Raw genomic sequence first — 87,079 nt, 5'->3', positions numbered from 1 at the left:
ATGAAAAGAGCCATACTTACGGTAAGGTATCTGTTCCAGTAATTCCAGGTTACTACGCTGATAAGACAGAAGCCGGTGGTAAGACAGTTACTCCAGAAAATCCTGAAGTAGTAGAGATTGTTACCTATAAACCACTTGGAAGCTTGGTTCCAAAATCTGATGATCCTAAATTCCCATCAACACCAGATGTGAAATATCCAAATGATCCAACAGATCCAACAAAACCAGGAAAACCAGTTGTTCCAGACGTACCAGGCTACAAACCATACTTGCCAGATCCAAAAGATCCAAGCAAACCAGGTAAACCAGTAGAACCAGGTAAGGAACTTCCAAACCTTCCAACAAACCCAGGTGATGACACACCAATCATCTACGTTCCAATTGTACCAGTAACTCCAGAGAAACCAGTAACTCCAGAGAAACCAGTAACTCCAGAGAAACCAGTGACTCCAGAGAAACCAGTAACTCCAGAGAAACCAGTAACTCCAGAGAAACCAGTGACTCCAGAGAAACCAGTAGCTCCAGAGAAACCAGTAGCTCCAGAGAAACCAACCTCTGCTAAAGAAAATACTCCTCAGTTGCCAAATACTGGTACTGAAGATCATACTAGCTTAGCAGCACTTGGACTTCTTGGAGTAATGAGTGGATTTGGACTTGTAGTTCGTAAGAAAAAAGAAGATTAAAATAAAAATTTAATCCTATTGAAATTACTTCGGACTAGATGATAGAGTCTATAGCATTAAGAGGACAAACATTTTAAGAATGTTTGTCTTCTTTTTAGTTATCAAATTTGGTATTCAATATTACCTTACAATACTTTATAGAGATAATTTTGTATGTGTAATACTCAAAATGAATCAAACTTAATTTTTTATGTGGAACACTTTATGCAATTGAAAATATACTCTCAAAGAATATTCAAAATTAAAATAATAATACTTGGAAATACTAGCTAAAAACTAACTCCAGAATGTCAAAAATTTACTAAATTTTCCTGAGTAGACTAAGATAGAAAATTATAAAAAATGTGTTTTAGCCAGATTTATCTGCATTAGTCTAGCTTTTATCAATGGAAAATGTTATAATAGACTGTATTTAAAAAAATTTTAAGGAGAAATGACAGAATGTCTGTATCATTTGAAAACAAAGAAACAAACCGTGGTGTCTTGACTTTCACTATCTCTCAAGACCAAATCAAACCAGAATTGGATCGTGTATTTAACTCAGTAAAGAAATCTCTTAATGTTCCTGGTTTCCGTAAAGGTCATCTTCCACGTCCTATCTTCGACCAAAAATTTGGTGAAGAGTCACTTTACCAAGACGTTATGAACGCTCTTTTGCCAAACGCTTATGAAGCAGCTGTAAAAGAAGCTGGTCTTGAAGTCGTTGCACAACCAAAAATTGACGTAACTTCAATGGAAAAAGGTCAAGACTGGGTTATCACTGCTGAAGTTGTTACAAAACCAGAAGTTAAATTGGGTGACTACAAAAACCTTGAAGTATCAGTTGATGTAGAAAAAGAAGTAACAGATGCTGACGTTGAAGAGCGTATCGAACGCGAACGCAACAACTTGGCTGAATTGGTGATCAAAGAAGCTGCTGCTGAAAACGGCGACACTGTTGTTATCGACTTTGTTGGTTCTATCGACGGTGTTGAATTTGACGGTGGAAAAGGTGAAAACTTCTCACTTGGACTTGGTTCAGGTCAATTCATCCCTGGTTTCGAAGACCAATTAGTTGGACATTCAGCTGGTGAAACTGTTGATGTTATCGTAACATTCCCAGAAGACTATCAAGCAGAAGACCTTGCTGGTAAAGAAGCTAAATTCGTAACAACTATCCACGAAGTAAAAGCTAAAGAAGTTCCAGCTCTTGACGATGAACTTGCAAAAGACATCGATGAAGAAGTTGAAACACTTGCTGAATTGAAAGAAAAATACCGCAACGAATTGGCTGCTGCTAAAGAAGAAGCATACAAGGATGCAGTTGAAGGTGCAGCAATCGATAAAGCTGTAGAAAACGCTGAAATCGTAGAACTTCCAGAAGAAATGATCCACGAAGAAGTTCACCGTTCAGTAAATGAATTCCTTGGAAACTTGCAACGTCAAGGTATCAACCCTGACATGTACTTCCAAATCACTGGAACTACTCAAGAAGACCTTCACAAACAATACGAAGCAGAAGCTGAGTCACGTACGAAGACTAACCTTGTTATCGAAGCAGTTGCGAAAGCTGAAGGATTTGACGCTTCAGAAGAAGAAATCCAAAAAGAAATCGAGCAGTTGGCTGCAGACTACAACATGGAAGTTGCACAAGTACAAAGCTTGCTTTCAGCTGAAATGTTGAAACACGATATTGCACTGAAAAAAGCTGTTGAATTGATCACAAGCACTGCAACAGTAAAATAATCTTTACAAGATAAAAGCCCACCGGATTCGGTGGGTTTTCTTATGCTTTATTTTCCGAAAAACTCCTGCAGGTCTTCTTCAGTAATCCCAATCATGGCTGGGATATTAGACCAGTTGTCCTCGGTTAGGATGTAGGATTGTTCAGAATCTGTTGAAGTTGTAATATCGGTAGCAAGTTGGTTTGTTTCCTCGGCATCCTCCATTAGGTCATCGAAACGTTCAATTAGATAGGTCTTACGAGCCGTTCCGATATGTTGAGTTGCATAGTCAAAGGCCTGTAATTCACCTAGTAGGATCAGCTTGCTTTTGGCCCGAGTAATAGCAGTGTAGATGAGATTGCGCTCTAACATGCGCTTGCTTGCACTGGTAATAGGTAGAATAACGACGGGAAACTCGCTACCCTGAGACTTGTGGATACTCATGGCATAGGCTAAGCGAATCTTGTACCATTCATTTCGAGGATAGGAGACCTCATTGCCATCAAAATCAATCATAATTTCATCCTGCTTGGATTCAGTGTATTTTCCTGGAATCAAGTCTGTGATATAGCCTAAGTCTCCGTTAAAGACATTGACCTCTGCATCGTTGACTAGGTGAATGACCTTATCTCCTGTTCGATAGTGACACTGAGGAGCTTCAAAGCTAAGCTGGTCTTTTTGTGGAGGATTGAGTAGGTCTTGCATGAGCTGGTTGATGGCATCAATACCAGCAGTTCCACGGTACATAGGGGCAAGAACCTGAATATCACGAGCAGGGATCCCACTTCTGATAGCAGCACCTAGGATTTTTTCAATGCTAGCAGGGATATGGTTACTAGCGATTTCAAAGTAGGAGCGATCTGCTTTTTTCTGGGTAAAATCTGCAGGTAATATTCCTTGACGAATCTGACTTGCAAGAGTGACAATGGTTGATTCTTCGCTCTGACGGTAGATTCTTTCTAAACGTGTTTGAGGGATGGTTGGTATCTGGAGTAAATCTGCTAGGACTTGACCAGGACTGACAGAAGGTAACTGATCGCTATCACCAACGATAAGGATTTTACTGTTAGAGGAGATATTGGAGAAGAGCTGGTTAGCTAGCCAAGTATCTACCATGGAAAACTCGTCAACAATGATAAAGTCAGCATCCAAATAATCTTCCAGATGGCTGGTATCGTCGTCTCCAGTCATACCCAAGTGGCGGTGAATAGTTGCACTAGGCAAGCCTGTTAACTCATTCATGCGACGGGCTGCGCGACCGGTGGGAGCAGCTAGGAGAATGGGCAGATTGCTCTTTTTCTTGAGGTCTATCCCTTCTAAGAGAGCATAGACAGCTATAATGCCGTTGATAACAGTAGTCTTACCTGTACCAGGTCCACCTGTAAGGATAAAGACCTTGTTCTGGATAGCATCGCAGATGGCCTGTTTTTGAATGCTATCATACTCAATCCCCAGTTCTTCCTCAACAGTTGCGATATGTTCTTGAATGGTTTCTAGATCCTGTTTTTTACTCTGACCTTTTTCGAGGATTCTGATGAGATGGCTGCGAATCCCTTCTTCTGCAAAAAAGAGGCTATTATCAAAGATTTTGGTATCAATCTGCTGGACCTTATCTTCTTCAATCAGATAAGCAAGCTCTTGGGCAACTTGACTCGGCTCTAGTTCGACTAGACGGGAGGATTCAAGAAGGTTGAGGGTTTGCTCCAACAAGTCTCTAGCTTCCATATAGGTATCTCCCGTTTCCATGCAACCTTGAAAGAGACTATGGACGAGACCAGCACGGAAGCGCTCGGGAGCCTGGCTCTCAATCCCCAATTCTTGGGCTAATTGGTCAGCGATGGTAAATCCCAAGCCCTTGATATCCTCGACCAGTTGATAGGGATAATTCTCGACAATCTCTAGCGTTTCTTCCTTGTAAAAGTCTTGAATCTGAAAGGCCAGTTTATTAGGAATGCCGTAGTTGGCTAGCTTGGCTAAGACCATCTCTGTTCCGTAATTTAGACGAAGAGTTGAGACGAAGGCTTCACGATTTTTAGCAGAGAGTCCAGAGATTGATTGGAGTTTGTCTGGATTTTCTAAGATTTTGTCAATAGTGTTATCTCCGTAAATATCTACAATTTTCTGAGCTGTTTTGAGTCCAATTCCCTTAAAATGGCTACTGGAGAAATACTTGACCAAGCCCTTACTAGTCGGCTTGGCTCTCTCATAGCGAGTCATTTGTAGCTGTTCCCCATACTTGGAGTGTTGGACAATTTGTCCCCAAAAGGTGTATTCCTCTCCTTCAATGATATCAGCCATAGTACCTGTGACAATGATTTCATAATCATCAAAGTCTTCAGCATTGGTATCCTCAATATCTAGGAGTAAAATACGGAAAAAATTGCTGACATTTTCAAAAATAATGCGTTCAATGGTGCCTGAAAAATAAACTTCCATAAAATTCCTTACAATAGTGTCTGAGAAAATGTATCCCAGATTTAGTCAAAATAGAATGAGAAGAGGCTGAGATAGAAAATTCTCGGCCTCTTCTTAGTTTTTAAAATGTTCCGATACGCTTGAGTGGCCAGAAGCGGAATTTGGCTTCTCCGGTGATATCTTTTGCTTTAAAGGTACCAACATGTCGACTGTCGCTAGATACCAGACGGTCATCACCCAGTAGGAGGTATTCACCCTCTGGTACAGTGAAGGTAAAGCTAGTGTTGTAATTAACATCTAGGGTAAAGGCCTGAGCCTTTTGAGCTAAAGTTCTAAAGTATTCTCCCTTTTTACCATCCCAACCAGTTCCAGTATAAGTGCTTTGGAGTTTATCTTCCTTGAAACGCTTTAGGTATTCTGCTAAATAGGGCTCATCAGTTTCTTGACCGTTAATATAGAGTTTATCATTGTCATAACGAATAGTATCTCCTGGCATACCAATGACCCGTTTAACGATATCCTTGTTCCCATCGTCTTCATGAGCAACCACAATATCAAAACGATTGATTGGGAGATGTTTAACGACAAAGAGGACTTCCCCATCTGCCAGGGTAGGATCCATGGAATGTCCTTCTACACTGACATTCCTCCAGAGAAAGAGACGGCTAAGACCTACTAGTGTAATAAGTAGGAAGATAACTCCCCACTCTTTTAAAAATGATTTTAAATATTTCATAATTTACCTTTCTAGCATTTTTTTTGCTTTTTCAGTATTTTTAAAGTGTAGTTTGGCGCAGAAGTTGAGTCCCTGCATACCATAAGCACGAAGGATTTGGCTAGCTACCTTATCAGAAGCTGTTCCAGCCCCGCTTGGAAGTTGATAACCAAGTTCTCTACCCAGATTTTCGAGATTTTCTAGAAAGAGATCACGCGCAATGATAGAACTTACTGCGACAGCCAAGTACTTACCTTCAGCTTTTTCCTCTAGGCTGACTGGATTAGAAAAATGATTGGCTTCATTTTTTAAGTACTTCTCATAGTTTTGAGCACTCGTAAAAGCATCGATCACAATCTTTTCTGGCTGGACTCCCTTTTGAAGGAGGAGAAAAATCGCTTGATTGTGCAGAGCTACCTTGACGGAAACGGCATTATAGCGCTCCCCAATGACTTCATTATACTTACTTGGAGAAAGAAGCAGCGCTTGGTGCTGGATTCTCTCCTTAAGCAGAGGGGCAAGCTGACGAATCTTTTGGTCTGTCAGAGTCTTAGAATCCCCTACACCTAATTTTCGTAGGAAGTCATGTTGGTCAGGAGTCACAAAGGATGCAACTGCAGCCAGACCACCGAAGTAGGAACCATTCCCCACCTCATCTGTTCCAATCAAGGGGAAATTTTGTCCGCTAGTTCCTTGACTGACCTGATAACCAAAAAAACTGGCATAGTTTTCAGCCATTTCTCCCTGTAGCAAGACTTTTCCAGAAGTGTAGATGGAAACACTAGCTTGGGGAAGCTTCAAAAAGTAGCGAATATAAGGATTTTTACTAGGAGTCAGTGCCTGTTCATATTGCTGAACAAAGGCTTGGATTTCCTTTTCACTCGGGTTTAATGTAATACTTGCCATAGTTCTTATTGTACCATAAAAGCTGTAGAATTGGTAAAAACTGACAAACTTAGTGAAATTTGGTATAATATCGTGAGGTGAATTTTATGGCAAATTTAAATCGATACAAGTTTACATTCGGCAAAAAAACATTGACCCTAACAACTGAGCATGACAACCTCTTTATGGAGGAAATTGCCAAGGTCGCAACAGAAAAATATGAAGCAATTAAAGAGCAGATGCCTGGAGCGGATGATGAGACAATCGCTATTTTATTAGCAGTCAATAGCTTGTCAACTCAACTCAGTCGTGAGATTGAATTTGATGATAAGGAGCAAGAATTAGAAGCTCTCCGTCATCAGGTTGTAGCAGCAAAACAAGAACAGAGCAAGGCTGAGGATTCGCTATGATTTCCGTCCTTCTCTTATTGGTTCTTGCATGGAGCTTTTATATCGGTTACCGTAGAAGTTTAGTTCTCCAGATTTACTATTTTGTAGCAACTGTGATTTCAGCTTTTCTTGCAGGAAATTTTTATCAATCTTTAGGGAAACAATTTGATTTGTTGATCCCATATGCAAGTCCACAGCAAGGGCAGGGAACCTTCTTTTTCCCGTCGAATCAACTTTTCCAGCTGGACAAAGTCTTTTATGCAGGTCTTGGTTATCTCTTAGCCTTTACGGTGTTTTACTGCTTCGGTCGATTGCTGGGTCTCTTTCTTAATCTTCTACCGACTAAAAAGCTAGCGGGTCAATATTTCCGTATATGCGCAGGAGTTTTATCAGTGGCTGTGACCTTATTTGTCCTCCAGATGATACTGACTATTCTTGCAACTGTTCCTTTACAAATTGTTCAAAATTCACTTGAAAACAGTTTTGTAGCTAAACATATTATCCAGAGTGTTCCCATCACTAGTCATGTGATTAAACAACTCTGGGTAACCAAAATAATCGGATAAAAAGGGCGGGAACAATTCCTAGCCTTTTGTTTACAATTTCATACTCTTCGAAAATCTCTTCAAACCACGACAGCTTCGCCTTGGATTATATATGTGACTGACTTCGTCAGTCTTATCTACAACCTCAAAGCAGTGCTTTGAGCAACCTACGGCTAGCTTCCTAGTTTGCTCTTTGATTTCCATTGAGTATCAATAGTTTAGGAGCCTTTTTGAAAAGAGTGAAAATTTGAAAAATTGTTCGCTCATTACGAAGGAAAAGAAAATGAATAAAAAGATACTAGAAACATTAGAATTTAATAAGGTTAAGGCTTTATTTGAACCTCATCTTTTGACCGAGCAAGGATTAGAGCAGTTGAAAGAACTTGCTCCGACTGATAAAGGAGACAAGATTAAGCAAGCTTTTGCAGAGATGAAGGAAATGCAAGAACTCTTTGTCGAGCATCCTCATTTCAGCATTTCTGCAACAAAAGATATTGCAGCGACTTCCAAACGTTTGGAAATGGGTGCTGATCTCAACATCGAGGAATTTCTCCTTCTCAAGCGTGTCATCTTTGCCAGTCGTGAATTGCAGAATTTTTATGACAATCTTGAAAATGTACGTTTAGACCACCTGGCAAGTTGGTTTGAGAAACTTCATGACTTCCCACATTTACAGGGAAATCTACAAGCCATCAACGAAGCTGGATTTATTGAGAACTTTGCTAGTGAGGATTTGGCACGAATCCGTCGAAAAATCCATGATAGTGAAAGTCAAGTCCGTGATGTCCTGCAAGACCTTCTCAAACAAAAAGCTCAGATGCTGACTGAAGGTATCATCGCAAGTAGAAATGGTCGCCAAGTTCTTCCAGTTAAGAATACCTACCGTAACAAGATTGCTGGGGTCGTTCATGATATTTCTGCCAGCGGGAACACTGTCTATATCGAACCGCGTGAAGTAGTCAAGTTAAGTGAGGAAATCGCAAGTCTTCGTGCAGATGAACGCTATGAGATGATGCGTATCCTCCAAGAACTCTCTGAACGAGTAAGACCACACGCAGCTGAAATTGCAAATGATGCTTGGATTATCGGACATTTGGACCTGATTCGGGCTAAGGTTCGCTTTATCCAAGAGACGGAGGCAGTAGTACCTCAAGTGTCTGAGGGACAGGAGATTCAACTGCTTCACGTTCGTCATCCTCTTGTAAAAAATGCAGTCGCAAATGATGTGCACTTCGGCAAAGAATTAACAGCTATTGTCATCACGGGTCCTAATACAGGTGGTAAGACCATTATGCTCAAGACCTTAGGTTTGACCCAGTTGATGGCTCAGTCTGGTTTGCCTATCCTAGCTGATAAGGGTAGTCGTGTAGGGATTTTCGAGGAGATTTTCGCAGATATCGGAGACGAGCAGTCCATTGAGCAAAGTCTCTCAACCTTCTCTAGTCATATGACCAATATCGTCGATATTCTGGGTAAGGTCAACCAAAACTCGCTCTTGTTACTGGATGAGCTTGGAGCAGGAACAGATCCCCAAGAAGGTGCAGCCCTTGCCATGTCTATCCTAGAAGACTTACGCCTGCGTCAGGTCAAGACCATGGCAACCACTCACTATCCTGAACTTAAAGCCTATGGTATTGAAACTGCCTATGTTCAGAATGCTAGTATGGAATTTGATACAGCTAGCCTGCGCCCAACCTATCGCTTTATGCAGGGAGTTCCAGGTCGAAGCAATGCCTTTGAAATTGCCAAACGTCTAGGCTTGTCAGATGTCATCGTAGGTGATGCCAGCAAGCAGATTAATCAAGACAATGATGTCAATCGCATCATTGAGCAATTGGAAGAACAAACACTTGAAAGCCGGAAACGTCTTGAGAATATTCGCCAAGTCGAGCAAGAAAACCTCAAGATGAACCGTGCGCTTAAAAAACTCTATAACGAGCTCAATCGTGAAAAGGAAACAGAACTCAATAAGGCGCGTGAGCAAGCTGCTGAGATTGTTGATTTGGCCCTAGCTGAGAGTGATGATATACTTAAAAATCTTCACAGTAAATCTCAACTAAAACCACATGAGATTATCGAAGCCAAGGCTAAACTCAAAAAATTAGCTCCTGAAAAAGTTGACCTTTCTAAAAATAAGGTTCTCCAAAAAGCTAAGAAGAAACGAGCTCCAAAAGTTGGAGATGATATTATTGTTTTAAGCTATGGTCAACGTGGTACCTTGACCAATCAACTCAAGGATGGCCGTTGGGAAGCTCAAGTCGGCTTGATTAAGATGACGCTTGAAGAGAAAGAATTTGACTTGGTTCAAGCCCAGAAAGAAGCGCCAGTCAAGAAGAAACAAGTTAACGTCGTTAAACGTGCAGCAGGAAAAGGTCCACAAGCTCGACTAGACCTTCGTGGCAAACGCTACGAGGAGGCTATGGAAGCCTTGGATGCCTTTATCGACCAAGCCCTGCTCAACAATATGGCCCAAGTTGACATCATCCATGGTATCGGTACAGGAGTCATCCGTGAAGGGGTGACTAAGTACCTACAAAGAAATAAACAAGTCAAGAGCTTTGGCTATGCACCACAAAATGCAGGCGGATCTGGCGCAACCATTGTAACCTTTAAGGGATAAAGCGAAACGAATGAAAATTATAATAAAATTTTCTGAAAATAATTGACAAGAGCTAAATTTTCTTGTAAAATAAATAAAAATTAAATACAACACCGAATGAAGTTTAATAGAAGTGGAAAATCGTTTGATTTTTCATGACTGTAAATGGACGGAACTCTGGAGAGACCGTAAAGGCACCGAAGGGGCAAGGCAGGCAACTGCTCAAACTCTCAGGTAAAAGGACAGAGCAATGATAGAGCGCTTTTTGGCATTTATCGATGCATTCCAGAGTACATGTTTTTAACATGTGCTCTTTCTTTTGGGGTTGAATAGATAGGAGAAAAGGATGTTAAATTTGCTAAAAGAGCTGGATGCTCTAGTATGGGGACCACCCCTTTTAATTTTATTGGTTGGTACAGGGATTTACTTGACTCTTCGTTTAGGGCTTTTACAAATCCTGCGTCTTCCTAAGGCCTTCCAGCTTATTTTTACCAAGGATAAGGGGCATGGGGATGTGTCGAGCTTTGCTGCCTTATGTACAGCCCTCGCAGCAACTGTTGGTACAGGAAATATTATCGGGGTTGCAACGGCTATCAAGGTTGGTGGACCAGGTGCTCTTTTTTGGATGTGGGTGGCTGCTTTCTTTGGAATGGCAACCAAGTATGCAGAAGGCCTACTTGCCATTAAATACCGTACTAAGGATGATCATGGTGCGGTAGCAGGAGGACCTATGCACTATATCCTTCTAGGTATGGGAGAAAGGTGGCGCCCCTTGGCGATGCTCTTTGCCTTGGCAGGTGTTTTGGTAGCTCTCTTAGGGATTGGTACCTTTACTCAGGTCAACTCCATCACAGAGTCTATACAAAATACAACCAGCTTGTCACCGACCATTACTGCTTTGGTCCTTTCAATATTTGTTGGGATTGCGGTCTTTGGTGGACTCAAATCTATTTCGAAAGTTTCTACTACAGTTGTTCCTTTTATGGCTATTGTCTATATCTTGGGAACCTTGACAGTTATTTTCTTTAATATCGATAAAGTACCGGCAACACTTTCACTGGTTCTCACATCAGCTTTTAGTCCCATAGCTGCAGTGGGAGGATTTGCAGGAGCTAGTGTTCGGATGGCTATTCAAAATGGTGTGGCGCGTGGTGTCTTCTCAAACGAGTCTGGATTGGGTTCAGCTCCCATTGTGGCTGCGGCAGCTAAGACGAACGAACCGGTGGAGCAAGGTTTGATTTCTATGACAGGAACCTTTATTGATACCTTGATTATCTGTACCCTGACTGGTTTGACAATCTTGGTGACTGGGGTTTGGAATGGTAATTTAGATGGCGTTGCCCTCACTCAGTCCGCTTTTTCTACAGTATTTTCTTTCTTTGGACCTGCTCTTTTAACGGTCTTCTTGGTACTCTTTGCCTTTACTACGATTTTGGGATGGAACTATTACGGAGAGCGTTGTTTTGAATTTCTCTTTGGCGTTCGCTTTATCTGGCTTTATCGTGTGGTCTTTGTACTCATGGTCTTGCTGGGAGGATTTATCGAGCTGGATATGGTCTGGGTCATTGCGGATATTGTTAATGCCCTCATGGCTCTACCAAACTTGATTGCACTCTTAGCCTTATCACCAGTCGTTATCGCTGAGACGAAGAAGTATTTTGATAAATAATGTAAGATTGATATTACCATTTATAGATAAGACTAGCATCTGTTTGTGAGATGCTAGTTTTTTCACTACTAGGGCTAGTCTTTTATTTTATACTCAATGAAAATCAAAGAGCAAACTAGGAAACTAGCCGTAGGTTGCTCAAAGCACTGCTTTGAGGTTGTAGATAGAACTGACGAAGTCAGTAACATATATACGGCAAGGTGACGTTGACGCGGTTTGAAGAGATTTTCGAAGAGTATTATGTCATAAGATGAATGAAATTCAATAGTACCTCTTTAATGATATCCTTTATTTGCACTTTTATTTATTGTATAATAGTCAGCATAAATCTGTTTTTGTTCTGAAATGTCTTTTTTCATCTATGTGCGAAAGAGAAATAAACTGGAGGTGTTTATGTCAAAAGATATTCGAAAATTAGTGACTTCACAGGGAATAGCGAATCTAGCAGATGTCTTTTTTAGAGTCATTGTGATTGCAAATGTGTTTGTCTTATCTGGTTCGGTCATTTCAACCTCTCTAGTACCAATTCTGATTGGACTATCCTCCTTTTTAGCTAGTTTCTTAGTTCCATTAGTAACGAAGAGATTAGCTTTAAATCGTGTTCTTTTCTTGACTCAATTTGGTAAGACGATTCTGCTAGCGATTTTGTTTTTTCTACTCAAGCAATCTGAAACTATTTCCCTCCCTCTTTTATATGCTATTGTTACCTTAATCTCCGTTTTGGATGGTTTTGCAGCGCCCGTTTCCTATGCGATTGTTCCACGCTATGCGAGAGATTTAGCTAAAGCGAACGCAGCTATTTCTATGAGTAGTGAAAGTGTACAACTAGTTGGTTGGGGCTTAGGAGGTTTCTTATTTGCGAGTCTGGGAATGAATCCTAGCCTGCTCATTGTGTTAGTTTTGTTTACAATTTCGACGATTTTGATGTTTGGCTTGCCACTTGTAGAAAAAGAAGAGTTGTCCTCTGAAACAAGTCTTGAAACTTTAACAAAAGGCTGGCGATTGGTGACTAAAGAATCAAGATTAGGCTTTATTGTCCAAGCCAATCTTTTAGAAATTCTAGCCAATGCTATCTGGGTATCTTCTGTTTTACTTGTGTTTGTGACTGAAATTTTACATCAGTCAGAAAGCTATTGGGGCTACGTCAATACAGCCTATTCCTTGGGGATTATCTTGGGAGGAGCTATTATCTTCCGTCTAGCAGAGAAAGTTGTTACCTATAAATATCAAACTATGACCTTTTCTTTGTTAGCTACAGCACTAGTAACTCTGTTGATAGTGTTATTTCCAAATGAATCTATTTTTCTATTCCTATCTCTAGTCATTGGTTTTCTATCTCAGATTAAGGAAGTCCCTGAGAGTGTATTATTACAGGAATCGGTTGATGAGAAGGAACTTGTGAATGTTTACTCCGTTATCGAAGTTGTCTCTACATTGGCCTTTTCTGCCTCTGTTTTTCTAATGAGTACCATCACAGAATATTTTGGAGTATTTACTGGCTTTGGCTTGGCTATATTCTGTTTGCTAGTAGAGTCCATCTTAGTTTTAAGAAACAAGCATTAGATAAATTAACAGTATGATCACACATCTGGTGTGATTTTTTTGTTTTCATAAAAATTTTTTATCAGTGCAATTTAAAATATATATTATGCAAGGTATAGATTCTGTGTTAGACTTATTGTCAATGAAAAGCTAATGAGTCATCAATCAAGGCAAGGATTTGTTCAATAGGCTGATGAGATTTCGTAAGATTTTCGCAGAAACCATTTAATTACAAAATGAAAAGAGGTCCCCTTATGACAACATTTACTATCCACACAGTAGAATCAGCACCAGCAGAAGTGAAAGAAGTTCTTGAAACAGTACAAAAGGACAACAATGGCTATATCCCAAATCTAATCGGTCTTTTGGCCAATGCCCCTACAGCCCTAGAGGCTTATCGCACTGTCGGCGCTATTAACCGTCGCAACAGTCTAACACCTGTAGAGCGCGAAGTGGTACAAATCACTGCAGCCGTAACTAATGGTTGTGCCTTCTGCGTCGCTGGTCACACAGCCTTTTCTATCAAGCAAATCCAGATGAATGATGACCTTCTCCAAGCTCTTCGCAATCGTACCCCAATCGAAAGCGATCCTAAGCTGGATACCCTAGCTAAGTTTACCTTGGCAGTCATCAATACCAAAGGGCGCGTAGGAGATGAAGCTCTTGGAGAATTCCTTGAAGCTGGCTATACGCAAGAAAATGCCTTGGATGTTGTTCTCGGTGTCAGTCTAGCAAGTCTTTGTAACTATGCTAACAACCTAGCTAACACACCGATTAATCCAGAATTACAACCTTATGCATAAGAGGAGGGTAGAGTATGGGATTTTTTTCAGAAGAATTTTTAAGCTGGTTAGACCAGCACGCCGATGAAATTGACAAAAAATCATGTCAAGCTGGAGAAGAACTGATTGAGAAAATTGCTGCAGAAGGCGCCTTTCGTGTAGGGGTTCCCAAAGTTCTTGGAGGGCTAGGTGGAAATGATCAAGATGTTATCGATATCCTTGCTGAACTCGCTCAACATTCCTTAACAGCCTCCTTTATCTCATGGGGGCAACGAACTTTAATAGACAACATTCTACATACTGATAATGCTTATTTCAAAGAAGTTTACTTGGAAAAACTCTTATCAGGAGAATATGCAGGTGCTACGGCCTTATCTAATGCAGTCAAGTATCTATCTGACTTAGAAGAACTAAATGTTCGAATCCTTGAAGAAAATGGGAATTATTACCTAAAAGGACGACTTCCTTGGGTAACCAATGCACGTAGGGATCGCTTTCTTACTATTTTTGTAGCAGGATTTGCAGATGACCCGAGTCAAAGTTACGTAGTAGCTGTACCATCGGACGCAGAAAACTTTAGTCGTTCCGAAGATTTGGAATTTGTTTCTCTCCAAGGAGGGAATACAGCAGCTCTGACTTTTAACAAGGTATCTTTAAAGGAAGAGTGGATTCTATCGAGGGATGCTCATCAATTTTTAGCGCAAAATCGTCCAGCCTTTTTAGGCTACCAATTTGGCCTAGCCTTTGGTTTGGCTGAACGTTCACTCTCAGAAGTCGAAAAAGAATTGGGGAAACGAGGTATCTTGAAGGAAGAATGGCAGCATCAGGTCGAACAGTTAGATGATATTCGACATTCTCTCTATCAAGGACTATCTGAAGAGTCCTATTTCGTTAGAAATCCGCGTGAGCTATTCCAGTTACGAATTGATATTGTTGATGTTGTTGCTCAAAGTCTCTTGTTAGAACTACAAGCTGGTGGCGGTAGAGGATATTTTAGTAAATCGACATCCGGTTTCATACGTCGTTGGAATGAAGGCGCCTTTTTGCCAATTGTTTCTCCTAGTGCAGTGCAATTGCGACATATTCTAGCGACAAACTAACAATAAAGAAAATAAAAACGAGGTTTATCTTTTTAAACTTCGTTTTTTAATACTTCATTTAAGCGCTTTTATGCTATACTGATAATAACATGACTATTGGAGGTTCACATGAAAAAACTCCCCTTGGCCTTTTCAGGGTGCTTATTGGGATTGGCTGGAGCAGGCAATCTCATCCTGGATATTTTTCCACTATTATCTCACGTCTTTAGTTTGTCAGGCTTGATTTTATGGTTTTATTTTTTATACAGTCATCTTAGTGATTGGCAAGAAAGCCAGCAAGAACTTAAGAAAGCTCCTCTATTATCGGGAATGGCGACCTTTCCCATGGCAGGGATGATTTTATCAACCTATTTGTTGCGAATCTTACCCGTGAACATGAGCATTGTTGCGCAGATTCTCTGGTGGTTTGCCTTTCTTCTAGATGTAGGTTTAATCATCTATTTCACTAAAAATTATGTGCAGACTAAACCAAGAACGAGCGCAACGCCAAGTTGGACAGTTCTTTATGTGGGGATAGCAGTAGCAAGCTTGACCTACCCAGTGGTGGGGATAGTCGAGATTGCCTATGGCGCTTGGATTTTTGGCTTTACCTTAACCCTTTTCCTTTATCCTCTGATTTATCAAGATTTGAAAAGTAATCCATTGCCACGGGCTTTACTGGGGCAAGAAGGAATTTATTGTGCTCCCTTTTCTCTACTGTTAGCAGCACTCGTTCGAATCGGAGGTTCAGCTCTTCATGGCTGGATTTTGCTAGTCATGATACTTGCATCGCAGGCTTTCTTTTTCTTTGTCCTCAGTCGTTTGCCAAGGATTTTAAAACAGGGATTTCAACCAGCTTTTTCAGCCCTAACCTTCCCAACTATCATCACAGCAACTTCATTGAAAATGGCCCAAGGCATTCTGCAGATTCCAGTCCTTAACCTCCTCGTTTGGCTGGAAACTATCATTTGTTTAACAATCCTTATCTATGTATTAGTAGAATATATGCGGTATTTAAGGAACTAAAAAAGCCCCTAGCACTGAGAAGTGTTAGGGGATGTTCTTTCTGTTAGGTTGATAGCTATTATAACCAACAATCCAAGCAGTTTCTTACTTTTCCTTATGTAGTGATAGAAAGCTGTAGACCATAGTCCCAAAGATTGCTCCAATACTAAGACCAAAGACAAGTAAGGGGACCATTATCTCTGTTTGGATGATTTTTTCCAAGAAAATTGATAGAGGTATCTGCTGAACGAAGAGTTTATGAAAGAGCAACAGGGCAAATAGGCCAATCTCAATACTTATAAATACCAACCAACTACGAACTTTGATTTGGTGTTTGCTGTAGGTTTTGTAGATGATTTCTGATTTGTCATCCTTCTCAAGATGAAGCTCTTGGACGGCTCTTTGAGCTTTTATACCCATGAACCAAATGAGTCCAAAATAGATGTAGGGCATAACATTTCGAACAATTTCTATAAAGCGTCCGAACAAAATATAGAACAGGAAGAGAAAGAAGGAAGAGTAAAAGATTTGGACCATGGAACGGGCGCAAGCCTTGTAGATGACCTCTTGACGGCATTCATCAAAGGGTCCTTGGATATGAAAGAAATTTCGAACTAAGCGAGTGGTTAAGTCTTCTTTTTTCATGGTAGTGACCTCTTAATAACCTTGTTTTTGATTAGCTTCTTTAAAGAGTTGATAGAGAGTATAGAAGTAGACTAGACTAAAAACGATACAGATGGTTAGAAATAGTAGATATCTCCAATCCATAGAACTCGTTATCAGTTGTGGGAGTGATACGAGGATAAAGCAGAGAGATGCGTTTAAGAGGCGTCTTTTTTTTGATTTAATTTTCTGAAATCTTTGTCCTTTGTTCAAAACAGGAAGGGCTAAGAGGAAGATGATCAGAAAAGGACGCGTAATTTGGCCATAAACCAGGAAAACTGTCATAAAGATACTGATCAAAATATGACTGAGAATTAAAGTTTGTAGTGATTTCATAAGTTTCCTCCTAATCGTCGTCTTGATCTTCTCTAGCTTTTTGAATACGAAGAGTGATGACAATATGCACTGTTAATCCGAAAAAGAAGGCTGCAACGATGGTTGACAAGATACTTCTTGTATTCAAAAGAGCGGTAAGATAGCTTTTGCTATCATCCATTAGGATATTGAGAAGTGGCATGCCAAAGAACATGGCTATTCCATAAACCAGACCAGCTTTAAGTCCAGGATTACGTAACTGTTTCTTTTCCTTCTGGCTCAACATATCAGGATCGATAGCAGCAATACCAGTTTTTTTAGTTTGAGTAGTGACATAGAGAGCACAAACCAAGGAAACCAGAAAAATAATGATTGGATATCCGAAAGCGACCATTTGGGGATATTTATAAGCAAGGACAAAGGGGATGAAATTGCCTAGAGTCATGAGATAAAAGAGAATCATAAAGACTTTATTCCCGATGTGGTCAGCCTCGCGTCGTTTGTGTTCATCAAGTGGCCCTGAAATGCCATAGATACGTTTGATTAGTTTTTCATAGAGGGGGTCTTTTTTCATTTTTCTTCTCCTTTTTAAAAATCGTCTTCCCAAAAGAGACTGTTGAGGTCAGTTTGGAGGCTGCGGGCGAGATTGAGACAAAGTTCCAGGGTAGGATTGTACTTGTCGTTCTCAATCATGTTGATAGTTTGCCTAGAGACACCGATATCCTTGGCAAGTTCGAGTTGGGACTTTCCTAGTTCCTTGCGGAATTCTTTCACACGATTCATGCTTCCTCCTTTTTAGTTAATGTCACATATATTTGACTATAGTATATTCTTTTAAGAACATAATGTCAACTATTTTTGACATATTTTTAAAAGAATCTTGGTGATAATATTTCCATACGAGAATCTTCTAGAGATTTTATGCTATAATGAAGAAAAATAAGAGTGATTTGGATACCCTGAATGCTATCCAATAAAGAAAGAGCAGAAAATGAACCATAAGATTGCAATTTTATCAGACATTCATGGCAACACGACAGCCTTAGCTGGAGTGCTTGAGGACGCTGAAAATTTGGGAGCAACTGAATATTGGCTTCTGGGAGATATTTTTCTTCCTGGTCCAGGAGCAAATGACTTGGTGGATCTTTTGAAAGACCTTCCCATTACAGTATCCGTTCGAGGAAACTGGGATGATTGTGTGTTAGAGGCTTTAGATGGGCAATATGGTTTAGAGGATCCCGAAGAAATTCAGTTTCTCAGGATGACTCAGTATCTGATGGAGCGCATAAACCCCGAGCATATTGATTGGTTGAGAAAGCTACCTATGGTAGCCAAGAAAGAAGTCGATGGCTTGCGCTTTTCTCTTTCTCATAATTTGCCTGAGAAAAACTATGGTAGAGATTTACTGGTTGAAAATAATACCGATAAATTTGACCAGCTACTTGATGAAACTACTGATGTAGCCGTCTATGGACATGTTCATAAACAGCTTTTGCGTTATGGTAGCCAAGGGCAACAAATTATCAATCCAGGTTCGATTGGTATGCCTTATTTTGACTGGGAAGGGCTGAAAAATCACCGAGCCCAGTATGCCTTACTTGAAGTTGAAAATGGTGAATTGGTCAATATCCAATTTCGTAAGGTTGCTTATGATTATGAAGCAGAGCTAGAATCAGCCAAGACCAAAGACCTTCCCTTTATCGAAATGTATGAAGAGTTACGACGTGAGGACAACTATCAAGGCCATAATAGAGATTTGTTAGCTAGTTTAATTGAAAAGCATGGCTATGTCGAGGATGTCAAAAACTATTTTGATTTTTTGTAAGAGTTGCTTTAACGACCAGATACTAAATAAACGATTGGACTAGCCAATCGTTTTTAATATATTTTATTGTAATTGAGACTGATCTGGTAGATAAGAACCACCGAGATAGGTTTTGCTGAGTTTTTCAAGGGCTCCATCTTGGTAGAGTTCTTTGAGGACCTTGTCAAATTGGTCTTTAAATTCTTTTTGGTCACTTGAGAAGATGATATAGTTGTTTGGATTATCATTGCTCTCCAAGTCGACTAGGTTCAAGTCTAAGCCACGGTCTTGGATAATTTTTTGAACAGAGATTTTATCAAAGATTAGGAAATCAAATTCACCGTTGGCGAGGTCAGTCAGACGCTTAGCCACATCTTCGCCAGAATATTGGATGGTAGCAGGATTGTCGGAGTGGCTTTGATTCCAGTCTGTAACGACCTTGGCAGTAGAAGTTCCGGTGTCATCCTGGGTTGTTTTACCAGCGATATCTTGCAGAGAAGCAAGAGCCTTGTCTTTTCTGCTCACAAGAACCAAAGGATTTTTTGCGATAGGTAGAGAGTAGAGGTATTTGTCTGCTCTTTCTTTGGTGTAGCTCAAGTTGTTGGCAGCAGCTTGGTAACGGCCAGCATCCACTCCAGGGAAGATACTTTCCCAAGCAGTTTTTTGAAATTCAATCTTGTATTGATCCAGTTTTTCATCGACTGCTTTTAAAACCTCAACATCATATCCAGTTAGGCTTCCATCTTGCTCAAAGTCGAAAGGAGGGATGTCTCCAGCAGTTGCTACGACAATGGTTTTAGGACTAGCAGTGGCAGTAGAAGTACTATCTTGTTTGGCTTGTCCACAGGCGACCAACAAGGGACTAATGGCTAATAATAAGAATATTTTTTTCATAAGAGTCTCCTTTACTTAATGGTATCTAGCTTACCAGACAATCAATCAGATATCCAATATATATTTTTTATGGAGGCGATAGAGAAACATTATAATTTTAAAATGGAGCCTAGAACTGAAAGTGGAATTTGAAAAAAGATAATTTGTGTCACTAATGAAAAATCTCTGCAAGCTCTTTCAGAATGTGGTAAAATGGAAATAGTAGAAATAGAAAAGGAAATCAATTATGAAATTTCTTGAGTTAAATAAAAAACGTCATGCGACCAAGCATTTTATTGATAAACCAGTTGATCCTAAGGATGTTCGAACAGCTATCGAAATCGCAACCTTGGCACCGAGTGCTCACAACAGTCAGCCTTGGAAGTTTGTCGTGGTTCGTGAGAGAAATGCTGAACTAGCAAAATTGGCTTACGGTTCAAACTTTGAACAGGTAGCATCTGCACCTGTGACCATTGCCTTGTTTACTGATACAGACCTAGCCAAACGCGCCCGCAAGATTGCTCGAATTGGTGGTGCCAATAATTTCTCAGAAGAACAACTACAGTACTTTATGAAAAATCTTCCAGCAGAATTTGCACGTTATAACGAACAGCAAGTCAGTGACTACTTGGCTCTTAATGCTGGGCTTGTAGCTATGAACTTAGTCCTTGCATTGACTGACCAAGGAATCGGATCAAATATTATCCTTGGTTTTGACAAATCAAAAGCCAATGAAGTCTTGGAAATCGAAGAACGCTTCCGTCCAGAGCTCTTGATTACAGTGGGATACACAGATGAGAAGTTAGAACCAAGCTACCGCTTGCCAGTAGATGAAATTATTGAAAAAAGATAGGAAGAAAAAATGACAGTTATTGATTTTACAGCAGAAGTAGAAAAACGTAAAGAAGACCTCTTGGCTGACTTGTTTAGCCTTTTGGAAATCAACTCAGAACGCGATGACAGTAAGGCAGATGCGCAGCATCCATTTGGACCAGGGCCAGTAAAAGCTTTGGAGAAATTCCTTGAAATCGCTGATCGTGATGGCTACCCAACAAAAAATGTTGACAACTATGCAGGACATTTTGAGTTTGGTGAAGGTGAAGAAGTTCTCGGAATCTTTGCCCACATGGACGTGGTGCCAGCAGGTAGCGGTTGGGATACTGATCCTTATACTCCAACTATCAAAGATGGTCGTCTCTATGCGCGTGGTGCTTCAGATGATAAGGGACCTACAACTGCTTGCTACTATGGTTTGAAAATCATCAAAGAATTGGGACTTCCAACTTCTAAAAAAGTTCGCTTTATCGTCGGAACTGATGAAGAATCAGGCTGGGCAGATATGGACTACTACTTTGAGCATGTAGGACTTGCGAAGCCAGACTTTGGTTTCTCTCCAGATGCTGAATTCCCTATTATTAATGGTGAAAAAGGAAATATCACAGAATACCTCCACTTTGCTGGTGAAAACAAGGGTGCAGCTCGTCTTCACAGTTTCACAGGCGGTTTACGTGAAAACATGGTTCCTGAATCAGCGACAGCAGTGGTTTCAGGGGATTTGGCTGATTTGCAAGCGAAACTAGATGCCTTTGTTACAGAGCATAAGCTTAGAGGAGACATTCAAAAAGAGAATGGTAAGTACAAGGTTACGATTATCGGTAAATCTGCCCACGGTGCTATGCCTGCTTCAGGTGTCAATGGTGCGACTTACCTTGCTCTCTTCCTCAGCCAATTTGCCTTTGAAGGACCTGCAAAAGACTACCTCGATATTGCTGGTAAGATTCTCTTGAATGACCACGAAGGGAAGAACTTGAAAGTAGCTCATGTGGACGAAAAGATGGGTGCCCTTTCTATGAATGCGGGTGTTTTCCGCTTCGACGAATCAAGTGCTGACAATACTATTGCCCTCAACTTCCGTTATCCAAAAGGAACAAGCCCAGAGCAAATCAAGTCAGTTCTTGAAACCTTGCCAGTTGCTTCAGTTAGCCTTTCTGAACATGGGCATACTCCTCACTACGTACCAATGGAAGATCCACTCGTTCAAACTTTGTTGAATGTTTATGAAAAACAAACAGGTCTTAAAGGTCACGAACAAGTTATCGGTGGTGGAACGTTTGGTCGTCTCTTAGAGCGTGGTGTAGCCTACGGTGCTATGTTCCCAGATTCTATCGATACTATGCACCAAGCCAACGAATTTATCGCCTTGGATGATCTTTTCCGTGCAGCAGCAATCTACGCTGAAGCTATTTATGAATTGATCAAATAATGATCTAGAAGTCTGAGATTTTATGCTTGGACTTCTTTTTGGAGGGAAACAGATGTCTCAAATCGAAAAAATCAAGCAAGCTATCATAGAGGATCCCCAAAATGCCGGCTATACTGAGCAAGGCATCGAGCCACTCTTTGCAGCACCAAAAACAGCTCGTATCAATATCATTGGCCAGGCACCTGGTCTCAAAACCCAAGAAGCAGGGCTATACTGGAAGGATAAAAGTGGGGACCGCTTGCGAGAATGGTTGGGTGTGGATGAAGACACCTTTTACAATTCAGGTTACTTTGCAGTCATGCCCATGGATTTCTACTTTCCAGGTCATGGGAAATCGGGTGACCTACCACCTCGTCCAGGTTTTGCAGAAAAATGGCATCCAGAACTCTTGAAGGAATTGCCAGATATTCAATTAACACTCTTGATTGGTCAGTATGCCCAAGCCTACTACCTGCATGAGAAAGTTAGTGGTAAGGTGACAGACCGTGTGCATCGGTTCAAGGATTATTTGCCTGATTATTTCCCACTGGTGCATCCTTCACCCCGCAATCAAATCTGGATGAAAAAAAATCCTTGGTTTGAGGCAGAAGTTGTGCCTGACTTGAAAGATAGAATCCAAAAAATTCTCGGAGAAGAAAAATGAAAGAAATTACTTTTAACAATTTTTACCAGCTTTATCAGAAAGAGGCGCTTTCTGTATTGGATGTGAGAGAAGTAGAGGAATTTGAGGCTCTTCATTTAGAAGATGCTCGTAATTTCCCTCTTAGTCAACTGGCAGATACTTATGAGCAACTAGATAAAACCCAGCCTTACTATGTGATCTGTAAATCAGGTATCCGTTCCGCACGTGCCTGCCAATTTTTAGCAGAACAAGGCTATGAAGTTATCAATGTCAAAGGTGGCATGGATGCTTTAGAATAAGACAAACTCCCTTTGAGACTGAAAATAAAAAAGGTCTCGAAGGGAATTTTTTTGCATTAAAATTCGGAAAATTGAAAACATTTTAGAATTATTTCGTGACAGCCTTTTCTGGCCTTTAATCATGTTATACTAAGAAAGTATTTTATTTTTAATAAGGAGAGTTTATGGCTAAAAAAGGTGCTTTAACAGGATTACTCCTGTTTGGAATATTTTTTGGAGCAGGTAACTTGATTTTCCCTCCAACTCTAGGCGCACAGTCTGGAGAAAACTTCCTTCCTGCCATTGCAGGATTTGTATTTTCAGGTGTTGGGATTGCCGTCCTAACTTTGATTATTGGGACCCTTAATCCTAAGGGGTATATCTATGAAATTTCTAAGAAAATTTCTCCATGGTTTGCGACGATTTATCTTGCAGTTTTGTACTTGTCGATTGGCCCATTCTTTGCCATCCCTCGTACAGCAACGACATCGTTTGAAGTTGGTATTAGTCCACTCTTGGATCAAGCAGATAAAGGTTTAGGTTTGATTGTCTTCACCATTCTCTACTTTGTAGCTGCCTACCTAATCTCGTTGAATCCTTCAAAAATCTTGGATCGTATCGGTCGAATCTTGACTCCAGTTTTTGCCATCTTAATTGTTATTCTGGTTATCCTTGGAGCTTTCAAGTATGGTGGGAATGCACCACAAGCAGCTTCAGGCGCTTATCAAGCTTCAGCCTTTGGTGCAGGTTTCCTTGAAGGATACAATACACTTGACGCGCTTGCTTCTGTTGCCTTTAGTGTGATTGCAGTTCAAACCTTGAAACAACTTGGTTTTTCAAGTAAGAAAGAGTACATTTCAACCATTTGGGTGGTTGGAATCGTTGTAGCACTCGGATTTAGTGCTCTCTACATCGGGCTAGGTTTCTTGGGCAATCATTTCCCAGTAACAGAAGAAGCAATGAAGAGTGGAACTCCGGGAGTTTATATCTTGTCTCAAGCGACTCAAGAAATCTTTGGTTCTACTGCTCAGCTTTTCCTTGCGGCTATGGTAACCGTTACTTGCTTTACAACGACTGTAGGGTTGATTGTATCAACTGCCGAGTTCTTTAACGGACGTTTCCCACAAATCAGCTACAAGGTTTATGCGACTGTCTTTACCTTGATTGGTTTTGCCATTGCAAATCTTGGTTTGAGTGCTATTATTAAGTACTCTGTACCAGTTCTCGTTATTTTGTACCCAATTACGATTGCCATTGTCATGATTGTGATTGTGAATAAGTTTGTCGCTCTTTCAAAACCAGGAATGCAATTAACTGTTGGTATTGTCACAGCCATTGCTATTGCAAGTGTTTTAGGATCTACTTTTAAAGTCGAGGTCCTTGCAAATATCGTGAACGCTCTACCATTTGCGGAGGCTTCTCTGCCATGGTTGGTACCAGCTATTATCGGAATTCTACTTTCTCTTGTTCTTCCAAATAAACAAGAAAGTGAAGCTTTTGAAATGGAATAGAAAAAACTTGGCATCGGCCAAGTTTTTTCTATTTAGTTTTAGTTACTTAGTTTTTTTCTGTATAACCAAGGTCTGTTAACATTTTTTTAGAGGCTTTAAAACTTACGTTTTTTCCAACGCCTGAGTATTCTTCTGGTAAAGCTTTTCTAAGTTCGTCAATGCTTGCAACTGAAAGGTCAATCTCAAGATCTTGTACGACTTTACCATCTTTAACTTCGATTGAGAAAGTTACCCCTTTAAGTCCCTTATAGCCTTTGTAGGTTTCTTCAAGAATACTTTTTACAGCATCTGCAGTATTATTGAGGACTTCAGGATCAGCGACATTATGAGCAGTTTGTTTGACAACATTATCACCGTCAACTGTATAAGTTAAGGTTGATACGACACCAGGCTGAGAATCGTTCACAAAGGTCGCAGTTTTTAATTCGGATTTCTTTTCAGTAGTGCTAGATTCAGAAGTTTTTACTTCAGTCGTTTCTGGTGTAGAAGAGCTAGAAGAAGTGGTTGAGGATTGTTTTGAACATCCCAACAAGAATGCCAAAGGCAAGGCTAAGAAAAGTGTCGTTTTGAAATATTTGTTCATTTTGTATTCCTTTCATCATAATACTTTACTTCATTTTACCATAGATTAATTTTAAAATCAAAGTATTTTAAGTTTTTCTTTTTTGCACATACTACGATGGGAAAAGTGATATAATGGTAACAAGAGGTGAAAAAATGAATCAAACTGTAGAATATATCAAAGAACTAACTGCTATTGCGTCACCAACAGGTTTTACGCGTGAAATTACGAATTATTTAGTTGAGACGCTTGAAAAACTAGGTTATCAACCAATCCGTACTGCTAAAGGTGGTGTCAACGTTACTGTTAAAGGTAAAAATGATGACAAACAACGCTATGTAACTGCCCATGTAGATACCTTGGGTGCCATTGTTCGTGCTGTTAAATCAGATGGTCGTCTCAAGATGGACCGTATCGGTGGCTATCCTTGGAACATGATTGAAGGCGAAAACTGCACGGTCCATGTAGCTAGCACAGGTAAAACCGTATCAGGTACGATTTTGATCCACCAAACTTCTTGTCACGTTTACAAAGATGCTGGAACTGCGGAACGTACACAGGACAATATGGAAGTTCGTTTGGATGAAAAAGTGACCAATGAAAAAGAAACACGCGCACTCGGTATCGAGGTTGGTGATTTTATCAGCTTTGACCCACGAACTGTCGTGACTGAGACAGGCTTTATCAAGTCTCGTCATTTGGATGACAAGGTCAGCGCAGCTATTCTCCTTAATCTCCTCAAAGTCTACAAAGAAGAAGGAATTGAACTTCCTGTCACTACGCATTTTGCTTTTTCAGTCTTTGAAGAAGTGGGGCACGGTGCTAACTCAAGTATCCCTAGTCAAGTTGTCGAATATCTAGCTGTGGATATGGGAGCAATGGGAGATGATCAGCAGACGGATGAGTACACAGTCTCTATCTGTGTTAAGGATGCTTCAGGTCCTTACCACTATGAATTCCGTCAACATTTGGTAGCTCTCGCAAAAGAGCAAGACATTCCATTTAAGCTAGATATCTATCCATTTTACGGTTCGGATGCTTCGGCAGCGATGTCAGCTGGAGCAGAGGTTAAGCACGCTCTTCTAGGAGCAGGTATTGAATCAAGCCATTCTTATGAGCGTACTCATATTGATTCTGTAGTGGCTACTGAGCGTATGGTGGATGCTTATCTCAAGAGTGAGTTGGTGGACTGAGATGTGCTTGATTTGTGATCGAATTGAACTCATTAAGTCTGGTGACAATCCCTACTTTGTAAAAGAACTGGAAACGGGCTATGTTGTCATTGGAGATCACCAGTACTTTGAAGGTTACACTCTATTCTTAGCCAAGGAACATGTCACAGAATTGCATCATCTACATCCAACTGTTAAACTTCAATTTTTAGAGGAAATGAGTCTGGTTCAGGAAGCTGTCTCTAAGGCTTTTTCTGCTGAAAAGATGAATGTAGAGTTGTTAGGAAATGGAGATGCCCATGTCCACTGGCATATTTTCCCGAGACGAGAGGGTGATATGAAGGGACACGGTCTTAATGGTCGTGGTCCAGTTTGGTGGGTTCCATGGGAAGAAATGATTGCTGAAGAATATCAGGTTAAGGGAAGTAAATTAGAAGACTTGATTGCAAGATTATCTGAGACTTTAAATCAGATGATTAAATGAAAGGATAACAGATGAAAAAAAGATACCTTATCTTATCAGGATTATTAGTCTTGTCATTGGCAGCTTGTTCACAAGAAAAATCAACAACTACAGAGGCCAAGTCTTCTGCAGAGCAATCAACTGTACAAGAAGGAACTGCGGGAAGTAAGTCTCAGGAAGCTAGTCAAAAGAAAGCAGAAGTGGTTAACAAAGGAGATCACTACAGCATTCAAGGCAAGTACGATGAGATCGTTGTGGCTAATAAGCATTATCCTATGTCAAAAGATTACAATCCTGGAGAAAATCCTACCGCAAAGGCAGAACTGTTAAAACTCATTGCAGCTATGCAACAAGCAGGCTTCCCAATTAGTGATCACTATAGTGGGTTTAGAAGTTATGAAACTCAAACTCAGCTTTATCAGAACTATGTAAATAAAGATGGCAAGGCTGAAGCTGACCGCTATTCGGCAAGACCTGGTTATAGTGAACACCAAACTGGTCTGGCTTTTGACTTGATTGAAACAAATGGAGACCTAGTCACTGAAGAAAAGGCAGCCCAATGGCTTTTGGACCATGCGGCAGACTATGGCTTTGTCGTTCGTTATCTAAAAGGTAAGGAAAAGGAAACGGGTTATATAGCTGAGGAATGGCACCTTCGCTATGTTGGCAAAGAAGCCAAAGAAATCGCAGCTAGTGGTCTCAGTTTAGAAGAGTACTATGGCTTTGAAGGTGGAGACTATGTTGATTAGTCGCAAAATATCTTGCAAGATTACTTAAATTTTGATAAAATGAATAATAATTAAATAGGAATCTGCAAGACTAGTATCTCAGGAGAAGTATATCAGGGAGGAGAGCCGTGACTGAAAGCTCTCTATATGAAAGCTGGGTGAATTCACTTGCCTATGGATTCAGAAATAAAGGTCTGACTTGTCAGATAAAAACGGATGGTACCGCGTGTCAACGCTCCGAGTGGAGTTTTTGGCATGTGGTTTTCTTTTTATCTTACGAGTGACTAATGGAGGAATTATGTCAACTATTGAAGAACAATTAAAAGCGCTTCGTGAAGAAACGCTAGCTAGCTTGAAGCAGATTACTGCTGAAAATGAAAAAGAGATGCAAGAATTGCGTGTTTCTGTCCTTGGTAAAAAAGGATCACTGACTGAAATCCTTAAAGGGATGAAAGACGTTTCTGCTGAAATGCGCCCTGTTATCGGAAAACACGTCAATGAGGCTCGTGATGTCCTAACAGCTGCCTTTGAAGAAACAGCTAAGCTCTTGGAAGAAAAGAAAGTGGAAGCTCAACTAGCAAGTGAAAGCATCGATGTGACACTTCCAGGTCGTCCAGTTGCGACTGGTCACCGTCACGTCCTCACACAAACTAGTGAAGAAATTGAAGATATTTTCATCGGTATGGGTTACCAAGTTGTGGATGGATTTGAAGTGGAGCAAGATTACTACAACTTTGAACGTATGAACCTTCCAAAAGACCACCCAGCTCGTGATATGCAGGACACTTTCTATATCACAGAAGAAATCTTGCTCCGTACCCACACGTCTCCAGTTCAGGCGCGTGCGATGGATGCCCATGATTTTTCTAAAGGTCCTTTGAAGATGATCTCACCAGGACGTGTGTTCCGTCGTGATACAGACGATGCGACCCACAGTCACCAATTCCACCAAATCGAAGGTTTGGTTGTAGGGAAAAACATCTCTATGGCTGATCTTCAAGGAACGCTTCAGTTGATTGTGCAAAAAATGTTTGGTGAAGAGCGTCAAATTCGTTTGCGTCCATCTTACTTCCCATTCACAGAGCCATCTGTTGAGGTTGACGTTTCATGCTTCAAGTGTGGTGGAGATGGCTGCAACGTATGTAAGAAAACAGGTTGGATCGAGATTATGGGTGCCGGCATGGTTCACCCACGTGTCCTTGAAATGAGTGGTATCGATGCGACTGTTTACTCTGGTTTTGCCTTTGGTCTTGGACAAGAACGTGTAGCCATGCTTCGCTACGGAATCAACGATATCCGTGGATTCTACCAAGGAGATGTCCGCTTCTCAGAACAGTTTAAATAAGATTGAAACATGAAACACAATCCTATACAGTTCTAGTCATTTCCTCTCGGTGAGAAATGGCAAGAGCTTACTCGAAGAAAAAGAAAGGAATTGAAAAGGTCTCGATTGATGAGATCTTACGATCAGAATTATGTTAGTATCATACAAATGGTTAAAAGAATTGGTGGACATTGATGTGCCATCACAAGAGTTGGCTGAGAAAATGTCAACTACAGGGATCGAAGTAGAAGGTGTGGAATCTCCAGCTGCTGGTCTCTCAAAAATTGTCGTCGGAGAAGTCTTGTCTTGCGAAGATGTGCCAGAAACACACTTGCATGTCTGCCAAGTCAATGTGGGTGAAGAAGAAGCCCGTCAAATCGTCTGTGGAGCACCAAATGTGCGTGCAGGTATCAAGGTTATGGTGGCTCTTCCAGGTGCTCGCATTGCTGATAACTACAAGATTAAAAAAGGGAAAATCCGTGGCTTAGAGTCACTCGGGATGATCTGTTCACTTGGTGAATTGGGCATTTCTGACTCCGTTGTACCGAAAGAATTTGCAGATGGCATCCAAATCTTGCCAGAAAATGCTATTCCAGGTGAGGAAGTCTTCTCCTATCTAGACTTGGATGATGAAATCATCGAACTTTCTATCACGCCAAACCGTGCAGATGCTCTTTCTATGCGTGGGGTAGCGCACGAAGTAGCCGCTATCTATGACAAGGCAGTCAATTTTAAAGAATTTACTTTAACAGAAACAGACCAAGTTGCAGCAGACGCTCTTTCTGTCAGCATTGATACAGACAAGGCGCCTTACTATGCTGCACGTATCTTTGACAATGTGACCATTGCACCAAGTCCACAATGGTTACAAAACCTCCTCATGAATGAAGGCATCCGTCCGATTAACAATGTCGTCGACGTGACCAACTATATCTTGCTTTATTTTGGTCAACCAATGCATGCATTTGACTTGGATACCTTTGATGGAAGCGAGATTCGTGTGCGTGAGGCTCGTGCTGGTGAAACATTGGTAACCTTGGACGGTGAAGAACGTGAGTTGGAAACAAATGACTTAGTCATCACTGTAGCAGACAAGCCAGTAGCTCTTGCAGGTGTCATGGGTGGACAAGCTACAGAAATCTCTGAAAAGTCTAGTCGTGTCGTTCTTGAAGCTGCTGTTTTCAATGGCAAATCTATCCGTAAGACAAGTGGTCGCCTCAATCTTCGCTCAGAATCATCTTCACGTTTTGAAAAAGGTATCAACGTGGCAACCGTTAATGAAGCCCTTGATGCGGCAGCAAGCATGATTGCGGAATTGGCTGGTGCGACAGTGCGGAAGGGCATCGTTTCAGCAGGGCAGTTGGATACATCTGATGTAGAAGTTTCTTCTACTCTTGCAGACGTCAACCGTGTCCTCGGTACAGAGCTTTCCTACGCAGATGTAGAAGATGTCTTCCGTCGTCTTGGATTTGGCCTTTCTGGAAATGCAGATAGCTTCACAGTAAGCGTACCACGTCGTCGCTGGGACATCACTATCGAAGCGGATCTTTTTGAAGAAATCGCTCGTATCTATGGTTATGACCGCTTGCCAACTAGTCTTCCAAAAGATGATGGAACAGCTGGTGAATTGACTGCGACACAAAAACTCCGCCGTCAAGTTCGTACTATCGCTGAGGGAGCAGGTTTGACAGAAATTATCACCTATGCTCTAACAACTCCTGAAAAAGCAGTCGAGTTTACGATTCAGCCAAGTCATTTGACAGAATTGATGTGGCCAATGACTGTGGACCGTTCAGTTCTCCGTCAAAATATGGTTTCAGGTATTTTGGATACAGTTGCCTACAACGTAGCACGTAAGAATAAAAACTTGGCTCTTTATGAGATTGGAAAAGTTTTCGAGCAAATCGGTAATCCAAAAGAAGAATTGCCAAATGAAATCAATAGCTTTGCCTTTGCCTTGACAGGCTTGGTTGCTGAAAAAGACTTCCAAACAGCAGCAGTTCCTGTTGACTTCTTCTATGCCAAGGGAATTATGGAAGCCCTCTTTGCTCGCTTGGGTCTTGAAGTGACTTATACAGCAACCTCTGAAATCGCTAGCCTTCACCCAGGACGTACAGCCTTGATTTCACTCGGTGACCAAGTCCTTGGTTTCCTCGGTCAAGTACATCCTGTTACAGCTAAGGCTTACGATATTCCAGAAACTTATGTAGCAGAGCTCAACCTTTCAGCTATCGAGAAAGCTCTTCAACCAGTAGCTCCATTTGTGGAAATTACTAAATTCCCAGCAGTCAGCCGTGATATCGCCCTTCTCCTCAAAGCAGAAGTGACTCACCAAGATGTGGTTGATGCCATCAAATCTGCAGGCGTGAAACGTTTGACAGCTATCAAACTCTTTGATGTCTTCTCAGGTGAAAAACTAGGACTTGGTATGAAGTCAATGGCTTATAGCTTGACCTTCCAAAATCCAGAAGATAGCTTGACTGATGAAGAAGTCGCACGCTACATGGAAAAAATTCAAGCATCACTTGAAGAAAAAGTGAATGCAGAGGTGCGTTAACAGTCTATAATCCATCCCTAAGGATGGATTTTTTAGTACAAAAAATCATCAAGCTTTAGCCTGATGATGTAATCAACTTGGGGAATAAGTTCTATGTAATACTGCTATATCTAGGTTAGCCATCCATATTTTTGGTCATCCAATCAGCTAAGAAGTGGTAAGTATCTTGTCGATTGATTTCGTTCAGAATTTCGTGACGAGCCTCTTCAACTACTCGGACGCTTACTTTCGAATGTGAAGCCTTTAGGAGTTTTACAAATCTTTCTATACCTTTACCATTTTCTCCCAGAGGGTCTTCTTGTCCTGAAATAACGAGAATGGGGAGTTGAGCTGGAATCTCATCGATTACCTGCTTACTAGCTACTTGATTAGAGAAGTAAAAAATGGATCTGTACATGGGAATAGTAGGGATGAATTGACAGAATGGATCCTTCAGATAAGCTTGGTTAGATTCTTCATTTTTCGAGAGCCAATCTACAGATGTTTTCGAATTCTTAATACTTCGATTAAAACTATCAGTTGATAGATAGGTCAGGATTTTACTACGGTGTTTATTCCCTTTTATAAGTCGGATGCATTCTGTTAGGATGAGAGCAAATCGAGTTAGAAACTGAGGTTGTTGACCAGTAGCCATGATAATCAAGGCATTGATAGGTGGTTTTCGTTTAGCTACATAATAGCGACACATAAGAGAACCCATAGAATGCCCTAGAAGGACGATTGGAAGTTTTGGATAGCTTTCTTGAATAAAAGAGGTCACTCTTTCAATATCATCGATGAGTTCCTCGGGAGATTCAGGAAAGACTCCGAGTTGACTTGGATTTTGAGCAGTATGACCATGGCCGAGATGATCATGGCCGATAACCGTAAAGCCTTCTTTATTCATGGCTAGAGCAAATTCTTCATATCGTTCCACGTACTCTACCATTCCATGTACGAGCTGAAGAACGGCTTTTGGCTGTTCAGTTTCCCAAATGATTAAGTTATTGTTGTTTGGTTCGAGTTTAAGTCTTTTTTTCATATCAGATTCCTTGCCGATGATAATCTATAGTCTATCAAAAATATACCATAAAATAGCACGATAAGCTAGGCAGGATGATGAAGATTGCTAGTAACAATTCAGGACTGAAAATGAACATTTGAGGACATAGCCAACGGATTTATCAAGAAATGAGTATAATAAATTTATCACTTAAAATCTGGAGGATTAAAATGCTTGGTGATAAGCTAATAAAGTTCCTATCCAGAAAATGTCCTTCTTGAAATCAAGATTTAAAAATGTAGATAAATCATTGTAAAGGCTGTCAAAAAGGAGTATAATGAGTGCAATAAATTTCGGAGGTGGATGATGCTCGAAGTAAGAAATCTAGAGAAAAGTTTTGGACCTAAGCAAGTTTTGTTTGGTGTTGACTTTCAAGCACGACCAGGGCGTATTTTGGGGCTGGTTGGGAAAAATGGAGCTGGGAAAACAACTATTTTTCACAGTATTTTGAAATTTTTAGACTATCAAGGGGAGATTGAGCTTGATGGTCAAGATATTCGTCAGGAGACCTATGCTCGCATTGGTTATCTCCCTGAAGAACGTAGTCTTATGCCTAAATTGACAGTCCTTGAACAAGTTCGTTACTTGGCAACCCTAAAAGGCATGGACACCAAGGAAATCAAAGAAAAACTCCCTCAATGGATGGAAAAACTGGAAGTCAAGGGAAAACTGACGGACAAGATTAAGAGTCTCTCAAAAGGAAATCAACAGAAAATTCAACTGATCATTACTCTGATTCATGAGCCAGACTTGATTATCCTAGATGAGCCTTTTAGTGGCTTGGATCCAGTCAATACCGAACTCCTTAAGCGGGTTATCTTGAAAGAAAAAGAACGTGGCGCGACTATTATCTTTTCTGACCATGTCATGACCAATGTCGAAGAACTTTGTGATGATATCCTGATGATTCGTGATGGGCGTGTCGTCTTGCATGGACCGGTTCAAGAGGTTCGCAATCAATACGGGAAAACACGACTTTTTGTTTCAAGTGAACGAAGCAAGGAAGAACTGGAGAGTCTTCCTCATGTTAAACAGGTTAGCTTGACCAAGCAAGGTAGTTGGAAGTTGATTTTAGATGATGAAAGTGCAGGTAGAGAACTCTTCCCAATCTTGACTCAAGGTCAATATATCGCGACTTTTGACCAACAAGCTCCAACAATCGATGAAATCTTTAAATTAGAATCAGGGGTGGAAGTATGAGAAATATGTGGGTTGTAATCAAAGAAACCTATCTAAGACATGTCAAGTCGTGGAGTTTCTTCTTTATGGTGATTTCGCCTTTCCTCTTTTTAGGTCTATCTGGAGGAATTGGTGTTCTCCAAGGTTCTTCCTTGGCTCAAAATAGCAAGGTAGCAGTAGTTAGCTCTGTTCCTCTTGTTACAGAAGAACTTAAATCGACCAATGGTCTTAACTTTGACTATAAGGATGAAGCGAGTGCCCAAGAAGCCATCAAGGATGAAAAAATAAAAGGCTATCTAACTATTGACCAGGAGAACAGTGTCCTCAAGGCAGTCTATCATGGTGAAACTTCACTAGAGAGTGGCATTAAGTTAGCAGTGACCGCTAAGTTGAATGAACTCCAATCCCAACTCAACCGTTCAGAAGCAAATTTGTCTCAGGAACAGGAAAAACGCTTGGCTCAAACGGTTCAATTTACAGAACAGATTGATGAAGCCAAGGAAAATAAAAAGTTGGTTCAAACCTTTGCGGCTGCAGGACTGGGTTTCTTCCTCTATATGATTTTGATTACTTACGCTAGTGTCACTGCTCAAGAAGTAGCCAGCGAGAAAGGAACCAAAATCATGGAAGTGGTCTTCTCAAGCATTCGTGCTAGCCATTATTTCTACGCACGCATGATTGCCTTACTTCTTGTGATTTTGACTCATATTGGTATTTATGTCGTTGGTGGTCTTGGAGCTATCTTATTCTTTAAGGATATGCCTATCTTGGCTAATTCAGGTATTCTAAATCACTTGGGAGAGGCCTTCTCGCTTAACACCTTATTATTTATCTTAGTCAGTCTCTTCATGTATGTAGTCTTGGCAGCCTTCTTAGGTTCCATGGTTTCTCGTCCCGAAGATGCAGGAAAGGCCTTGTCTCCGTTGATGATTTTAATAATAGCTGGTTTTGTTGGCGTTACTGCACTAGGAGCTGCAGGAGACAATTTGATTTTGAAAATCGGTTCTTATATTCCTTTCATTTCGACCTTCTTTATGCCTTTTAGAGCTATCAATGGCTATGCAAATGGTTTGGAAGCTTGGATTTCACTTATGATTACGATTGCTTTTGCGGTGACTGCAACCATCTTTATCGGACGCATGTATGCTAGTTTGGTCCTTCAAACAGATGATTTGGGGATCTGGAAAACCTTTAAACGAGCTTTAAGTTATAAATAAAGTATCGGACCTGTGAGTGTATCTCCCAGGTCTTTTATACTCTTCGAAAATCTCTTCAAACCACGTCAGCATCCATCTGCAACCTCAAAACAGTGTTTTGAGCAGCCTGTGGCTAGTTTCCTAGTTTGCTCTTTGATTTTCATTGAGTATTAATTAGCTGAAATATTTCACATTTATTTCTCCTAAACCTTTGACTATTAGGCAAAATTATCGTACAATAAAGAGTACATGATAAAATGAGATTAGAGTTTATCCACTCTGACGTTAGTAGTAAAAAATGAGGAGAAACGCTTTGGAATTAGAAGTATTTGCTGGGCAAGAAAAAAGTGAACTATCTATGATTGAGGTGGCTCGTGCCATCTTGGAACTCCGTGGTCGTGATCACGAAATGCATTTTAGTGATTTGGTTAATGAAATCCAAAACTATCTCGGTACCTCTAATAGCGATATTCGTGAAGCTTTGCCTTTGTTCTATACAGAATTGAACTTTGACGGTAGCTTTATCTCTCTTGGAGATAACAAATGGGGCCTTCGTTCCTGGTATGGAGTGGATGAAATCGATGAGGAAATCATTGCTCTTGAAGAAAGTGATGATGAAGAAGTAGCACCTAAGGCTAAGAAAAAACGTGTCAACGCCTTTATGGATGGTGATACAGATGCTATTGATTACAGTGCAGATGATCCAGAGGATGAAGACGCCTACGAAGAAGATCCAGCTCTTTCTTATGATGATGAAAATCCAGATGATGAGAAGAATGAAGTGGAAGCCTACGATGCTGAAATCAATGAAATCGCCCCAGATGATCTAGATGAAGAAGTCGATCTTAATGAAGAAGACGACGAAGACTCTGAAGAAGAGGAAGAATAAAAATAAAAAGGAGTTGGAGCTGGAATCGGTCTATCAAGTCTCGATTTCCTAGTCCAGCTTTTTTTGTATTAGTCTGAGTTAGTTTTGTAAGCTGGAATGCGCCAAGTCAACGATTTGTTCTATTTGACAAATGGTTCATTTTGAGGTAATATATTGTTCGGGCACCTCTTTTAGAGGTCGGAGCTCCCTAGTTATTAGGGAGCTATTTTTGTTTTTCCAGGAAGCTTTGCTTCTTGGGGTGTAGTTATTGATGAAGGTCTTGTTTTCTCAATCCCCTGTTAGTGAACAAGACCTTGAGCATTTTAGAAAGAGGAATCTATGTCTACGAAATATATTTTTGTCACTGGTGGTGTGGTGTCGTCTATTGGAAAAGGGATCGTTGCAGCGAGTCTAGGACGGCTCTTGAAAAATCGTGGTTTGAAGGTAACCATCCAAAAATTTGACCCTTATATCAATATCGATCCAGGGACCATGAGCCCTTACCAGCACGGGGAAGTCTTTGTAACAGATGATGGGGCTGAGACAGATTTGGACTTGGGTCACTATGAACGTTTTATTGATATCAATCTCAATAAATACTCAAATGTGACAACTGGTAAAATCTACAGCGAAGTTCTGCGTAAAGAACGTCGTGGAGAGTACCTTGGTGCAACTGTCCAAGTTATTCCTCATATTACAGATGCTTTGAAAGAAAAAATCAAACGTGCTGCTCTAACGACGGACTCTGATGTTATTATTACAGAGGTTGGGGGGACAGTCGGCGATATTGAATCCCTTCCATTCTTAGAGGCGCTCCGTCAGATGAAGTCTGATGTCGGAGCAGAAAATGTCATGTATATCCATACAACCTTGCTTCCTTACCTCAAGGCAGCTGGAGAAATGAAGACCAAGCCGACTCAACACTCTGTAAAAGAATTGCGTGGTTTGGGAATCCAGCCAAATATGTTAGTCATTCGTACAGAAAAACCAGCAGGACAAGGGATTAAAAACAAACTAGCCCAGTTCTGTGATGTGGCGCCAGAAGCTGTTATCGAGTCCTTAGACGTAGATCATCTTTACCAAATTCCGCTTAATCTGCAAGCTCAAGGCATGGACCAAATCGTTTGTGACCATTTGAAGATTGATGCACCGGCAGCAGATATGACAGAGTGGTCTGCTATGGTTGATAAGGTTATGAGTCTCAAAAAACAAGTTAAAATTGCTCTTGTCGGTAAGTATGTCGAGTTGCAAGATGCCTACATTTCTGTCGTAGAGGCCTTGAAACACTCTGGTTATGCCAATGATGCAGAAGTCAAGATTGATTGGGTCAATGCTAACGATGTGACAGCTGACAATGTGGCAGAACTCCTATCTGATGCTGACGGAATCATCGTGCCAGGTGGTTTTGGTCAACGTGGAACAGAAGGCAAGATTGAAGCGATTCGCTATGCGCGTGAAAATGATGTACCAATGCTGGGAGTCTGCTTGGGTATGCAGTTGACCTGTATCGAATTTGCCCGTAATGTCTTAGGTCTTGAAGGAGCTAATTCAGCAGAGCTAAATCCTGATACCAAATACCCTATCATCGATATCATGCGTGATCAGATTGATGTTGAGGACATGGGTGGTACCCTTCGTTTGGGACTTTATCCTTCTAAGCTAAAACGTGGTTCTAAGGCAGCGGCAGCTTATCATAACAAAGAGGTGGTGCAACGCCGTCACCGTCACCGTTATGAGTTTAACAATGCCTTCCGTGAACAGTTTGAAGGAGCAGGTTTTGTCTTTTCAGGCGTTTCACCAGACAATCGCTTGGTCGAAATTGTTGAAATTCCAGAAAACAAATTCTTTGTGGCTTGTCAGTACCACCCAGAGCTTTCAAGTCGTCCAAACCGCCCAGAAGAACTCTACACTGCTTTTGTAACAGCAGCTGTCGAAAATAGTAAATAGTCATGATTAAACCTTTGAGAGTCATCTCAGAGGTTCTTCCTATATACATTTAGGATATCTCTTGCAAAAAAATAACATAGTGATATAATTAACATGGATAAAAACAGGAGGGAATCTCATGAAAAAAATCACACTATTTAGTTTGTCTTTAGCAGGTTTAGCTTTACTAGCTTTTCCTCATTCAGGAAAGGCCTTCGAGCTTGAAGAAGAGTGGGTCATTAAGGGTGGTGTTCAATATCAAGATGGCAAAATTCTTCGATTTGAAAATGGACATGAAGTAGATATCAAAGTCTTAGATTTGCCCAAAAACGAAAAAATTGAATGGAAAGTCACTTTAAATGGTCAAGATCAGACTGTCAATTTTCTAGGTCAAGAAAAGGACAAGTCTATGGTCGGTACAGAGGGGCGTTACCTGAATTTCTACGTACCTTATGGCTACAGAGGAGATATCAAAGTAGAAGCCAAGAGTGGAAATGAAACAAAGACCTGGTCCACTAAAGTAGTTGATGATGTATATCATGACGGTGGAAAGAGTGGTTACTTCCGTATTGACGAATCAAATGATCAACACACCTACCTTGATGCAAAATGGGACTATCAAACCAAGACCTACACTGCTACCTTACCAGAGACTGTCAATGGTCAAAAAGTATTTGCTTGGGCAGACGACTATGAAGAATTGAAACTTCAAAAACCAGGAGTTATTAGTCATTCCTACAGGGGAGCAGGAGCCTTCAAAATACTTTATCCGATTGTAAAAGCAGAAAGCTGGCTAAAATCTAAACAAAACTGGTACTATCAAAAACAAGGACAACTAGTTAAAGATGCTTGGATTAAGGATCAGGGAACATGGTACTTTATGGATGATGAAGGGGTTATGTTTAATCAAACATGGCTATACCAAGGTGGTAGCTGGTATGCCTTTAAATCATCAGGAGCTATGATTTCAGCTGATTGGTTATATGATAACGGCTCTTGGTATTACCTAAAAGACTCAGGTTCAATGGCGACAGGCTGGCTTAAAGATGGTGGTACTTGGTATTATCTAAAAGACTCAGGTTCAATGGCGACAGGCTGGCTTAATGATGGTGGTACTTGGTATTATCTAAAAGACTCAGGTTCAATGGCAACAGGCTGGATTAAAGATAATGGTAAGTGGTACTATCTGGCTTCATCTGGTAATATGCTTAGCAATACACGCACGCCAGATGGCTATTATGTAGATGCCAGTGGCGCTTGGAAATAAATGTTAAACAGAGAAAGTCTACTGAGGAGGTAGATTTTCTTTTTTTCATTTTCACAATTATGAAAATCTGGAAAAAGGACATTATTTTTGGTAAGATAAGGGTATGGATTTTGAAAAAATTGAACAAGCATATACCTATTTACTAGAAAATGTCCAAATCATCCAAAATGATTTGACGACAAATTTTTACGATGCCTTGATTGAGCAAAATGGGATCTATCTGGATGGTCAGACAAATCTGGAAGATGTCAAGAAAAATAATCAAGCATTAAAACGATTGGCTCTTCGAAAAGAAGAGTGGTTACGAACCTACCAATTCTTGTTAATGAAGGCAGCGCAAACAGAACCTCTACAAGCAAATCACCAGTTTACACCAGACGCCATTGGTCACTTGATGATTTTTCTGATGGAGCAACTGTGGCCTGCTGAAAATCTAAGTTTATTAGAGTTGGGTTCTGGGATGGGAATTCTGGGTGCTAGCTTCTTAACGTCCATGAACAAAAAGGTAGATTACCTTGGGATTGAACTAGATGACCTCTTGATTGATCTAGCTGCAAGCATGGCTGAAGTTATGGATCTTCAAATGGGCTTTGTCCAAGGAGATGCAGTACGTCCACAAGTATTAAAAGAAAGTGCTATTATTGTGAGCGACCTCCCGATTGGCTACTACCCAGACGATCAGATCGCTTCACGTTACCAAGTGGCAGCAAAAGATGAACATACTTACGCTCATCATCTATTAATGGAGCAATCTCTCAAGTATCTGAAGACGGGAGGCTATGCTATTTTCCTTGCTCCAACAGATCTTTTGACGAGTCCTCAGAGTGAACTTTTGAAATCATGGCTCACTGACCAGGCTCAACTAGTGGCAATTATTGCTTTACCAGAGGATCTATTCGCTCAAGGAGCCCAGTCTAAGACCATTTTTGTTTTGCAAAAGAAGGTGGGAGAAGGGACAGAGCCATTCGTTTATCCACTTACTAGTCTTCGGGATCCTGAAATTTTGTTGGAATTTAAGGAAAATTTTCAAAATTGGTGTCAAGAACATGAAATCTAGTATAAATTTTGATATAATAGTTGAAAACGCTTAAAAAAGGGGAAACATTATGACAAAAACCATTGCAATTAACGCTGGAAGCTCTAGCTTGAAATGGCAACTTTACCAAATGCCAGAAGAAAAAGTGCTTGCAAAAGGGTTGATTGAGCGAATTGGATTGAAAGATTCTATTTCTACAGTTAAGTTCGATGGTCGCTCAGAACAACAAGTCCTTGACATTGACAACCATACTTTGGCAGTTAAGATTTTGCTTGATGACTTGATTCGTTTTGATATTATTAAATCTTATGATGAAATTACTGGTGTTGGACACCGTGTCGTTGCAGGTGGAGAGTACTTCAAAGAGTCTACAGTCGTGGAAGGTGATGTAATTGAAAAAGTTGAAGAATTAGGTCTTCTTGCTCCATTGCACAATCCTGCGAATGCTGCGGGTATTCGTGCCTTCAAAGAATTGTTGCCAGATATTACGAGTGTCGTTGTTTTTGATACTTCCTTCCATACAACAATGCCAGAGAAAGCTTATCGCTATCCTCTACCAACAAAATATTACACAGAAAACAAGGTTCGTAAGTACGGAGCCCATGGAACTAGCCATCAGTATGTCGCTCAAGAAGCAGCCAAGGTTTTGGGGCGTCCACTTGAAGAGTTGAAGTTAATCACCTGTCACATCGGTAATGGTGCTTCTATTACAGCTGTTAAGGGTGGGAAATCTGTTGATACCTCAATGGGATTCACTCCACTTGGTGGTGTAATGATGGGGACTCGTACAGGGGATATTGACCCAGCCATCATTCCTTATTTAATGCAATATACAGAGGACTTTAACAAACCTGAGGACATCAGTCGTATCCTCAATCGTGAGTCAGGATTGATGGGGGTTTCTGGTAAATCTAGTGATATGCGTGACGTGATTGCTGCTATGGATGCAGGAGATCATGATGCTACTTTGGCTTATGAAATGTATGTTGACCGTATCCAAAAACATATTGGTCAATACCTTGCAGTCCTAAATGGAGCAGATGCTATTATTTTCACAGCAGGTATCGGTGAAAATTCTACTAATGTACGTGAAGATGTTATTTCAGGGATTTCTTGGTTCGGTTGCGATGTAGATCCAGAGAAAAATGTCTTTGGTGCAACCGGAGATATTTCGACAGATGCAGCAAGTGTACGTGTACTGGTAATTCCAACGGATGAAGAATTGGTCATTGCGCGTGACGTTGAACGTTTGAAAAAATAACAGATTAAAAAAATCGACCTTTCTTATTGAAGGTCGATTTTTTTGATCTAGGAAAACTACCATTTAGTCAGTGAAACTTCGCCACTATTGAGCCAAATCTTTTCACCCTTTGCTAATTCTATCTGCAGTTGTCCTTGGTCAGAGATGTCACAGGCTTTTCCTGTGAATATTTCTTGATCCTTCTTGAAGGAAATCTCTTTTCCTAAAACGATTGAGCGATTTTTATAGAGATAGAGGAGTTCATCGGCTTCTGTTTCGTAGAAACATTTCCAAATTTCAGCAATCAATTCATTGCGAGTAATGGGAGTATGTTGAGAAAATAAGCTTCCAGCTTTAGTTTGTAGATTCTTGGGAAATTCAGCGATAGAAAAGTTGATCCCGACCCCAATGATAACATCTGTAACGAGTCCAGTTTCGACAGAGGTAATGGCTTCTGTTAGAATACCAGCAATTTTTTTCTGGTTCAGATAAATGTCATTGACCCACTTGATATCCACGTCGATTAAACTAAGGTTTTTGATAGCCTTGTAGATAGCTCCAGCTGTTAGAAGTGTATAGGCTGGAAGATTCTGATAAGGGAGATTAGGCTGTAGGTGAAGGGACATGTAAATCCCCCCCTTATCTGGAGAATAATAGGGACGTTGAAAACGACCGCGTCCCATGGTTTGGCTAGTGGAAAGGTAGAGTTTATCCCCTTTGGCACCAGCTTCCATAGCCTCTTTAGCATCAGTTTGGGTAGATTTTGTTGAGGGTTTAAACTGGACAGTAATGGGACTATTCGCTTCGATTTCCTGAGGCAAGATAAGGTCTCCGTCCAGAAGTTTATACCCACGGTTTTTGACACTGTCAATCTCCAGTCCCTCTTGCTGGAGACGTTGGATAGCTTTCCATACGGAAGTTCGAGATAGATTTAATCTCTCAGCTATTTTTTCTCCGCTTAGATAATCAGTCTCAGTAATTAGTATTTTATAGACTTCTTGGTAGGATTTCATGCTAGACCCTTTCTGGAATAATTAGATTTATTGTACCATATTTTTAAAAAAGGGATAGCGATTTTCAAGTAATCTTAGCTAACTATAAAATTTTACCCAGTTTTAGTTAGGAGTATAGAGGTAAAGAGGTTTTCAAATCGCTTGAAAAATGGTAAAATGTTTTAATAGCTTATTTATCTGAATGTGATATTCAGAAGGAAAGGATCTGTTGTGAAATCAATAGGTGTCATTGAAAAGTTAAAAAGTTTATCGAAACAAGAAGGACTTCTTTTAGGAGTTATTCTGAGTATTTTTCTCCCTTTTTATCTTTTTGTTATTATTTTTATCTCTTACTTACTTTGGTTAGTATATACTGGGGAGATGAAGGGGATCTTGAAACGTTTGTCTCAACACCCTGTTTTGCTCTTTTTTATTGCCTATAGCACTGCAATTTCTCTTCTAGCACAAAATGTGATGGGAGTAGTTGCCTCAGTTGCAATGTTTCTGTTTGCAATCTTCTTTTACTATTACCAATCTCAATTGACTCCTAAATTTTTCAGGTTGACGATTGAAGGAGTTTTAGCCTCGAGTGTCTTGGCAGCAGTCTTTGCAGCCTTGGAACATTTCCAAATTGTAAAGAAATTTGATTATACTTTCCTCTCACCAAGAATGCAGGTTTGGCATCAAAATCGAGCGGAAGTTGCCTTCTTTAATCCCAATTACTATGGAATTATCTGTTGTTTCTGTATCATGATTGGTTTTTATCTGATTAGCACAACTAAGTTAAGGTGGTTACGAATCTTTTCTATGATTGCCATCTTTGCTAATTTATTCGGTTTAAACTTTACGCAGAATCGTACAGCTTTTCCAGCCATTATCTTTGGAGCGATTATTTATCTCTTCACAACCATTAAGAACTGGCGTGCTTTCTGGCTTAGTATAGGAGTTTTTGGGGTTGGTTTAGCCTTTCTATTTTCTAGTGATTTAGGTGTTCGAATGGGAACCTTAGATTCATCTATGGAAGAGCGTGTTTCTATCTGGAATGCTGGAATGGCCTTGTTTAAGCAAAATCCATTCTGGGGTGAAGGACCGCTAACCTACATGCACTCTTTCCCTCGTATTGGAGCACCTTATCATGAACATGCTCATAGTATTTATATAGATACGATTTTGAGTTATGGAGTTGTTGGTACCGTTCTCTTGGGGATTGCTTCTGCCACTCCGGTACGAATGTTGATTGATATGAGTCAAGTACCTAGTAAGCGTCCTATCCTTGGACTTTACCTCTCTTTCTTGACAGTAGTAGCTGTGCACGGAATTTTTGATTTGGCTCTCTTTTGGCTTCAATCATCCTTTATTTTCCTTTTAGTGATGTGTAGTTTACCACTAAAATATAGTATGATTGATGAATTAGTTGATTAAGAAAAAGATAGTAGAAACTAACATTTTCTACTATCTTTTTTTCATTCAATTATTGAATAGCTTGAACCAAGTCTTCAGCTTGTTGTTTTAGTGAAGTAGCAACACTGTCTTCAAGGACTAATTTGCCATCTACCCAAGCAGAATCGTTGACACGAGCTGCAGTGAATTCACCAACAACTTGTGTACGGATGAATGGCAAGAGGTCTTTGTAGATTGCAAAGAGTTGTTCATGACCTGCATTGGCTACAGATGATACTGTTACAATCTTATCTTGAAGAGCAGATGCTCCGCGTGTATCAGACAAGTCAATTGCGCGTGAAAGCCAGTCAAGCAAGTTTTTCACTGTTCCAGGAATTGAGAAGTTGTAAACTGGAGAGAAAATCCAGATAGCATCAGCAGCTAGAACAGCTTCACGAGCAGCTGCTACAGCTGGAAGAGTTGGAACTTCAAGTTCTTGATTAAAAAGTGGGATTGCTGAGTAGTCAAGGTAGCTCAGCTTTATCTGCAAGAGCTTTTTCAGCTTCTAGAGCCATTTGGTGGTTGAAAGAACCTTCACGAAGTGAACCAACGATAAATAATACTTTTTTAGACATAGGGAGTCTCCTTTAGATTTTAATCAGAGTTATCTCTGTTGTTATAAACAATGTTACAACAAAAGGAAATCATTTGCAAGAAATTTGCCCAGAAAATAAAATCGATGATAGTCAAGATTATTTTTAGGAGTAGAGATTATGAAAAGTCTGTGAAATCAATGATTCAAGCGTCATATATTCCTGTCATAAGAGAAGTTCCGAGCCAAATCCTCCTCTTTTATTCTCTTGTAATTCACTTGGATAGATGGTAAAATAGACGAGTGAAAATGAGACAGAAAAAAGAAAAAAATTCCTTATTATTTCAGTACAGTATTGGCTTGACCTTGCTGGCTCTAGTTGTGACTTCTTCCTTTCTCTATTTGGTGTGGCTTAGCATGAAGCCTTATCAGACAGCAAAGGTAGAAGGGGAAAAGCTTGCCAAGCAGTATGCGAATCTAGAAACGGTCAGTCAGGTTGATTTCTTCAATGGTTTGGAAACTTATTATAGTGTTCTTGGCCAAGACAAGAATCAAAAACCAGTAGCTGTTTTAATTGAGAAAAATAGTCAAAAAATCTATGTGTATCAACTAGAAAGTGGCACTTCACAAGAAAAAGCAGAAGCAGTTGTCAGAGAAAAAGGAGCAACTGATATTGACGCGATTACCTTTGGGCGGTATGCTGATAAGCCTGTCTGGGAAATCAAGTCTGGTGGAGACTACTATCTAGTGGATTTTGAATCTGGTGCCCTAATCGAAAAGGAGAAACTATGAAATTATCTAAACGTGTCTTAGAAATGGAAGAAAGTGTCACTCTGGCTAGTGATGCAAGAGCAAAGAAATTAAAGGCTGAAGGAAAAGATGTTCTTTTCTTAACTTTAGGTCAGCCCGATTTTCATACTCCTGAAAATATTCAAGATGCTGCTGTTGAGGCTATTCGAGATGGACGTGCTTCTTTCTATACGGTAGCTTCAGGTTTGCCTGAATTAAAAGCAGCGGTCAATACCTATTTTGAACGTTATTATGGTTATTCTGTAGCGGCTAATGAGGTCACATTTGCTACCGGTGCCAAGTTCTCCCTTTATACTTTCTTTATGGCTGTGATTAATCCTGGAGATGAGGTTATCATTCCAACACCTTACTGGGTTAGCTATGGGGATCAAGTGAAAATGGCTGAAGGTGTTCCAGTATTTGTCCAAGCTAAGGAAGACAATCACTTTAAAGTAACCGTGGAGCAATTAGAAGCAGCTCGCACAGATAAGACCAAGGTCTTGGTTCTGAACTCCCCATCTAATCCTACCGGTATGATCTATTCTCGTGAGGAACTCTTGGCTATCGGAAATTGGGCTGTTGAAAATGACATTCTCATCCTAGCAGATGATATTTATGGTCGTTTGGTCTATAACGGAAATGAATTTGTCCCAATCTCTAGTCTGTCAGAAGCCATTCGCAAGCAAACCATCGTCATCAATGGTGTATCTAAAGCTTATGCCATGACAGGTTGGCGGGTGGGTTATGCAGTAGGTGATCCAGAAATCATCGCTGCTATGAGCAAACTAACAGGTCAAACGACTTCTAACCTGACTGCTGTATCTCAATACGCAACAATTGAAGCGCTAACTGGTCCACAAGACTCTGTAGAAACCATGCGTCAGGCTTTCGAGGAACGTTTAAACACCATCTATCCACTCTTGTGTCAAGTCCCTGGCTTTGAAGTGGTCAAACCGCAAGGTGCTTTCTACCTCTTCCCAAATGTTAAAAAAGCCATGGAAATGAAGGGTTATACCGACGTAACAGCCTTTACAACGGCTATTCTTGAGGAAGTTGGTCTGGCCCTGATTACAGGAGCAGGATTTGGAGCACCAGAGAATGTCCGTCTCAGCTATGCGACAGACTTGGAAACTCTTAAAGAAGCTATTCGTCGTTTGCACCTATTTATGGAAAAATAAGAAGTTAAACCTCCGTCCTCTTTGCGGAGGTTTTTGTAGCTAAAAACTTATGAATTTCTATCAAACTAGCTAGCTATCAGGCATTATTTGTGGTACAATAGTGGGTAATAATGTCTTTAGACAAGTTAAACGAAAAAAGGAAGATAAATGATGACAAAACGTGTAACAATTATCGAAGTAAAAGATTACGTTGGTCAAGAAGTCACTATCGGTGCTTGGGTTGCCAACAAATCTGGAAAAGGGAAAATTGCCTTCTTGCAATTGCGTGACGGAACTGCCTTCTTCCAAGGCGTGGCTTTCAAACCCAACTTTATCGAAAAATTTGGAGAAGAAGTAGGTCTTGAAAAATTTGACACCATCAAACGCCTAAGCCAAGAAACATCTGTTTTTGTGACAGGGATTGTCAAAGAAGACGAACGTTCTAAATTTGGTTACGAGTTGGATATTACAGACATCGAAGTGATCGGTGAATCTCAAGATTACCCAATCACTCCAAAAGAACATGGAACAGACTTCTTGATGGACAACCGTCACTTGTGGCTTCGTTCTCGTAAGCAAGTTGCTGTCATGCAAATCCGTAATGCTATCATCTATGCAACTTATGAGTTCTTCGACAAGAACGGCTTTATGAAGTTTGATAGCCCAATTCTTTCAGGAAATGCAGCAGAAGATTCTACAGAACTTTTTGAAACTGACTACTTTGGAACACCAGCCTACTTGAGCCAATCTGGTCAGCTTTATCTTGAAGCTGGGGCTATGGCTCTTGGTCGTGTCTTTGACTTTGGTCCAGTATTCCGTGCTGAAAAATCTAAAACTCGTCGTCACTTGACTGAATTCTGGATGATGGATGCGGAGTACTCATACTTGACACACGATGAGTCACTTGACTTGCAAGAAGCTTATGTAAAAGCATTGCTTCAAGGTGTTCTTGATCGTGCTCCTCAAGCCTTGGAAACATTGGAACGTGACACTGAGCTTTTGAAACGCTACATTGCAGAGCCATTCAAACGCATCACTTACGATCAAGCCATTGACCTCTTGCAAGAGCATGAGAATGATGAAGACGCTGACTACGAACATCTTGAGCATGGTGATGACTTTGGTTCACCACATGAAACTTGGATTTCAAACCACTTTGGTGTGCCAACTTTTGTCATGAACTATCCAGCAGCCATTAAGGCCTTCTACATGAAACCAGTTCTTGGAAATCCAGAGCGCGTGCTTTGTGCAGACTTGCTTGCACCAGAAGGTTACGGAGAAATCATTGGTGGTTCAATGCGTGAGGAAGACTACGATGCCCTTGTCGCTAAGATGGAAGAACTTGGTATGGATCGTACAGAGTATGAATTCTATCTTGACCTTCGTAAATACGGTACAGTACCACACGGTGGATTTGGTATTGGTATCGAGCGTATGGTAACTTTTGCAGCTGGAACTAAACACATCCGTGAAGCCATTCCATTCCCACGTATGTTGCACCGTATCAAACCTTAATAGCCATAAAAACGCCGTCTGGCGTTTTTATACTCTTCGAAAATCAAATTCAAACTACGTCAGCTTCACCTTGCCGTACTCAAGTACAGCCTGCGGCTAGCTTCCTAGTTTGCTCTTTGATTTTCATTGAGTATTACTTTAAATGAAAGAGGTGGAGAAAATGTAGGCAAATCTAGGTAAGTCTTTTATAAAAACTCATATTATATATTGAAAGAGAGAAAACGATGTTTAAAAGAACTTACAAACGCAATATTCCACTCCTAGCAGGTCTGGAATTCACTTCTTATTTTGGAATCACCAGTTTTTGGATTTTATTTTTCATTCAAAATGGTCTTTCCTTACTTCAAATCGGTCTATTAGAAAGTATCTTTCACGGTACAAGTCTCTTGTGTGAAATCCCGTCTGGTATGTTGGCCGATCGATTTAGCTACAAGACCAATCTCTATTTGGCTCGCTTGGCCAGTATTGTGTCCTCTATCTTGATTTTGTTTGGTCAGGGGAATTTTTGGATTTATGCTTTTGCTATGATGGTCAACGCTTGGTCTTATAATTTTGACTCGGGAACCAGCACCGCTTTCTTATATGATTCAACAGTTGAAGCAGGTCAAAAGGACCGCTATCTTCAGATTTCTAGTTTTTTGTCTGGTGTGGCAGAAGTCACCCGAACCCTAGGTACAGTTGTGGCAGGCTTCTTTATTCACGGAGCATTGGCTTGGACCTATCTGATTGCTATTGGATTATCTTTTCTTTCTATAATCTTGATTTATTTGATGAAAGAACCAATGGCTAAGAGAGAAAAAAATGAAGCCTTAACCTTTAAAACGATTGTCCTGCAAGTTCGAAAAGAATGGCATGAAAAACCAGTACTCTTTTACTGGATGATGACTTATCAGCTAGTCGGAACACTCATGTGTATGTTTTACTTTTATTATCAGCAGAAAATAAGTGACTTAGCAGGATGGCAGGTTTCACTGGTCATGCTGATTGGTAGTGGCTTAAATCTTATAGCAGTTTATGTAGCTAGTCAAATTGGTAAAAAATGGAATAGCAATCGAGTTTTTCCGACTCTTGTTGCACTAACGGGCTTGGCCTTACTATTGGTGTTTTCTGGAACTCCCTTTGCTCTTCTTCTCGTATATCTTTTGACCGATACACTCTATGCAGTTTATCAGCCGATCTATTTCAATGACTTACAAGGCTATTTACCGTCCAGTGTTAGAGCAACTATGCTTAGTATCAATTCCATGCTCTTTAGTCTTTCCATGATTGTCATATTTCCACTGACAGGCTGGATGATTGATCGTTGTGGTCTTGTAGCGGTCTTTTTAGTTCTAGGTCTTATCTTGCTTTTCATTTATCCTATATTAATAATCAGTTTGACAAGGATGGGCAAGCTATTAGATAAGAACTTAAAAACTGAGTAAAGCACGAAAACCTATTTGCCCAAAGGGTCATCCTGTGGTACAATAGCAAGAGGAAAAGGAGAAGAGTATGATCGATGTAGAAGAAATTCTAAGTAAGATGAATCCCAATCAAAAGATCAACTATGACCGAGTCATGCAAAAGATGGTTCAAGTTTGGGAAAAAAATGAAGAAAGACCAACTATTCTCATGCACGTCTGTTGTGCTCCCTGTAGCACCTATACTTTAGAGTATTTGACCAAATATGCAGATGTAACTATTTATTTTGCTAATTCAAATATCCATCCTAAAGCTGAGTATCACAAGCGTGCCTATGTGACAAAAAAGTTTGTCAGTGATTTCAATGAACGAACTGGCAACAAGGTTCAATATCTAGAAGCACCCTATGAACCCAACGAATACCGTCAGCTGGTCAGAGGTTTGGAAGAAGAACCTGAAGGTGGCGATCGTTGCAAGGTTTGTTTTGACTATCGTCTGGATAAGACAGCTCAAGTAGCTATGGATTTGGGCTTTGATTACTTCGGCTCAGCCCTAACCATCAGTCCCCATAAAAATTCACAAACCATCAATAGTATCGGGATCGACGTGCAGAAAATCTACACAACTCATTATCTTCCGAGCGACTTTAAGAAAAATCAAGGCTATAAACGCTCTGTAGAAATGTGTGAAGAGTACGACATTTATCGTCAATGCTACTGTGGCTGTGTCTATGCCGCTCAAGCACAGAATATTGACTTGGTACAGGTCAAGAAGGATGCAACTGCCTTTATGGTAGATAAGGATATCGAAAAAGACTATTCGCATATCAAGTTCACTGTTACGAAGTTAGATATTTAGACGAAAACCTGCCCAATGTGGCAGGTTTTTTGCTAGGAAAAGGTGATGGAGAGAAGTCGATGGACCGATCTATGAATTCCTAGTCCATGACTCGAGAGACTTCAATAAATCAGTTGAGACTTAAAACTTGTGGATGAAAAATGAAGTTTTGCTTAAAGGAGCTTTTTGGGATTTAGAAGGCTGATAAACAGTTCAATTAGTCGCTACTCAAAGGCTTGTTGAAAATCAAAAAACGAGGTCAGGATTTTAATCCTGACCTCTGACAACTTTACCGATTCTTTAGTTCTACGTAGCGTTTGTACCAAATGTTGACATAGGCTTCTGAGAAAGGACCTCGCTCATTGTTAATCCAATCAACAAGAATCTTAACATGCTCTTTCAGAATATAGTCTAGATCAGAAGAATACTTCATTTTTCGCTTGTGTCGTTCATACTCCTCAACGTCCAAGAGGCGTTTTTCACCATCTGTAAAAACTTTAACATCCAAATCATAGTCAATGTATTTTAAAGCTTCTTCATCCAGATAGTAAGGACTTGCCATATTGCAGTAGTAGGAGATACCATTTTCACGAATCATAGCGATAATATTAAACCAATATTTCTTGTGAAAGTAAACAATAGCCGGTTCTCGAGTCACCCAACGACGACCGTCACTTTCGGTAACAAGTGTGTGGTCGTTGACGCCGATAATAGCGTTCTCTGTTGTTTTTAGTACCATGGTGTCTCGCCAAGTACGGTGGAGACTCCCATCATGCTTATAACTTTGAATTGTAATAAAGTCGCCTTCTTTTGGAAGTTTCATAACTAACCAACTTTCTACAATTTATAAGTTTATCGTTTACTATTGTATCACATTTTTGTTTAAAGTTCTTAGTTTTTTCATGAAAAAATTAAAGATATTCTCTGAGAGCGCTGGCTATATCCGAAAAATCATAACCTTTTCTAGCTAAAACTTGGGTCAAACGTTGTTTCAGTTCGTATCCTTCATACTTTCGTGAGTATTTTGGGTATTGCTTATCTAACTCTTTAAAAATAAGTTCCTGAACGGTTTCTTCTTCGACCTGGCTATCCAATTGGTCAAAGGCTGTTTTGGCTTCTGTGTAGGAAAATCCTTTATTGGTTAGGCTTTGGATAATCTTATCCTGTAGGGCGCGGGCAGGTAATTTCCCCTGGTATTTTTTCAGTAGTTTTTCAGCTGTCCGTTCTGCGACTTCCGTCATATCAAATTCTTGTAAGACTTCTTGGATAATGGATTTGGTAACGCCTTTTTGAGAAATCTTCTGCATCAGCATATAGCTTCCCTTATCTCCTGAAAGCTGATTGGAATTGATGATGGCATAAGCATATTGCCGGTCATTGATCCAATTATCATCTTTTAAAGACTGGATAACTTTGGGGATGATTTTCCCATCAATTTCATGCTTGGTTAGATAATCTCGAACTTCTTTTTCAGTGCGGGCCTTGAAGGATAAGTGGTAAAGAGCTAGATTTTTACTGTAGGAAAATTGCGCAAAGGATTTAATCTCAGTTAGTTCTTCAGCTGAGATCTCTTTCCCTTTTGTCAACATAAAGCGCACAATGGTATCCTCTGTAATGTAGCAGGTTTGGTCGCTATCAAGCTCAAGTAGAAAGAGTCTTTTTTTCTTTTCAAGTTTTGTGATTTTCATGGTTTACCTCTTATCCAAATGCTTCGAAGGCAGCAACGAGTCGAAGTTTGTTGCTATCAACCAGCTCTCTCCCGTAATAGTTGAGAAATAGTTCAGCATATTTGGGATCTTTTAAGTTGTAATTGAGGGACCAAACTGCCCAAAAGAGATCGATATGCCGGTCACTAAAATCAGCCAAACCAAGATCAATAAAACAAGAGAAGTGGTCAGCATCTTTTAGAATAAAGTTTGGTAGACAGGCATCACCGTGAATAAAGGCATCTGTTTCTAAAAGGTGCCCTTGTTCTTGGATGAGTTGGAAGGCCTCTTCGCGACTGTTAATCTGGAATTGGGGGAGGAGCGCCTTGGCATAGAACTCACCTTTTTCATAGTTTTTAAAGGCTCTTTCTTTATAGGCTTTTAAATGATTTTCTGATGGAAAATTTTGTGGGTTTAAGTTGTGAAGCTTTTTAAGAGCCTCTGCCATGGTTCGGCAGATTTTTTCTGGCTGGTCTAAAAAAGCGAGAGCATCATGACCAATAGCCTCTTTAGTCAGGAGGTAGTCTTTATCTGTAGATAGATAGTGGATGACTGGAGTTCCTATTCCTTCTTGTTCAAACCAACTTGCAATGCTAGCTTCTCGCTCTAATCTTCCCTTTTGATCAATTTTTAAATAGTAATCTGAATCAAGATAGAGAACTCTTGCGCCTGAATGAGAAGAGCTGTCAGATAGGTTGGCCCCCTCTATATAAGTTCGTAATTGCTCAGGAAAATCCAATGAGGAAAAAGATATCTTTGTATTCATGGTTTTATTGTAACATATTCTTAACCATTGAGAAACTACGTGGTATAATAGACTTATGAATCTAAAAGTCAAACAAAAAATTCCATTAAAAATCAAGCGCATGGGGATTAACGGGGAAGGAATTGGTTTTTTCCAGAAAACCCTCGTTTTTGTTCCAGGTGCCCTCAAGGGAGAAGATATCTATTGTCAGGTGACTTCGGTTAAGCGTAACTACGTTGAGGCTAAACTGCTTGAGGTCAATAAAAAATCTAAGTTTCGAGTGGTTCCAGACTGTACCATTTATAATGAGTGTGGAGGCTGTCAAATCATGCACCTGCACTATGACAAACAGCTGGAGTTCAAGACGGATCTCCTCCATCAAGCTCTGAAGAAATTTGCACCTGCAGGCTATGAAAATTTTGAGATTAGACCAACCATTGGTATGCAGGAACCAAAGTATTATCGAGCTAAACTACAATTCCAAACTCGAAAGTTTAAAGGTCAAGTCAAGGCAGGTTTGTATGCTCAGAATTCCCACTATCTAGTCGAGTTAAAGGACTGCCTAGTTCAAGACAAGGAAACGCAAGCGATTGCCAATCGCATTGCTGAACTCTTGACCTATCATCAAATTCCGATTACGGACGAACGGAAAATTCTGGGTGTTCGGACCATCATGGTTCGCCGAGCACGGAAAACTGGGCAAGTTCAGATTATCATTGTGACCAATCGCCAATTAAATCTGACTCAATTTGTGAAAGACCTAGTCAAGGATTATCCTGAAGTAGTGACTGTCGCAGCCAATACCAATACCGCTAAAACTAGTGAGATTTATGGGGACAAGACAGAGATTATTTGGGGACAGGATAGTATTCGTGAGGGTGTATTAGACTATGAGTTTTCTCTCTCACCACGAGCTTTTTACCAACTCAATCCTGAACAGACTGAAATCCTCTATAGTGAAGCCGTTAAGGCCTTGGACGTAAATGAGAATGACCATCTGATTGATGCCTACTGTGGTGTTGGAACCATTGGTTTTGCCTTTGCCAAAAAAGTTAAAAGTCTGAGAGGGATGGATATTATTCCAGAAGCTATTGAGGATGCCAAAGAAAATGCCCAGCGCATGGGTTATACCAATACTCACTATGAGGCTGGAACTGCAGAAGAAATCATCCCTCGTTGGTACAAGGAAGGTTATCGTGCCGATGCCTTGATTGTAGACCCGCCTCGTACAGGTTTAGATGACAAACTCTTGGATACCATCGTTAAATACGCTCCTGAAAAGATGGTCTACATTTCCTGCAATGTATCTACCCTGGCGCGTGATTTAGTCCGCTTGGTTGAAGTCTATGACCTGCATTATATCCAGTCTGTTGATATGTTTCCTCACACGGCTAGGACAGAAGCAGTGGTCAAATTAACTCGGAGAAAGACAGACTCTAAATAGAATTGACGACTGGAAAGTATTTGAAAAGAAGACTTCTGGTTACAGAGTAAGATTTGCAAGCTATCTATAAATATGATAAAATAAGTAGAAAATAAAATGAAAAAAGAGGTATGTGAAATGTCACGTAAACCATTTATTGCTGGTAACTGGAAAATGAACAAAAACCCAGAAGAAGCAAAAGCATTCGTTGAAGCTGTAGCATCAAAACTTCCTTCATCAGACCTTGTTGAAGCAGGTATCGCAGCTCCTGCAGTTGATTTGACTACTGTACTTGCTGCTGCTAAAGGTTCAAACCTTAAAGTTGCTGCTCAAAACTGCTACTTTGAAAATGCTGGTGCTTTCACTGGTGAAACTAGCCCACAAGTTTTGAAAGAAATCGGTACTGACTACGTTGTTATCGGTCACTCAGAACGTCGTGACTACTTCCACGAAACAGACGAAGACATCAACAAAAAAGCAAAAGCAATCTTTGCTAACGGCATGCTTCCAATCATCTGTTGTGGTGAGTCACTTGAAACTTACGAAGCTGGTAAAGCAGCAGAATTCGTAGGTGCTCAAGTTTCAGCTGCTCTTGCTGGATTGACTGCAGAACAAGTAGCTTCATCAGTTATCGCTTATGAGCCAATCTGGGCTATCGGTACTGGTAAATCAGCTTCACAAGACGACGCACAAAAAATGTGTAAAGTTGTTCGTGACGTTGTAGCTGCTGACTTCGGTCAAGAAGTAGCTGACAAAGTACGTGTTCAATACGGTGGTTCAGTTAAACCTGAAAACGTTGCTGAATACATGGCTTGTCCAGACGTTGACGGAGCTCTTGTTGGTGGTGCATCCCTTGATCCAGAAAGCTTCTTGGCATTGCTTGACTTTGTAAAATAGTCTTTAAATATCTGAGACAGACAGTTCCCTCTCTCGAGGTTTTGGCTGCCTGTCTTCTTTTTAGTAAAATGGCGTGCGAAAGCACGCTCTTTTCTGCATTTTAGAAGAAAAAGAAAGGAGAATTATGCTTTATATTTGGTCTTATCTCAAACGCTATCCCAAGTGGTTAGTGTTAGACTTTCTCGGGGCAATTTTCTTTGTCATTGTCAATCTAGGTTTACCAACAGTTTTAGCCCGCATGATTGACCAGGGAATCAACCAAGGTGATCAGGATAAACTCTATTTTTGGGCCGTAATCATGTTGGTTATTATCGTCTTGGGAACATTTGGACGGGTTGTTCTGGCTTATGCTGCTAGTAAACTGACCACGAATATGGTTAAGGACATGCGGGATGATGTCTATGCTAAGCTGCAAGAGTACTCTCATCATGAGTACGAGCAAATTGGTGTGTCTTCACTAGTCACTCGTATTACTAGTGATGCCTTTGTCCTCATGCAGTTTGCGGAACAAACGCTTAAGTTGGGTGTTATCACTCCTATGATGATGTTATCAAGTATTCTCATGATTTTCTTGACGAGTCCTTCACTGGCCTGGATTGTCGCTTTTTCCGTTCCTTTTCTAGCTGTAGTAGTCATTTATGTGGCGGTCAAAACCCGTCCTTTATCTGAAAAACAACAGAAAACACTGGATAAGATTAACCAGTATGTCCGTGAAAATTTGATGGGACTACGAGTGATTCGTGCCTTTGCTCGTGAAGACTTCCAAGAAAACCGTTTTGAAGAGAAAAATGCAATCTATGCAGACAATTCCAATCGCTTGTTCAAATTGACTGGTTTGACGGAACCACTTTTTGTGCAAATCATTATTGCCATGATTGTAGCTATCGTTTGGTTTGCTCTAGACCCTCTCAAACAAGGAAGTTTGCAGATTGGGGATTTGGTAGCCTTCATCGAGTATAGTTTCCACGCCCTCTTGTCCTTCCTCTTCTTGTCAAACCTTTTTACCATGTATCCTAGAACGGCCGTATCCAGTGAACGTTTGAAGGAAATCATGGACATGCCCATTTCCATTGATCCAAATGAGGACGGAATTCAAGAAACAGAAACACATGGTTACTTAGAATTTGATAATGTGACCTTTGCCTATCCTGGGGAAACAGAAAGCCCTGTCTTACATAACATTTCCTTTACTGCTAAACCGGGAGAAACCATTGCTTTTATCGGTTCGACTGGGTCAGGTAAGTCTACTCTGGTTCAATTGATTCCTCGATTCTACGATGTTACGCTAGGGAAAATTAAGGTTGATGGTGTTGATGTACGGGATTACCGTCTCAAATCACTCCGTCAGAAGATTGGATTTATTCCACAAAAGGCCTTGCTTTTTACTGGGACTATCGCAGACAATCTCCGTTACGGGAAAGAGGATGCCAGTCATGAGGACTTGCACCAAGCAGCTGATGTAGCCCAAGCCAAAGACTTTATCGAAAGTCGAGAAGAAGGTTTCGCAACGCATCTGGCCGAAGGGGGAAGCAATCTATCAGGTGGTCAGAAACAACGTTTGTCGATTGCACGAGCAGTTATCAAGGGTCCAGATATCTATATCTTTGACGATTCTTTCTCAGCCTTGGACTACCGTACAGATGCTATCTTACGCCGTCGTCTCAAGGAAGTGACTCAAGATGCAACGGTTTTGATTGTCGCTCAACGTGTTGGAACTATCATGGATGCTGACCAGATCATTGTCCTTGATAAGGGTGAAATCGTTGGTCGTGGCCGTCATGAAGAATTGATGGAGACCAATGACATCTATCGAGAAATTGCTGAGTCGCAGCTGAAAAATGCGTCTCTGACAGAAGAATAGGAGGTAAAGGATGAAACAACAATCTAGTCTAGCTCGTCTATGGAGCTATTTAAAAGCCTACCGTTTTTCTGTTTTCTTTGCAGTCTTTTTGAAGATAGTCAGCGTTATTATGAGTGTTATCGAGCCTTTCGTATTAGGGCTTGCCATCACAGAATTAACCAGTAATCTTCTTGATATGGCAAATGGTGTTGCAGGAGCGGGTATCAATACCAGCTATATCGCAGTAATTCTAGTAATCTATCTCTTGCGTGGGCTTCTTTACGAGTTGGGGTCTTACTACTCAAATTACTTTATGACCAATGCGGTGCAGTCCATGATACAGGATTTGCGAAATGAAATGAGCGAAAAAATCAACCGCATCCCTGTGTCCTACTTTGACAAGCACCAGTTTGGAGATTTGTTAGGTCGTTTTACCAGTGATGTTGAAACTGTTTCAAACGCTCTACAACAATCTTTCTTACAGATTATCAATGCAGTCTTTACCATTCTTTTTGTTATGGGAATGGTCCTCTATTTAAATATTCAGTTAGCTATCATTGTTATCTTGTCGATTCCGATAACTTATTTTGGGGCTAAAACAATTCTGAATCGTTCGCAGCCATACTTTAAACAGCAGGCAGCCATTCTAGGACGTATGAATGGATTTGTACAGGAAAACTTGACAGGTTTCAATGTCCTCAAACTTTTTGGTCGTGAAGAGAACTCTCAAGAGAGGTTTGAGAAGATTACGGATGAATTGCAACAGGTCGGATTTAAGGCTAGCTTTATTTCAGGATTGATGATGCCAGCCCTTCATATCGTGTCTGATTTAACATACTTAATTGTAGCTGTCTTAGGTGGATTGCAGGTTATTGCAGGGCGCTTGACGATTGGTAATATGCAAGCTTTCGTTCAGTATGTGTGGCAAGTTAGCCAGCCGATCCAAAATATCACTCAATTAACTGGACAAATGCAAAGTGCTAAGTCTTCGCTTGATCGTGTCTTCGAAGTTCTAGATGAAAAGGAAGAAGTCCAAACTGCTGAAGTGAAAGAACTTGCACCATTGACAGGTCAAGTTAGTTTCAAAAATGTCGATTTCCAATATGTAGAAAACAAACCATTGATTCGCAATTTTAACTTAGATGTTGAACCTGGAGAGATGGTAGCTATCGTTGGACCTACTGGAGCGGGGAAAACAACCTTGATTAACCTTCTCATGCGTTTTTACGATGTGACAGCTGGTGCCATTTTAGTGGATGGGCAAGATATTCGTGACCTGTCTCGTCAGGACTATCGTCGCCAGTTTGGTATGGTCTTACAGGATGCCTGGCTCTATGAAGGCAGTATCAAGGAAAATCTTCGCTTTGGAAATCTTGAGGCAACAGATGAAGAAATCGTTGAAGCTGCTAAGGCGGCCAATGTTGACCACTTTATCCGCACCCTTCCTGGTGGCTACAACATGGAAATGAACCAAGAGTCAAGTAATATTTCTCTTGGGCAAAAACAGTTGCTAACTATCGCGCGTGCACTCTTAGCGGATCCAAAAATTCTAATCCTTGATGAAGCAACCTCATCAGTCGATACACGCTTAGAGCTTTTGATTCAAAAAGCTATGAAGCGTTTGATGAAGGGAAGAACAAGCTTTGTCATTGCCCATCGACTTTCGACTATTCAGGAAGCTGACAAGATTTTGGTGCTGAAAGATGGACAGATAATCGAACAGGGAAATCATGAAAGTCTCTTAAATGCCAAAGGATTTTATTATGATCTTTATCAAAGCCAATTCTCTAGTAAAAAAAGTGAAAATAGCTAGGATAAATAACCACTCATTTTCTTAAATTATCAGTCAATTAGAACTTTTTTAATATGAGTTAATTTCCTTGCTTTTGTCTACTAGGAGTAGTATACTGAGATAGTAATCAATAAATATGGTTACAAAAATAATATTATGAGGTGAGAAAAATGGTAGAATTGAAAAAAGAAGCAGTAAAAGACGTAGCAACATTAACTAAACCAGCGGCAGAAGCGCTAGCAAAAACAAAGGAAGTGCTTAACCAAGCAGTAGCAGACTTGTATGTGGCTCACATTGCCCTTCACCAAGTACACTGGTACATGCGTGGTCGTAGTTTCCAAGTATGGCATCCTAAGATGGATGAATACATGGACAGTCTAGATGCTTACCTTGACGAAATCAGTGAACGTTTGATTACTCTTGGTGGTAAACCTTACTCTACTTTGACAGAGTTCCTTCAACACAGTGAAATCGAAGAAGAAGAAGGAGAATTCCGTAACGTTGAAGAAAGCTTGGAGCGTGTTCTAGCTATTTATCGTTACCTTATCACTCTATTCCAAAAAGCTTTGGATGTAACTGATGAAGAAGGCGATGATGTAACAAACGATATCTTCGTTGGAGCTAAGGCAGATCTTGAAAAAACTGTCTGGATGCTTGCAGCAGAATTGGGACAAGCACCTGGATTGTAAGATACTCTATTTTGTCAAAAATCCGTAGAGAACTTCTACGGATTTTTTCTATTCAGGAGGGCATTCCAAAACAGTCTTTTTTTAAGATTTTTGATAAAATAGAACTATCAATAAAAAGGATGAAAGCATGACAAAGAAAATCGTAGCCATCTGGGCACAAGATGAAAAGGGTGTAATCGGAAAAGAGGATCGCTTACCATGGCATTTGCCAGCAGAGTTAAAACATTTTAAAGAAACAACCTTGAATCATGCCATCTTGATGGGACGTGTCACCTTTGATGGGATGGGGCGACGTTTGCTTCCAGGACGTGAGACCCTGATTTTGACGCGCAATCCTGAAGAGTCAATTGAGGGTGCTCTGGTTTTCCAAAATGTTGAGGACGTTTTAGACTGGTATCAGAACCAGGATAAAAATCTCTATATCCTTGGGGGCAAGCAGATTTTCCAGCTTTTTGAAGCTTATCTTGATGAGATTATTGTGACACAAATTCATGCTCAAGTTGAAGGGGATACTTATTTCCCAGCAGATTTTGACTTGACGGTTTTTGAGACTCTTGCAAGTAAATCTTATACTAGAGATGAGAAAAATGCCTATGATTTCACCATCGAATATAGAAAGAGAAAGGAAGTCTAATGGAGCGTAGTATTTTTGGATTTTTTACAGCTCTTTTGTGTGCTGTTTGTCTTGTAGCTGGAACACACGCTTTTCGTAAAAAGCGCTTTGGACTTGCTACTCTACTTTGGCTTAATGCTTTTACAAACTTGGTGAATAGCATTCATGCTTTTTATATGACCTTATTTTAGATAGAAAAATCATTTAGAACGGAAGGGAATCATGCCTACAAATAGGAAAAATGATATGATGGTTTATTGCTCATTTTGTGGCAAAAGCCAAGAAGAAGTTAAAAAAATAATCGCTGGGAACAACGCTTTTATCTGTAATGAGTGTGTGGAGTTAGCCCAGGAAATCATTCGTGAGGAGTTGGCAGAGGAAGTCCTGGCAGACTTGTCTGAAGTACCAAAACCAATCGAACTCTTAAACATCTTGAACCACTATGTGATTGGTCAAGATCGTGCCAAACGTGCCTTGGCAGTGGCTGTATATAACCACTACAAACGCATCAATTTCCATGACACTCGTGAAGAGTCAGAAGATGTGGATTTGCAAAAATCAAACATTTTGATGATTGGCCCAACTGGTTCAGGGAAGACTTTCCTTGCTCAAACTCTTGCTAGAAGTTTGAATGTACCATTTGCCATTGCAGATGCAACAGCTCTTACTGAGGCTGGTTATGTAGGTGAGGACGTGGAAAATATCCTCCTCAAACTCTTGCAGGCAGCTGACTTCAACATCGAACGTGCAGAGCGTGGAATTATCTACGTCGATGAGATTGATAAGATTGCTAAGAAGAGCGAAAATGTTTCCATCACACGTGATGTTTCTGGTGAAGGTGTGCAACAAGCCCTCCTTAAGATTATCGAAGGTACAGTAGCAAGTGTTCCTCCACAAGGTGGACGCAAACATCCACAACAAGAAATGATCCAAGTAGATACCAAGAATATCCTCTTCATCGTGGGTGGTGCCTTTGATGGAATCGAAGAAATTGTCAAACAGCGTCTTGGTGAAAAAGTCATCGGTTTCGGACAAAATAACAAGGCTATTGATGAAAACAGCTCATACATGCAAGAAATCATTGCAGAAGATATTCAAAAATTCGGTATTATTCCTGAATTAATTGGACGCTTGCCTGTCTTTGCAGCCTTGGAGCAGTTGACAGTAGATGACTTGGTTCGCATTTTGAAAGAGCCAAGAAATGCCTTGGTTAAACAATACCAGACCTTGCTTTCATATGACGATGTTGAGCTTGAATTTGACGATGAGGCTCTCCAAGAGATTGCTAACAAAGCTATTGAACGTAAGACTGGTGCGCGTGGGCTTCGCTCAATCATCGAAGAAACCATGCTAGATGTTATGTTTGAAGTTCCAAGTCAAGAAAATGTGAAAACAGTTCGTATCACAAAAGAAGCAGTTGATGGAACAGCTAAGCCAATCCTAGAGACAGCCTAGAGGTGACTATGGAAATCAATACACACAATGCTGAGATTTTGCTGAGTGCAGCTAACAAATCTCACTATCCACAGGATGAACTTCCAGAAATTGCGCTCGCAGGTCGCTCAAATGTTGGGAAATCAAGCTTTATCAACACTATGCTTAACCGTAAGAACCTAGCTCGGACATCAGGGAAACCTGGTAAAACTCAGTTGCTGAACTTTTTTAACATTGATGATAAGATGCGTTTTGTAGATGTACCTGGTTACGGTTATGCCCGTGTGTCCAAAAAGGAACGCGAAAAATGGGGACGCATGATTGAGGAGTACTTAACCACTCGTGAAAATCTTCGAGCAGTTGTCAGTCTCGTTGACCTTCGTCATGATCCGTCAGCAGATGATGTACAGATGTACGAATTTCTTAAATATTATGAGATTCCTGTCATCATTGTGGCGACCAAGGCAGACAAGATTCCGCGTGGGAAATGGAACAAGCACGAATCAGCCATTAAAAAGAAATTAAACTTTGATCCAAGTGATGATTTTATCCTCTTTTCATCCGTAACAAAAGCAGGAATGGATCAAGCTTGGGATGCTATTTTAGAAAAATTGTGAGGAATATATATGGCAAAAACAATTCATACAGACAAGGCTCCAAAGGCAATCGGACCTTATGTTCAAGGAAAAATCGTTGGGAACCTTTTGTTTGCTAGCGGTCAAGTTCCTTTATCTCCTGAAACTGGAGAAATCATAGGAGAAACGATTCAAGAACAGACCGAACAAGTCTTGAAAAACATTGGAGCTATTTTGGCAGAAGCAGGCACAGATTTTGACCACGTTGTTAAAACAACTTGTTTCTTGAGTGATATGAACGACTTTGTACCTTTCAATGAGGTATACCAAACAGCCTTTAAAGAGGAATTTCCAGCTCGTTCAGCTGTAGAAGTAGCTCGTCTACCTCGCGATGTAAAAGTCGAAATTGAAGTCATCGCTGAGATTGGATAAGCGAGTTGAAGTTTGGTTCTTCCAAACTTCTTTTGATATAAGGAGACTATGATGACAATGAAACAACTTCACCTGGTGATTGTAACAGGGATGAGTGGTGCAGGGAAAACTGTAGCCATTCAATCCTTTGAGGATTTAGGATATTTTACCATTGATAATATGCCACCAGCTCTATTGCCAAAGTTTTTGCAGTTGGTAGAGACCAAGGATGACGACCACAAGTTAGCCCTAGTGGTGGATATGCGAAGTCGCTCTTTCTTCTCAGAGATTCAGGCTGTCTTGGACGAATTGGAAAACCAAGATGATTTGGACTTCAAGATTCTCTTTTTGGATGCGGCAGATAAGGAATTGGTGGCACGCTATAAGGAAACTAGAAGAAGCCATCCTCTGGCAGCAGATGGTCGTATCTTAGATGGAATCAAGTTGGAACGTGAACTCTTGGCTCCATTAAAAAATATGAGCCAAAACGTGGTAGACACGACAGAGTTAACTCCACGTGAACTTCGTAAGACCATTGCAGAGCAGTTTTCAGATCAAGAACAGGCTCAGTCCTTCCGTATTGAGGTTATGTCTTTCGGGTTTAAATATGGCATTCCTATTGATGCTGACTTGGTATTTGATGTTCGTTTCCTCCCAAATCCCTACTATCTACCAGAACTTCGCAATCAGACGGGTGAAGACCAGGCCGTTTATGACTATGTTATGAATCATGAGGAATCTGAGGATTTCTACCGCCATTTGTTAGCCTTAATTGAACCAATTCTACCAGGTTATAAAAAAGAAGGAAAATCTGTTTTAACCATTGCAGTAGGTTGTACAGGTGGACAGCACCGAAGTGTTGCCTTTGCAAAGCGTTTAGCAAATGATTTATCTAAGAATTGGTCTGTAAATGAAAGTCATCGTGATAAAGACCGAAGAAAGGAAACGGTAAACCGTTCATGAGAAAACCCAAAATTACGGTGATTGGTGGAGGAACTGGAATTCCTGTTATTTTAAAAAGTTTGCGGGAAAGAGATGTTGACATTGCAGCCATTGTAACTGTTGCTGATGACGGAGGTTCTTCAGGTGAACTGCGTAAAAATATGCAGCAGTTGACACCACCTGGAGATTTACGCAATGTGCTTGTTGCCATGTCAGATATGCCAAAGTTCTATGAAAAGGTTTTTCAATACCGCTTCTCGGAAGATGCAGGTGCCTTTGCTGGACATCCTCTGGGGAATATTCTCATAGCAGGGCTTTCTGAAATGCAGGGCTCAACCTATAACGCCATGCAATTGCTGAGTAAATTTTTCCATACGACTGGAAAGATTTATCCATCTAGTGATCATCCCTTGACCTTGCATGCAGTCTTTAAAGATGGTTCAGAAGTAGCTGGGGAAAGTCACATTGCAGACCATCCAGGCATGATTGATCATGTTTACGTCACCAATACCCTGGATGATGAAAAACCACAAGCAAGTCGTCGAGTTGTTAATACCATTCTTGAGAGTGATATGATTGTCTTAGGGCCGGGTTCACTCTTTACCTCCATTTTGCCGAATATCGTCATTGAAGAGATTGGGAAAGCCCTTCTTGAAACCAAAGCAGAGGTGGCTTATGTTTGCAATATCATGACCCAACGTGGTGAGACTGAGCATTTTACAGATAGTGATCACGTAGAAGTTTTGCATCGTCATTTGGGTAGACCATTTATTGATACTGTTCTTGTTAATATCGAGAAGGTACCTAGAGATTATATGGATACCAACCGTTTTGATGAGTATTTAGTACAGGTTGAGCATGATTTTGAAGGCTTACGTAAGCAAGTCCCACGTGTCATTTCATCCAACTTCCTACGTTTGGAAAATGGTGGCGCCTTCCACGATGGGGATTTAATCGTTGATGAATTGATGCGCATCATACAGGTGAGAAAATGAGTTTCACAGTAGCAGTAAAAGAAGAAATCCTAGGTCAGCACCATCTGAGTCGCTATGAGTTATCAGCCATTATCAAGATGTCTGGAAGCGTAGGTTTGTCGAGTTCTGGCTTGACCTTGTCCGTTGTTACAGAGAGTGCCAAGCTTGCCCGCCATCTCTATGAATCTTTCTTACACTTCTATGGCATCAAGTCGGAGATTCGTCACCACCAGAGAAGTAATCTACGGAAAAATCGTGTTTATACTGTGTTTACAGATGAGCAAGTTCAAGAACTTTTAGCGGACTTGCGTTTGGCCGATTCTTTCTTTGGTCTGGAGACGGGAATTGATCCAGATATTTTAGGAGATGAAGAAGCAGGACGTGCCTATCTCTGTGGAGCCTTCTTAGCGAATGGCAGCATTCGTGATCCCGAGTCAGGCAAGTATCAGCTGGAAATTAGTTCAGTTTATCTAGATCATGCTCAAGGGATTGCTTCGCTTTTGCAGCAGTTTTTGTTAGATGCCAAGGTGATTGAACGAAAAAAAGGTGCAGTGACCTATCTCCAGCGAGCAGAAGATATTATGGATTTCCTGATTTTGGTGGGAGCCATGCAGGCGCGAGATACTTTTGAAGGTGTCAAGATTCTCCGAGAAACTCGAAATGACCTCAATCGTGCCAATAATGCAGAGACAGCTAATATTGCACGTACTGTTTCAGCGAGTATGAAAACTATTAATAATATCAGTAAAATCAAAGATAGAATTGGATTGGATAATCTGCCAGCAGATTTGCAGGAAGTTGCCCGTCTGCGTATTCAGCATCCAGACTATTCTATTCAAAAGTTGGCAGATAGTCTGACAAATCCCCTAACCAAAAGTGGTGTCAATCATCGCCTGAGAAAGATCAACAAAATTGCGGATGAACTGTAAAACCACGAATCGTATGATTCGTGGTTCTTTTCTTATAGACTTGTAGAGTGTTTTGGTTGTACTTTTTGTTCGGGGTCGATATAGTTGATAGCATTATTAACAGCAGTTGGTGCTTCACCTAGACCAGTCGCAATCAAGTCAATCTTGCCTTCGTAGTAGCAGCAGTCACCGATAGCATAAATTCCAGCTTGGCTTGACTCTTGCTTGCTATTGACGATAATCTTGTGGCGGTTCAGTTCTAATCCCCATTTTTTAAGATTACCTACAGAAGATTTAAAGCCATAGTTGACAAAGAGGTGTTCCAATTCAATGGTTTCGGTTTCATCGGATTTGACTTTTGTGATTTCAAGCTTGTTAAGAGTTTGGCCGTCACCAAGAAGTTGACTCGGCACAAATGGTGTTTTGATAGTTACAGAAGACTCTTGCAAGGCTTGGACGCTATGCTCAAGTGCACGGAAGTTATCGCGACGGTGAACAAGTGTAGTTGGAGCAATCTTTTCAAAAGCTAAAGCCCAGTCAACGGCAGAGTCACCACCGCCCAGAATGGTTACCTTCTGACCAGCGTATTGTTGAATGTTAGAAACGTGGTAGTGGATATTGTCATAGCCTTCAACACCTTCTAATTCGAGTGGACGTGGTTTAAAAGCACCGCCTCCCATAGCAATAATAACGGTTTTAGAAGTATGATTTCCCTTATTAGTTGTAATCTTAAAAACATCATCCTCTTTTTCAATCTCAAGAACAGTTTCATTGAGGTGAACAGGTGTCTCAAACCCTTCAAGTTGTTCCAAAAGGCGGTTAGTCAATTCTTCCCCTGTGAGGTTTGGAAAACCTGGAACATCGAGAATTTGTTTTTCAGGATATAGGATGGCAGGTTGACCACCTAGTTGAGGAAGAGAATCGATGATTTGTACTTTGGCTTGACGAAGGTGAGCATAAAAGGCTGCGAAAAGACCGACAGGTCCACCTCCTACAATGGTAATATCATATAGTTCAGACATGGTTTCTCCTTAATTCATTTCTATCATTTTATTCTATCATATTTTCTACCAATTTAAAATGAAGTAGGGGGAAGAAAATTTTCATATAAAATGATATAATAAAGAGTAGCTTTTTTATGGAGAGGAGGCCTAGAATGAATTTTCAACAATTATCTAATCTTCAATACTGGTCTAGTTTATTTTCCAGTCCTTGGAGTATTCTGATAAATGTGATTGATATTCTTATCGTTGCCTATATCTTATACCAATTTACAAAATCAATTGCAGGAACCAAGATTATGATCCTGGTTCGAGGTGTTTTAGTGTTTATCTTAGCTCAGATAGCAGCAAATACCCTAGGCTTGACGACTATTTCTTGGTTGATCAATCAATTGATTACTTACGGTGTTATCGCAGCGGTTGTTATTTTCTCTCCAGAAATTCGGACAGGTTTAGAGCGATTAGGACGTGCGACTGATTTCTTTTCAAGTACACCAATGAGTTCGGAAGAACAGATGATTCAGGCCTTTGTTAAAGCAGTTGAATATATGAGCCCGCGAAAAATTGGAGCACTTGTATCAGTTCAGCGTGTTAGAACCTTGCAGGAATATATTTCCACGGGGATTCCTTTAGATGCTAAGATTTCTGCAGAACTCTTAATCAATATCTTCATTCCAAACACACCTTTACATGATGGTGCAGTCATTATAAAAGGTGATCGAATAGCTGTAACATCTGCTTATCTTCCGCTTACTGAAGACACTGGTATTTCTAAGGAGTTTGGAACGCGACACCGTGCAGCCATTGGTTTATCTGAGGTTTCTGATGCTCTCACTTTTGTGGTATCAGAGGAAACTGGAGGTATTTCCATTACCTATAATGGTGTCTTTAAGCATGATTTAACGATGGAAGAATTTGAGGAAGAGCTACGTCGTATACTGATTCCGGAAAATTCACAAGAGCCAAGCTTAACAGAGCGTATATTAGGAGGCTGGAAGAATGAAAAAAAATAGTTTATATATCATCTCCTCACTCCTCTTTGCTTGCGTTTTGTTTATTTACGCTACCTCTATTAATTACCAAAATAATAATAATGCAAGACCGGCTCGAACAGAAACCTATACTAATACGGTCGTAAATGTACCGATTGACATTCAGTACGATAGTGAGCAGTACTTTATTAGCGGTTTTAGTTCAGAAGTAACGGTATTTTTAACTGGATCCAATCGAGTAACCTTAGCTAGTGAGATGCAAGAAAGCACTCGTAAATTTAAGGTTACTGCAGATTTAACACAGGCGACAGAAGGAACCGTTGAAGTTCCCTTGACAATTGAAAATCTTCCGAACGGTTTAACAGCCCTAGCAACACCGCAGAAAATCACCGTTAAAATTGGGAAGAAAGCAACACGGGATAATTTACCAGTCACTCCACAGATTGACTCTGGTAAGGTTGATGAACGAATTCTTATCGATAGTGTGACTGTTTCAGATGAACGCGTTTCGGTTACTAGTGATGTTGATACCTTGTCTAAGATTGATAAGATTGTGGCTGTTTTACCAACTAGTGAAAAAATTACAGGAAATTATACAGGTTCAGTTCCTCTACAAGCTATTGATAAGAATGGAACAGTTTTACCAACGGTGATTACACCGTATGAAACAACCATGAAGATAACAACGAAACAAGCTAGATCAGCTAGTAGTTCAAGCTCTTCAACTACTAGCTCATCTTCAACGAAATCTTCTACTGCAGAGTCTGAAACCAAACCAGACTCTTCAAAGAAAGACTAAAAAAATTAGAAAAGGATATAACATGGGTAAATATTTTGGAACGGACGGAGTCCGTGGAGAAGCAAACGTAGAATTGACGCCAGAATTAGCTTTTAAATTGGGACGTTTTGGAGGTTATGTTCTCAGTCAACATACGACTGAAGCACCAAAAGTTTTTGTAGGACGTGACACTCGTATCTCAGGTCAAATGCTAGAAGCGGCTTTGATTGCTGGTCTCCTTTCAGTCGGAATTCACGTTTATAAACTAGGCGTTCTTGCAACACCAGCAGTAGCTTATCTTGTTAAAACAGAAGGTGCGAGCGCAGGTGTTATGATTTCAGCTAGTCACAACCCAGCCCTTGATAACGGAATTAAATTCTTTGGTGGTGACGGCTTTAAACTAGACGATGACAAAGAAGCAGAAATCGAAGCCTTGCTAGATGCCAGTGAAGATACTCTCTCACGTCCAAGTGCAGAGGGCTTAGGTACGGTTGTTGACTACCCAGAAGGTTTACGTAAGTATGAAGCCTATCTTGTTTCAACTGGTACTCCTCTTGAAGGGATGAAGGTTGCCTTGGACACTGCTAATGGAGCAGCTGCAACAAGTGCTCGTCAAATTTTTGCAGACCTAGGTGCTCAATTAACAGTTATCGGAGAAACTCCAGATGGCCTTAATATCAACTTGAACGTTGGTTCAACTCATCCAGAAGCTTTGCAAGAACTTGTAAAAGAGAGTCAATCTGCCATTGGTTTAGCCTTTGATGGTGATAGCGACCGTTTGATTGCCGTTGATGAAAATGGCGAAATTGTCGATGGTGACAAGATTATGTACATTATTGGTAAATACCTTTCTGAAAAAGGTCAGTTGGCCCAAAACACCATCGTAACAACCGTTATGTCTAACCTTGGTTTCCATAAGGCCTTGGATCGTGAAGGGATCAATAAGGCAGTTACTGCTGTTGGAGACCGCTATGTCGTTGAAGAAATGAGAAAATCTGGCTACAATCTCGGTGGTGAGCAGTCAGGTCACGTTATCCTGATGGACTACAATACAACAGGTGATGGTCAGCTTTCAGCAGTTCAATTGACGAAGATCATGCAAGAAACAGGTAAGAGTTTGTCTCAATTGGCCTCAGAAGTGACAATTTATCCACAAAAATTGGTCAATATCCGTGTGGAAAATGCCATGAAAGAAAAAGCTATGGAAGTGCCAGCTATCAAGGCTATTATCGAGAAAATGGAAGCAGAAATGGCAGGCAATGGTCGCATCCTCGTTCGCCCAAGTGGAACGGAGCCACTCTTGCGTGTCATGGCTGAAGCACCAACCACTGAGGAAGTAGACTACTATGTAGACACTATCGCTGAAGTTGTTAAAACTGAGATTGGTATTTAGTAAATCTAGCAGAAAATAAAAAAATATGGTACAATGGCAACTATATTGTACCAATGGAGATGAAAATGAATTTAAAACGTGAACAAGAATTTGTTAGTCAGTATCACTTCGATGCGCGTAACTTTGAATGGGAAAATGAAAATGGAGCACCTGAAACTAAGGTTGATGTAAACTTCCAGTTGCTTCAGCATGATCAAGAAAATCAAGTTACCTCTTTAGTAGTTGTTTTGAGCTTTATGATTGTCTTTGATAGATTTGTCATTAGTGGAACGATTTCTCAAGTCAATCATGTTGAAGGTCGTATTATTGACCAACCAAGTGATTTCAGCCAAGAAGAGGTTGAGACACTAGCTCGTCCATGTTTGGATATGCTTAATCGTTTGACTTATGAAGTAACAGAAATTGCCCTTGATTTACCGGGAATTAATTTGGAGTTTTAAGAAATGAAATTAGCGGTCATAACAGACTCGTCTGCTTTTCTACAAGCGGAAACCTTGCGGAAAGAAGATTTATTTGTGCTAGACATTCCTGTGAATATCGATGGACAGGAGTATGTTGAAGGTGTAAATCTAACCGCTCAAGAATTTTATGAAAAAATGGCTTCAGCAAGCGAATTGCCAAAAACGAGCCAACCAAGTATTGCCAAGTTAGATGAAATTTTATCATCATTAAAAGCTAAAGGCTATACACATGCCTTGGGTCTTTTCCTATCTTCTGGAATTTCAGGGTTTTACCAAAATATCCAATACATGAAGGATGAGTTTGAAGGTTTGACCATTGCTTTTCCAGATACTCGAATTACAAGTGCTCCTTTAGGATACATGGCTGAAAGTGTCTTTAAATGGGCAGAGCAAGGAGATGGCTTTGAGTCTATCTTAGATAAAGTAACTGAACAGATTGAAAATACCTCAGCCTTTATTATGGTGGATGATCTTGACCATCTAGTTAAGGGGGGACGTCTTTCAAATGGTGCAGCCATTTTAGGGAATCTCCTTAGTATCAAGCCAATCCTATACTTCAATGACCAAGGTGTGATAGAAGTATATGAAAAGGTTCGTACAGAGAAAAAGGCTACCAAACGCTTGGTTGAAATTGTTAAAGAAGCAACAGCTATTGGGAATTACCAGATTACTGTCATTCACGGGAATGCTCCTCAAAAAGCAGCAGATTTACGTCAACTTTTGATCGATGGTGGAGTGGCTACAGATGTTTCAATTGCAACCTTCGGTAGTGTTATTGGGACTCACCTGGGAGAAGGAAGTATTGCTTTGGGCTATACACCCATAATCTAGACTATTTTTAGGGGCAACTAAGGTCCTTTGTATCTTGAAATTCAACACGCCTGAAACCCTGTGTGAAAAAGATAGTTCTTCCAAGAAGTATACACTCCTTGACCAGACCTCCTATTTTCACTTTGTGTTCTTACAGGCTTTGTATCTTAAAATTGAACACGGACTATCTGCCTCTTGAAAAAAGATGCCTGTCTTGCCTTTCGTGGAAAGTCAGCGCCATTCCCTATTTTTTATGGGCAGCTAACGTCCTTTGTATCTTAGATAGGAGTAAAGATGAGTATTCGAGTAATTATTGCTGGTTTTAAGGGAAGAATGGGCCAATCTGCTTGTCAGATGGTTTTGTCAGATCCTGAACTTGAACTGGTAGCGGTTTTAGATCCTTTTGAGTCTGCATCTGACTGGCAGGGAATTTCAGTATTCAATGATAAGAATGACTTGGCAGGTATTGAGGCAGATGTATGGGTGGACTTTACAACACCAGCTGTTGCCTATGAGAATACCCGTTTTGCGCTTGAAAATGGCTTTGCTCCTGTCGTTGGAACAACAGGTTTCACTAGTCAAGAGATTGAAGACCTAAAAGAATTTTCTCGTTCTAAAAACTTGGGTGGCTTGATTGCTCCTAACTTTGCCTTGGGTGCTGTCTTACTCATGCAATTTGCGACACAAGCTGCAAAATACTTCCCAAATGTAGAGATTATTGAGCTTCACCATGACAAGAAAAAAGATGCTCCTAGCGGAACAGCTATCAAAACAGCGGAATTGATGGCAGAAGTTCGTAAGTCTATCCAACAAGGTGCGAGTGATGAGGAAGAACTCATTTCAGGTGCACGTGGTGCTAACTTTGATGGTATGCGAATCCACTCAGTCCGTTTGCCAGGTTTGGTAGCTCATCAGGAAGTTATATTTGGAAATCAGGGAGAAGGATTGACCCTACGTCATGACTCCTATGATCGTAGCTCCTTCATGACAGGGGTGAATTTGGGAATCAAAGAAGTTGTCAAGCGTCATGAGCTTGTCTATGGATTAGAACACTTATTATGAGATTAACACAAATGCCTTCTGAATTTCAGAAGGCTTTACCAGTATTAGAAAAAATTAAAGAGGCTGGCTTTGAAGCCTATTTTGTTGGGGGCTCTGTTAGGGATGCCCTACTTAATCGTCCCATCCATGATGTGGATATTGCGACGTCATCTTATCCAGAAGAGACCAAGCAGATTTTCCCTCGTACAGCTGACATTGGGATTGAGCATGGAACCGTCTTGGTTTTAGACGGAGATGAAGAGTACGAAGTGACCACTTTTAGAACTGAGGATGTCTATGTAGACTACCGTAGACCAAGTTCAGTTTCTTTTGTTCGTTCGCTAGAAGAGGACCTCAAACGACGTGATTTCACAGTTAATGCCTTTGCCTTAGATGAGATGGGCGAAATCATTGATTTGTTTGATGGTTTGAGAGATCTAGAAAATCAAGTTTTACGAGCAGTTGGTGTAGCTAGTGAGCGTTTCAACGAAGATGCCCTACGCATCATGCGTGGCTTTCGTTTTCAAGCCAGTCTTGGTTTTGAACTCGAGCAAGAAACCTTTGAAGCGATGAAAACCTTAACGCCACTCTTAGAGAAAATTTCTGTGGAACGTACTTTTGTTGAATTTGATAAACTTCTTCTGGCTCCTCATTGGCGAGTAGGTCTGTCTTCTATGATTGCAAGTAAAGCTTATGATTATTTTCCAGATATGGCTGGTAGTCAGGACAAACTCCAATCTTTGTTTGACTTAGAGGCTGATCTTACCTTTGAATCTTCTGAGCAAGCCTGGGCTGCACTCTTATGGGTTTTAGAAGTGGAAGATGCTCAACAATTTTTGAAACATTGGAAAACTTCTCGTCAATTTGCCAAGCAAGTTCAAGATTTACTTACGATCTTAGAACTTCGTGAAGAAGGAGAACTAAGCAAGCGCGATTGTTACCGCTTTGATCTAGATTTACTTTTACAGGCTGAAAATCTTCGTCAGGCTCAAGGAAAAGAAGTCAATCCACAGGCCATCACAGAGACTTATCACAGCCTAACTATCCATGATAAGAAAGAAATTCAAATCAATGGTGGGATTTTGATCAAAGAATATGGCTATCAACCAGGACCAGAAATGGGAGAAATTTTAGCAGAGATTGAGTATGCTATTGTGGATGGAGATTTGGAAAATAACTTGGAAGCTATTCATGCCTACTTGAGGGAGAAAAAATGAGTGATTTTATTGTTGAAAAACTAAGTAAATCCGTTGGAGACAAGACTGTCTTTAAGGATATTTCCTTTATCATTCATGACTTGGACAGAATCGGTCTTATCGGCGTCAATGGAACTGGGAAAACAACCCTTTTAGATGTACTTTCAGGAGTTTCTGGTTTTGATGGTGATGTGAGCCCTTTTTCGGCAAAAAATGATTACAAGATTGGCTATTTGACTCAGGACCCAGATTTTGATGATAACAAGACTGTCTTGGATACTGTTCTATCGAGTGATTTGAAAGAAATCCAGTTGATCCGTGAGTATGAATTGCTCATGCTCAACTACAGTGAGGATAAGCAGGCACGTTTGGAAAGGGTTATGTCAGAGATGGATTCCCTCCAAGCTTGGGAAATTGAGAGTCAGGTCAAGACCGTTCTCAGCAAGTTGGGTATTCAGGATTTATCAACTCCCGTTGGAGCCCTATCAGGTGGTTTGCGAAGACGGGTTCAGTTGGCGCAAGTCCTTCTGGGCAACCATGATCTTCTGCTTCTTGATGAGCCTACCAACCACTTGGATATTGCCACCATTGAGTGGCTAACCCTCTTCTTGAAAAATTCCAAGAAAACAGTGTTATTTATCACCCACGACCGTTACTTCCTAGATGCGCTCTCAACGCGAATCTTTGAGTTAGACCGAGCTGGTTTGACCGAATATCAAGGAAATTACCAAGACTATGTTCGTCTCAAGGCTGAACAGGATGAGCGCGACGCAGCTCTTCTTCACAAAAAGGAACAACTCTATAAACAGGAATTAGCCTGGATGAGAAGACAACCACAAGCTCGTGCAACCAAGCAACAGGCGCGTATTAATCGTTTCCATGACTTGAAGAAGGAAGTTTCAGATAATAGTGTTGAGACAGACTTAAGCATGAATTTTGAAACTAGCCGTATCGGTAAAAAGGTCATCGAGTTTAAGGATGTTTCCTTTGCCTATGACGACAAACAGATTCTGCAACATTTTAACCTTTTGGTTCAAGCCAAAGACCGTATCGGAATCGTTGGTGACAATGGTGTTGGGAAGTCAACCCTTCTTAACCTAATTGCAGGAAGTCTTGAACCAACTGATGGACAAGTTATCATCGGCGAAACGGTTCGCATCGCCTATTTCTCTCAACAAATCGAAGGCTTGGATGAGAGTAAGCGGGTTATCAATTATCTGCAGGAAGTGGCAGAAGAGGTTAAAACTAGCGGTGGCTCTACGACCTCTATCGCTGAGTTACTAGAACAATTTCTCTTCCCGCGTTCAACACACGGTACTTTGATTGAGAAGTTGTCTGGTGGTGAGAAAAAACGACTTTACCTCCTTAAACTACTCCTCGAAAAACCCAATGTGCTCCTCTTGGATGAGCCAACTAATGACCTAGACATTGCAACCTTAACTGTTCTAGAAAATTTCTTACAAGGTTTTGCAGGTCCAGTCTTAACAGTTAGTCACGACCGCTATTTCCTTGATAAAGTTGCGACTAAGATTCTTGCTTTTGAGAATGGTAGCATTCGTCCTTTCTTTGGGCATTATACCGACTACCTAGATGAAAAAGCCTTCGAAGCAGAAGCGACAAATCAAGTTCAAAAGGCTGAGAAGGAAAAAGTCGTCAAAGTTCGTGAAGAAAAGAAACGCATGACCTACCAAGAAAAGCAAGAGTGGGCAAGTATTGAAGGTGACATCGAAGCCTTGGAAAACCGTATCTCTGTCATTGAAGAGGAAATGCAGGCTAATGGCTCGGACTTTGGGAAGCTAGCTACTCTTCAAAAAGAGTTAGATGAGAAGAATGAAGCCTTGCTTGAAAAATATGAACGCTATGAATATTTAAGTGATTTGGCGTAATGGAAGAAAAAATTATCAAATGGAGCAGTAAGAAAATCATTTGGACTATTGTTCTCTGCTTCCTTGAGTTAGCTTTTCTTCTTTGGATCCTATCTTTTATGATGACCTATCCCAAGGAGGCACCTGTGGGATTGGTGGCATTAAGACTCTTTGTCTTATTCTTAATCATCATTGTTGGATGGATTTTGTATGAACGTTTGCGACTTCTTTTTTCAGATAAAGAGTATTTGAAATGTACGGCCCAAGGTTTTTCCTATAAGCCACATCCTAAAAAAGATTGGCAGTTTTATTCCTGGGGGCAGGTAGAAACATTTTCTCTAATGAGAATCAAGGGTGGTAGAAGTTCAAGGGATTTTTATACTATTGAAGTTCATTTTAATGATAAAGATCTTTTGAAAACCAACTCTTTATGGAATCGTCTACGAAGTAGATTTTCGACTGCAAAGCAAGCAAATTTTTTGAAAATCCCAATCTACTTGCTGGATGTCGGTTTACCGCGAAGAGTATTTGAAACCATGTCCTACTTTGAGCGAGAGTGGCGCATCCAACAAAATCGTCAACGCAATCAAAACTCTAAAAGCAAAAAAAAGGCAAGAGTTCATTAAACGAGCAATAGTTACAGATTTGATCAGAAGCCTTGGACTCAGTTTCCAGGGTTTCTTTCTATTTCTCTTTTTTAAGAATTATGGTATAATAGGGAGTAAAAACTTAAAAAGAAAGAAATGCTATGAACTTAAAAGATTACATTGCAAGTATTGAAAATTATCCACAAGAAGGAATTACATTCCGTGATATCAGCCCTTTGATGGCCAACGGCAATGCCTACAGCTATGCTGTTCGTGAAATTGTTCAATATGCTACTGACAAAAAGATCGATATGATCGTAGGACCAGAAGCGCGTGGATTTATCGTTGGATGTCCAGTTGCTTTTGAGTTGGGAATTGGTTTTGCTCCTGTGCGTAAACCTGGAAAACTACCACGCGAAGTTATTTCAGCTGACTACGAAAAAGAATATGGTGTTGATACTTTGACTATGCACGCTGATGCTATCAAACCAGGTCAACGTGTTCTCATCGTAGATGACCTTTTGGCAACAGGTGGTACTGTTAAAGCAACCATCGAAATGATTGAGAAATTAGGCGGTGTCGTAGCTGGTTGTGCCTTCTTGATTGAACTTGATGAGCTAAAAGGTCGTGAGGCAATCGGAGATTACGATTATAAAGTTTTGATGCATTATTAATGAAAAACAGTCCCTAGGGCTGTTTTCTCTTCATCGGATATAAAAAAAGGCTATATCTAGTTAGAGAAAAACTATAATTGAAAACTATGTCTTCTTACAGTATAATAAAGGGAAGCAATGTCATCAGCTGGATTATTCCATTCGATGACAGTCAGGTTACTTGAGTCCAATATGATACAGTAAGGAGATTTCTATGCCGATTCGAATTGATAAAAAATTACCAGCAGTTGAGATTTTACGAACGGAAAATATTTTCGTCATGGATGACCAGAGGGCAGCTCATCAGGATATTCGACCACTGAAAATTCTGATTTTAAACTTGATGCCACTGAAAATGGTTACAGAAACTCAGCTTTTACGCCATTTAGCCAATACTCCTTTGCAGTTAGATATTGAATTTTTATATATGGAAAGTCATCAGTCGAAAACAACTCGTTCTGAGCATATGAAGACTTTTTATAAGACCTTCTCAGAAGTTCAAGACCAGTATTTTGATGGCTTGATTATTACAGGTGCTCCAGTTGAACATCTCCCTTTTGAAGAAGTGGACTATTGGGAGGAATTTACTAAGGTTATCGATTGGTCTAAGACTCATGTCTTTTCAACCCTGTATATTTGCTGGGGAGCACAAGCGGGTCTATACTATCGCTATGGCGTAGATAAATACCAGATGGACCAGAAGCTTTCTGGGATTTATTCTCAAGATGTTTTGAAAGAAGGTCATCTTCTACTGAGAGGTTTTGATGATTTATATGTATCCCCTCATTCTCGCCATACAGAAGTCCACAAAGAAGATATTCTAAACAAAACAAATCTAGAGATTTTAGCATCAGGAGAAGAGGTAGGAGTCTCTATCCTTGCGAGTCGAGATTTGAGAGAAGTCTATAGCTTTGGGCATTTAGAGTATGATCGCGATACGCTAGCCAAGGAATATTTTAGAGATCTAAATGCTGGTTTAGATCCCCATATACCAGAAAATTATTTCAAAAATGATGACATCCATGAACTTCCTTGTATGCGTTGGAGTTCCTCAGCAGCTCTCTTTTTCAGTAACTGGGTAAATTATGCAGTTTACCAAGAAACGCCTTTTGAGTGGAAGAGTGCAGAAGAAGATGTGTCTCATTTTGGATATTTATAAGAGGAATTATGACATATTTAGATGCTTTTAAATCAGGGAACTTGGTGTTACCAAGTGCTCTGCTCTTAAACTACAATCAACTGTTTTCATCAAGCGATGATTTCTTAGTTTGGCAATTCTTTTACCTACAAAATACAACAGCCTTAGGGGAATTGTCCCCAAGTCAAATCGCAGAGAAAATTGGCAAGCAAGTCTTTGAAGTCAATCAAGCGATTTCGCGCTTGACAGAAAAAGGCTTACTTCAATACCGAACCATTGAACTCAATGGTGAGATAGAAGTGATTTTTGATGCGACTTTAGCTTTAGAGCGCTTAGACCAACTTTTTGAAAAGCAAGAACCTAGCCAAGCGCTACCCGCTAAAAATGATTTGAAAGACTTGGTGGAAACCTTCCAACAAGAGCTAGGTCGTCTCTTAAGTCCTTTTGAAATCGAAGATTTAGAAAAGAGTTTGAAAGAAGACGGGACCAGTGCGGACCTGATTAAAGAAGCCCTACGTGAGGCTGTTTTGAATGGAAAACCAAATTGGAAGTACATCCAGGCTATCCTAAGAAACTGGCGTCATGAAGGTATTAAGAGTGTAGTCCAGGTAGAGGCTAAGCGTCAGGAGAGAGAAGCGACTAATCCTCAAAATGTTCAAGTTTCTGCAGATTTTCAAAATGCTATGGATCTTTGGAAAGACTAATTTTAAGTATTGATAATAGAAAAAATGCCTACAGGCTAGAAAGAAAATCTAGCTTGTGGGCATTTTTTGTGTGTTTTATACTCAATGAAAATCAAAGAGCAAACTAGGAAGCGAGCCGCAGGTTGCTCAAAACAATGTTTTGAGATTGCAGATGGAAGCTGACGTGGTTTGAAGAGATTTTCGAAGAGTATTAATTGATTAGTTAGCTAGTCCCCATACACTAAGAGAGCGTTCTGTAACTGGAAAATCTCCATAACCTTCAGCATTGATGGTTACTTGGTCAGGATGGTTACCAAGCAAATCAACAAAGGTTTGGTCAGCCCATTCCTGACCGACGAACATGATTTTGGAATTTGCTTTGGCATTAGAAATCACGATGGCAAGTGGTGATTGATTGTTAGCTCCTGAACGAATCCAACCGATACAATTAGGGTCATCAAAGTAGTCGGTTTGCTCTCCATAAGCCAACTCTTTTCGGATAGCTAGCAAACGGTCAAGGACATCCTTGAAGTCTTCTTGAGCATATTGACCAGAAATACCATAGTAGTCTCCATAAAAGACACATGGGAGCCCCTGCTCTCGCAAAAGAATGAGGGCGTAGGCTGCTGGTTTAAACCATTCTTCAACAGTAGACTCCAGAGCTTGACCTCGTTGGGTGTCATGGTTTTCGACAAAGGTTACAGCCTTATCTGGCTTGATTTGAACGAGACTATCATTAAAGATGGTACGCAAATCATAGTCTGCACCAGCTTGGCTTGCTTCAAAGAGATTCATATGAAGGCGAACATCGACAAGATCAAAGCGTTCTTCAATTTTTTCAAGGTAGTCCAGATTTGCTTCCTTGTCTGGATTCCAGAATTCTCCAAAGACATAGAAATCTTGGCCATATTTTTCTTTGATATCGCGAATGAAATTGCGCATAAAGAAAGAGTCAATGTGTTTAACGGCATCCAAACGGAAACCTGCCACACCAGTTGTTTCCATAAACCAATCTGCCCAATCGTAGATATTTTTTATCACTTCAGGATGTTTGAAATCTAGATCGGCATACATGAGATAGTCGTAATTGCCATTCTCATTGTCGACTAATTCCTCATGAGCCCAGCCTTTGTTGTCTCCCTGTATCAGATAGATTCCAGATTTACGGCGTTTAGCATCGTAGTCAGTTCCAGTAAAGTGGTACCAGTGCCAGTGGAAGTCATTGTAGGTATTTTGTCGTCCATCAAAAGAAAAACCAGTCCAGCCATTGATGGTAAAAGGTTCTCCTAGTTCCACAGTTCGATCTTCTGGATCCACTTCGATAACTTGAAAAGATTCTAAATGGTCAGCGGCTGCCTTATGATTTAAGACGATATCAGCCATTGGTTGAATCCCATGAGATTTTAAAGTTTGGATGGCATGAAGATAGTCTTCTTTAAAGCCATACTTAGTACGTACAGTACCCTTCTGATTAAATTCTCCAAGGTCAAACAAGTCATAGACGCCATAACCAACATCTTTTTCATTTGTTGCTTTAAAAGCAGGTGGCATCCAAATGTGACTAATGCCTAAGTTAGCTAGGTGTTCAGCGTCGTCAGCTAGGCGCATCCAGTGTTTTCCATCGTGGGATAGATACCATTCAAAATATTGCATTAGGGTTTGATTTTTCATAGTTGATCCTCTTACTTACAGTGATGAGAATTATTGTAGCACAAAGCCAAAGAATATGCAAACGTTTGCGTTATAATTAAACTCTTTGAAATTTATGTCTATTTTTCAACTGGAAGTGTTGAAATACTATAAAAGAAAAATAGTAGGACTAATGGGAGGAAAAATTCTCTCAGATAGGGCAAGATGATGGATGAATCAATAGTTTCTATTTTGTGAATTGTCACAAAATTTGTTATAATAGTATTTATGAATAAAGTATTCGTCAGTAGACGTGTTGAAAAAAAACTAAACCAAGGTCTAGTACTTTTGGAGGAAATTGATTTTCCAGAACTATCTGAAACTGATCAAGAAGTCGAGTTATTTAGTCAAAACAAGCAGTTTTTGGGCAAGGCCTATTTATCTCGTCAAAATAAGGGGATTGGTTGGTTTGTAACGAACCAGAAGCTTTCTTTTAACCAAAAATTCTTTGAAAGTTTGTTTGAAAAAGCCAAACAAAAACGTTCTTCTTACTATCAAGATGAGTTGACAACTGCCTTTCGTTTGTTTAATCAAGAAGGCGATGGTTTTGGTGGAATGACTCTGGACCTATACGGAGATTATGTTGTTTTCTCCTGGTATAACTCCTATGTCTATGGGCTTCGCCAACAGATCCTAGCAGCCTTTGCTCAGGTTTTCCCTGAAGTCTTAGGTGCCTATGAAAAGATTCGTTGTAAAGGTCTAGACTATGAGTCTGCCCATATCTATGGTCAAGAAGCACCAGAAAATTTTACAGTTCTTGAGAATGGAGTTCTCTATCAAGTCTTTATGAATGACGGTCTTATGACAGGCATCTTCTTGGACCAACATGAAGTGCGTGGTAGCTTGGTTGATGGTTTAGCTATGGGGAAATCCTTGCTTAATATGTTTTCCTACACAGCAGCTTTCTCAGTTGCTGCAGCTATGGGAGGAGCTAGTGAAACAACCTCTGTAGACCTAGCCAAACGTTCCAGAGAACTGTCAGAAGCTCATTTTCATGCCAATGGACTCAGTCTTGACAATCATCGTTTCATTGTTATGGATGTCTTTGAATACTTTAAATACGCTAAACGTAAGGGCTTGTCTTATGATGTGATCGTTCTAGATCCACCTAGCTTTGCCCGTAATAAAAAGCAAACTTTCTCTGTAGCTAAGGACTATCACAAGTTGATTTCCCAGAGTTTAGAGATTTTAAATCCGGGAGGTATGATCATTGCTAGCACCAATGCTGCCAATGTTTCCCGTCAAAAATTTATAGAACAAATCGACAAAGGATTTGCAGGAAGAAAGTACCAGGTTCTTAATAAATATGGACTTCCAGCAGACTTTGTCTACAATGAAAAAGATGAAAGTAGTAATTACCTTAAGGTGATTAGCATGAAGGTAACTAAATGAAATTAGTCGTTTCAGTAATGCCAAAGAGTTTAGAAGAGGCGCAAGGAATCGATGCCATGCGGTATATCGATGCTGATATCATTGAGTGGCGTGCCGACTTCCTACCAAAGGAAGTCATTTTACAGGTAGCTCCAGCTATTTTTGAAAAATTTGCAGGCCGCGAACTCCTCTTTACCCTGCGAACTCGTGCTGAGGGAGGCGAGATCGATTTGGATTCGGCGGAGTATGTACAAATTATCAAAGATGTAGCTCAACTCTATCAACCTGAATATATCGATTTTGAGTATTTTTCTCACAAGGATGTTTTCGAAGAAATGCTTGATTTTCCAAATCTAGTTTTGAGTTATCATAATTTCCAAGAAACTCCAGAGAATATGATGGAAATCTTATCCGAGCTAACCAGTCTAACGCCAAAAGTGGTTAAAGTATCGGTTATGGCTCATACAGAACAAGATGTATTGGACCTTATGAACTTTACGCGTGGCTTTAAAACACTGAACCCAGAACAAGAATATGTGACGATTTCTATGGGGAAAATGGGTAAGGTTTCTCGTATCACTTCAGATGTGACGGGTTCTAGCTGGTCTTTTGCAAGTCTGGACGAAGCCAGTGCTCCAGGACAGATTTCTCTATCTAGCATGAAAAAAATTAGGGAGATACTAAATGAAGATTGATGGCTACACACGTTTAGCAGCTGTAGTCGCCAATCCTATCAAACACTCCATTTCACCCTTCATTCACAATCAAGCTTTTGAGGCAACCAATACCAATGGGGTTTATCTTGCTTGGGAGGTAGAAGGAACTGACTTGGCAGAAACAGCTGCCAACATTCGTCGTTACCAGATGTTTGGAATCAATCTTTCTATGCCCTACAAGGAACAGGTGATTCCTTATTTGGATCAATTGAGTGAAGAAGCTCGTTTGATTGGTGCTGTCAATACAGTGGTGAATCGAGAGGGAACTTTAATTGGATATAACACAGATGGCAAGGGATTCTTTAAGAGCTTGCCTTCTTTTAAAATATCAGGGAAAAGAATGGTCTTGTTAGGAGCAGGTGGCGCAGCCAAGGCAATTTTGGCACAGGCAATCTTGGATGGAGTCAGTCAAGTTTCTGTCTTTGTACGCTCGGCTTCAATGGAAAAAACAAAACCTTACTTAGAAAAGCTACAGTATGAAACAGGTTTTAGAGTAGATTTGTTTGCCTTAGAGGATGCTCAAGAGCTCCAAGAGAACATTCGAAAAGCTGAACTCTTGGTCAATGCGACCAGTGTGGGGATGGATGGAGCATCTCAGCCAATCCCAATAAGTATCGTTTTACCAGAGAGGCTCTTGGTAGCAGATGTGATTTATCAACCCTTTGAAACACCATTTCTAAAGTGGGCAAGAAACCAGGGCAATCAAGCTATCAATGGCCTAGGCATGTTGCTTTACCAAGCGGCGGAAGCTTTTCAGTTATGGACAGGCAAGGAAATGCCAACCGCTCAAATCTGGGAATTACTAAAACAAAAGTATCAAAAATGAAAAAAGGAGAACTGCTATGAAAATCAAAATAGACCTTCCCCACCATCCTTATGATATTCAGATTGAAAAAGGATGCCTGTCTCAAGCAGGAAAATGGTTGCGGGAACTTTGGCAACCGCAAAAAGTCGTTATCATTACCGATAACCATGTGGCTTCTCTCTATGCAGAAAAGGTCAAGCTGAACTTAGAGGATGCTGGTTTTCAAGTGGCTCTATTTGCTTTTCTAGAGGGTGAAGAGCGAAAAAATTTAACCACAGTTCAAAAGGCTTATGAATTTCTAGTTAAGCAAGACTTGACTCGCAGTGACGGCATCGTAGCTTTAGGTGGTGGTGTCGTTGGTGATTTGGCTGGCTTTGTAGCCTCAACCTATATGCGAGGTATTCACTTTGTTCAAATTCCGACCAGTTTGACTGCTCAAGTGGACTCTTCAATCGGTGGTAAGACAGGAGTGAATACTCCTTTTGCTAAGAATATGGTGGGAACTTTTGCCCAACCAGACGGCGTTTTGATTGATCCAACCGTTCTTGAAACCTTAGGTAAGAGAGAGTTGATTGAAGGAATGGGTGAAGTCATCAAGTATGGCTTAATTGAAGATCCAGAACTCTGGGACCTATTATCCGATATGGATGGTTCTGTCGAAAGCATATTGGAACATTCAGAAAGTTTGATTGAGTACTCTTGTCAGGTCAAGCGCAAGATGGTAGTTGAAGATGAATTGGACAATGGCATTCGTCTGTATCTCAATTTTGGTCATACAATTGGCCATGCTATCGAAGCGACTGCTGGTTATGGACGTGTTATGCATGGTGAGGCAGTAGCGATGGGAATGGTTCAGGTCTCAAAGGTCGCAGAACAAAAAGGCCTTATGCCAGTTGGAATCACTCAGTCAATCCGAGAAATGTGTCAGAAATTTGGCCTTCCTGTGGATTATGAAAACTGGGATGTTGATAAGCTTTATCAGGCTTTAATTCATGATAAAAAAGCGCGTGGCAACACTATGAAATTAGTCTTGGTACCAGAACTTGGTTCAGCAAGGATTCACCCAGTTTCTCTCGAAGAAATGAAAGATTACTTGGTAAAATAAGGAGAATGTATGAGATATTTAACAGCAGGAGAATCACACGGTCCTCGTCTGACAGCAATTATTGAAGGGGTTCCAGCAGGTCTTCCTTTGACTGCCGAGGATATCAATGAGGATCTCAAACGTCGCCAAGGTGGTTACGGTCGTGGTGGACGCATGAAGATCGAGAGCGACCAAGTTGTCTTTACTTCTGGTGTTCGCCACGGGAAGACGACAGGGGCTCCCATTACCATGGATGTCATTAACAAAGACCATCAAAAATGGCTAGATATTATGTCTGCCGAGGATATTGAAGACAAACTTAAAAGTAAACGAAAAATCACTCATCCTCGCCCAGGTCACGCTGACTTGGTAGGCGGTATCAAATACCGCTTTGATGATTTGCGAAATTCTCTGGAACGTTCATCTGCCCGTGAAACGACCATGCGAGTAGCAGTTGGGGCCGTGGCTAAACGTCTATTGGCTGAGCTTGATATCGAAATTGCCAACCATGTTGTTGTCTTTGGTGGCAAGGAAATCGATGTTCCAGAAAACTTAACAGTCGCAGAGATCAAAAAACTAGCTGCCCAGTCAGAAGTTTCTATCGTTAACCAAGAACGTGAGCAGGAAATCAAGGACTATATTGATCAGATTAAACGTGATGGAGATACCATCGGTGGTGTTGTCGAAACAGTTGTCGGTGGCGTTCCAGTAGGTCTTGGTTCCTACGTCCAATGGGATCGCAAACTAGATGCAAGATTAGCTCAAGCGGTTGTCTCCATCAATGCCTTTAAGGGTGTGGAGTTTGGTCTTGGTTTTAAAGCAGGTTATCTCAAGGGTAGCCAAGTCATGGATGAAATCCTCTGGTCACAAGCAGATGGCTATACTCGTCGTACCAATAATCTTGGAGGTTTCGAAGGTGGTATGACCAATGGTCAACCGATTATTGTTCGTGGGGTCATGAAACCAATTCCAACTCTCTATAAACCATTGATGAGCGTTGATATTGAAACCCATGAGCCTTATAAGGCAACGGTGGAGAGAAGTGATCCAACCGCTCTTCCAGCAGCAGGTGTTGTTATGGAAGCAGTCGTAGCAACAGTTTTGGCCCAGGAAATTCTAGAGAAATTCTCTTCTGATAATCTGGAGGAATTAAAAGAAGCTGTTGCTAAACATCGGGAGTATACAAAGAATTATTAAGGAGTTCTTATGGCTAAAACCATCTATATCGCAGGACTAGGTTTGATTGGTGCTTCCATGGCACTGGGAATCAAGCGGGATCATCCTGATTATGAAATTTTAGGATACAATCGCAGTCAGGCATCTAGAGATATTGCCTTGGAGCGAGGAATGATTGATCGTGCGACGGATGATTTTGCCAGTTTTGCTCCACTTGCAGACGTCATCATTCTTACCCTGCCAATTAAGCAAACCATTACTTTTTTACAAGATTTGGCAACTTTGAATTTGAAAGAAGGTGTCATTATTTCCGATGCTGGATCGACCAAGTCAGCTATCGTGGCTACAGCTGAGAACTGTTTTGCAGATAAGCCTGTTCGATTTGTTGGAGCTCATCCTATGGCAGGTAGTCATAAGACAGGAGCGGCCTCTGCAGATGTTAATCTTTTTGAAAATGCCTACTATATCTTCACGCCTTCGAGCTTAACGACTCCAGACACGCTCGAAGAAATGAAGGACTTGCTGTCAGGTTTGCACGCTCGTTTCATTGAAATCGATGCTGAAGAGCATGACAGAGTGACTTCTCAGATCAGTCATTTTCCTCATATCTTAGCATCAGGTTTGATGGAACAAACTGCTAGTTATGCTGAAGAGCATGAGATGGCCCGACGTTTTGCGGCAGGTGGTTTCCGTGATATGACTCGAATCGCCGAAAGTGAGCCAGGAATGTGGACTTCTATCCTCTTATCCAATCGAGAAACTATTATTGAACGCATCGAGGATTTCAAGCAACGTTTAGATGAGGTTGGACAAGCTATTAGTAAGGGTGATGAAAACCAAATCTGGAACTTTTTCAATCAAGCGCGGGAGCAACGCCAAGCTATGGAAATCCATAAACGTGGCGGTGTTGACAGTTCTTATGACCTCTATGTCGATGTTCCCGATGAGGAAGATGTTATCTTGCGCATCTTGGAATTGCTAAGAGGAACTTCCTTGGTCAATATCCATATCAATGAGGAAAACCGTGAAGATATTCACGGTATTCTGCAGATTTCCTTTAAGAATGCTCAGGATTTAAAACGTGCTGAGCAAGTCATTACAGAAAATACGAATTACACAGTCGTTATTAAATAAGGAGGACAATTATGTCAAATATTTATGATAGTGCAAACGAACTTAGTCGTGGACTACGTGAGTTGCCTGAATACAAGGCGGTTAAAGAAGCTAGAGATGCTATTCAAGCCGATGCAGAAGCTAGCAAGATTTTTGCGGATTATGTTGCTTTTCAGCATGAAATCCAAGTGATGGCCCAAACTGGTCAAATGCCAGACGCTTCTTTCCAAGAAAAAATGGAAAGCTTTGGCAAGTTGATTCAGGGCAACGCTCTCTTGTCAGCCTTCTTTGCCAAACAGCAACAACTTTCTATTTATCTATCTGATATTGAAAAAATTGTTTTTGAACCAATTTCAGAACTTTTAAAATAAGAATTTACCTCATAAAGTCAGGAATTTTTAAGAAATTTCTGACTTTTTATGATAAAATAAGAAAAAGTATTGTCAGTATGAGGTCTAGTATGAAGTTAAAAACAAACATTAACCATTTGAATGGTAGTATTCGAGTACCAGGTGATAAGTCCATCAGTCATCGCTCGATCATTTTTGGGAGCTTGGCTGAGGGTGAGACTAAGGTTTATGATATCTTACGTGGTGAAGATGTTTTGTCAACCATGCAAGTTTTTCGTGACCTTGGTGTTGAGATTGAGGACAAAGACGGTGTCGTTACCATTCAAGGTGTTGGTATGGATGGATTGAAAGCCCCTCAGAATGCTCTCGATATGGGGAATTCTGGTACCTCTATTCGTTTGATTTCAGGCGTCCTTGCTGGTGCAGATTTTGAAGTGGAGATGTTTGGAGATGACAGTCTTTCTAAACGTCCGATGGACCGTGTGACCCTTCCATTGAAAAAAATGGGAGTTAGTATTTCAGGTCAAACAGAGCGAGACTTGCCACCCTTGCACTTAAAAGGTACAAAAAACTTAAAACCTATTCATTATGAATTGCCGATTGCCTCTGCTCAAGTTAAATCAGCCTTGATTTTTGCGGCTTTGCAGGCTCAAGGTCAGTCTGTCATCATTGAGAAGGAGTGCACTCGTAATCATACAGAAGATATGTTGCGTCAATTTGGTGGAGACTTAAGTGTCGATGGTAAGAAAATCACTGTTCAGGGACCACAAAAACTAAGTGGGCAAACGGTTGTCGTACCTGGAGACATTTCCAGTGCAGCCTTTTGGTTGGTGGCAGGTTTGATTGTTCCTAATTCTCGTGTGGTACTTAAGAATGTCGGTATTAATGAAACTCGTACAGGGATTATTGATGTTATCCGTGCTATGGGTGGCAAATTAGAGATTACTGATATTGATCCAATTGCTAAGTCTGCAACCTTGACTGTTGAAACTTCAGATTTGAAGGGAACAGAAATTGGTGGAGCTTTGATTCCACGTTTAATTGATGAATTACCAATTATTGCTCTCCTAGCTACCCAAGCTCAAGGGCAAACGGTCATCAAAGATGCAGAAGAACTCAAGGTTAAAGAAACTGACCGTATTCAAGTTGTCGCAGATGCTTTAAATAGCATGGGAGCAGCTATTACTCCTACAGCAGACGGCATGATTATCGAAGGAAAATCTACCCTCCATGGTGCCAGAATCAATACCTTTGGTGACCACCGTATCGGCATGATGACAGCCATTGCAGCTCTTTTAGTTGCAGATGGAGAGGTCGAATTGGATCGTGCAGAAGCCATTAATACTAGCTACCCAAGCTTCTTTGATGATTTGGAGACTTTGATTCATGGCTAAGGTTTTACTAGGTTTTATGGGTGCAGGAAAATCAACTATTGCTAGAGGATTAGATCCTGACTTTGTAGACATGGATGCCTTGCTTGAAGACCGACTGGGGATGCCAATTGCTCGTTTCTTTGAAGAAAAAGGAGAAGCAGCCTTCCGTCAGATAGAAGAAGAAGTTTTGGCTGACCTACTAAAAACGGACCAAGTCGTGTCTACTGGTGGTGGAGTGGTCATTTCTCAGAAAAATCGTGACTTACTCAAGCAAAATCCAGACAACATCTAT

84 protein-coding genes, 1 pseudogene and 1 riboswitch (1 of these 86 running past the window's edge) are annotated in these 87,079 nt (G+C 40.5%); of the genes and pseudogenes, 68 read left to right on the top strand and 17 right to left on the bottom strand.

Going from position 1 to position 87,079, the window contains the following annotated elements:
• Positions 1–683: LPXTG cell wall anchor domain-containing protein (locus AC3E7H_RS04760; RefSeq protein ID WP_490676196.1), on the top strand; the 683-nt coding region annotated here is incomplete at its 5' end.
• A 441-nt stretch (positions 684–1,124) separates the two neighbouring features.
• Positions 1,125–2,408 (top strand): trigger factor, encoded by a 1,284-nt coding sequence (gene tig / locus AC3E7H_RS04755; protein WP_490676195.1) that lies wholly within the window; start codon positions 1,125–1,127, stop codon positions 2,406–2,408.
• A 47-nt stretch (positions 2,409–2,455) separates the two neighbouring features.
• Here the strand turns inward: tig and recD2 are convergent, their stop codons facing one another.
• The 3 genes from recD2 to rnhC form a co-directional block, all read right to left on the bottom strand.
• On the bottom strand, positions 2,456–4,822 hold the full coding sequence (gene recD2 / locus AC3E7H_RS04750; protein WP_490676194.1) for an SF1B family DNA helicase RecD2: 2,367 nt from the start codon (positions 4,820–4,822) through the stop codon (positions 2,456–2,458).
• Positions 4,823–4,922: 100 nt separating this feature from the next.
• Complete coding sequence (gene lepB / locus AC3E7H_RS04745; protein ID WP_049527421.1) at positions 4,923–5,537, bottom strand: signal peptidase I; 615 nt, start codon at positions 5,535–5,537, stop codon at positions 4,923–4,925.
• A gap of 3 nt (positions 5,538–5,540) precedes the next feature.
• Entirely contained in the window at positions 5,541–6,422 is an 882-nt protein-coding gene (rnhC, locus tag AC3E7H_RS04740; protein WP_490676193.1) for a ribonuclease HIII, read from the bottom strand.
• Positions 6,423–6,508: 86 nt separating this feature from the next.
• Here rnhC and AC3E7H_RS04735 point away from each other — a divergent pair, with 86 nt between their 5' ends.
• The 8 genes from AC3E7H_RS04735 (at position 6,509) to AC3E7H_RS04700 (ending at position 16,032) form a co-directional block, all read left to right on the top strand.
• A complete protein-coding gene (locus AC3E7H_RS04735) occupies positions 6,509–6,811 on the top strand; it encodes a cell division protein ZapA (protein ID WP_490676192.1) in 303 nt (100 codons plus the stop codon).
• A complete protein-coding gene (locus AC3E7H_RS04730) occupies positions 6,808–7,356 on the top strand; it encodes a CvpA family protein (RefSeq protein ID WP_490676191.1) in 549 nt (182 codons plus the stop codon). Before AC3E7H_RS04735 ends, AC3E7H_RS04730 begins: the two co-directional genes overlap by 4 nt.
• Positions 7,357–7,618: 262 nt before the next feature.
• Entirely contained in the window at positions 7,619–9,955 is a 2,337-nt protein-coding gene (locus tag AC3E7H_RS04725; protein WP_049527430.1) for an endonuclease MutS2, read from the top strand.
• Between the two features lie 146 nt (positions 9,956–10,101).
• Positions 10,102–10,190: riboswitch (glycine riboswitch) on the top strand.
• A 90-nt stretch (positions 10,191–10,280) separates the two neighbouring features.
• On the top strand, positions 10,281–11,603 hold the full coding sequence (locus AC3E7H_RS04720) for an alanine/glycine:cation symporter family protein (protein ID WP_490676190.1): 1,323 nt from the start codon (positions 10,281–10,283) through the stop codon (positions 11,601–11,603).
• 393 nt (positions 11,604–11,996) lie between these two features.
• Complete coding sequence (locus AC3E7H_RS04715) at positions 11,997–13,166, top strand: ryptide export MFS transporter (protein ID WP_490676189.1); 1,170 nt, start codon at positions 11,997–11,999, stop codon at positions 13,164–13,166.
• 233 nt (positions 13,167–13,399) lie between these two features.
• A complete protein-coding gene (locus AC3E7H_RS04710) occupies positions 13,400–13,948 on the top strand; it encodes a carboxymuconolactone decarboxylase family protein (protein ID WP_045763587.1) in 549 nt (182 codons plus the stop codon).
• A gap of 14 nt (positions 13,949–13,962) precedes the next feature.
• The gene (locus AC3E7H_RS04705) at positions 13,963–15,027 is read left to right on the top strand and encodes an acyl-CoA dehydrogenase family protein (RefSeq protein ID WP_414257893.1); all 1,065 of its coding nucleotides are present in this window, start codon (positions 13,963–13,965) and stop codon (positions 15,025–15,027) included.
• Between the two features lie 108 nt (positions 15,028–15,135).
• On the top strand, positions 15,136–16,032 hold the full coding sequence (locus AC3E7H_RS04700; RefSeq protein ID WP_490676188.1) for a TDT family transporter: 897 nt from the start codon (positions 15,136–15,138) through the stop codon (positions 16,030–16,032).
• Positions 16,033–16,116: 84 nt separating this feature from the next.
• Here AC3E7H_RS04700 and AC3E7H_RS04695 read toward each other — a convergent pair whose 3' ends face one another.
• The 4 genes from AC3E7H_RS04695 to AC3E7H_RS04680 are packed head-to-tail and all read right to left on the bottom strand — an operon-like array spanning position 16,117 to position 17,772.
• Complete coding sequence (locus AC3E7H_RS04695; RefSeq protein ID WP_075228453.1) at positions 16,117–16,656, bottom strand: DUF3278 domain-containing protein; 540 nt, start codon at positions 16,654–16,656, stop codon at positions 16,117–16,119.
• Between the two features lie 12 nt (positions 16,657–16,668).
• Complete coding sequence (locus AC3E7H_RS04690) at positions 16,669–17,010, bottom strand: hypothetical protein (protein ID WP_490676187.1); 342 nt, start codon at positions 17,008–17,010, stop codon at positions 16,669–16,671.
• A 10-nt stretch (positions 17,011–17,020) separates the two neighbouring features.
• Positions 17,021–17,563, bottom strand: a complete 543-nt coding sequence (locus AC3E7H_RS04685; RefSeq protein ID WP_049508171.1) for a DUF3278 domain-containing protein — start codon at positions 17,561–17,563, stop codon at positions 17,021–17,023.
• A 14-nt stretch (positions 17,564–17,577) separates the two neighbouring features.
• Positions 17,578–17,772 (bottom strand): helix-turn-helix transcriptional regulator, encoded by a 195-nt coding sequence (locus tag AC3E7H_RS04680; RefSeq protein WP_006152985.1) that lies wholly within the window; start codon positions 17,770–17,772, stop codon positions 17,578–17,580.
• 208 nt (positions 17,773–17,980) lie between these two features.
• Here AC3E7H_RS04680 and AC3E7H_RS04675 point away from each other — a divergent pair, with 208 nt between their 5' ends.
• A complete protein-coding gene (locus AC3E7H_RS04675; protein WP_049508172.1) occupies positions 17,981–18,814 on the top strand; it encodes a metallophosphoesterase family protein in 834 nt (277 codons plus the stop codon).
• 63 nt (positions 18,815–18,877) lie between these two features.
• On the opposite strand, the gene AC3E7H_RS04670 is transcribed toward AC3E7H_RS04675, so the two are convergent.
• Complete coding sequence (locus AC3E7H_RS04670) at positions 18,878–19,687, bottom strand: amino acid ABC transporter substrate-binding protein (protein WP_490676186.1); 810 nt, start codon at positions 19,685–19,687, stop codon at positions 18,878–18,880.
• A gap of 226 nt (positions 19,688–19,913) precedes the next feature.
• Between AC3E7H_RS04670 and AC3E7H_RS04665 the strand changes: the two genes are divergently transcribed.
• The 5 genes from AC3E7H_RS04665 (at position 19,914) to brnQ (ending at position 24,340) form a co-directional block, all read left to right on the top strand.
• Positions 19,914–20,519, top strand: coding sequence for a nitroreductase family protein (locus AC3E7H_RS04665; RefSeq protein WP_490676185.1), 606 nt, complete (start codon positions 19,914–19,916; stop codon positions 20,517–20,519).
• A 9-nt stretch (positions 20,520–20,528) separates the two neighbouring features.
• Positions 20,529–21,929, top strand: a complete 1,401-nt coding sequence (gene pepV, locus AC3E7H_RS04660; RefSeq protein WP_490676184.1) for a dipeptidase PepV — start codon at positions 20,529–20,531, stop codon at positions 21,927–21,929.
• A 52-nt stretch (positions 21,930–21,981) separates the two neighbouring features.
• Positions 21,982–22,572 carry a uracil-DNA glycosylase family protein gene (locus AC3E7H_RS04655; protein WP_000078102.1) on the top strand — a complete coding sequence of 197 codons (591 nt, stop codon included), beginning with the start codon at positions 21,982–21,984 and terminating at the stop codon, positions 22,570–22,572.
• Positions 22,569–22,850 (top strand): rhodanese-like domain-containing protein, encoded by a 282-nt coding sequence (locus AC3E7H_RS04650; protein WP_000659171.1) that lies wholly within the window; start codon positions 22,569–22,571, stop codon positions 22,848–22,850. Before AC3E7H_RS04655 ends, AC3E7H_RS04650 begins: the two co-directional genes overlap by 4 nt.
• Before the next feature lie 164 nt (positions 22,851–23,014).
• Positions 23,015–24,340, top strand: a complete 1,326-nt coding sequence (gene brnQ, locus AC3E7H_RS04645) for a branched-chain amino acid transport system II carrier protein (protein WP_001074604.1) — start codon at positions 23,015–23,017, stop codon at positions 24,338–24,340.
• Between the two features lie 46 nt (positions 24,341–24,386).
• On the opposite strand, the gene AC3E7H_RS04640 is transcribed toward brnQ, so the two are convergent.
• Positions 24,387–24,923, bottom strand: a complete 537-nt coding sequence (locus AC3E7H_RS04640) for a DUF1307 domain-containing protein (protein ID WP_001045999.1) — start codon at positions 24,921–24,923, stop codon at positions 24,387–24,389.
• A gap of 134 nt (positions 24,924–25,057) precedes the next feature.
• Here AC3E7H_RS04640 and AC3E7H_RS04635 point away from each other — a divergent pair, with 134 nt between their 5' ends.
• The 5 genes from AC3E7H_RS04635 to pheT all read left to right on the top strand — a co-directional run bounded on the left by AC3E7H_RS04635 (position 25,058) and on the right by pheT (position 31,146).
• Positions 25,058–26,095: a M42 family metallopeptidase gene (locus AC3E7H_RS04635; RefSeq protein ID WP_001077253.1), complete on the top strand. Its 1,038-nt coding sequence runs from the start codon at positions 25,058–25,060 to the stop codon at positions 26,093–26,095.
• Position 26,096: 1 nt separating this feature from the next.
• Positions 26,097–26,558, top strand: a complete 462-nt coding sequence (locus AC3E7H_RS04630) for an HIT family protein (protein ID WP_490676198.1) — start codon at positions 26,097–26,099, stop codon at positions 26,556–26,558.
• An 11-nt stretch (positions 26,559–26,569) separates the two neighbouring features.
• The gene (gene ldcB, locus AC3E7H_RS04625) at positions 26,570–27,286 is read left to right on the top strand and encodes an LD-carboxypeptidase LdcB/DacB (protein ID WP_485680874.1); all 717 of its coding nucleotides are present in this window, start codon (positions 26,570–26,572) and stop codon (positions 27,284–27,286) included.
• Between the two features lie 277 nt (positions 27,287–27,563).
• Entirely contained in the window at positions 27,564–28,610 is a 1,047-nt protein-coding gene (gene pheS, locus AC3E7H_RS04620; RefSeq protein WP_000103748.1) for a phenylalanine--tRNA ligase subunit alpha, read from the top strand.
• Between the two features lie 130 nt (positions 28,611–28,740).
• The gene (gene pheT / locus AC3E7H_RS04615) at positions 28,741–31,146 is read left to right on the top strand and encodes a phenylalanine--tRNA ligase subunit beta (protein ID WP_490676183.1); all 2,406 of its coding nucleotides are present in this window, start codon (positions 28,741–28,743) and stop codon (positions 31,144–31,146) included.
• A gap of 115 nt (positions 31,147–31,261) precedes the next feature.
• On the opposite strand, the gene AC3E7H_RS04610 is transcribed toward pheT, so the two are convergent.
• Positions 31,262–32,167 (bottom strand): alpha/beta fold hydrolase, encoded by a 906-nt coding sequence (locus AC3E7H_RS04610; protein ID WP_490676182.1) that lies wholly within the window; start codon positions 32,165–32,167, stop codon positions 31,262–31,264.
• 327 nt (positions 32,168–32,494) lie between these two features.
• Here AC3E7H_RS04610 and AC3E7H_RS04605 point away from each other — a divergent pair, with 327 nt between their 5' ends.
• The 7 genes from AC3E7H_RS04605 to AC3E7H_RS04575 all read left to right on the top strand — a co-directional run bounded on the left by AC3E7H_RS04605 (position 32,495) and on the right by AC3E7H_RS04575 (position 40,921).
• Positions 32,495–33,388 (top strand): ABC transporter ATP-binding protein, encoded by an 894-nt coding sequence (locus AC3E7H_RS04605; protein ID WP_006147212.1) that lies wholly within the window; start codon positions 32,495–32,497, stop codon positions 33,386–33,388.
• A complete protein-coding gene (locus AC3E7H_RS04600) occupies positions 33,385–34,584 on the top strand; it encodes an ABC transporter permease (protein WP_414289846.1) in 1,200 nt (399 codons plus the stop codon). Before AC3E7H_RS04605 ends, AC3E7H_RS04600 begins: the two co-directional genes overlap by 4 nt.
• Positions 34,585–34,876: 292 nt before the next feature.
• The gene (rpoE, locus tag AC3E7H_RS04595; protein WP_049502915.1) at positions 34,877–35,452 is read left to right on the top strand and encodes a DNA-directed RNA polymerase subunit delta; all 576 of its coding nucleotides are present in this window, start codon (positions 34,877–34,879) and stop codon (positions 35,450–35,452) included.
• Positions 35,453–35,770: 318 nt separating this feature from the next.
• Positions 35,771–37,378: a CTP synthase gene (gene pyrG, locus AC3E7H_RS04590; RefSeq protein ID WP_490676181.1), complete on the top strand. Its 1,608-nt coding sequence runs from the start codon at positions 35,771–35,773 to the stop codon at positions 37,376–37,378.
• A gap of 118 nt (positions 37,379–37,496) precedes the next feature.
• Positions 37,497–38,624: an N-acetylmuramoyl-L-alanine amidase family protein gene (locus tag AC3E7H_RS04585; RefSeq protein WP_490676180.1), complete on the top strand. Its 1,128-nt coding sequence runs from the start codon at positions 37,497–37,499 to the stop codon at positions 38,622–38,624.
• Positions 38,625–38,727: 103 nt separating this feature from the next.
• On the top strand, positions 38,728–39,681 hold the full coding sequence (locus AC3E7H_RS04580; protein WP_000345090.1) for a class I SAM-dependent methyltransferase: 954 nt from the start codon (positions 38,728–38,730) through the stop codon (positions 39,679–39,681).
• 49 nt (positions 39,682–39,730) lie between these two features.
• Entirely contained in the window at positions 39,731–40,921 is a 1,191-nt protein-coding gene (locus AC3E7H_RS04575; protein WP_000167796.1) for an acetate kinase, read from the top strand.
• Between the two features lie 56 nt (positions 40,922–40,977).
• On the opposite strand, the gene birA is transcribed toward AC3E7H_RS04575, so the two are convergent.
• Entirely contained in the window at positions 40,978–41,913 is a 936-nt protein-coding gene (gene birA, locus AC3E7H_RS04570; RefSeq protein ID WP_000844524.1) for a bifunctional biotin--[acetyl-CoA-carboxylase] ligase/biotin operon repressor BirA, read from the bottom strand.
• Positions 41,914–42,123: 210 nt separating this feature from the next.
• Here birA and AC3E7H_RS04565 point away from each other — a divergent pair, with 210 nt between their 5' ends.
• Positions 42,124–43,314, top strand: a complete 1,191-nt coding sequence (locus tag AC3E7H_RS04565) for an O-antigen ligase family protein (protein WP_490676179.1) — start codon at positions 42,124–42,126, stop codon at positions 43,312–43,314.
• 49 nt (positions 43,315–43,363) lie between these two features.
• Here the strand turns inward: AC3E7H_RS04565 and AC3E7H_RS04560 are convergent.
• Positions 43,364–43,907: pseudogene (locus AC3E7H_RS04560) on the bottom strand (NADPH-dependent FMN reductase).
• Positions 43,908–44,167: 260 nt separating this feature from the next.
• Between AC3E7H_RS04560 and AC3E7H_RS04555 the strand changes: the two are divergent.
• The 5 genes from AC3E7H_RS04555 (at position 44,168) to AC3E7H_RS04535 (ending at position 49,584) form a co-directional block, all read left to right on the top strand.
• Entirely contained in the window at positions 44,168–44,656 is a 489-nt protein-coding gene (locus tag AC3E7H_RS04555) for a cell wall elongation regulator TseB-like domain-containing protein (protein WP_414257915.1), read from the top strand.
• Positions 44,653–45,831, top strand: coding sequence for a pyridoxal phosphate-dependent aminotransferase (locus AC3E7H_RS04550; RefSeq protein WP_075228093.1), 1,179 nt, complete (start codon positions 44,653–44,655; stop codon positions 45,829–45,831). Before AC3E7H_RS04555 ends, AC3E7H_RS04550 begins: the two co-directional genes overlap by 4 nt.
• A gap of 150 nt (positions 45,832–45,981) precedes the next feature.
• The gene (asnS, locus tag AC3E7H_RS04545) at positions 45,982–47,325 is read left to right on the top strand and encodes an asparagine--tRNA ligase (RefSeq protein ID WP_148131251.1); all 1,344 of its coding nucleotides are present in this window, start codon (positions 45,982–45,984) and stop codon (positions 47,323–47,325) included.
• Between the two features lie 224 nt (positions 47,326–47,549).
• Positions 47,550–48,749 (top strand): MFS transporter, encoded by a 1,200-nt coding sequence (locus AC3E7H_RS04540; protein WP_075228091.1) that lies wholly within the window; start codon positions 47,550–47,552, stop codon positions 48,747–48,749.
• A 67-nt stretch (positions 48,750–48,816) separates the two neighbouring features.
• Positions 48,817–49,584: an epoxyqueuosine reductase QueH gene (locus AC3E7H_RS04535; protein ID WP_000567559.1), complete on the top strand. Its 768-nt coding sequence runs from the start codon at positions 48,817–48,819 to the stop codon at positions 49,582–49,584.
• A gap of 268 nt (positions 49,585–49,852) precedes the next feature.
• Here the strand turns inward: AC3E7H_RS04535 and ntdP are convergent, their stop codons facing one another.
• The 3 genes from ntdP to AC3E7H_RS04520 form a co-directional block, all read right to left on the bottom strand.
• The gene (gene ntdP / locus AC3E7H_RS04530) at positions 49,853–50,386 is read right to left on the bottom strand and encodes a nucleoside tri-diphosphate phosphatase (RefSeq protein ID WP_000775325.1); all 534 of its coding nucleotides are present in this window, start codon (positions 50,384–50,386) and stop codon (positions 49,853–49,855) included.
• 88 nt (positions 50,387–50,474) lie between these two features.
• Entirely contained in the window at positions 50,475–51,251 is a 777-nt protein-coding gene (recX, locus tag AC3E7H_RS04525) for a recombination regulator RecX (RefSeq protein WP_000705056.1), read from the bottom strand.
• A 10-nt stretch (positions 51,252–51,261) separates the two neighbouring features.
• Complete coding sequence (locus AC3E7H_RS04520; RefSeq protein WP_001092976.1) at positions 51,262–52,035, bottom strand: aminoglycoside 3'-phosphotransferase; 774 nt, start codon at positions 52,033–52,035, stop codon at positions 51,262–51,264.
• A gap of 55 nt (positions 52,036–52,090) precedes the next feature.
• Here AC3E7H_RS04520 and rlmD point away from each other — a divergent pair, with 55 nt between their 5' ends.
• From rlmD to whiA, 13 genes are all read left to right on the top strand, one after another.
• Positions 52,091–53,458, top strand: a complete 1,368-nt coding sequence (gene rlmD / locus AC3E7H_RS04515) for a 23S rRNA (uracil(1939)-C(5))-methyltransferase RlmD (RefSeq protein WP_490676178.1) — start codon at positions 52,091–52,093, stop codon at positions 53,456–53,458.
• Positions 53,459–53,575: 117 nt separating this feature from the next.
• Positions 53,576–54,334, top strand: coding sequence for a triose-phosphate isomerase (gene tpiA / locus AC3E7H_RS04510; protein WP_000087902.1), 759 nt, complete (start codon positions 53,576–53,578; stop codon positions 54,332–54,334).
• Positions 54,335–54,458: 124 nt separating this feature from the next.
• A complete protein-coding gene (locus AC3E7H_RS04505) occupies positions 54,459–56,195 on the top strand; it encodes an ABC transporter ATP-binding protein (protein ID WP_075228089.1) in 1,737 nt (578 codons plus the stop codon).
• A 10-nt stretch (positions 56,196–56,205) separates the two neighbouring features.
• Positions 56,206–57,987, top strand: coding sequence for an ABC transporter ATP-binding protein (locus tag AC3E7H_RS04500; protein WP_490676177.1), 1,782 nt, complete (start codon positions 56,206–56,208; stop codon positions 57,985–57,987).
• A gap of 149 nt (positions 57,988–58,136) precedes the next feature.
• Entirely contained in the window at positions 58,137–58,655 is a 519-nt protein-coding gene (locus AC3E7H_RS04495; RefSeq protein WP_490676176.1) for a Dps family protein, read from the top strand.
• A 127-nt stretch (positions 58,656–58,782) separates the two neighbouring features.
• Positions 58,783–59,289, top strand: coding sequence for a dihydrofolate reductase (locus AC3E7H_RS04490; protein WP_490676175.1), 507 nt, complete (start codon positions 58,783–58,785; stop codon positions 59,287–59,289).
• Positions 59,289–59,459: a hypothetical protein gene (locus AC3E7H_RS04485; RefSeq protein WP_000442255.1), complete on the top strand. Its 171-nt coding sequence runs from the start codon at positions 59,289–59,291 to the stop codon at positions 59,457–59,459. The genes AC3E7H_RS04490 and AC3E7H_RS04485 overlap by 1 nt, the downstream gene beginning before the upstream one ends.
• Positions 59,460–59,490: 31 nt before the next feature.
• Complete coding sequence (gene clpX, locus AC3E7H_RS04480; protein WP_006145154.1) at positions 59,491–60,723, top strand: ATP-dependent Clp protease ATP-binding subunit ClpX; 1,233 nt, start codon at positions 59,491–59,493, stop codon at positions 60,721–60,723.
• Positions 60,724–60,731: 8 nt separating this feature from the next.
• Positions 60,732–61,319 (top strand): ribosome biogenesis GTP-binding protein YihA/YsxC, encoded by a 588-nt coding sequence (gene yihA, locus AC3E7H_RS04475; RefSeq protein ID WP_049494688.1) that lies wholly within the window; start codon positions 60,732–60,734, stop codon positions 61,317–61,319.
• Positions 61,320–61,328: 9 nt separating this feature from the next.
• Entirely contained in the window at positions 61,329–61,709 is a 381-nt protein-coding gene (locus AC3E7H_RS04470) for a RidA family protein (RefSeq protein WP_173274640.1), read from the top strand.
• A 51-nt stretch (positions 61,710–61,760) separates the two neighbouring features.
• Entirely contained in the window at positions 61,761–62,651 is an 891-nt protein-coding gene (gene rapZ / locus AC3E7H_RS04465; RefSeq protein WP_490676174.1) for an RNase adapter RapZ, read from the top strand.
• Positions 62,648–63,625, top strand: a complete 978-nt coding sequence (locus tag AC3E7H_RS04460; protein ID WP_490676173.1) for a YvcK family protein — start codon at positions 62,648–62,650, stop codon at positions 63,623–63,625. Before rapZ ends, AC3E7H_RS04460 begins: the two co-directional genes overlap by 4 nt.
• A complete protein-coding gene (gene whiA, locus AC3E7H_RS04455) occupies positions 63,622–64,533 on the top strand; it encodes a DNA-binding protein WhiA (protein ID WP_414316498.1) in 912 nt (303 codons plus the stop codon). Before AC3E7H_RS04460 ends, whiA begins: the two co-directional genes overlap by 4 nt.
• A gap of 32 nt (positions 64,534–64,565) precedes the next feature.
• Here whiA and AC3E7H_RS04450 read toward each other — a convergent pair whose 3' ends face one another.
• Positions 64,566–65,534: an NAD(P)/FAD-dependent oxidoreductase gene (locus tag AC3E7H_RS04450; RefSeq protein ID WP_490676172.1), complete on the bottom strand. Its 969-nt coding sequence runs from the start codon at positions 65,532–65,534 to the stop codon at positions 64,566–64,568.
• 134 nt (positions 65,535–65,668) lie between these two features.
• Here AC3E7H_RS04450 and cdaA point away from each other — a divergent pair, with 134 nt between their 5' ends.
• From cdaA to AC3E7H_RS04390, 12 genes are all read left to right on the top strand, one after another.
• On the top strand, positions 65,669–66,526 hold the full coding sequence (gene cdaA, locus AC3E7H_RS04445; protein ID WP_045763531.1) for a diadenylate cyclase CdaA: 858 nt from the start codon (positions 65,669–65,671) through the stop codon (positions 66,524–66,526).
• Positions 66,513–67,304: a CdaR family protein gene (locus AC3E7H_RS04440; RefSeq protein ID WP_490676171.1), complete on the top strand. Its 792-nt coding sequence runs from the start codon at positions 66,513–66,515 to the stop codon at positions 67,302–67,304. The genes cdaA and AC3E7H_RS04440 overlap by 14 nt, the downstream gene beginning before the upstream one ends.
• A 22-nt stretch (positions 67,305–67,326) precedes the next feature.
• Positions 67,327–68,676, top strand: a complete 1,350-nt coding sequence (gene glmM, locus AC3E7H_RS04435; RefSeq protein ID WP_490676170.1) for a phosphoglucosamine mutase — start codon at positions 67,327–67,329, stop codon at positions 68,674–68,676.
• Between the two features lie 65 nt (positions 68,677–68,741).
• Entirely contained in the window at positions 68,742–69,116 is a 375-nt protein-coding gene (locus AC3E7H_RS04430) for a DUF1149 family protein (RefSeq protein WP_001050093.1), read from the top strand.
• Between the two features lie 3 nt (positions 69,117–69,119).
• Positions 69,120–69,968 (top strand): DegV family protein, encoded by an 849-nt coding sequence (locus AC3E7H_RS04425; RefSeq protein WP_000762149.1) that lies wholly within the window; start codon positions 69,120–69,122, stop codon positions 69,966–69,968.
• Between the two features lie 273 nt (positions 69,969–70,241).
• The gene (gene dapB / locus AC3E7H_RS04420; RefSeq protein WP_000027911.1) at positions 70,242–71,009 is read left to right on the top strand and encodes a 4-hydroxy-tetrahydrodipicolinate reductase; all 768 of its coding nucleotides are present in this window, start codon (positions 70,242–70,244) and stop codon (positions 71,007–71,009) included.
• Positions 71,006–72,205 carry a CCA tRNA nucleotidyltransferase gene (locus tag AC3E7H_RS04415; protein WP_081478792.1) on the top strand — a complete coding sequence of 400 codons (1,200 nt, stop codon included), beginning with the start codon at positions 71,006–71,008 and terminating at the stop codon, positions 72,203–72,205. The genes dapB and AC3E7H_RS04415 overlap by 4 nt, the downstream gene beginning before the upstream one ends.
• Entirely contained in the window at positions 72,202–74,070 is a 1,869-nt protein-coding gene (locus AC3E7H_RS04410; RefSeq protein WP_001279094.1) for an ABC-F family ATP-binding cassette domain-containing protein, read from the top strand. The genes AC3E7H_RS04415 and AC3E7H_RS04410 overlap by 4 nt, the downstream gene beginning before the upstream one ends.
• The gene (locus tag AC3E7H_RS04405; RefSeq protein WP_000391483.1) at positions 74,070–74,675 is read left to right on the top strand and encodes a hypothetical protein; all 606 of its coding nucleotides are present in this window, start codon (positions 74,070–74,072) and stop codon (positions 74,673–74,675) included. Before AC3E7H_RS04410 ends, AC3E7H_RS04405 begins: the two co-directional genes overlap by 1 nt.
• 122 nt (positions 74,676–74,797) lie before the next feature.
• Positions 74,798–75,310 (top strand): adenine phosphoribosyltransferase, encoded by a 513-nt coding sequence (locus AC3E7H_RS04400; RefSeq protein ID WP_001049312.1) that lies wholly within the window; start codon positions 74,798–74,800, stop codon positions 75,308–75,310.
• 193 nt (positions 75,311–75,503) lie between these two features.
• On the top strand, positions 75,504–76,448 hold the full coding sequence (metA, locus tag AC3E7H_RS04395; RefSeq protein WP_049508980.1) for a homoserine O-acetyltransferase MetA: 945 nt from the start codon (positions 75,504–75,506) through the stop codon (positions 76,446–76,448).
• 8 nt (positions 76,449–76,456) lie between these two features.
• Positions 76,457–77,131 carry a DnaD domain-containing protein gene (locus AC3E7H_RS04390; RefSeq protein WP_223140707.1) on the top strand — a complete coding sequence of 225 codons (675 nt, stop codon included), beginning with the start codon at positions 76,457–76,459 and terminating at the stop codon, positions 77,129–77,131.
• A gap of 198 nt (positions 77,132–77,329) precedes the next feature.
• Here the strand turns inward: AC3E7H_RS04390 and AC3E7H_RS04385 are convergent, their stop codons facing one another.
• The gene (locus tag AC3E7H_RS04385; protein ID WP_490676169.1) at positions 77,330–78,781 is read right to left on the bottom strand and encodes an alpha-amylase; all 1,452 of its coding nucleotides are present in this window, start codon (positions 78,779–78,781) and stop codon (positions 77,330–77,332) included.
• A 246-nt stretch (positions 78,782–79,027) separates the two neighbouring features.
• On the opposite strand from AC3E7H_RS04385, the gene AC3E7H_RS04380 reads away from it, so the two are divergent.
• The 9 genes from AC3E7H_RS04380 to AC3E7H_RS04340 form a co-directional block, all read left to right on the top strand.
• Positions 79,028–80,191 (top strand): class I SAM-dependent rRNA methyltransferase, encoded by a 1,164-nt coding sequence (locus tag AC3E7H_RS04380; protein WP_001045026.1) that lies wholly within the window; start codon positions 79,028–79,030, stop codon positions 80,189–80,191.
• The gene (gene aroD / locus AC3E7H_RS04375) at positions 80,188–80,865 is read left to right on the top strand and encodes a type I 3-dehydroquinate dehydratase (RefSeq protein ID WP_000780371.1); all 678 of its coding nucleotides are present in this window, start codon (positions 80,188–80,190) and stop codon (positions 80,863–80,865) included. Before AC3E7H_RS04380 ends, aroD begins: the two co-directional genes overlap by 4 nt.
• Positions 80,855–81,712, top strand: coding sequence for a shikimate dehydrogenase (locus AC3E7H_RS04370; protein WP_000686854.1), 858 nt, complete (start codon positions 80,855–80,857; stop codon positions 81,710–81,712). Before aroD ends, AC3E7H_RS04370 begins: the two co-directional genes overlap by 11 nt.
• A 16-nt stretch (positions 81,713–81,728) precedes the next feature.
• Positions 81,729–82,796 (top strand): 3-dehydroquinate synthase, encoded by a 1,068-nt coding sequence (gene aroB / locus AC3E7H_RS04365; RefSeq protein WP_000693982.1) that lies wholly within the window; start codon positions 81,729–81,731, stop codon positions 82,794–82,796.
• Between the two features lie 9 nt (positions 82,797–82,805).
• Positions 82,806–83,972 (top strand): chorismate synthase, encoded by a 1,167-nt coding sequence (gene aroC, locus AC3E7H_RS04360; RefSeq protein ID WP_001269895.1) that lies wholly within the window; start codon positions 82,806–82,808, stop codon positions 83,970–83,972.
• 9 nt (positions 83,973–83,981) lie between these two features.
• On the top strand, positions 83,982–85,085 hold the full coding sequence (locus AC3E7H_RS04355) for a prephenate dehydrogenase (RefSeq protein ID WP_001140472.1): 1,104 nt from the start codon (positions 83,982–83,984) through the stop codon (positions 85,083–85,085).
• Between the two features lie 11 nt (positions 85,086–85,096).
• Positions 85,097–85,435 carry a YlbF/YmcA family competence regulator gene (locus tag AC3E7H_RS04350; protein WP_000065982.1) on the top strand — a complete coding sequence of 113 codons (339 nt, stop codon included), beginning with the start codon at positions 85,097–85,099 and terminating at the stop codon, positions 85,433–85,435.
• Between the two features lie 89 nt (positions 85,436–85,524).
• A complete protein-coding gene (aroA, locus tag AC3E7H_RS04345; RefSeq protein ID WP_000769883.1) occupies positions 85,525–86,808 on the top strand; it encodes a 3-phosphoshikimate 1-carboxyvinyltransferase in 1,284 nt (427 codons plus the stop codon).
• Positions 86,801–87,079, top strand: the 5' portion of a protein-coding gene (locus AC3E7H_RS04340) for a shikimate kinase (RefSeq protein WP_001151350.1). Its footprint extends 198 nt past the window's final position; the window shows 279 of its 477 coding nt (coding positions 1–279); the start codon lies at positions 86,801–86,803; the stop codon falls past the right edge of the window. Before aroA ends, AC3E7H_RS04340 begins: the two co-directional genes overlap by 8 nt.

Source organism: Streptococcus sp. SCPM-O-B-15304 (M98) (assembly GCF_058200215.1).
The sequence above is the reverse complement of the archived record's forward strand: the minus strand, read 5'-3'. Positions and strand labels throughout refer to the sequence as shown.

What these genes read in the sequence shown, in the direction of transcription:
- AC3E7H_RS04430 (WP_001050093.1), top strand. Translation starts at nt 68,742, where the DNA reads ATGAATTTAAAACGTGAACAAGAATTTGTTAGTCAGTATCACTTCGAT.
- AC3E7H_RS04450 (WP_490676172.1), bottom strand. Translation starts at nt 65,534, where the DNA reads ATGTCTGAACTATATGATATTACCATTGTAGGAGGTGGACCTGTCGGT.
- tpiA (WP_000087902.1), top strand. Translation starts at nt 53,576, where the DNA reads ATGTCACGTAAACCATTTATTGCTGGTAACTGGAAAATGAACAAAAAC.
- pyrG (WP_490676181.1), top strand. Translation starts at nt 35,771, where the DNA reads ATGTCTACGAAATATATTTTTGTCACTGGTGGTGTGGTGTCGTCTATT.
- AC3E7H_RS04705 (WP_414257893.1), top strand. Translation starts at nt 13,963, where the DNA reads ATGGGATTTTTTTCAGAAGAATTTTTAAGCTGGTTAGACCAGCACGCC.
- tig (WP_490676195.1), top strand. Translation starts at nt 1,125, where the DNA reads ATGTCTGTATCATTTGAAAACAAAGAAACAAACCGTGGTGTCTTGACT.
- AC3E7H_RS04715 (WP_490676189.1), top strand. Translation starts at nt 11,997, where the DNA reads ATGTCAAAAGATATTCGAAAATTAGTGACTTCACAGGGAATAGCGAAT.
- AC3E7H_RS04655 (WP_000078102.1), top strand. Translation starts at nt 21,982, where the DNA reads ATGTCTCAAATCGAAAAAATCAAGCAAGCTATCATAGAGGATCCCCAA.
- aroC (WP_001269895.1), top strand. Translation starts at nt 82,806, where the DNA reads ATGAGATATTTAACAGCAGGAGAATCACACGGTCCTCGTCTGACAGCA.
- AC3E7H_RS04495 (WP_490676176.1), top strand. Translation starts at nt 58,137, where the DNA reads ATGGTAGAATTGAAAAAAGAAGCAGTAAAAGACGTAGCAACATTAACT.
- rlmD (WP_490676178.1), top strand. Translation starts at nt 52,091, where the DNA reads ATGAATCTAAAAGTCAAACAAAAAATTCCATTAAAAATCAAGCGCATG.
- AC3E7H_RS04390 (WP_223140707.1), top strand. Translation starts at nt 76,457, where the DNA reads ATGACATATTTAGATGCTTTTAAATCAGGGAACTTGGTGTTACCAAGT.
- AC3E7H_RS04720 (WP_490676190.1), top strand. Translation starts at nt 10,281, where the DNA reads ATGTTAAATTTGCTAAAAGAGCTGGATGCTCTAGTATGGGGACCACCC.
- AC3E7H_RS04540 (WP_075228091.1), top strand. Translation starts at nt 47,550, where the DNA reads ATGTTTAAAAGAACTTACAAACGCAATATTCCACTCCTAGCAGGTCTG.
- AC3E7H_RS04685 (WP_049508171.1), bottom strand. Translation starts at nt 17,563, where the DNA reads ATGAAAAAAGACCCCCTCTATGAAAAACTAATCAAACGTATCTATGGC.
- AC3E7H_RS04730 (WP_490676191.1), top strand. Translation starts at nt 6,808, where the DNA reads ATGATTTCCGTCCTTCTCTTATTGGTTCTTGCATGGAGCTTTTATATC.
- AC3E7H_RS04415 (WP_081478792.1), top strand. Translation starts at nt 71,006, where the DNA reads ATGAGATTAACACAAATGCCTTCTGAATTTCAGAAGGCTTTACCAGTA.
- AC3E7H_RS04575 (WP_000167796.1), top strand. Translation starts at nt 39,731, where the DNA reads ATGACAAAAACCATTGCAATTAACGCTGGAAGCTCTAGCTTGAAATGG.
- AC3E7H_RS04440 (WP_490676171.1), top strand. Translation starts at nt 66,513, where the DNA reads ATGAAAAAAAATAGTTTATATATCATCTCCTCACTCCTCTTTGCTTGC.
- AC3E7H_RS04370 (WP_000686854.1), top strand. Translation starts at nt 80,855, where the DNA reads ATGAAGATTGATGGCTACACACGTTTAGCAGCTGTAGTCGCCAATCCT.
- AC3E7H_RS04635 (WP_001077253.1), top strand. Translation starts at nt 25,058, where the DNA reads ATGAATCAAACTGTAGAATATATCAAAGAACTAACTGCTATTGCGTCA.
- AC3E7H_RS04460 (WP_490676173.1), top strand. Translation starts at nt 62,648, where the DNA reads ATGAGAAAACCCAAAATTACGGTGATTGGTGGAGGAACTGGAATTCCT.
- AC3E7H_RS04385 (WP_490676169.1), bottom strand. Translation starts at nt 78,781, where the DNA reads ATGAAAAATCAAACCCTAATGCAATATTTTGAATGGTATCTATCCCAC.
- aroD (WP_000780371.1), top strand. Translation starts at nt 80,188, where the DNA reads ATGAAATTAGTCGTTTCAGTAATGCCAAAGAGTTTAGAAGAGGCGCAA.
- AC3E7H_RS04380 (WP_001045026.1), top strand. Translation starts at nt 79,028, where the DNA reads ATGAATAAAGTATTCGTCAGTAGACGTGTTGAAAAAAAACTAAACCAA.
- AC3E7H_RS04500 (WP_490676177.1), top strand. Translation starts at nt 56,206, where the DNA reads ATGAAACAACAATCTAGTCTAGCTCGTCTATGGAGCTATTTAAAAGCC.
- ntdP (WP_000775325.1), bottom strand. Translation starts at nt 50,386, where the DNA reads ATGAAACTTCCAAAAGAAGGCGACTTTATTACAATTCAAAGTTATAAG.
- AC3E7H_RS04485 (WP_000442255.1), top strand. Translation starts at nt 59,289, where the DNA reads ATGGAGCGTAGTATTTTTGGATTTTTTACAGCTCTTTTGTGTGCTGTT.
- AC3E7H_RS04600 (WP_414289846.1), top strand. Translation starts at nt 33,385, where the DNA reads ATGAGAAATATGTGGGTTGTAATCAAAGAAACCTATCTAAGACATGTC.
- glmM (WP_490676170.1), top strand. Translation starts at nt 67,327, where the DNA reads ATGGGTAAATATTTTGGAACGGACGGAGTCCGTGGAGAAGCAAACGTA.
- AC3E7H_RS04680 (WP_006152985.1), bottom strand. Translation starts at nt 17,772, where the DNA reads ATGAATCGTGTGAAAGAATTCCGCAAGGAACTAGGAAAGTCCCAACTC.
- AC3E7H_RS04405 (WP_000391483.1), top strand. Translation starts at nt 74,070, where the DNA reads ATGGAAGAAAAAATTATCAAATGGAGCAGTAAGAAAATCATTTGGACT.
- aroB (WP_000693982.1), top strand. Translation starts at nt 81,729, where the DNA reads ATGAAAATCAAAATAGACCTTCCCCACCATCCTTATGATATTCAGATT.
- AC3E7H_RS04690 (WP_490676187.1), bottom strand. Translation starts at nt 17,010, where the DNA reads ATGAAATCACTACAAACTTTAATTCTCAGTCATATTTTGATCAGTATC.
- AC3E7H_RS04735 (WP_490676192.1), top strand. Translation starts at nt 6,509, where the DNA reads ATGGCAAATTTAAATCGATACAAGTTTACATTCGGCAAAAAAACATTG.
- AC3E7H_RS04665 (WP_490676185.1), top strand. Translation starts at nt 19,914, where the DNA reads ATGAAATTTCTTGAGTTAAATAAAAAACGTCATGCGACCAAGCATTTT.
- metA (WP_049508980.1), top strand. Translation starts at nt 75,504, where the DNA reads ATGCCGATTCGAATTGATAAAAAATTACCAGCAGTTGAGATTTTACGA.
- AC3E7H_RS04640 (WP_001045999.1), bottom strand. Translation starts at nt 24,923, where the DNA reads ATGAACAAATATTTCAAAACGACACTTTTCTTAGCCTTGCCTTTGGCA.
- AC3E7H_RS04410 (WP_001279094.1), top strand. Translation starts at nt 72,202, where the DNA reads ATGAGTGATTTTATTGTTGAAAAACTAAGTAAATCCGTTGGAGACAAG.
- brnQ (WP_001074604.1), top strand. Translation starts at nt 23,015, where the DNA reads ATGGCTAAAAAAGGTGCTTTAACAGGATTACTCCTGTTTGGAATATTT.
- pheT (WP_490676183.1), top strand. Translation starts at nt 28,741, where the DNA reads ATGTTAGTATCATACAAATGGTTAAAAGAATTGGTGGACATTGATGTG.
- AC3E7H_RS04700 (WP_490676188.1), top strand. Translation starts at nt 15,136, where the DNA reads ATGAAAAAACTCCCCTTGGCCTTTTCAGGGTGCTTATTGGGATTGGCT.
- rapZ (WP_490676174.1), top strand. Translation starts at nt 61,761, where the DNA reads ATGACAATGAAACAACTTCACCTGGTGATTGTAACAGGGATGAGTGGT.
- birA (WP_000844524.1), bottom strand. Translation starts at nt 41,913, where the DNA reads ATGAAATCCTACCAAGAAGTCTATAAAATACTAATTACTGAGACTGAT.
- pepV (WP_490676184.1), top strand. Translation starts at nt 20,529, where the DNA reads ATGACAGTTATTGATTTTACAGCAGAAGTAGAAAAACGTAAAGAAGAC.
- ldcB (WP_485680874.1), top strand. Translation starts at nt 26,570, where the DNA reads ATGAAAAAAAGATACCTTATCTTATCAGGATTATTAGTCTTGTCATTG.
- AC3E7H_RS04350 (WP_000065982.1), top strand. Translation starts at nt 85,097, where the DNA reads ATGTCAAATATTTATGATAGTGCAAACGAACTTAGTCGTGGACTACGT.
- recD2 (WP_490676194.1), bottom strand. Translation starts at nt 4,822, where the DNA reads ATGGAAGTTTATTTTTCAGGCACCATTGAACGCATTATTTTTGAAAAT.
- whiA (WP_414316498.1), top strand. Translation starts at nt 63,622, where the DNA reads ATGAGTTTCACAGTAGCAGTAAAAGAAGAAATCCTAGGTCAGCACCAT.
- AC3E7H_RS04725 (WP_049527430.1), top strand. Translation starts at nt 7,619, where the DNA reads ATGAATAAAAAGATACTAGAAACATTAGAATTTAATAAGGTTAAGGCT.
- AC3E7H_RS04675 (WP_049508172.1), top strand. Translation starts at nt 17,981, where the DNA reads ATGAACCATAAGATTGCAATTTTATCAGACATTCATGGCAACACGACA.
- rnhC (WP_490676193.1), bottom strand. Translation starts at nt 6,422, where the DNA reads ATGGCAAGTATTACATTAAACCCGAGTGAAAAGGAAATCCAAGCCTTT.
- cdaA (WP_045763531.1), top strand. Translation starts at nt 65,669, where the DNA reads ATGAATTTTCAACAATTATCTAATCTTCAATACTGGTCTAGTTTATTT.
- aroA (WP_000769883.1), top strand. Translation starts at nt 85,525, where the DNA reads ATGAAGTTAAAAACAAACATTAACCATTTGAATGGTAGTATTCGAGTA.
- AC3E7H_RS04695 (WP_075228453.1), bottom strand. Translation starts at nt 16,656, where the DNA reads ATGAAAAAAGAAGACTTAACCACTCGCTTAGTTCGAAATTTCTTTCAT.
- AC3E7H_RS04580 (WP_000345090.1), top strand. Translation starts at nt 38,728, where the DNA reads ATGGATTTTGAAAAAATTGAACAAGCATATACCTATTTACTAGAAAAT.
- AC3E7H_RS04490 (WP_490676175.1), top strand. Translation starts at nt 58,783, where the DNA reads ATGACAAAGAAAATCGTAGCCATCTGGGCACAAGATGAAAAGGGTGTA.
- AC3E7H_RS04355 (WP_001140472.1), top strand. Translation starts at nt 83,982, where the DNA reads ATGGCTAAAACCATCTATATCGCAGGACTAGGTTTGATTGGTGCTTCC.
- AC3E7H_RS04535 (WP_000567559.1), top strand. Translation starts at nt 48,817, where the DNA reads ATGATCGATGTAGAAGAAATTCTAAGTAAGATGAATCCCAATCAAAAG.
- AC3E7H_RS04550 (WP_075228093.1), top strand. Translation starts at nt 44,653, where the DNA reads ATGAAATTATCTAAACGTGTCTTAGAAATGGAAGAAAGTGTCACTCTG.
- AC3E7H_RS04585 (WP_490676180.1), top strand. Translation starts at nt 37,497, where the DNA reads ATGAAAAAAATCACACTATTTAGTTTGTCTTTAGCAGGTTTAGCTTTA.
- dapB (WP_000027911.1), top strand. Translation starts at nt 70,242, where the DNA reads ATGAGTATTCGAGTAATTATTGCTGGTTTTAAGGGAAGAATGGGCCAA.
- lepB (WP_049527421.1), bottom strand. Translation starts at nt 5,537, where the DNA reads ATGAAATATTTAAAATCATTTTTAAAAGAGTGGGGAGTTATCTTCCTA.
- AC3E7H_RS04505 (WP_075228089.1), top strand. Translation starts at nt 54,459, where the DNA reads ATGCTTTATATTTGGTCTTATCTCAAACGCTATCCCAAGTGGTTAGTG.
- AC3E7H_RS04710 (WP_045763587.1), top strand. Translation starts at nt 13,400, where the DNA reads ATGACAACATTTACTATCCACACAGTAGAATCAGCACCAGCAGAAGTG.
- yihA (WP_049494688.1), top strand. Translation starts at nt 60,732, where the DNA reads ATGGAAATCAATACACACAATGCTGAGATTTTGCTGAGTGCAGCTAAC.
- clpX (WP_006145154.1), top strand. Translation starts at nt 59,491, where the DNA reads ATGCCTACAAATAGGAAAAATGATATGATGGTTTATTGCTCATTTTGT.
- asnS (WP_148131251.1), top strand. Translation starts at nt 45,982, where the DNA reads ATGACAAAACGTGTAACAATTATCGAAGTAAAAGATTACGTTGGTCAA.
- AC3E7H_RS04470 (WP_173274640.1), top strand. Translation starts at nt 61,329, where the DNA reads ATGGCAAAAACAATTCATACAGACAAGGCTCCAAAGGCAATCGGACCT.
- AC3E7H_RS04520 (WP_001092976.1), bottom strand. Translation starts at nt 52,035, where the DNA reads ATGAATACAAAGATATCTTTTTCCTCATTGGATTTTCCTGAGCAATTA.
- AC3E7H_RS04610 (WP_490676182.1), bottom strand. Translation starts at nt 32,167, where the DNA reads ATGAAAAAAAGACTTAAACTCGAACCAAACAACAATAACTTAATCATT.
- pheS (WP_000103748.1), top strand. Translation starts at nt 27,564, where the DNA reads ATGTCAACTATTGAAGAACAATTAAAAGCGCTTCGTGAAGAAACGCTA.
- AC3E7H_RS04400 (WP_001049312.1), top strand. Translation starts at nt 74,798, where the DNA reads ATGAACTTAAAAGATTACATTGCAAGTATTGAAAATTATCCACAAGAA.
- AC3E7H_RS04650 (WP_000659171.1), top strand. Translation starts at nt 22,569, where the DNA reads ATGAAAGAAATTACTTTTAACAATTTTTACCAGCTTTATCAGAAAGAG.
- AC3E7H_RS04670 (WP_490676186.1), bottom strand. Translation starts at nt 19,687, where the DNA reads ATGAAAAAAATATTCTTATTATTAGCCATTAGTCCCTTGTTGGTCGCC.
- AC3E7H_RS04425 (WP_000762149.1), top strand. Translation starts at nt 69,120, where the DNA reads ATGAAATTAGCGGTCATAACAGACTCGTCTGCTTTTCTACAAGCGGAA.
- AC3E7H_RS04630 (WP_490676198.1), top strand. Translation starts at nt 26,097, where the DNA reads ATGTGCTTGATTTGTGATCGAATTGAACTCATTAAGTCTGGTGACAAT.
- recX (WP_000705056.1), bottom strand. Translation starts at nt 51,251, where the DNA reads ATGAAAATCACAAAACTTGAAAAGAAAAAAAGACTCTTTCTACTTGAG.
- AC3E7H_RS04605 (WP_006147212.1), top strand. Translation starts at nt 32,495, where the DNA reads ATGCTCGAAGTAAGAAATCTAGAGAAAAGTTTTGGACCTAAGCAAGTT.